Raw genomic sequence first — 112,742 nt, forward strand, 5'->3', positions numbered from 1 at the left:
TCAGCCGTTCGCGCTCGCTCAGGTCCAGCGCCACGCCTTCGTAATCGTGATAGCTGAGGTGATCGAGACAGAGCATCGCGGTCTGGCTCAGCGGCAGCAGACCATCGCGGTGTGCCGAGACCGCCGTGCCGTCGGCGGCATGCAGGTGCATGACCGCGCCGGCGTCCTCGCGCCCCATGTGAATAGCGCTGTGGATGGTGAAGCCCGCCGGGTTGACTCGATGCAGGCTGCCGCTCTGGACGATCTGCCCCTCGCTGTCCACTTTCACCAGCGACGAGGCAGTGATTTCCTGAAATAGCAGGCCATAGGGGTTGATCAGAAAATGATGTTCAGGCCCCGGCACGCGGGCAGACAGATGAGTGAAAACGAGATCGTCCCAGCCGAAGTGCGCCACCAGTCGATAGGCCGCGGCGAGGTCCTTACGCACCTGCCATTCCGCGTCCCGATTCGTCGAAGTTGAATCTTGCATAAGTCTTCTCCATTGGTTTCGAAGGGGCCTAGGTCGGGGCTGTGCCGTCAGGCCTCCTGCGCACTGGCGTGTTTGCGGTTCTCTTCTTCCTGCAAGGCACGCCACATCAGCTTGCCGGTAGACGAACGCGGCAATGACGCAACGAACTCAACGTACACCGGCGCCTTGTAGGCCGCCATCTCCGCCTTGCACCAGTCGATGACGTCCTGCTCGCTGACCTGTCCGGCCTGACCGTCACGCAGCACAACGCAGGCTTTTACCGTCTCGCCGCGTTTTGGATCGGGGCGCGAGATGACACAGCACTCCTGGATCGCAGGGTGGCGGTACATCAGGCTCTCGACCTCCGACGGCCAAACCTTGAAGCCCGACGCATTGATCATGCGTTTGACCCGGTCGACCATGAAAAAATAGCCCTCCTCATCGTAGTAGCCCATGTCTCCGGTGCGAAAGAAACGCTTGCCGTCCAGCTCGATGAAGGCGCGTTCGGTCTCTTCAGGCCGGTTCCAGTAGCCGACGAATACCTGCGGACCGTGACTAACGATCTCACCCACCTCGTTGGGGCCAAGCTCGCGTTGCGTGCTCAGGTCGATGACCCGACTGTCGACATCGAATACCGGAATGCCGAGGCATTGAGCCTTGGGGCGCGCGACCGGGTTGATATGAGTGGCAGCAATGGTTTCGGACAGGCCGTAGCCCTCGATGTAACGCAGACCAGTGAGCCGATGCAGCTTTTCTTCGACCGCCTTGGGCATGGCCGCCCCGCCGCCGCCGACGCTGACCAGGCTGGACAGGTCGTACTGTTCGAGATCCGGATCGGCGAGAAAGTCGATGGCCATGGTGGCGATATTGACCCAGCCGGTTACCGCGTGGCGCTCGATCAGTTTCGCCGCGACCTTGCGGTCCCAGCGGGTCATGATCACCGCGGTGCCGCCGTTGTAGATCGGCCCGCTCATGGCGCCCTGCATGCCGGTCACGTGAAAATACGGCAGCGTTGCGAGAATCACCGACTCGCTGGTGCTATTGGTCCAGACCACGCGGTGAATGATGGTCGCCATGGCCGAGCGATGGGTGTGCATGCAGCCCTTGGGCGCACCGGTGGTGCCGGAGCTGTAAGGGAACACGCACAGATCGTCCGGGCCGGCGGCGTGCGGGCCCGGCGCATGACCCGCGCTCAGGGCCTCGCTCCAGCTGACGCCACCGGCGAAATCCGGCGTGGTCGGCGCTGCCTGCACCTCTGCCGGCAACGCCAAATCGGTGGGCTGGCGAACGTACTGCGAATAGGCCGCGACGATCACCTGGCGCAACTGTGCGGTGCCGACCAGCGACGAAATAAAACCGGTCAGCTCCTGGCCGCAAATGCAGACCGTGGCGCCGGTATCGTGCAGGTAATGTTCCAATTCGGCGCTGTGGTTCATCGGATTGACCGGCACCACCACGGCGTCCGCACGCAGGATCGCGTAATAGGCGATGGTGAACTGCGGTGAGTTCTGCATGTACAACAGCACCCGATCGCCTTTCGCTACCCCAAGGTGCTGAAGATAGCCGGCCAGCGCTTCCACCTCGCGCAGCAGCTCGGTGTAGGTAATCAAGGTGTCGTAATAGATGATCGCCGTCTTGTCCGGAAAACGTCGGGCGGAGATTTCCAGATTGGTGAACAGGCTGGTTTCCGGCACCGTCAGGTGTTTGGGCAAATCCTCGGGCCAGACCGCATGATGACGAGTGAACATTACAAAGCTCCTGAATCGCTATAAAAGGCCAGGTCTGCCAAGGCCCGTTCTTCGCCCCACTCGAGCCAGCCTCGGGTGTCGCGCAAAGGTGTGATGGCGATGCGTTTCTCGCGCAGCGCTGTAACGTCCGCCTCGGGCGCAACGATGTGCGACGAGGAATGCTCGAAGCCGAGCCACCAGTACGGCAGGCCTCGACCGTCCCGGCCGGCCTGCAGGCGCGGCTTGGTAATTGAGCCGCGCGATTGCTGGGTCATCCGCAGATGGCTGACCGCGTCGGCCGAGCAGGCGGGAAAGTTGACGTTCCAACAACAGCCGCCTTCAGAGCGGCGCATCCAGAGCTCGCGGATCGCGGCTTCAGCGTAGATTTCGACACACGACCAATCGATATTCGTGCGATCGAGAAAGGCCTGGCTCAGGCCGATGGCCGGCAGCCCCAGCAAATCGGCGCTGAGCACTGCGCCGATGGTTCCCGAATAGGGAACCGAGTCGCCGATGTTCGCCCCACTGTTGACGCCGGAGAGCACCAGATCGGGTGGCGACTCCTGCAACCACTCGGCCATGGCGAACATCACGCAGTCGGACGGCGTACCGGAAACGGCGAAGCGCCGTTCGCCGTGGCGATATACCCGCAGCGGCGAATGCACCGAGATGCCCTGACCGGTGCCGCTCTGGTCGTGCTCGGGCGCAACTACCCAGACTTCCTCGGCCAGTTGCGCGGCGATCCGCTCGAGCAGCGCCAGCCCCGGCGCGGCGATGCCGTCGTCGTTGGTCAGCAGGACGCGGCGCAGCAACGGACCGCTCATGCCAATTCTCCCTGACCACGTTGGGCGATGCGCCAGCCCGCATCGGCCAGCAAGCCGGCGCGCTGACCGACTTGCAGCGCATCGGCATTGCTCGCGTTGCCCTGCAGTGCACGGGCATAAACACCCTGGACAATCGCCGCGAGACGAAACAGCGAAAACGCCACGAAGACATGCCAGTTCGCCACTTCAGTCCGTCCACTTTGCTTGCAGTAACGTTCCAGCACCTGCTGTTCGGTGGGAATGCCCTGCGCCTGCAGATCGCTGCCAACCAGCCCACGCAAGCCATCCACACCGGCGGGCAGGTGATACGGCAGGCAGAAATAAGCGAGGTCGGCGAGCGGATGGCCCAGGGTCGACAGCTCCCAGTCAAGAATTGCCGCCACCTTCGCCGCCCCGGGTTCAAAGATCAGATTGCCGAGGCGGTAGTCACCGTGGGCGATGGCGCACTCGTCGCGTTGCGGCACCTGTTCCGGCAGCCACTGCATCAGCCGCTCCATCGCCGGCATGTCGCCCGTGCGGGAGGCCTGATACTGGCCGGACCAACGCTTCACCTGACGGGCAAAATAGCCCTGAGCTTTGCCGAAATCACCAAGCCCCACCGCCTCGACATCGACTCGATGCAGCTCGGCCAGAGTATCGATAGCGGCCAGATGAACCGGCTGACGCTCCTGGACCGCCAGCTCCTCCAGCGCCGGATGACTGAAGATTCGCCCCTCGACGTGATCCATCAGATAGAAGGCCGTGCCGATGATGCCTTCGTCCTCGCACAGCAGATGCACATGCGGTACCGGCACACGGGTGTGCTCGGATAGCGCGCGGATTACCTTGTACTCACGTTCGACCATGTGCGCCGAGGGCAGCACCTTGCCCGGCGGCTTCTTGCGCAGCACATAACGGCGCCCGGCGCTTTCCAATAGATAGGTAGGGTTGGACTGGCCGCCCTGGAATTGCTTGATGATCAGACCGTCATCACCCAGCTGCGGCAAATGCAGGCGCAGATACCGAGCCAGCGCGGCCTCATCGAAACGATGCGCCGGCAGGACCTCGATCAGTTCGGGTTCGCTCATTACCAACCCCTCAGCACGCGGTTTCTCCGCCATCCGCGACGATTACCTGACCGGTGATATAGGCACTGGCGGGCGCCGCGAGAAAGACCGCGATTCCGGCAATATCCACCGGCTCGCCGATACGGCGCAGCGGGGTTTTCTCGGCCGCCCGACGAACCCGCTCCGGATCGTCGAGCAATGCCTTGGCGAAATCGGTACGCACCAGCCCCGGCGCGATGGCGTTCACGCGAATGCCCTTGGGGCCCCACTCGGCAGCCAAGTTGCGCGCCAGCGCCGCTTCGGCCGCCTTGGATACGCCATAGGTGCCGATCACGGTATTGCCACGCAGCCCGGCGATGCTGGAGAGCATGATTACCGCCCCTTCGCCACGTTCGGCCATCTGCGGCAGAACCATGTTCGACAGCCAGAAGGTGCCCTTGACGTTGGTGTCCATGATCTTGTCCCAAGCATCATCGGTCAGCTCACTGGTCGGGCCGTAGACGGGGTTGGTGGCCGCGTTGCAGACCAGCACATCGATGCGCCCCCAGGTTTGCAAGGTGGTTTCGACCAACCGCTGCAGGTCTTCCTTGCGGCCAACATGACAGGGCACAGCGATGGCCTCGAAGCCCGCAGCTTGGAGCTCGGCGGCCACGGTCTCGCAGGCATCGGCCTTGCGGCTGGAGATGACAACCTTGGCGCCGCACCTCGCCATTTCTTCGGCGATGGAACGGCCAATACCACGGGTGGAGCCGGTGATCAGCGCCACCTTTCCGGACAGATCGAATAACGGATTGGTCATGACTACATCCTTCTTGTAGGTTTCGTAGGAGGCTCAGCGCTTTTTGGAGTAGTTCTGCAGCTCCAGTTTGGCGATGGTGTCCAGATGCACCTCGTCCGGGCCATCCGCCAGGCGCAAGGTGCGTTGGTGGGCCCACGCCGCCGCCAGAAAGCTGTCCTGGCAGACGCCCTTGGCCCCGTGCACCTGAATCGCGCGATCCAGTACCCGCAGCGCCATGCTGGGTGCAGCCGCCTTGATCATGGCGATCTCCTGGCGCGCCACCTTGTTGCCGACGGTGTCCATCATGCGCGCCGCCTTGAGCGTCAACAGGCGGGTCTGTTCGATCTCGATGCGTGAACGGGCGATATCCTTGCGAATCGAGTCGAAGTCGGCCAGCCGCTTGCCGAATGCCACGCGGGAATGAACGCGCTCGCACATGGCCTGCAGGGCGCGCTCGGCTACTCCGATGGTGCGCATGCAATGGTGGATGCGACCCGGGCCGAGACGTCCCTGGGCGATTTCGAAACCACGGCCCTCGCCAAGCAGGATGTTGCTGGCCGGAACGCGAACGTTGTTGTAATGAATTTCGGCATGTCCGTGAGGCGCGTGGTCGTAGCCGAATACATGAAGCGCCCGGCTGATTTCCACGCCAGGCGTATCCAGCGGCACGAGAATCATCGACTGCTGGCGATGGCGCTCGGCAGTGGGATCGGTCTTACCCATGACGATAGCTATCTTGCAGGTGGTTGCCATCGCGCCGGACGACCACCACTTGTGCCCGTTGATCACGTACTCATCGCCTTCGCGGCGAATCTCGCAGGCAATATTGGTGGCATCGGACGATGCCACGTCAGGTTCGGTCATCGAAAAGCAGGAGCGTATCTCGCCGTTGAGCAAGGGTTTCAGCCACTGTTCCTGCTGCTCCGGCGTGCCGTAGCGCGTCAGCACCTCCATATTGCCGGTGTCCGGTGCGGAGCAGTTGAAGACCTCAGCGGCACCATGGGAACGACCCATGATCTCGCACAGGTGGGCGTACTCGAAATTGGTCAGCCCGGCGCCGAACTCGCTCTCCGGCAAGAACAGATTCCACAGCCCCTGCGCCCTGGCTTTGGCCTTGAGCTCTTCGAGAATCGGCGGCGGCGCCCAGCGATCCGCTGCGGTGGCGACCTGCTCATGAAAGAGGTGTTCGTTGGGATAGACATGCTCTTCCATGAAGGCTGTGAGCTGTTCATGGATCTGCAGCGCTTTACCAGTCAATTCATACATCGCCGTTTTCCTTCTTGTTGTTCTGCGGGGGCAACGAAAATGGCACCCCTTGCGGATGCTCGCTGCCGGAGCGCAGGCGGAAAGTCGCTTCGCCGATCGCCAGCAGACGATCATCCTGGTCGCGTACTTCGCCGGAACTGTTGAAGATTCGGGTGCCACCAGCACGCCGCTTACCGATGGCGCGGATGACTCCGCCGGAACACTGCCCGGTGAAGGTGGTGTTCAGCACCAGCGTGATGGCTTTGCGCACCCGGCCTGGATAAGGGCAATAGGTGCCGGCCTCGGCCAGCACCACGTCGAGCAGCGAAGTCAACACACCGCCGTGGATCACGCCAGCCATGTTCAGGTGACAGGCTTGCACGTCCAGCTCGATGACCGCCTCATTTTCCGTCCAGGTCACTTGACGGTAGCCCAACACCTGATGAAACCCTGGGAGATCCTTACCGCCGCTGATCGGCAGTTTGATCGCCGGGTCTTCGCTCACAGACGGATCCAGGTCTCGCGTCTTCATGACACGCAGCTTGAGCGAGTCGCAGTCGTTGAAGCGCAAGTACAGGACTGCCCCATCTCGATGTGTCGAATTACGAACCGCATAGCGAGCCCCCTCGATTGTTTTTGTAGAGACGCTGTTTTTTGAAGCTGGCATGCCTGCATCTTCGAGTCAATTCGAAATCCAGTTCCATCAGGCAGAATTATGACGACCCACAAACAGAACCGTCTAAGATCAATATCGAAGTGCCATGGCACCAGTCAGCCAAGCGGTGGGATAGTTGTAAAAACAAAAAAAGGAGTCGATAGCACATACCAGCGGTTGAAAAAGCTACGCGCTATGTTAGCTTTCGGATACATTTTCAAAAATCAGTTTTACTGTGCGAAACGTAGAATGATGTAGGTACACAAAAAAGGCCCGTCAGCCAGACAATTACAACAAGAGGACGCGTTATGAAATCCATGCTCAAGAAGCTACTCGTTCCAGCCAGCCTGGTCGCCTTGGCGGTCTCTGCGGTCCTGCCGCAAATGGCCGCGGCCCAAGAGGTCACCAAGTGGCGTGTCCAATCCCACTGGCCGAGCGCCAGTAGCTCTTACGAAGACAGCCTGGTGCGTCTGAAGAATGAGATAGAGAGGCGCACCGAAGGCCGCCTGGAATTGCAACTGTTCGAATCCGGTGCGCTGTTCAAACCGCAGGAAACCTTCAACGCGGTCAGCCGCGGCATCATTCAGATGGGCACCATCTCCCCTGGCTACGCCCAGGACAAAATCACGCTCGCCGGCATCGCCTCCGGGCTGCCGTTCGCCTTTCAGAATGTTTGGGAAACGGCCTACTTCCATAAGCACATGGGCTTCGAGGACATGCTCCGCGAAGAAGCCGCTCAGTACGGGGTGTACTGGTCGACTGACAAGGTCTACCCGACGGAGATGGTGGTGAAGCGCCCGATCAACAGCTGGGAGGATTTCACCAAACTGAAAATTCGCTCTTCGGGCGCGCTGCAAAAATTCCTCGACGAGGCAGGCGCCTCGACGACCTACCTACCCGGCGGCGAGCTTTACCCGGCGCTCGATACCGGTGTGGTCGATGGCGCGCATTGGGGTGCGGCCCAGGGTGCGGCGAGCATGAGCTTCTACGAAGTAGCGAAGTTTCACGTCAAACCCGCGCTCAACATTGCCGGTACCGACGTGATCATTGTCAGTCAGAAGGCATTGGACAAGCTCTCCGAGCGCGACCAGGAGATCGTCAAGCAGATCCTTGACGAGCAGTTCTGGTACCGCACTAACGAATACCTGTACCAAGAGCAGATCGCCTTGCAGAAAGCGATCAAGGAAGAAGGCGTACAGGTCAACGTGCTGCCCGAGGACGTACAGAAGCGGCTACAGGAAGTAGCGCGTAAGTCGTGGGAAGAAGAAGGCAAGCGCAGCGAAAAAGCCGCTCAAGCCCTGCAAAAACTCAAGACCTTCCTCGGCGACCTCGGCTACATGTAATTTCCTCGCCTGATCACCAGGCCGGCGCGCCTAACCGCGCCGGCCTGGAAAATTCGCTCAATTTTTCTCGTGGGACTCGTCATGCGCCTGATCCATGCCTACATCGACGGCATCACCCGGCTCAACGAATTCATTGGCCGCTGGGTGGCCTATCTGATCTTTATCATCTTTGGACTACTGCTGTTCGAAGTGCTCATGCGCTATCTGTTCTCGAATCCCACCTCCTGGACCAATGAATTCGGACAGATGCTGTTCGGTGCTTACGTAGTGCTGTCCGGCGGCTACGTGATGGCGCATCGCGACCACGTTAACGTGGATCTGTTGTATGCCTCGTTCGGTCCGCGCACCCGCGCATGGATCGATATCTTCACCTCGAGCATGTTTTTCCTCTTCATGGCCGCGCTGCTCTACTTCGGCAGCTCAATGGCTTGGGAATCGATTCAAGGCATGGAAACCTCCTATTCGGCCTGGAACCCGCCTATCTGGCCGATCAAGGCGATGATTCCGCTCGGTACCTTGCTGTTGCTGTTGCAGGGAATTGCCAAGCTGCTGCAAGACATCCTTATCGCGCTGGGGCACGAGCCAGCCAAGCACGCGGAGGATGCGCAATGAGCATCGAAATCACCACGCTGCTGTTCTTCCTGACCTTGGTGTTCTTCCTCGTACTGGGCCTACCACTGGCGTTTGTACTGGGCGGCGTCTCGGTGCTGTTTCTTTATTTCACCTGGGGCGTCGATGCCTTCTATATGGTCGCCTCGCAGATGTGGGGCACCATGGAAAGCTTCACCCTGGTGGCCATTCCGCTATTCGTGTTCATGGCCATGCTGCTCGAACGAACGGGCGTGGCGCGCGACCTCTATCGCATGATGCACCTGTGGTGCGGCGGCATGCGTGGCGGGCTAGCGATCGGCACACTAGGTATCTGCGCGGTGTTCGGCGCAATGGTTGGCATCAGCGGCGCTGCGGTGGTGGCGATGGGCACCATTGCCCTGCCAGCGATGCTCGAGCGCGGATACGACAAGCGCATGGTGCTCGGCTGCATCAACACCGGCGGGGGCTGGGGGATCCTGATCCCGCCGAGCATCATGATGATTCTCTACGCAATGATCAGCGGCCAATCGGTCGGCAAGATGTTCGCCGCAGGTGTGTTGCCGGGTCTTCTGCTGGTCTTCCTGACGGTTACCTACGTGCTAGTGCGCAGCTACTTGCAACCGCACCTGGCACCGGCACTGCCAAAGGAAGAACGCGGTACCTGGCCGGAGAAATTTCGGGCGGTGCGCGCCGTGCTGCTGCCGATCGGCATCGTGGTAATGGTCCTCGGCTCGATCATTGGTGGCATAACCACGCCGACCGAGGCGGCTGCGATGGGTGTGTTCGGCGCGCTGATTTCCGCCGCCGTGTACCGCAAGCTGAACTGGCCGATCCTGCAGGAAGCGGCTATCCGCACCTTCAAACTCACCGGCATGATCGCCTGGATCTTGTTCGCGGCCCACGCGTTCAGTTCGGCCTACCAAGGCATGGGCGCGCAGTCGTTGATCGAAGGGCTGATGATGGACCTGCCGGGCGGCCGCTGGGCGATCGTCATCTTCATGATGGCCATCGTATTCGTCATGGGCATGCTGCTCGATCCGGTCGGCATCATGCTGATCACCCTACCGGTATTCCTGCCGATCATCGCCTCGCTGGGCTTCGATCCGATCTGGTTCGGCGTGCTGTTCGTGATCAACATGGAAATCGGCTATATGACGCCGCCCTTCGGGTTCAACCTCTTCTATCTGAAGGGTATCGTCCCGCCAAGCATCACCATGAAAGACATCTACTGGTCGGTGATTCCTTTCGTGATCGTTAACATCATCGGAATGGGCATCATCATGGTCTTTCCGGAGATCGCGACCTACCTGCCGAATACACTGTTCTGATTGCCATCAACCGAAACGAAAAAAGCCGGAGCAGATGCTCCGGCTTTTTTCGTATGCGCCTTAGAGAATATTCGCGTAATCCGCCTCGATCCGATCGAGGCTCAGGTGATTAAGGAAATTGGAGAAGCACATCCAGGCTGACAGCGCGTTGAGGTCCTGGAACTGCTGCGGCAGATATTTGGGTGGGACGACCATACCCTCGTCGACCAGCTGGCGCAGGGTGCGCATGTCTTCCAGAGTGGTCTTGCCGCAGAACAACAGCGGAATCTGCTCCAGCCGGCCCTTGCGGACCGCAAGCTGGATGTAGTTGTAAATCATGATGAAGCCCTTCAGATAGGACAGGTCCTTGGTGAAGGGCAAACCATTCGGGAGCGAACCGCGGAAAACCCGGCTGGCGTTGCTGTAGCACTCGTCCTCGGCGTAGCCCTGGTCACGGAAGAAGGCGAACACCTCAAGGAAATCCGCGCCCTCCTCGGCCATGTGAATGGCGCGGGTGCGGTTGGTGAGCTTGCGCAGGCGGGTCGGGTATGAGGCGAAGGCGATGACTTCCATCAGAATTGCCAGGCCTTCCTGAGTCACGGTGGAAGACGGCGGGCCCTTCGCAAGGAAGGTGCAGATCGGCTGGTTCTGGCCATTAAGCGTCGTGCCCACATGCACCAGACCCTCGTGGACTTCCAGAGCGCGCACGTCGCGCTCGTTGAACATGGCATCGCTGCGGATCTTGATGTAGTCGGCACCCGCGGCTGCGTCGGCAAGGATGCCGTCGGATTCAAACACGCGGATCACGCCTTCGCCTTCACCGAATACCAAGTCGAGCCGTTTCTGCAGCATGTCCACCGCTTGCGGCGCGTTGAGGGTTTTGGCTTCGTCTTTGAGATCGCCTCGGTCGGCAATGTTGTTCAGGTAATCGGAGAGCATCAAGCCGAGGTCGGCGAGCGTAGGATCGCCGGCATGGAAAGCGTCCGACGCCGCGCCGTAGAGTTCCTGGGAGATCAGCCCGAAATCAGCGGTACCGCGTGCTTCGAGCATGCGGATCACCATGCGGTATTCCTTGCACATGCGCCGCATGATCTGCCCGACCGGGTTGAACTGCCCCAGCTGCCGCGTGATGTCCCGCTCGATGTTCTGGAATTCTTCCTTCTTGGCGCTCGAATCGAACGCCAGCGGGCGTCCTTCGTAATAGCTGCGATCGACCTTCGGTAGCTCGCGACCGCCAGCGGCGAAGAAGCCCTGACGGACGTTGTCGTCCCACTTCACCGCATCGAGCACCCGCACCGGGGTTTGTGCCTCCACGATGCGGTCGGATAGTGCACGAACCGTGCTTTGGTACTCATCGAGATTGTTACGGGTATTCATCCGTACCTCGTCAGTGATCCGTAGCCTTCAACTTATACATCAGCGGACCGTCGCAATCCGTGTCCGGTTCGCGAAGAGCTGCTTCAGCTATATACAGCTGTCGGCAGACGATTACCGATCTGAAGCCATCGAGACGGCGACGGTACGCGCCGTCGCCCTGCGGCTGCGGTGGTGATGCGGAGGTTCGATGCTCGGAGCGGTGCATCTTCAGTGCAGACGCGACCGCCAGACGCAAACGACGGGACGATCACCGCTCGGTAAAGCGTCACCGAGCGGGGACCAGATGAGGTCAGACCTCAGGGCGCATATGTGGGAACAGAATCACGTCGCGGATCGACGGTGAATTGGTCAACAGCATCACCAGACGGTCGATGCCGATACCCTCACCCGCGGTCGGTGGCATGCCGTACTCCAGCGCGCGGACGAAGTCAGCGTCGAAGTGCATGGCTTCATCATCACCGGCATCCTTGTCGGCAACCTGCTGCATGAAGCGCTCGGCCTGGTCCTCGGCGTCATTCAACTCGGAATAGGCATTGGCAATTTCGCGGCCGCCAATGAACAGCTCGAAGCGGTCGGTGACGCTCGGATCATCATCGCTGCGACGCGCCAGCGGCGAGACTTCGAACGGATAGCGAGTGATGAAGTGTGGCTGCTCCAGCTTGTGCTCGACCAGTTCCTCGAAAATCATCACCTGCAGCTTGCCCAGGCCTTCGAAGCCCAACACCTTGGCGCCGGCCTTTTTGGCGATAGTGCGCGCGGTGTCGACGTTCTGCAGATCGGCGGCGCTGATGTCCGGGTTGTACTTCAGGATCGAATCGAACACCGAAAGCCGCACAAACGGCTCGCCGAAGTGGAACACCTTATCGCCGTAAGGGACGTCGGTGCTGCCCAGAACCAGCTGCGCCAGCTCGCGGAACAACTCTTCGGTGAGATCCATGTTGTCTTCGTAGTCGGCGTAGGCCTGGTAGAACTCGAGCATGGTGAACTCGGGGTTGTGCCGGGTCGAAACGCCTTCGTTACGGAAGTTGCGGTTGATCTCGAAGACGCGCTCGAAACCACCGACCACTAGACGCTTGAGGTAAAGCTCCGGCGCGATGCGCAGGAACATCGGCAGGTCCAGCGCATTGTGATGGGTCTCGAACGGCTTGGCCGCGGCACCGCCAGGAATGGTCTGCAGCATCGGCGTTTCGACTTCGAGGAAGTCGCGCTCGTTGAGGAACTTGCGGATGTGGCCGATCACCTGCGAACGCACGCGGAAGGTGTGGCGGGTTTCCTCGTTGACGATCAGATCGACGTAGCGCTGGCGGTAGCGCTGCTCGGTGTCGGTCAGACCATGGTGCTTGTCCGGTAGCGGGCGCAGCGATTTGGTCAGCAGACGCACGTCGGTCATCTCGACATAAAGGTCGCCCTTACCGGAACGCGCCAGGGTGCCCTCGGCAGCGATGATGTCGCCCAGGTCCCAGTGCTTGATCGCTTCCAGGGTCTCGGCCGGCAGTGTCTTGCGGTTGACGTAGACCTGGATGCGTCCGCTCATGTCCTGCAACACCATGAAGGCGCCGCGGTTGAGCATGATGCGACCGGCGACCTTCACCGGAATCGCCGCTTCTGCCAGCTCTTCCTTGGTCTTGTCGACGTACTTCTGCTGCAGATCGTTGCAGTAGCTGTCGCGACGGAAGTCGTTGGGGAAGACATCGCCCTTGGCGCGCTCGGCAGCCAGTTTTTCCTTGCGCTGAAGGATCAGGCTGTTTTCTTCCTCTTGGATGGCGTGCTGGTTCAGCGGTTGTTCGCTCATGGTCAGTTATTCCGTCGCGTGGGTCGTCTAGACCCATGGATTGGCTAGCTAATGTCTGATTGTCGTGCAGGCTGAAGCTGATGTGCTGCGGGTTTCGGAACCACGGTGGGCCGGGCGGCGTTCCGCTTCAGCCCACCAGCAACCTCGCCCTGTTTTGGTGGGCTGAAGCCCACCCTACATAATCCCTGGCTGACGTCGGTACCGTAGGGTGGGCTTCAGCCCACCGACGCTGGCCAAGCGCAGTATCTTTACAGCCCCTGTTTCAGGCTCGCTTCGAGATACTCGTCAATATCCCCGTCCAGCACCTTGTCGCAGTCGCTGCGCTCGACGCTGGTACGCAAGTCCTTGATGCGCGACTGGTCGAGCACGTAGGAGCGAATCTGGTGGCCCCAGCCGATATCCGACTTGGTGTCTTCCAGCGCCTGGGACGCCGCGTTGCGCTTCTGGATTTCTTGCTCGTACAACCGGGCCCGCAGCATTTTCATGGCGGTGTCCTTGTTGGCGTGCTGAGAACGCTCGTTCTGGCAGCTGACCACGGTGTTGGTCGGCACGTGGGTGATACGCACCGCCGAGTCGGTGGTGTTGACGTGCTGACCACCGGCACCGGATGAACGGTAGGTGTCGATGCGCAGGTCGGCCGGGTTGATCTCGATCTCGATGTTGTCGTCGATTTCCGGCGAAACGAACACCGCTGTGAACGAAGTGTGGCGACGATTGCCGGAGTCGAACGGGCTCTTGCGCACCAGGCGGTGCACGCCGATCTCGGTTCGCAGCCAACCGAAGGCGTATTCGCCTTTGATGTGCAGCGTGGCGCCCTTGATGCCGGCGACTTCGCCTTCGGACAGTTCCATGATGGTGGCGTCGAAACCGTGCTTGTCGGCCCAGCGCAGGTACATGCGCAGCAGCATGTTGGCCCAGTCCTGGGCTTCGGTGCCGCCGGAACCGGCCTGGATGTCAAGGTAGGCGTTGTTGGGGTCCATTTCGCCGCTGAACATGCGGCGGAATTCCAGCCCTTCGAGAATGCCGCGCAGACGGTCCAGCTCAGCGGCTACGTCGTCCACGGCGCTCTGGTCGTCTTCTTCGACGGCCATGTCGAGTAGGTCGCGGGAGTCGGCCAGACTGCTTGTGAGGTCATCGATGGTTTCGACGATCAACGCCAGGGTGGCACGCTCGCGACCAAGATTCTGAGCGTACTCGGGGTTGTTCCAGACGTTGGGGTCTTCGAGTTCGCGGTTTACTTCGACGAGACGATCATGCTTTTGATCGTAGTCAAAGATACCCCCGAATTGACTGGGTGCGGTCGGACAGGTCCTTGATGCTGTTGAGGATCGGGTTGATTTCCATAGATAGGCAGCTCTCAATCGGACGGTGCGAAAAGCCGACGATTATAGCGCAGCAGGCCGTGGCTGACAGCCCATGCGAGGCCATCGACGCCGCTCTTGCAAGCCAAGCCGATCCCAGCAAAGGCGGCCATCGGACCGCCCCGGCGGCAATCAGGCGGAAACGCCGCGCACCTGGCTTTCCAGCTCGGCCTTGAGCTGCGCGTCGAGCTTGAGTTGCCGGGCCAGCTCGTCCAGGTAGGCGCGCTCCATGAAGTGCTCTTCATCCACCATCAGCACACTGGCCAGATACATTTCCGAGGCCATCTCCGGCGTAGTGGCGGCAGCGGCGACTTCAACCGGGTCCAACGGCTTGTTCAGCTCCGCTTCCAGCCAGCGTTTCAACTCTGGGTCATCGGTCAGCTGCGCCAATTCGGCCTCGATCATCTTGCGTTCCTGATCATCGACGTGGCCGTCAGCCTTGGCCGCAGCGACCAGCGCCTTGAGGATGCCACGGCTGTGCTCCTCGACCTGATCGGGCGGCAGTCGATCAACGGTTTTCGGCTCGGCCTGTGTAGCGCTCGCCTGCGCTGCGCCGGCCTGCTGTGCCTGCCAGTTGCCATAGGCTTTGTAGGCCAGCATGCCGAGCGCAGCTAGTCCGCCATAGGTCACCGCCTTGCCACCCAGGCGACGTCCACCCTTGCTGCCTAACAACATGCCGAGCGCGCCGGTCGCCAGTGCGCCACGCCCGACGCCACCGCCGCCACTTCCTCCAAGAATGCTGCCCAGAGGACCGCTGGCGCCAGCGAGCATGTCGCCGAGCGAACCGCTGCTCTTAGTGTTGCCCGGGCGCGTTACAGAGCCCTGCTGTTTCTGTAGGAGGTCCTGCCCGGATTTGAGCAGTTGATCGAGCAAACCGGAGGTCTTCATGAAATTACCTGCTTAACAAGGGATGGATTAGTCGAGCGAATCGGGAACTTGCCGAATCGGCGTGTTTCGATGAGCGGCGCGTAAGTACTGTGCAGGCCATGGCACCGAGCTTTCATGCAGATCCTCGGCGGCATGCAGCGGCCAATAGGGATCGCGCAACAACTCGCGGGCCAGCAGGATCAGATCGGCTTGCCCGGTGCGCAGAATGTGTTCGGCCTGAACCGCCTCGGTGATCATGCCGACGGTGCCGGTGGCGATGTCGGCCTCGCGTCGGACCTGTTCGGCAAACTGGGTCTGATAGCCGGGCCCGACCGGAATCTCGGCATTGACTGCGGTGCCGCCCGAGGACACGTCGATCAGATCCACTCCTAGCGTTTTAAGTCGCCGCGCCAGTTCTACGGTTTCTTCGGCGTTCCAGCCGTCCTGCACCCAGTCGGTCGCGGACAGGCGGACGAACAGGGGCAGCTCTTCCGGCCACACGGCTCTCACTGCCTCGGTCACTTCCAGTAGCAGACGGATACGGTTGTCGAAGGAGCCGCCATAGCCATCCTGACGTTGGTTGGACAGAGGCGAAAGGAACTGATGCAGCAAATAGCCGTGGGCGGCGTGCACTTCGGCGACCTTAAATCCTGCCGCCAGCGCTCGTTCGGCTGCACGCACGAAGGCCTGACTGACCTCGGCGATGCCGGTCTCGTCCAGCGCGGTGGGTACAGCGTGCTCCGGATCGAAGGCAATGGTCGACGGGCCGACCGGCGTCCAGCCGCCAGCTGCGATTGGCACGCTACCGTGCCGCCCAAGCCAAGGCTGCCAGGTGCTCGCCTTGCGCCCGGCATGCGCCAATTGAATACCGGCGACCGCGCCCTGGGCTTCGATGAAGCGCGTGATCCGGCGCAGCGGCTCGACATGCTCATCAGACCAGATGCCGAGATCTTCCGGTGAAATCCGCCCATCGGCGGTGACGGCGGTCGCCTCGATGATGACCAGCCCGGCGCCACCCACTGCGCGACTGCCGAGGTGCACCAGGTGCCAGTCGTTGGCCATGCCAGCCTTGGCCGAGTACTGGCACATGGGCGAAACGGCTATGCGATTGGGCAACGTCAACTGACGCAGGGTGAGCGGCTGAAAAAGCTGTGTCATGGAAACCTCGGCTGCGATGGATGCGGGTTGGACATCCCTCAGTACAGACTGTTTCGACGATCTTGCCTGGTCACAGCTGCGCTTGGTGGGCGAATCGGTGACTGCGTGTTGCGAAGGCCATGGAGTTTTGCGGGATGGCTGGTTGGCTTGCCCCGCTCTCCAAGCAGAAGTTGCTCCGTGCCGTGGCTGATTGGACTTGCATTGCGTATGGCAGAACCTAGCGTGAGGGTTTGCCTCGTTTCCCCTCACCCCAGCCCTCTCCCCGGAAGGGAGAGGGGGCTTGTTCCGTGTTGGTGTCAAGCGCGTGCTGGCTTCGCTCGTGCTTGCAGCACCTGACGCATCTGAGCTCAATTCGATGAGGTTCAGCGTGCTTTTTTTTGCCACCGTGCGCGCCGGGCGGATCGCTATCGCTCGTATCTGCGTCCAGTCCCCTCTCCCTGAGGGGAGAGGGTTAGGGTGAGGGGCAGCAGTTGGTAGCACCGCATAAGCATCCGCCCCACAAGATCGCCGGCTACGCCGCCTCCACCTGAACCGGCACACCATTAAGCGCAGCATTGCCGGACAGCGCATCAAGCTGTCGCTCATCAGTCAGGTCGTTGGCGCTGGCGCCCGGCTGGCTACTGGCGATGCCCATCCGCACGCCGGGGCGTCCGTGCCCCCAGCCATGAGGCAAGCTGACCACACCGGGCATCATCTCGTCGCTGGCGGCGACCTCCACTTCGATCATCCCGACCCGCGAGCGAACCCGCACGCGCTGGCCATCAAGTAACCCAAGTCGACTCAAATCCACGGGGTTCATCAACAGCTGATGGCGCGGCTTGCCTTTCACCAGGCGATGGTAGTTGTGCATCCAGGAATTATTACTGCGCACATGACGACGGCCGATCAATACCAGTTGATCCGCTTGCTGAGTGGGCGCCAAAGCAAAGCGTTTCAGGTCATTGAGAAACAGCTCCGGCGCCGCCTGGATACGCTGATTGGCGGTCTTCAGGCGAACGGCGAGGTTCGGTTTGAGCGCACCGAGATCGAGGCCGTGCGGGTAGTCGCGCAGCCTGGAGAGGCTCAATGCAAGCTCGCTGTGGTCGCCGTACGGCCCGGCGCGCAGGCCGAGGTCGATCATCTGTTCGGGCGCGATGGTCGGCTTGAGGTCACTACCGGTCCGCGCGGCAAAAGCCTGCGCCAGGCCGACAAAGATTTCCCAATCGTGCAGCGAACCGGCCGGCTTGCTCAGCACGGCCTCGTTGAAGCGAGTGACGTTGCGTACCGCGAACAGGTTAAACGTGGTGTCGTAGTGATCGTGTTCCAGCGGCGCCGTTGGCGGCAGGATCAGATCGGCGTAGCGAGTGGTTTCGTTGATATAGAAATCCACGCTGAGCATGAAATCCAGGCCGTCCAGCGTTTGCTCCAACTGCCGGCCGTTGGGCGTCGAAAGCACCGGATTACCCGCCACAGTTATCAACGCGCGAATCTGCCCTTCCCCTTCGGTGAGCATCTCTTCTGCCAGCGCCGATACAGGCAGCTCGCCGCCGTATTCCGGCAAGCCTGAAACCCGGCTCTGCCAGCGATAGAAATGCCCACCGGAGGTGTTGGCTACCAAGTCCACAGCAGGCTCGGTGCAGAGCGCGCCACCGACTCGATCCAGATTGCCGGTCACCAGATTGATCGATTGCACCAGCCATTGGCACAGCGTACCGAACGCCTGGGTCGATACGCCCATGCGGCCGTAGCAGACCGCCTTGTCCGCCGCAGCGAAATCGCGCGCCAGCTGGCGAATCTGCTCGGCCGGCACGCCGCAGCGCGGGCTCATCGCTTCAGCAGTGAACGGCGCCACGGTGGCGCGCAGCTCGTCGAGTCCATCCACCGGTAGATGACTGGTGCGGGTCAAATTCTCTTCGAACAGTGTGTTGAGCAGGCCGAAGAGCAGCGCGGCATCTTCGCCGGGGCGGACGAACAGGTGTTGATCGGCGATGGCAGCTGTTTCGCTACGGCGCGGGTCGACCACCACCAGCTTGCCGCCGCGCGCCTTCAACGCCTTGAGGCGCTTCTCCACATCCGGCACGGTCATGATGCTGCCGTTGGAGGCCAGCGGATTGCCGCCGAGAATCAGCATGAAATCGGTGTGATCGATATCAGGAATCGGGATCAGCAGGCCGTGGCCGTACATCATCAGGCTGGTCAGATGATGCGGCAGCTGATCGACAGAGGTCGCAGAAAAACGATTGCGGGTTTTCAGCTGACCGAGGAAATAGTTGCTATGGGTCATCAACCCATAGTTATGCACGCTGGGGTTGCCCTGATAGACCGCTACCGCGTTATTGCCATGAAGTTCGCGGATGCCGGCAAGACGCTCGGCCGCCAGCGCGAAGGCTTCGTCCCACTCAATGGCTTGCCATTCGTTGCCGACGCGGTGCATGGGATGGCGCAGGCGGTCCGGGTCGTTCTGGATATCCTGCAGGGCGACGGCTTTCGGGCAGATGTGACCACGACTGAAACTGTCCTGCGGATCGCCCTTGATCGAAACGATTTGCTCGCCGCGGGTTTCGATGGTCAGGCCACAGATGGCCTCGCACAGGTGGCACGCACGGTGGTGCCGGGTCGTTTCGCTCATCGCAGGCTCCAGAGATTGTTCTTGTAGTCCGAACACTCTAGGCGCGCTGCGATGGGTCAACAATCAATCAAGCCGTGACAAATGACGTTTGATTCAGCGGGCCGATCATCGGCCCGAACGAGCGGATCAGCGCGCTGCGATATGCGCCACCAGCAGCTGCACGCTTTCACGACCGCGAAATTCGTTGACGTCCAGCTTGTAGGCCAGATCCGCCCAGCGCACGGTGGGGTTGGGCCAGACGTCGCGATCAATATTGAAAGCGATACCGTCGAGGGTCAGCGAGCCGCATTCGCTCTTGAGCACCACCTTCAGATGTTTCTCGCCGACCAAACGCTGCTGAACCAGTTGGAACACGCCGTGGAACACCGGCTCGGGAAAATGCTGGCCCCAAGGGCCGGCGTTGCGCAGCGCTTTGGCCAGTTCCAGGTGAAATTCCTCGATGCTCAGCTGTCCGTCGGTAAGCAGGCGTCCAGTCAGATCGTCTTCGCATAGCTGGCGGCGCACCTCGGCATCGAACGCCGTGGCAAAGGCGCCGAAGTTTCCCTGCGGCAGTGAGAGGCCGGCCGCCATCGCATGGCCGCCGAATTTGCTGATCAGCCCGGGATGGCGCGCCGCAACCGCATCCAGCGCATCGCGGATATGAAAACCCGGCACCGAGCGCGCGGAGCCTTTGAGCAAACCATCGCCTGCGTCAGCGAACGCGATAGTAGGTCGGTGATAGCGCTCCTTCAGTCGCGAGGCGAGGATGCCAATAACGCCCTGATGCCAGTCCGGCTCGAACAGGCACAGGCCAAATGGCATATCTTCCAGCGGCAAATTCTTGAGCTGCGCCAGCGCTTCGCGCTGCATGCCCTGTTCGATGCCCTTACGGTCCTGATTGAGCTGATCGAGTTGCACGGCCATGTCGCGCGCCAGTGCTTCGTCTTCGCAGAGCAGGCACTCGATGCCCAGCGCCATGTCGTCCAGGCGCCCCGCCGCGTTCAATCGTGGTCCGAGGATGAAACCGAGATCGGTAGACGTGATGCGGTTGTGGTCGCGCCCAGCGACTTCAAGGATCGCGCGCAACCCAGGGCGCGCCCTCCCTGCGCGAATCCGCGCGAGCCCCTGATGCACGAGGATGCGGTTGTTGGCGTCCAGCGGCACCACGTCGGCGACGCTGCCCAGCGCGACCAGATCGAGCAGTTCGGCGAGATTTGGTTCGCTCCAACCGTTGCGGCTGAACCAGCCCGCCTCGCGCAAGCGTGCCCGCAGGGCCAGCAGCACGTAGAAAATAACCCCGACCCCGGCAATGCATTTGCTTGGAAAGGCGCACTCCGGCTGGTTGGGATTGACGATGGCATCGGCCGCCGGTAACTCGTGTCCCGGCAGATGGTGGTCGGTTACCAGCACCTTGAGACCTGCGGACTTGGCGGCGGCGACGCCGTCGACGCTGGATATCCCGTTATCCACGGTCACCAGCAAATCCGGTTGTCGTTCGAGCGCGACGGTAACGATTTCCGGCGTCAGCCCATAGCCATATTCGAAGCGATTCGGCACCAGATAATCGACATGCGCCGCGCCGAGCTGACGCAAGCCCAGCACGCCGACAGTACTGGCGGTGGCGCCATCGGCATCGAAATCACCGACGAAGAGGATGCGCTGACGCTTCTCAAGCGCCTCTACGAGCAACTCAACCGCATCATCAATGCCCTTGAGCTGTGCGTAAGGAATCAGCCGGGCGAGCCCCTTGTCCAGCTCTGCCACCGATTGCACACCGCGCGCGGCGTAGAGGCGCGTCAGCAGCGGCGGCAAGTCGCCCAGATCGGGCAGCAGTTCGGGTAACGGACGGGGTTCTATGCGCATCTGATGGCTATCCGGCTTGTAGCGAGGGGCAGTTCAAAGTGAAGTCGCGGCGCGCGCAGCCTGATCGTAAAGACCGGACATGGCACGCAGCATCCCGGCGAGACGGTGAATTTCTTCGGGGTCGATGTTGAGATTTTCGAACGACGCGATCAGACATTCGTGACGGATGTCGGCGTACTCCTGGCACAGCTCGCGCCCCTTGTCGGTGGTGCGATAGAACATTTCCTTGCCCTGCTTCTCGCCCTCGACCAGTCCGAGCTTGCCGAGCTTCTTCAGCGCGTAGGTCACGGTGTGAGTGTCTTCAATATTCAGCAACAGGCAGATATCCGCTTGTCGTTTGGCGCGCCCGCGGCTGGTGAGGTTATGCAGCACCATCACGTCCAGCGCATTCACTTCCACCGCGCCGGATGCCTTCATGCAGCGTTCCATCCAGCGCATCAACGCGGCGCTGGCAATGATGATGCCGTATTCAAGCTCGGATAATTCCTGCGACTGCTCGGCGAGATGCGCCGACGCCACGATGGACGATCGCAACGGGCGTGTGGATTTGGCGTCAACCATCTTGTGGACCATGAACTGAGAGGCGGCAGCGAGACCGGCGCCTTGGTGAATCGGGTCCGCAAGCATACAGCAATGTGCTCCAGAGAGACCGATCGACCCGTGTTCGATAAATATTTATTGATAAATCATAGATAATTTATCGTCGTAGTACTCATATCTCGTCCCGATGTACCGGGACCCGCCAGTTGCCAAAGAGGTCCTTATGAAATCCTTGCTTCTGAATTGCGATATCGGTGAAAGCTTCGGTGCCTGGACCATGGGCCTGGATGCCGAGGTCATGCCCTTTATCGATTGCGCCAACGTCGCGTGCGGCTTTCATGCCTCGGACCCGCAAATCATGCGCCGTACGGTGGCACTGGCGAAGCAGCACGACGTGCAGATCGGCGCGCACCCGGCGTATCCCGATCTGGTCGGCTTCGGCCGTCGCTCCATAGCCTGCAGACCGAAGGAAGTGGAGAACATGCTGCTTTACCAAATCGGCGCGCTGGACGGCATCTGCCGCGCCGAGGGCACCCAGGTTCGCTACGTCAAACCGCACGGCGCGCTGTACAACGACATGATGCGCCAGCCGGAACTGCTGCGCGCCGTGATGACCGCAATCGTCGCCTACGCTCCATCGCGGCCGTTGATGCTGATGTCCACGCGCTACAACAGTGGCGCGCAGACCTTGACCGACGAGCTGGGCGTAACGCTGTGGTTCGAGGTATTCGCCGACCGCGCCTATGACGCCGCCGGTATGCTGGTCTCGCGCGCCCTGCCCGGCGCCGTTCATCAGGATGCCGATACGGTCGCTGCGCAGGCCATGAGCCTGGCGAAGGGCGAAGCCCTGACCGCCAGCGACGGCAGCGCGTTGATCCTGCGCGCAGATACGCTCTGCGTGCATGGCGACAATGCTGGCTCGATAGCCGCGGTGCAACGCATTCGCCAAGCACTGCAGGGCCTGGCGGAATGAACCCGCGAATCGAAGTCGTCAGCATCGATAGCTTGATGCTGCGCCTGTTCGACGAAATCGACGAAGCGCATATGCCCTGGCTGCTAGCGGCGGCCAAACGTCTGCGCGAAGCCTTCGGCCCGGCCTTGATCGATCTGGTGCCCTCCTACACCACGCTGCTGGTGCACTACGACCTGGTGCAGTTGGATGGCTGCCAAGCCCGCGCCTGTATCGCCGAGGCATTGCATCAGTTGCAGCCGGACGCCAGCAGCGACGCACGCGAGCTCGGCGTGGTGTTGTCCTTCGACGCGCTGCTGCGATTCTGGCAATCCTAAACCTCCTTGGGGCAGCGACGCGCTCAGCCGCGCTCGCCGATCAGCCACTCCAGCGGCACTTCGTGCTGGCCGCGCTCGTCGGTGATGAACAACGCGCCTTCGCTGATCATGACGCTCCAGTTGATTGCGCGCGGCAGATCAAGCGCCACGGTTTCAAGCGCCTCCTGCCCGACCGCAACGACGTTGATCTTCTTCAGGCTGCGTACGCTGTCCAACACCTTGGTCTGCCATACCCGCAAATTGCCGTAGGCGACGAGGCTGAAACGCTCGGTACGACGTGAGCACCAAGTGATGCGCTCTGCATCCGGCTGGCCGACCTCGATCCAGTGCAGTACACGGTCATCCAGGCTCTTTTCCCAAAGGGCCGGCTCATCCACATCCGACAGCCCCCGGCCGAACGCCAACTGTTCGTCATACCAGAGCACGTAAGCGATAAGGCGTGCGGCTAGGCGCTCCTCGGTTTCCGACGGATGCCGGGCAACGGTGAAACGCAGATCCTGATAAACGTGGCGGTCCAGATCAGTGAGGTTGATCTCGACTTTATAGGGTGTGGCTTGCAGGGCCATGACGGCTCCAGGTGCGAAAAAGGAGACGCAGTTTAGCGCATAGCGATCCAAGTCTTGCATTGGCAGGCAACGCCGGAACCCTGCAAATCGTCCGCTAGGTGCCAAACTCTAGATACCGCCTCTTGAGCCGAAACTGGCAGCAGCACTCCCGACGAACGTTCTTTGACAATCATTCTCATTCTGTTTAGCATCTCAACCCAACAGCAGACCCAACGGGTAGTTCTTATGTACGTGTGTCTTTGCCAGGGTGTAACCGACGGTCAGATTCGTGAAGCGATTTACGAAGGCTGCTGCAGCTATCGTGAAGTACGCGAAGCCACCGGTGTCGCCACCCAATGCGGCAAGTGCGCGTGTGTAGCCAAGCAAGTCGTACGCGAAACGCTAAGCAATGCGCAGAGCGCCCAGGCATCCCTCGCCTATCCCGCAGCTTTCGTTCCGGCCTGAATAGGCGCATTTCCTAAGCCGGGCTTATGCCCGGCTTTTTTCTGCCTGAAAATCAAGATGTTGCTTTCTAGTCGCGGAACAGAAGTATTCTTATTCGGTTTTACCCTTTTGCATTCAATGACTTAGGTTTGACAGCCGGATTATTCGTGGCCAGACTGCTTTGAATTAACGTTCCCGATTCGAAGCAGGCACCGACATGAAAGGCGACAAGCTAGTCATTCAGCATCTCAACAAGATCCTCGGCAACGAACTGGTCGCCATCAACCAGTACTTTTTGCATGCCCGCATGTACGAAGACTGGGGTCTGGGCAAGCTCGGCAAGCATGAATACGACGAATCCATCGACGAGATGAAGCATGCCGACAAGCTAATCAAGCGCATCCTTTTTCTCGAAGGTCTGCCCAACCTGCAGGATCTCGGCAAGCTTTTGATCGGCGAAAACACCCGCGAAATGCTGGACTGCGATCTCAAGCTCGAACAAGGCGGCATTCAGGACCTGAAGGTTGCGATCGCCTACTGCGAGAGCGTGGGTGACTACGGCACCCGCGAACTGCTGGAAGACATTCTCGAGTCCGAGGAAGAACACATCGACTGGTTGGAAACTCAGCTGAGTCTCATCGACAAAGTCGGCATGGAAAACTACCTGCAATCACAGATGGACGAATAGCGATCTGCCTGCAGTGCAAACGGGAGCCATCGGGCTCCCGTTTTCTTTTATGCAAGCCCACCGTTCAACTTCTGATCGCAGAGGTGTGGGAGGCTTCAGCGACTCGGAATCGCAACCACAAAAAACCCGCCGTTCGGCGGGTTTGGCAGCGCGGCGCGATCAGGCGCCAGCTTTCTGAACGGCTTCCTTGATCAATGGCTGCAGCTCACCTTTCTCGAACATTTCCAGAATGATGTCGCTACCGCCGACCAGCTCACCATCGACCCACAGTTGCGGGAAGGTCGGCCAGTTGGCGTACTTCGGTAGATTGGCGCGGATTTCAGGATTTTGCAGGATGTCGACGTAGGCGAACTTCTCGCCGCAGCCCATCACCGCCTGGGTCGCGCGCGCGGAGAACCCGCACTGTGGCGCGTTGGGCGAGCCTTTCATGTAAAGCAGCACCGGGTTCTTTTCGATCTGCTCTTTGATGGTTTCGATGATATCCATGGGGCACCTCGGCTAGTCACGGTTGGCGCGCATTGTACAGAACAGCACCATAAAAGCCGAGTCGCGAGCTCGGTTTTTATCGGCCGAAGCGGGCGGAGAGCCGCTTGCGATCCACGTCATTGGTGCGCTGAGGCCGATTTGCGCCTGCGAAGGCTTTCTGGATAAGATCTCGCCTTTCCCGTTTCGTCGCTTCTCGTGCGACCCCCTGTCGTAGGCCCCTCCTTTTTCGTTGAAAAACTTCCGGCCTCGACTGCGGCAATAAAGGTAGTTGATATGAGCGCAAGGCATTTTCTCTCACTGATGGACTGCACGCCCCAGGAGCTCATCGGCCTGGTTCGTCGCGGCATCGAGCTGAAGGATCTGCGCGAGCGCGGCATTCTGTTCGAACCGCTGAAGAATCGCGTGCTGGGAATGATTTTTGAAAAAGCCTCGACACGCACTCGACTCTCTTTCGAAGCGGGGATGATTCAGCTCGGTGGCCAGGCCATATTCCTCTCGCCTCGCGACACTCAGCTGGGTCGCGGCGAGCCGATCAGCGATTCAGCCATCGTTATGTCGAGCATGCTCGATGCGGTCATGATCCGTACCTTTGCTCACGCCACGCTGACCGAATTCGCTGCACACTCATCGGTGCCAGTCATCAATGGCCTTTCTGACGATTTACACCCATGCCAGTTGTTGGCTGACATGCAGACCTTTCACGAACACCGCGGCAGCATCGCCGGCAAAAAGGTCGCCTGGGTCGGTGACGGCAACAACATGTGCAACTCCTATATGGAGGCCGCCATTCAGTTCGACTTCCAGTTGCGTATCGCCTGCCCTGAAGGCTACGAGCCCAAGGCCGGACTCCTGGCTCAGGCCGGTGACCGTGTGCAGATATTCCGTGACCCGCGCGAAGCGGTGAACGGAGCGCACCTCGTCAGCACCGACGTCTGGGCTTCGATGGGTCAGGAAGATGAAGTGGCGGCACGTATTGCCACCTTCCGCCCCTATCAGATAGACCGCGCTTTGCTTGATGTAGCGGCTGATGACGTGCTGTTCATGCACTGCCTGCCGGCTCACCGCGGCGAAGAAATCAGCAACGACCTGCTCGATGACCCGCGCTCGGTAGCCTGGAATCAAGCCGAGAACCGCCTGCACGTGCAGAAGGCATTGCTTGAGTTTTTGGTCGAGCCTGCCTACCACCACGCATGAGCCATCAATCACTCCTGCACCTGCGCAACCTGGATTGCGGCTACGGCGGGCAGAGCGTCGTACAGAGCCTCAATCTGCATTTGAATCGCGGTGACATCGGTTGCCTGCTCGGGCCGTCCGGCTGTGGCAAGACCACCACGCTGCGCGCCATCGCCGGCTTCGAGCACGTTAACGAAGGCGAGATTCAGCTGGGCGACGCCGTGCTTTCACGGCGCGGTTTTACCCTAGCGCCGGAAAAGCGTCGGATCGGCATGGTGTTTCAGGACTACGCCCTGTTTCCGCACCTGACGGTGGCAGACAACATTGCATTCGGTATCCGCAAGCATCCGCATTGCCAGCGTATCGTCCGGGAAATGCTGGACCTGGTGCACCTCACACCGCTGAGCAAGCGTTACCCGCACGAGCTGTCAGGTGGCCAGCAGCAACGCGTCGCCCTCGCCCGCGCGCTTGCACCGGAGCCGGAACTGCTCCTACTCGACGAGCCCTTCTCCAACCTTGACGGCGATTTGCGCCGCCGCTTGAGCCATGAGGTGCGAGAAATCCTTAAGGCACGCGGCACCAGCGCGATCCTGGTGACCCACGATCAGGAAGAGGCCTTCGCCGTCAGCGATCAGGTCGGGGTGTTCAAGGATGGTCGCCTCGAACAATGGGATACGCCGTACAATCTCTACCACGAGCCGTTCACGCCTTTCGTCGCAAGCTTTATCGGGCAGGGTTATTTCATCCGCGGCCAATTGATCGACCCGGAAACGGTCCAGACCGAGCTTGGAGTTATCCGCGGCAACCGCGCCTACACCATGCCTCCCGGTAGCTCGGTGGATGTTCTGCTGCGTCCGGACGACATCGTCTACTCGCCGCAGAGCTCGCTCAAGGCGCTTATCGTCGGTAAGACTTTCCTCGGTGCGTCGACGCTGTATCGTCTGCAACTGCCGACCGGCAATCTGCTCGAAGGCATTTTTCCCAGCCACGCCGACTACCCGACCGGACAGGAAGTCGGCATTGCCATCGCCGCCGATCATCTGGTGGTTTTCCCCGCGCAAGGCAGTGTCGCCGCCCATGAAAAGCTGCCGGAAGCCGGTGTGCGCCGCTATAGCAGCAACGTATAACCTGTACAGCGCTCAGCCGTCCGCTGGACTCTGTGTGGCATTTTCACTGCGGAGCTTGAGGCGGCGTATACGAAAGAATTCGCTCAGCGCTGCGCTGCACGCTTCGATCATCACCCCGCCCTCGATCAGTACTCGGTGGTTGAGAAAGTCCTGCGAGAAGAATTGACCGCGGCTGACCGCAACACCGGCCTTGGGCTCGGTAGCGCCATAAACCACACGTTGGATACGTGAGTGCACAATCAGGCCGGCGCACATGCTGCAAGGCTCCAGCGTCACATACAACGTGCTGCCAGGCAGCCGGTAGTTCTCCACCGCCAGCGCGGCATCACGGATAGCAACCATCTCGGCGTGGGCGCTGGGGTCATGGCGCGAAATCGGACAGTTGAAGCCACGACCGATGACTTCGCCGTTCTGCACCAACACCGCACCCACCGGCACCTCGCCAAGCCGCGCCCCTTCGGCGGCCAGCGCCAGCGCTTCACGCATGAAGTCCTCGTCACGAGAACGGTCGATGATCATAAGTCTTTTCATTCAAACTCAGCTTCAGTCGCCCTCACTTTACCTTTTCACTTTTCACGTTCGGCTTGCAGCGGCCTCAAACCACTTCGATCGCCGCCATCAGACCGGTTTCCATATGGTCGATGACGTGGCAATGGAACATCCATACGCCGGGATTATCCGCTACTAGAGCGATTCGCGCCGTCTCGTTCTTGCCCAGCAGGTAGGTATCGGTGAACCAGGGCTCGATCCGTTTGCGATTGGAAGAGATGACCTTGAAGGTCATGCCGTGCAAATGGATTGGATGCTGGTACTGGCTGAGATTGCGCAGCTCGAATATGTAGTGACCATTTTTTCTCAACGTCGCGATCGGCCGATCCGCACAGGTTTTGTCATTGATGTCCCAAGCCTGACCGTTGATCTGCCAGAAGGTGAAAGCGTCGCCTTGCCCCGCATCGCTGGACAAGGTGCCTGCCCATTCGAAGTTGAAACGCAGGGTTTCTGCCTGCTGCAGATCAGGCTCGATGATCGGATTAGGTGGCAGTGGTGCCGGCCATTCTCCCTCAACCTCGTTAGTGCTCGTGGATGCGAGCGTAGCCAGCCGCAGCGGCCCGTTGCGCAGGGATAGCTGTTGTCCTGGTGGCGGCACCTTCAACGCCAGGTCGATGCGCATGCCCGGGCCCAGCCAGTAGCTTTTGCCGAGCGGCCGCGGACTGATCGGATTGCCATCGAGCGCGTAAATGCGTGCCTCCCCATCCGAGAGATTGATTCGATAGGTCAGCGTGTTATCGAGATTGATGATACGCAAGCGTACTACCTGCCCGGCTGGCAACTCCAACGTTGGTGCATGCTCACCGTTGACTGTCGAGAGCACGCCCGGCGTGCCGCCACGCGCGGCCTCGCGCGGCACGCTGAAATCAGTGAATGCGCCTTGTTTGTCGACATGCCAGCTCTTCAGACTCAGCGTTTGCTCATGGCGGAAGCCGCTCGGCTCGCGCTCCTCGACGATCAGCGGACCAACCAGCCCACGCCCCAGCTGTTCGGCGCTGGTCGTGTGCGGGTGATACCAGAAGCTACCCGCATCAGGCACCTGAAACAGATAGTCGAAGGACTCGCCAGGCAACACCGGCAGCTGCGACACGTAGGGCACTCCGTCCATGTTCAATGGCAAGCGGATGCCATGCCAGTGGATGGTCGTGGGCTCCGGCAGATGGTTAATGAAGCGCACCCGCAACCAATCACCCTGCCGCGCGCGCAGCTCCACGCCAGGCGCTTGCCCACCGTAGCACCAGGCTGGCGTCTGTTGCCCCGCAATCAATTCGAGATCCTGTGGCGCGGCGATCAGCTCATAGTCATGAGTGACGGAATCAGAGGGCCGGCCCAACCAATAGCGTGCACCACCACCTGCAACACCCAAGACTGCCAACCCGGCGAGTCCCGTCAACAGCTTTCGTCGTGTAAACCTCATTCTTCCTTCCATAAAAAACGGTCGCGAGCCTCATCGACCTTCCGCAGCCGAAAAAGGAATCTCTCGCATTTGCATCATGCTACAGCTTCCGAACCGAACGAACACCTGCCCCAGACGAAACCCGCGAACCCTAGCCGCCAATTACCCCTCTATTGCAAGAGACCTTTACAGCACTCGCGACCGGAGGCCCCATGCACATCACAGCTACCCATGCCAAAGGCGAAGTCACTCGAGGCATCGTCTGGCTCGCCCGTAGCGGCTACGCCGCACGAGGCGTCGTCTATCTGATCGTCGGCTTATTCGCGTTCATGGCCGGCATCGGCAGCGGAGACACCGTTGGGACCAAGGGCGCGATACAGCAATTGTTGGGGCAACCGTTTGGCGAAACCTTGCTCTGGATCATGGTCGTTGGCCTTGTGGCCTACGTAGCGTGGCGCCTGACTCAGGCCATAACCGATCCGGAGGGGCACGGCAGCGATGCCAAGGGGCTGATGATACGAGCCGGACTGATTGGCAGCGCCATCGCCTATACCCTGCTTGCGCTATTCACCCTCGGCCTGCTCGGCAGCTCTATTGGAGAATCCGCCGGGAGCGGTGGCGGCGGCTCCGGCAGTGGCGACTTCCTCTCCAGTCTGCTCGGCTGGAAATACTCGAATTATCTGGTCTATCTCGTGGCGCTGGTTCCGCTTGTCGTCGGTATCGCTCACATCGTCAAAGGCTGGAAAGCCAAGTTCGAAAAGTATTTCTACGCTTCCGAACATGTCATGCGCTGGGTTCGGCCGATCTCACGTATTGGTCTGATCGCTCGCGGGGTTGCCTTCCTGATCGTTGCCGGCCTGCTGTTCAGCGGGGGCGCTCGCTACGAACCCACCAACCCACCTGGAATCGAAGACGCGTTAAACGCACTGCAGAGCCTGCCATTCGGCACCTTCTGGCTGTCGCTGGTAGGCCTCGGGCTGGTCGCCTTCGCCGTCTACAGCTTTTCCGAAGCGATCTGGCGCCGTATCGACATGCCAGCCGTCATGCACTGACCTCCCGAAAATAAAAACCCCGGCGTACCGGGGCTTCTATTTTCAGCGAATCGACCCGTCGATCACTCCCACTCGATGGTGGCAGGCGGTTTGCTCGACACGTCATAGGTGACGCGCGAGATGCCTTCGATTTCGTTGATGATGCGGTTGGAAACCTTCTCCAGCAGCTCGTAAGGCAGATGTGCCCAACGCGCGGTCATGAAGTCGATAGTTTCTACCGCACGCAGGGCGACGACCCAAGCGTAGCGGCGGCCATCACCGACCACACCCACCGACTTGACCGGCTGGAACACCACGAAGGCCTGGCTGGTCTTGTGGTACCAGTCGAAGTTGCGCAGTTCCTGAATGAAGATGTGGTCGGCACGACGCAGCAGGTCCGCGTACTCCTTCTTCACTTCGCCAAGGATGCGTACACCCAGACCCGGCCCTGGGAAAGGGTGGCGATACACCATGTCGTACGGCAGGCCCAGCTCCAGGCCGATCTTGCGCACCTCGTCCTTGAACAGCTCACGCAGCGGCTCGACCAGCTTGAGGTTCATTTCCTCCGGCAGGCCGCCAACGTTGTGGTGCGACTTGATCACGTGCGCCTTGCCGCTCTTGGCACCGGCGGACTCGATGACGTCCGGGTAGATAGTGCCTTGAGCAAGGAACTGGATGTTGTCGAGCTTGCTGGCCTGCGCATCGAAGACGTCGATGAAGGTGCGGCCAATGATCTTGCGCTTCTTTTCCGGGTCGGCTTCGCCGGCGAGGTTGTCGAGGAACTGCGCTTCGGCATCGGCGCGGATCACCTTGACGCCCATGTTCTCGGCGAACATCGCCATAACCTGATCGCCTTCGTGCAGACGCAGCAGGCCGTTATCGACGAACACGCAGGTCAGCTGATCACCGATGGCCTTGTGCAGCAGCGCTGCCACCACCGAAGAATCGACACCGCCGGACAAGCCCAGCAGCACATTGGCCGAGCCGACCTGGGTGCGAACCTGCTCGACCAGATCGTCGACGATGTTGGATGGCGTCCACAGCGCTTCGCAGCCGCAGATTTCCAGCAGGAAGCGCGACAGGATGCGCCCGCCCTGACGGGTGTGGGTCACTTCCGGATGGAACTGCACGCCGTAGTAGCCACGGACGTCGTCGCCCATCGCGGCGATCGGGCAGCTCGGGGTGCTGGCGAGGATATGGAAGCCTTCCGGCAGGTTGGTCACCTTATCGCCGTGGCTCATCCACACGTCGAGGCCGAACACGCCATCGTCATCCATGTGGTCTTCGATACCGTCGAACAGCTTGGACTTGCCGACCAGATCGACGCGCGCATAGCCGAACTCACGCTCGTCCGAACCCTGTACCTTGCCGCCAAGCTGCTCGGACATGGTCTGCATGCCATAACAGATACCAAACAGCGGCACTTTCAGATCGAACACTGCCTGCGGCGCGCGCGGGCTACCTTCGGCGTGTACCGACTCCGGACCGCCGGCGAGGATGATTCCGCGCGGATTGAATTCGCGGATGTCTTCATCGCTCATGTCGAACGGGTGCAACTCGCAGTAGACGCCAAGCTCACGCACGCGCCGGGCGATCAACTGGGTGTACTGGGAACCGAAATCGAGAATCAGGATGCGGTGGGCGTGGATGTCTTGATGAGACATGGGCTTTCCTTCGGAAAGAGCTTGAAGCTGAAAGCCGGAAGCTGGAAGTGCAAGCTGAAGTCATCGCTTCCAGCTTCCAGCTTCCAGCTTCCAGCGCCTGTTTACAGGTGTGGATCAACCGACCCGGTAGTTCGGGGCTTCTTTGGTGATCTGAACATCATGAACGTGCGACTCGGCCATGCCGGCACCGGTGATGCGCACGAATTGCGGATGGGTACGCATGTGATCGATGGTCGCGCTGCCGGTGTAGCCCATGGAGGCACGCAGGCCGCCCATCAACTGATGGATGATCGCTGCCAGCGAGCCTTTGTACGGCACCCGGCCTTCGATGCCCTCGGGCACCAGCTTCTCGGCGCCTGCGGACGAATCCTGGAAGTAACGATCCGAGGAACCCTGCGCCTGGGACATTGCACCCAGCGAGCCCATGCCGCGATAAGCCTTGTAGGAGCGGCCCTGAAACAATTCGATTTCGCCTGGAGCTTCTTCGGTACCGGCGAACATCGAGCCCATCATCACGGCGTTGGCGCCGGCGACGATGGCCTTGGACAGGTCGCCGGAAAAGCGTATACCGCCATCTGCGATCATCGGCACCCCGGTGCCTTCCAGCGCGGCAGAGACGTTGGCGATGGCGGAAATCTGCGGCACGCCGACACCGGCGACAATGCGGGTTGTGCAGATCGAGCCTGGGCCGATACCAACCTTGACCGCATCAGCGCCAGCCTTGACCAGGTCCAGCGCAGCTTCGGCGGTGGCGATGTTGCCACCGATTACCTGTACTTGCGGGAAGTTGTCCTTTACCCAGCGCACGCGATCGAGCACGCCGCGCGAATGCCCATGCGCGGTGTCGACCACGATCACGTCAACGCCAGCTGCGGCCAGCGCTTCGACACGTTCGGCCGTGTCGGCACCAGTGCCAACGGCAGCACCGACACGTAGACGACCCTGGTTATCCTTGGACGCCAGCGGATAAGTCTTGGCCTTCTCGATGTCGCGAAAGGTGACCAGCCCGCGCAGATGGAAATTGCCGTCGACCACCAGCATCTTCTCGATGCGATGTTCGTAGAGTTTGGTTTTGATTTCTTCCAGCCCGGTGCCTTCCTGAACGGTTATCAGCTCGTCCTTCGGCGTCATGATCGCGGCGACAGAATCACCGGTATTCGGCGTGAAGCGCAGGTCACGGCCAGTGACGATACCGACCAGCTCCTTACCGGAGACTACGGGAAAACCGGAGAAGCCCAGCTCGCGCGCCTTACGCAGCAGCTCACTGATTTTCGTCTCAGGAGTCACGGTAGCCGGATCGTGAACGATCGCCGTTTCGTGACGCTTGACCTTGCGCACTTCGGCAGCCTGCTGCTCGACGTTCATGTTCTTGTGGATGATGCCGATGCCGCCTTCCTGCGCCATGGCGATGGCCAGGCGGGCTTCGGTGACGGTGTCCATTGCGGCCGAAACAAGGGGAATATTCAGCTCGATTTCGCGGGTCAGGCGAGTCTTGAGGCTGACATCCTTCGGCAATACTTCGGAATATCCCGGAATCAGGAGAACGTCATCGAAAGTCAGGGCTTCTTGGCTGATACGCAGCATGGCGGGGGCTCCCAGGCGGGAAAAAGGAAGCGCGGCATTATACCCATGCACGCCATCCCGCTCAATGCGGTCGTGAGGTCCGTCGCGCGCACTCAGCTTCGCTGCATCGACAAAATGACCAATTGGTCACCACTACTCGATTACTAGGGCCACCCCGAACCCCAGACGAGCGGCGAACTCATCGAGAAATGTCTGACGGAATCCGGCCTCGCCCCAGCCATTGAAGATGAACCCCAGATTGGAGAACCCGCAGGCCGGGATGAATAGAAAGCCATTGATGTCGTCCTCGAATCCGCATTCCGGGCAGGTGAACGTGTCGGTCTGCGCGGGCATCCACTCGTCGAGACTTTCAAACAGTGCCTCACCAATCTCGCGGCGACACTCGGGGCAGCCCGCCTCCTCAGCAAAATCCTGAGTTGGCGTGTAGATGCAACGTTTGGTCACCACTTCCAGCCCATTGATCGCCTCGCCGAAAGGTAACCGCTCCGGGTGCAATACGACGCTGCGCGCACCCGCTGCTATCGCATAACCCATTCCGCCGGCACCGCGGCCGCAGGTGGTTGGCAGCGCCTCGACGATGCGTCGCTCGGCCAGCCAGCGCAGGATCATTCGCGCCTTAGCTTCATGGCCGGGAAACGTGGAAATACGCGGCACGACGATGGCTTGGCTGTGGCTCATGGCTGGCTCGAACAGGGATGAAGAAAGCCGCGCAGCTTAATGTGCTCTGCGCATAGGTCAATGATGCCCGGTCGCCTGTTGTCCGTTTAGCCTTCGGTCCTCAGCGCTCTTCTCGCGCTTTTGCCTTATCATCGCCGGCATGCTCAAAGATCCTTTCCAACGCCTGAATCTCGACCGCGAAGTGCTGACCGTCAGCCAACTCAACGGTCGCGCGCGGCTGCTGCTCGAAGACGTATTTGCCCAGGTCTGGGTCGAAGGCGAGATCTCCAACCTGTCCAAACCCGCCTCCGGACACGTCTATTTCACTCTTAAGGACAAGAACGCCCAAGTCCGCTGCGCACTGTTCCGGCAAAACGCCTTGCGCGTGCGCCAGGCGTTGCGCGACGGCCTGGCGGTGAAGGTGCGTGGACGGGTGTCACTGTTCGAAGGTCGTGGCGACTATCAGCTGATCCTCGACAACGTCGAGCCAGCGGGCGACGGCTCGTTGCGCCTGGCCTTCGAAGCGCTCAAGGAAAAACTCGGCGCCGAGGGCCTGTTCGACGCCGCCGGCAAGCGCGCCCTGCCCGCCCATCCGCAGCGCATCGGCATCGTCAGCTCGCCGACCGGCGCGGTGATCCGCGACATCATTTCGGTGTTTCGTCGACGCGCGCCCCACGTGGCGCTGACGCTGGTGCCGACGGCGGTCCAAGGCCGCGAAGCGACTGCACAAATCGTGCGCGCCATCGAGCTGGCTGATCGCGGCGGCTTCGATGCGCTGATCCTGGCGCGCGGCGGCGGCTCGCTGGAAGATCTCTGGTGCTTCAACGAAGAGGTAGTAGCGCGGGCCGTGGTCGCCTGCGAGACGCCGATCGTCAGCGCCGTCGGCCACGAGACCGATGTCTCCATCGCCGACTTCGTCGCCGACGTGCGTGCGCCGACGCCTTCCGCCGCCGCCGAGCTCCTGGCGCCCAGCAGTGCTGACGTGCGCCAGCGCCTGGATGGCTTGCGCCAGCGACTGCTGCTGCGTATGCGCGACCGCCTGCATCGCGAGGGTTCACGTCTGGAAGGTCTGACCCGCCGCCTGCGCCATCCCGGCGAACGCCTGCAACAGCAGGCCCAGCGCATCGACGACTTGGAACAGCGCCTGCTGCGCGGCATCGACCGTCGGCTCTGTGCCGGCCAGGAACGTTTTGCCCGTCTCGATACCCGCCTCGCCGGGCAGCATCCAGGGCGAACCCTGAACATGCTGCGTCAACGACTCGACCATCTGTCCAGTCGGCTACCGCGCGCCATGCAGGACACCCTGAAAGGCCATCGGCAACAGCTGCTGGGGCTGACGCAGACGCTGAATGTCGTGAGTCCGTTGGCGACACTGTCACGCGGCTACAGCATTCTGCTCGACGAGCGCGGCCAGGCGATTCGCAGCGCCAACCAGACCGAGCCCGGGCAGCGGTTAAAGGCGCGCCTGGGGGATGGCGAGCTGGATGTGCGAGTGGAGGACAACCACCTCGAACCAGTGACACTGCCTCTGCTTTGAAAGAGCAATCCCGACAGGAAACCCTGCCGGGATTGTGTTTGGCCTAGACCTTACCTCGCCGCGCCTTGCTCCTCGATCCGCTTGAGCAATAGCCCCGTGACACGCCTGTCCTTGACCTCGGTGACGTGCAATCGCCAGTCGGCGTGCTCCACCTGGTCGCCGATCACCGGCAGACGATCGAGCAGACTCATCACAAGCCCAGACAGGGTCTGGTAGTCGTCGGTCGCCACCGCGCGAAAGCCGAGGCGCTCGCGCAGCACGGCGAGATTGACCGCGCCGTTGATGCGATAGCCACCGTCCACCGGCTCGATATCCGGCCCCTCCACCTCACTGGCATCGGGCAACTCACCGGCGATCGCTTCGAGAATATCGGTCAGGGTCAGCAGGCCTTCGAAGCCGCCAAATTCGTTGACCACGAAAGCGATGTGGGTCGAGGCGTGGCGCATCTGCTCCAGAGCGCTAAGCACCGTACAGCTGTCGGGCAGGTTGATGGGCGCACGCACCAGCGGCTCGATCTCCGGCGCCTCGCCATTGAGCAGCGTCTTGAGCAGCTCCTTCTTGTGTACATAGCCCAACGGCTCGTCCGGCGAATCGCCACGGGCCACCACCAGACGCGAGTGCGGCGAGTTGAGCAGCGCCGCCTGGATAGCCGCGGGTTCCCCGTCGAGGTTGATGCGGTCCACGTCCATCCGATCGGTCATCACCGTGTGGATGGATTGCTCGGCAAGATTGAGCACGCTGCTGATCATCACCCGCTCGCGGCGGTTGAACAGCGAGCCCGTTTCCGGCTGACCGCTGCGGTCCACCATGTCGGCGATCTCGTCATCCACTTCGTCGGCTTCCAGCTTGCCGCCGAGCATACGCAGCACGGCATGGGCGGTGCGCTCGCGTAGCGGTCGGGCGCCCTGCAGGCTGCGCTTGCGCCGCGAACGGGCCAGCTGGTTGAAGAATTCGATGGCGATGGAGAAGCCGATGGCCGCGTACAGGTAGCCCTTCGGAATGTGATAGCCCAGGCCTTCGGCGGTGAGGCTGAAGCCGATCATCATCAGAAAGCCCAAGCACAGCATGATCACCGTCGGCCGCGCATTGACGAAGGCGGTCAGCGGCTTGCTCGCCAGCAGCATTAGTGTCATGGAAATGACCACGGCGATCATCATCACCTGCAGATGCTCGACCATGCCCACGGCGGTGATCACCGCATCGAGGGAGAACACCGCGTCGAGCACGATGATCTGCGCCACCACAGGCCAGAAGCGGGCGTAGGCCTTGCTGCCGGTGTGCTGGTGCATGCGGCCTTCCAGCCGCTCGTGCAGTTCCATGGTCGCCTTGAACAATAGGAACAGGCCACCGCCGAGCATGATCAGGTCGCGCCCGGAGAAACTTTTACCGAAGAGTTCGACCAACGGCTCGGTGAGCGTCACCAGCCAGGCGATGCTCGCCAACAGGCCCAGGCGCATCACCAGCGCCAGGCTCAAGCCGATGACCCGCGCACGGTCGCGTTGCTCGGGCGGCAGCTTGTCCGCGAGGATGGCGATGAATACCAGATTGTCGATGCCCAGGACGATTTCAAGGACGATAAGCGTGAGAAGGCCCAGCCAGGCCGTAGGATCAGCGATCCATTCCATGTTTGCGGTCTCGTGTGGTGGACAGGTGGCGGCGTGCATCGCAAAGAAAGCATCGGCGGCATAACGCGGCGCCGGAGGAGGGAATGATCTGGAGACAATAGCTGGACAATGCCGTGATCGTCACGGTTGACGAGCACGGCTGGGTACAGTGGATGTTCATGGAACCTTTGGAGTAGATATGGAGCCGAGAGGATAATCAGCAGCGAGGTGCGCGTCACAGTCGATTGGTTACGAGTCTTTTCAGCCAGCCGCGCCGTAGCGCACTGTGCCGCGCGCCCTTCCCCCTGCCAGCTGTTTACGCGAGGATGGGCCCGTCCTTACAAACGGAACCGCCTATGCCACGCGTCATCGTTCTCCTGTTTTCACTCGTTCTCGCCCTGCCCGCCCACGCCGAGGGCTTCATCACCCGCTTGTTGAACAAGCCCGTGCCAGGCGGTGTGGCAGTGGTCGCACTGGGCGACGGCGCCACACCGCCGCAGGTCCGCTACCAGAGCAAGCCGGCGTTGGTGATCCGGGAGGACGGCCAGCGCTGGATCGCCATTGTCGGCATTCCGCTCACGGTCAAGCCCGGCGCTCAACAGGTGGAGGTCGATGGCAGCCCACGCAGCTTCCAGGTCGAGCACCGCGAATACCGCGCGCAGCACATCACGCTGAAGAACAAACGCCAGGTCAATCCCAACCCCACCGACCTCAAGCGCATCGAGCGTGAATTGAACGAGCAGACCCGCGCCTACCGCCAATTTTCCCCGCAACAGCCAAGCAACCTGCTCTTCGATAAGCCAGTCGACGGCCCGCTCTCTTCGCCTTTCGGCCTACGCCGCTTCTTTAACGGCGAGGAGCGCAATCCGCATTCGGGGCTCGACTTCGCCGTTCCGGCCGGCACGCCAATCAAGTCCCCGGCTGCAGGCAAAGTGATTCTTACCGGAAACTATTTCTTCAATGGCAATACGGTGTTCGTCGACCACGGCCAGGGCCTCATCAGCATGTTCTGTCATCTCTCGCAGATCGGCGTGAAAGTCGGCGATGAGCTGGACCGCGGCGCCGTGCTCGGCAAGGTCGGTTCCACCGGCAGAGCCACCGGGCCGCACCTGCACTGGAACGTCAGCCTCAACGATGCGCGCGTCGATCCGACCATTTTCATCGGTGCGTTCAAACCCTGATTCGCTCTGCAAGGAAAACCACAATGCTCATCAATGCGCAGGAGTCCACACTCCTCATCATCGACATCCAAGAGCGGCTGTTCCCCGTGATTGAGGGCAACACCGCGCTGGCCGAACACAGCGCCTGGCTGATGCAGATTGCCCAGCGCGCCGGCGTGCCGGTGCTGCTCACCGAGCAGTACAGCAAGGGCCTGGGCGCGACCATCGCCACGCTACGCGACGGCATAGGCGCGGATTCGATCTTCGAGAAGCTGCATTTTTCTGCCGCCCGCGATGGCGAGCTGTTCAAGCGCCCCGGCGGCGAGCGCCGGCAGTTCGTGATCTGCGGCACCGAAACCCACATCTGCGTGCTTCAGACGGTTCTTGACCTGATAGGCCGCGGCAACCAGGTCTTCGTCGTAGATGAAGCCGTCGGCTCGCGCCGTGCCAGCGACAAGGCGCTAGGCCTGGCACGCATGCAGCAGGCCGGAGCCAGCATCGTGTCGCGGGAGATGGTCGCGTTCGAATGGATGGAACAGGCTGGGACCGACCTTTTCCGCTCGATCAGCCGCGAGTTCATCCGCTAGACCAACGCCACGGCCCTAGTGGCGCCTGAGATAGCCAACTTATGGAGGCACCCAAATGCAGGAAGAGCTAAACGTTTGGCTGGAATGGCTCAGAACTCATCCTGAGCTGCAGACTCTGGTCGCCAGCGCCGCGCTGATCTTCGCCGCCTGGCTGGCCAACTGGGTGGTCAAACGAATCCTCGTACGCGGCCTGTATAAGGCGCTGCGTCACGCGCGCGAGACCGAACTGCAGGACTACGGCATCATTCGCCGGCTGTCTAACATCGTGCCGGCGCTGGTACTGTCCGTTGGCGTCAACGCGGTACCGGGCTTGCCGGAAGCAGCCGTCACGGTGGTGCGCAACGTCTGCGGCGGCTTCATCGTGCTGACCATTGCGCTGGCCATAGGCGCGCTGCTGGACATCGTCAACCTGCTCTACCAGCGCCGCGCCGACGCTCATGTGCACCCGATCAAAGGCTACGTGCAAGTGGTCAAGATCGTCCTCTACGCGATAGCGACCATTCTGATCATTGCGACGCTGATCGACCGCTCGCCGCTGATCCTGCTGTCCGGCCTCGGCGCCATGGCCGCGGTGCTGATGCTGATCTTTCAGGACACCATCCTCTCGCTGGTGGCCAGCGTGCAGATATCGTCCAACGACATCATCCGCGTCGGCGACTGGATTGAAATGCCGCAACTCAACGCCGACGGCGATGTCATCGATATCGCCCTGCATACGGTGAAAGTGCAGAACTGGGACAAGACCATCTCGAATATCCCGACCAAGCGCTTCATCAGCGATTCGTTCAAGAACTGGCGGGGCATGCAGGAAAGCGGCGGGCGGCGGATCAAGCGCAGCCTGTATCTCGATCAGCAGAGCGTGCACTTTCTTGGCAGCGATGAATGTGAGCGTCTGCACCGCTTCAACCTGCTGGACGACTACCTTACCGACAAGCGCCGAGAGATCGACGAGTGGAACGCCAAGCTCGAGAAGCGAGGCAAGGAGCCGGTGAACACCCGGCGCATTACCAACATCGGCAGCTTTCGTGCGTATGTGGAGCGCTACCTACGCAGCCATAGCGGCATCCACCAGTCCATGACGCTGATGGTGCGTCAGCTCAGCCCGACGGCAGACGGATTACCGCTAGAGATCTACTGCTTCACCAACACCGTGGCCTGGACGCAGTACGAAGCGATCCAGTCGGACATCTTTGACCATCTGCTGGCGATCCTGCCCGAATTCGGCCTGCGCGTATTCCAGCACCCGAGCGGTGCCGACATGCGCGACGGATACGGGTCGGTCAGCCAATTGCTGAGCCGTTCGAAGCCCGAGTGGTCCGAACAGTCAAAGCACAGCGAGGATCGAAAGCTGGAAGGCTGAGCGAAGTCAGATGAGACGCGTCAATGTATGGCGAGTTCTTCCCCAGCGACTGGACGTTCGAGCCTCCAGCCGCTTCAGCAGGCTTTGAGCCAGCGTCCTGGACGCAATTTCTGTTCGGCTCACGGTGAACGCAGCTTCTGCACTTTCACTCGCATCGACACGTGACCGATACAAGCTGTAACAGCCGAGCAATCAAAACTCTATTTCAGCGCTTTTCCTGAGCATTGTTTTCTCAGAAAAAAACATTTTTAGAGAAAATCACCAATTTATCTTTGGTTGTTGCAACACACTGCAAGCAAGTTCTACATTGGTTTCATCAATCCCGTATCGATCTGCTCCGTCCTCCCTTGACGCGTCGCGCTTTTGGGAGCTGCTCAAAGGAAAATCGCCATGACCATGCTCAAAGATCCGTCGAAGAAATACCGCCCGTTTCCGGTGATCAATCTGCCTGACCGTACTTGGCCATCGCAGGCCATTACGCAGGCACCGATCTGGCTGAGCTCCGATTTGCGCGATGGCAACCAGTCGCTGATCGAGCCGATGGACGCCGAAAAGAAGATGCGTTTCTTCAAGACATTGGTGCAGGTTGGCGTGAAAGAAATCGAGGTAGGTTTCCCCTCCGCCTCGCAAACCGATTTCGATTTTGTTCGCGAGCTCATCGAGGGCGACCACATTCCGGATGACGTCACGATTCAAGTCCTGACCCAGGCGCGTGAGGACCTGATCACCCGTACCTTCGAGTCCCTCAAGGGCGCCAAGCAGGCCATCGTTCATTATTACAACGCCACCGCGCCCAGCTTCCGCCGCATCGTCTTCAATCAGGACAAAGCCGGCGTGGTGAATATCGCGGTTAGCGCTGCGCAGATCGTCAAGCGTCTGGCCGCTGCTGCACCTGAAACAAACTGGCGCTTCGAATATTCCCCCGAGGTGTTCAGCTCCACCGAAACCGATTTCGCCATCGAGGTATGCAACGCGGTTATCGAAGTGTTCCAACCGACGCCAGCGCAGAAGCTGATCCTCAATCTGCCGGCCACCATCGAAGCGGCTACCCCGAATATTTATGCCGACCAGATCGAGTACTTCGGTCGCCATATCGACAAGCGCGACAGCGTGCTGATCAGCCTGCACACCCATAACGACCGCGGCACTGGCGTGGCCGCCACTGAGCTGGGCCTGATGGCTGGCGCCGACCGCGTCGAAGGCTGCTTGTTCGGCAACGGCGAGCGCACCGGCAATGTCGACCTGGTCACCGTGGCGCTGAACATGTACAGCCAGGGTGTCGATCCGCAGCTGGACTTCTCCGACATCGACGCCGTGCGCAAGGTGGTCGAGGAGTGCAACCAGCTGCCGGTGCATCCACGCCATCCTTATGTCGGCGATCTGGTACATACCGCCTTCTCCGGCTCGCATCAGGATGCGATCCGCAAGGGCTTCGCCCAGCAGGATCCGAACGGCGTCTGGGAAGTTCCCTACCTGCCGATCGACCCGGCTGACATCGGGCGCAGTTACGAAGCGGTGATTCGTGTCAACAGCCAGTCCGGTAAAGGTGGTATCTCCTATCTGCTTGAGCAGGAATATGGCATCAGCCTGCCGCGGCGTATGCAGATCGAATTCAGCCAGGTGGTGCAGAAGGAAACGGATCGCCTCGGTCTGGAGATGAGCGCCAAGCAAATCTATGCGCTGCTCGAAGCCGAATATCTGCAGGCCACCACGCCGTATACGCTGAAGAGCCATCGCCTCCAGGAAGAGAACGGCACCAGCGCCGTGGAGGTGGAAGTCGCTAGCAATGGTGAAACCATGCATTGGCGCGGCATCGGCAAGGGCCCGTTGGAAGCCTTGGTCGCCGGGTTGCCAGTCAAGCTGGAGATCATGGATTACCACGAGCACTCGATCGGTGCCGGCAGCAATGCCAAGGCGGCGGCTTATATCGAAGTGCGTCTGGACGGCGAGCGTCCGCTGCACGGAATTGGCATCGACGAGAACATCACCACGGCCAGCATCCGCGCACTGTTCAGCGCGTTGAATCGGGCCCGGCGAGAGGCCGAGGTGAAAGCGGCCTGAAGCTGACCGGCGAGCTCCGCTAGCGGGCTCGCCGCGACTGGGCCAGTATTCAGGCGGTCTCGGCCGTCAAACGGCTCAACAGAACCATCAGTCGAACCAGCTGATCCGCATGTCAGCGTTCACATGCCGCGGCAACCTTCCACTGCACACTCGAACGTTTCACCCTGCTGACTGGCAGGGTGGATGGTGCCTCAAGTTCATGGGCACCAGTGTCGGCCATTCGGTCTCTTCGTGCCCGGCACCCGCGTCATCTCGTAGCGGCAACTAGCGAACTTTCGCCACCGCATGTCCGCTCCTGAGCTGATCCAGCAGAAACGCGTCAGTCATCGACAGAATCGTGCAACCGGTCCTGTTGATATCGGTACTAGGCTTGATCTCCTCAATCCAGACGTTCAACCCAAAGGAACCACCATGAGCAAAGCCATCGGTTACGCCGCCGTCGACCCGAGCACGCCGCTCGCACCCTATGCGTTTTCGCGCCGCGCCGTCGGGCCAGACGACGTGCAGATCGACATCCTCTATTGCGGCGTCTGCCATTCGGATCTGCATACAGCCCGTAACGAATGGAATAACACGCTGTATCCCTCCGTCCCGGGCCACGAGATCGTCGGCCGCGTGATCGCTGTTGGCACCTCGGTCAAAGGCTTCAAGATTGGCGATATCGCAGGCGTCGGCTGTATGGTTGATAGCTGCCGCAGTTGCTCGTCGTGCAGCGATGGGCTGGAGCAATACTGCGAGAACGGCTTCACCGGGACCTACAACGGCCCCGTGTTCGGTGGCGAGAACACCTACGGTGGTTACTCGGACAACATCGTGGTGGACGAGAAATTCGTCTTGCGCGTCTCCCATGCCGAAAACAACCTCGCAGCCGTGGCGCCGCTGCTGTGTGCCGGCATCACAACGTATTCGCCGCTACGCCAGTGGAAGGTCGGCCCCGGCCAGAAAGTCGGCGTGGTCGGTCTCGGCGGCCTCGGCCACATGGCGGTTAAGATCGCTAACGCCATGGGCGCCCATGTAGTGCTCTTCACCACTTCACCAGACAAGAAGGAGGACGCGTTGCGCCTCGGCGCTAGCGAAGTCGTGGTATCGAAAAACAAGGACGAGATGGCCGCTCATCTGAACAGCTTCGATTTCATCCTCAACACCGTCGCAGCGCCGCATGATCTCGATCCCTTCCTGGCGCTATTGAAGCGCGACGCAACCATGACGCTGGTGGGCGCGCCGGCATCGCCGCATCCGTCTCCCAGCGTCTTCGGCCTGATTTTCAAACGCCGCCGCCTGGCCGGCTCCCTGATCGGCGGGATCGCCGAAACTCAGGAGATGCTGGATTTCTGTGCCAAGCACAACATCGTATCGGACATCGAGATGATCAATATCCAGAACATCAACGATGCCTACGAACGCATGCTCAAGAGTGACGTGAAATACCGCTTCGTAATTGATATGGCTTCACTCAAGTCCGCCTGATCCAGGCGTAACGACAGCTGGCGAGGTCAGCTGTCGATCCGTTCTTTTTGGCGTGCTGCCTTGGCCTACTCGAGCGCGTAGCTTCGCCCGCAGGGTGGGCCGGACCGCGCTGGTAGCCTATCGGCCACCCTACAACTCCAACTAGCCCGGACTGTCCGACCAGCTCTCTCGCTCGCCCCCACGCAGGGCGAGCGAGCCAGGGTTTGCGTACGCCACCCCGTCTCGTACGCACTACTGCTCAACCGTCGACCGCCCGTCTGCTTTTCGGCAGAAGAATCAGCAACTAACTGTTTTCAAATGAAATTATCAAGCGGTGCAAGTAATCTCCGGCTCCCTCGCATGGACGCGCTTCTCAGTTTGCCGTCGAGTTGTCCATGTACCGCCTTGCACTGTTATTCGCGCTGCTTTTGCCATTCGTTGCCCTTGCCGAGGGACCCCGTAATTTTCGCGAAGCAAAGAAGATCGCCTGGAAGATCTACGCCGAGCGGCCGGTGGATTTTTATTGCGGCTGCGCCTTCAAGGGAAACCGGATTGATCTGGCCAGCTGCGGTTACACCCCCCGCAAACAACCCAAACGGGCGGCACGCGTCGAATGGGAGCATATCGTCCCGGCCTGGGTGATTGGCCATCAACGCCAATGCTGGCAACAAGGCGGTCGCAAGCGCTGTACTTCCGCCGATCCGGTTTTCAGCAAGGCCGAGGCCGATCTGCATAACCTGGTTCCGGTAGTTGGCGAGGTCAACGGGGACCGCAGCAATTACGGCTTCGGCATGCTCAGCGAGAAACCCAGCCAGTATGGTGCCTGCCCGTTCGTGGTTAATTTCAAACAGCGCACCGCGATGCCGCCGGACTATAGCCGGGGCGCCATTGCACGCACCTATCTGTACATGAGCGAACGCTATGGGCTGCGCCTGTCGAAGCAGGACCGACGCCTCTTCGATATCTGGAATCGCCAGTATCCCGTCAATGAATGGGAGCATTGGCGCAACCAGGCCATAGCCTGCGTGCAACGCAATGCCAACCGCTTCGTGGGCGCGGTGGATCCGAGCCGCTGCCCCAAATCGGTCGCTCGTTCGCCCATGGCTCGCGCCAGACAAAGCTGAGCGTGCCGTACGACAGCGCACCTCGGCCTTGCTCGGATATTGCGTGTCACTACGCGAGCACTGCATGCTGACGCCTCATCAGACGACCATGCGACTCCCGATGCAGGACAAGACGCTCTATGCAACTCTCGGTCTGACGGTTCTGCTGGCGCTGGTCGCCTCCGGCATCGCGCCGTATGACCGCTCGACCTGGCTGCTGGAAGTCGCGCCGGTGCTGATCGCAGCACCCGTCCTGCTGTACAGCTATCGGCCTTTCCCGCTCACACGGCTGCTTTATGTATTGATCGCCACCCATGCGCTGGTGCTCATTCTTGGCGGCGCCTATATCTACGCTCGTGTGCCAGCGGGCTTCTGGGTACAGGACTGGCTCGAACTTAGCCGCAACCCCTACGACAAGCTTGGTCATTTCATGCAGGGCGTCACGCCAGCCTTGTTGGCTCGCGAAATTCTGCTGCGTCTGGGCATTCTTCGGCACGGCAAAATGCTGGGCTTTCTATCGCTCTGCGTCGCCCTTGCGTTCAGCGCTTTCTACGAGCTAATTGAGTGGTGGGTGGCGCTAATTGCCGGGCAAGGAGCAGAAGATTTTCTTGGTACCCAGGGCGACCCTTGGGACACCCAGTCGGACATGTTCATGGCGCTGCTCGGTGCGCTGCTGTCGGTCACCTGTTTGACACGTCTACAAGACCGTCAGGCTGCACGCCTCAAACACTCGGACACGGCTGGATAACCGTCATGCTGTATCGACTCGGCGCAGATGCAGTGTTGCTTCTGCATCTTGGCTTCATCGTCTTCGTGCTGCTGGGTGGACTGCTGGTAGCCTGGAAGCGCCGCCTACTGTGGCTGCACCTACTGGCTGTGGCGTGGGGCATTTTCGTCGAACTGACGGGGCGTCTGTGCCCGCTCACTCATTGGGAAAATCAGCTGCGGCATCTGGCCGGCGGCGCCGGTTATGAAAACAGCTTCGTCGAGCAGTATCTGCTGCCGCTGATCTATCCGGCCTGGTTGAGCGTACCAGTGCAGTACCTGCTGGCGGCTATAGTGGTGCTCGCCAACCTGCTGATCTATGGCTGGGTATCGCGCTGGCGGCGCAAGGCAGTGCCGCCGAGCTGATGCGCAGCGGCTAGATCTTCAGGTCGAAGGCGTCACCGTCGTGATACGCCGGGAATTTGCTGCGGAACGCGGCCAGATCCCGAGCGCGTAGCGTGGTGCGGAATACGCCATCGGCATCGCCCGCCTCCAGCAGCGGATCACCCAGATAATCCAGCACCTGACTGTCGCCGCTATAGGGGTAGCCCTTGCCATCCTCGCCGACGCGGTTCACCGCCGCGACATAGCAGATATTTTCGATGGCGCGGGCCGGCAACAAGCGGTTCCAGGCGTTGCGTCGCGCTGCGGGCCAGTTGGCGGTATAGAGCAGCAGATCGGTATCGTGCGCATCGCGGCTCCACACCGGAAAGCGCAGGTCGTAGCAGATCAATGGCCGCACGTGCCAGCCCTTGAGCTCGAATAGCGCCTGTTGGTCGCCCGCGGTGTAATGCTTGTGCTCGCCAGCCATACGGAACAGGTGACGCTTGTCGTAATGCGAAATCTTTCCGTTCGGACGCGCCCAGAGCAAACGGTTGCGGTGAGTGCCGTCTGCGGCCTCGATGATTACGCTGCCGGTGATTACTGCGTCCATGCGTGCCGCCTGCTCTCGCAGCCAGACATAGGTCGGGCCTTCCTCGGGTTCCGCGAGATCCTCGGAGCTCATCGAAAACGCTGTGGTGAACATTTCCGGGAGCACGATCAGGTCGGCACCGCGGGCCCGCTCCAACAGGTCGACGAAGCGTTCGCGATTGGCGGTGGCGTCCTGCCAGACGAGGCTGGTCTGGATCAGCGCCAGTTCGAGATCAGGCAAATCGTTCAGATCGCGCATAGTCGTTCTGCTGCCTGGCGCAGCGTCTCCTCTCGTTTGGCGAAGCAGAAACGGACCAGCCGCAACTCTGCAGGAGGCGTTTGGTAGAACACCGATATCGGTATGCTCGCCACACCGTGCTCGCGAGTCAGCCATTCGGCCATAGCGACATCGTCGAGATCCGGGCGAATCGCCGAATAATCAGCCAGCTGAAAATAAGTCCCTGCCGCGCGGGTAAAGCGAAAACGCGAGTCGACCAGCAGATCGCAGAACAGATCGCGCTTGGTCTGATAGAACGCCGGCAACTCGCTGAGATGCTCGGGATGCGCCGCCATGAAGTCGGCCAGCGCCCACTGCAGCGGCGTGACGCCGGTGAAGCTGACGTACTGATGGACCTTGCGCAGTTCGCTGCTGAGCGCGGGCGGCGCTATCACATACCCGGTTTTCCAGCCGGTGACGTGGTAGGTCTTGCCGAACGAGCTGACGACGAAGGCGCGCTGATATAGCTCCTCGTGCCGCAACACGCTGGCATGCTCGCGACCGTCGAACACAAGATGTTCGTAGACTTCGTCGCTGAGAAGATAGATGTTTCGGTCGCGGATCAGGCTCGCCAGACGATCCAGGTCGTCCATGTCGATCAGCGCACCGCTGGGGTTGTGCGGTGTGTTCAGTACGATCATTCGGGTGCGAGGCGTGATCGCTTCAGCCAGCTTTTGCCAGTCGATGGAAAAATCGGGGAGGCTCAGCGGCTGATGTATGCAGACCCCACCGGCCAGTTCCACGGCGGGCTCGTAGCTGTCATAACAAGGATCGAAGACGATGACCTCGTCACCCGGGCGAATGACCGCGTGGACCGCACAGAAGATTGCCTGGGTCGCACCGGGGGTGATAGTGACTTCGGCGTCGGCACTGACCTGACGGCCGTAGAGCGCCGCAACCTTTATCGCCACCTGCTCGCGCAGCGCCGGCAAGCCGGTCATTGGTGCGTACTGGTTGTGCCCGGCCATGACATGCTGCGCCACGGCGTCGCGCAGCGCCTCAGGCCCGTCGAAGTCCGGAAAACCCTGGGACAAATTCAGCGCACCGGTCTGGGTCGCCAGCTGCGACATGGTGGTGAAAATAGTGGTGCCGACGTTCGGGAGTTTGCTGGTGATCATTTGGTCTCGCTCAAAGCAAGAAGCTTGAAGTTGAAGCTAGAAGCTCATGCAAGACGACTTCCAGCTTATGGCTTCAAACTTCGGGCTATCGTTTGTCCCTGCGCTTCTTCTCGGCCTTCTTGTGGTGCGACATGAGGCGACGTTTCTTGTTCACTTGGCGATCGGTGAGGGTGTTCTTCTTGCCCTCGTAGGGGTTTTCCCCGCCCTTGTACTCAATGCGAATTGGGGTACCGACTAGCTTCAGGACACGCCGGTAAGTGTTTTCCAGGTAACGTGTATAGGACTTGGGTATCGAGTCGACCTGGTTACCGTGGATCACGATCAGCGGTGGGTTGGCGCCCCCCAGGTGTGCATAACGCAGTTTGATACGGCGGCTGGCAACCATCGGTGGCGCGTGCTCGCGAACAGCGTCCTCAAGGATCTGGGTCAGGCGGCTGGTTGGCCAGCGAGTGACGGCCGAGGTGAACGATGCCTGTACCGACTTGTAGAGGTTGCCAACGCCGGTGCCGTGCTTGGCGGAGATGAAATGGATGTCAGCGAACTCGACGAAGAACAGCCGGCGCTCCAGCTCGGTCTTCACATAGTCGCGCTCGCTCGGCTCCATGCCGTCCCACTTGTTCAGCGCAATCACCAGCGCCCGGCCACTCTCAAGCACGAAGCCAAGCAGATTCAGGTCGTGCTCCACCACGCCTTCACGAGCATCCATGACGAAGATGACTACGTTGGAGTCCTGGATCGCCTGCAGTGTCTTGACCACCGAAAACTTTTCTACCGCTTCGAAGATCTTGCCGCGACGGCGAACACCTGCAGTGTCGATCAGGGTGTACTTCTCGTCATCGCGCTCGAAGGGGATATAGATGCTGTCACGCGTCGTGCCGGCCTGATCGTAAACGATGACCCGCTCCTCGCCGAGCATGCGGTTAACCAGGGTCGACTTGCCCACATTGGGGCGCCCGATGATGGCGATCTTGATGCCATCCTTCTCGCTCGGGCCGGGAATGCGCTTGAGCTCCTGGCCTTCGGCAACCGTCTCGCCCTCTTCGCCCTCGCCTTCAGTTTCTGGCTCTTCTGCGTTGTCTTTGGGGAAGGTCCCGAGCGCCTGCTCCAGCATATGGCTGATGCCGCGACCATGGGCAGCGGCGATCGGCAGCGCATCGCCAAGCCCCAGCGGGCTGAATTCGGCGCGGGCAATGTCTGGATCGATGCTGTCGACCTTGTTAGCCACCAAGAAGTGGCGCTTGTTCATTTTGCGCAGGTGCTCGGCGATCATCTGATCGCCTGGCGTCATGCCGGCGCGCGCATCGACCATGAACATCACAGCATCAGCTTCCTGCATGGCTTGCAGGGATTGTTCAGCCATTTTGGCGTCGATACCCTGCTCGTCACCTGTCAAACCGCCGGTGTCGATGACGATGTAGGTGCGGCCTTGCCATTTGGCCTCGCCATACTGGCGGTCGCGGGTCAGACCAGCGTATTCCGCAACGATGGCATCACGGCTCTTGGTCAGACGGTTGAACAGGGTCGATTTACCGACGTTCGGGCGGCCCACCAGGGCGATTACGGGAACCATACGGCTCTCCACTGCGATATTTCAGAAAACACGAAGGCCGCTGCAGGGCAGCGGCCAACTATATTAAGCGTTCCGCCGAAGCGGAACAGCAGACGGATAACCTGAAGTGTTCAGTCCGCCTGGCGAATGGTCAATGCGACCAGCTTGCCATCGTTACCGTAGGCGTACAGCCAGTCACCCTCGACCACAGGGCGGGCACGTACCCCAGCGCTGTCGATGCGGGTCCGGGCGACGAAACGGCCATCGACCTGGCTCAGCAGATGCAAATAGCCCTCTTTGTCTCCAACCGCTACGTAGCTGGAAAATACTGCCGGAGCGGAAAGTTCGCGGCGAGCCAGCGCGTCGTTGCTCCACAGAACAGTCGTCGACCGCTCATCAATTCCAGTAACCGTGCCATTAGCCTGGCTAACGTAAACGCTGCCATAACCCAGGGCTACGCCAGATGAAGTCGAAGCGTCGCGTTGCCAGAGAATCCGGCCGCTTTCCAGGTCCAGCGCGGCGGCACGCCCCTGGAAGGAGGCGACATACAAGGTCCCGCCCGACAGTAGCAGACCACCATCGATATCAACGACGCGCTCAAGCTCGGAACGCCCTTGTGGGATAGCTACACGTTGTTCCCACACCGGCAATCCACGGCTGGTATCCAGCGCGACCACCTTGCCGCTGGAGAGCCCGGCAACTGCCAGTTGATTGGTCAGTAACGGCGCCCCGGTACCACGCAGGGTGAGCACGGCAGGAGAGCTTTCGTAGCTCCAGCGCTGCTCGCCAGTATCGATCTCCAATGCGATAACCCGGTCATCCTGGGTCTGAACAACCACTACGTCGCCATTGACGGCAGGAGCGGCGAGAACCTCGCTGCTTACCTGGGTGCGCCACCGCTCTTCACCGGTCGAGACGTCCAGCGCCAGTACTTCGCCACCCAGGGTGCCGACGAGGACCAGACCGTAGCCAGCGCCAACGGCACCGGAAATTGCCACGTCCAGGTCTGTCTTCCAGTTAACGTCGCCGGTGAGACGATCCATGGCAACCACCAGCCCTTCGACGTCGGCAGCGAATATCTCGTTGCCGTAGACGACTGGCGCCAGGAGGTTGTAGGTCTCGCCCTGGCCTTCGCCGATAGAGCGACTCCACTCCTTGCTCAGTTCGATTTCCGCGTCGAACTTGACCAGTTCGGCCGGCTCGGGTTCTTTCTTATCGTTGCTGCTGCACCCTGCAGCCAGGACGGCCAGGGCCAACAGCGCGGCAATTTTCCAACGCATCAATTCACGCCTCTCCACGAGCCAGATCGTCCAGTTTCAGCTGCAGACCGCCGATGGCGGCATCCTGTGACAGCGACTCTTTTGCCTTGGAATAGGCTGTGTGGGCCTCGTCATTGCGCCCTAACTTGACCAACAGATCGCCACGCAGCTCTTCACGACTGGCGGCAAATGCCTCCGCGGCCTCGCCATCAAGCAGCGCAAGCGCAGCATCGGCCTTATCCTGTGCGGCCAGTACACGGGCAAGACGCTGACGGGCAAGCTCTTCGAGCGTCTTGTCGGCGGGCTTGTCCAGCACCGCCTGCAGTTCGGCAGCCGCGTCATCGAGGCGCCCAGATTCCACCGCCACCTTGGCTACGAAAAGGTTGCCGTACTGCGCGTAGTGCGACCCCGCGAATTCCGTTTGCAACAAATTGCCCAGGCGCGAAACCTCAGCGTTATCCACCCCGCCTTCAGCCAAGGCAGCATTCAGTAACTGCTGATAAACCGCCGAGGCGCTCTGAGCCTGATTGAGCTGATGCTTCTGCCAGAACTGCCAGCCAAACACCAATACCAGAGCGAGTGCGCCTCCCAGCAGCAGCGGCTTGCCGTTGCGCTGCCACCACTCTTTAACTTGCGCCAGCTGTTCTTCTTCGGTACCCGAGGTCACACTGTCACTCCTTTCATTCGCTGAATTCAGACCCGTCGATCAAGCCAGACAGGCAGCCAGACGCTCGGGCAGAGCATCCCAGGCAATGCTTTGTTGTTCGCTGTCGTCTCGCAGCGGCTTGCAACCTACCACGCGCCCGGCCAGTTCGTCGTCACCCAGAATCAGTGCGAAGCGCGCACCGCTCTTATCAGCCTTCTTGAATTGGCTTTTGAAGCTGCCACCGCCTGCATTGAGCAACAGGCGCAGGCCCGGCAATTCATCACGAAGTCGTTCGGCCAGTGCTAGCGCCGCCAGCTCAGCCTCTTCGCCGAAGGCACAAATGAACGCATGGGCAGGTTGATTAAGCGCCTCGGGGATAAGTTCGAGCGTTTCCAGCAGCAGTACCAGACGCTCGATGCCCATCGCGAAACCGACGCCCGGCGTCGGCTTGCCTCCGAACTGGCTGACCAACCCGTCGTAGCGCCCACCGGCGCATACCGTGCCTTGCGAGCCCAGCTTATCGGTCACCCACTCGAACACGGTGCGCCCGTAGTAATCCAGGCCACGAACGAGCTTCGGATTGATCTGATAGGCGATCCCGGCCGCTTCGAGACGGGCCTTGAGGCCTTCGAAATGCGCGCGCGATTCATCGTCCAGATAGTCATGCAATGTCGGCGCATCGACCAGCAGCGCCTGGGTCTGGGCATTCTTGCTATCGAGGATGCGCAGGGGGTTGCTGGTCAGTCGGCGCTGGCTGTCTTCGTCAAGTTGTTCGAAATGCTGTCGCAGATACGCCACCAGCGCGTCCCGATAGGTCGCGCGCGCCTCGCTGGAGCCCAGGCTGTTCAACTGCAGCGTGACCGCATCGGACATGCCGAGCTTCTTCCAAAGACGGGCCGTCAGAACGATCAGCTCGGCATCGACATCCGGCCCCGGCTGGTTGAAGGCTTCCACACCGATCTGGTGAAACTGACGATAGCGACCTTTTTGAGGCTTCTCGTAGCGGAACATTGGGCCGCTATACCAGAGCTTCTGCACCTGGCCGCCTCCGGTCATTCCATGCTCCAACACGGCACGGACACAACCGGCCGTACCTTCGGGGCGCAGCGTCAATGACTCCTCGTTACGGTCGAGAAAGGTGTACATCTCCTTGTCGACCACATCGGTGCCCTCGCCGATACCACGGGCGAACAGATCAGTGAACTCAAGGATTGGCAGGCGGATCTCGCTGTAGCCGTAGCTATCGAGCAACTGAGCGAAAGTGGTTTCTAGATAGCGCCAGACCGGCGTCTGTGCCGGCAGAATGTCGTTCATGCCACGAATGGCTTGCAGGGACTTGCTCAATTCGGCTCCTTAATCAGCTACGCACGATGAGCGCGGCATCGGTCTCGGCTTTCTCGGCGGCCTTGCGACGAATCAGCTGCTCCAATTCGTTTACCAGATTTTCATTGTTCAGCTTCTGCGCAGGCTTGCCGTCGATGTAGATCAGGTTGTTCGGGGTGCCGCCGGTCAAGCCAACATGTGCTTCCTTGGCCTCGCCCGGTCCGTTGACGACACAGCCGATCACGGCAACGTCCAATGGCACTAGCAGGTCTTCGAGTCGCCCCTCGAGCTCGTTCATGGTTTTCACCACATCGAAGTTTTGTCGCGAGCAGCTTGGGCAGGCGATGAAATTGATCCCGCGCGAACGCAGGCGAAGGGACTTGAGGATATCGAAACCGACCTTGATCTCTTCCACCGGGTCGGCGGCCAGAGAAATGCGAATGGTGTCGCCGATGCCCTCGGCAAGCAACATGCCCAGCCCCACCGCCGATTTCACTGTGCCCGAACGCAAACCACCGGCCTCGGTGATACCCAGATGCAACGGCTGCTCGATCTTGTCCGCCAGCAGCCGATACGCGGCCACAGCCATGAACACATCGGATGCCTTCACGCTGACCTTGAAATCCGGAAAATTCAGCCGATCGAGATGCTCGACATGACGCAAAGCGGATTCCACCAGCGCCTCGGGCGTCGGTTCGCCGTACTTTTTTTGTAGATCCTTTTCCAACGAGCCTGCATTCACGCCAATGCGGATCGGAATACCGCGGTCACGCGCAGCTTCGACCACCGCACGAACACGATCCTCACGGCCGATATTGCCTGGATTGATACGCAGGCAATCAACGCCAAGCTCGGCTACGCGTAGCGCAATCTGATAGTCGAAGTGGATGTCGGCCACCAGCGGCAGACCGACACGCTGCTTGATCTTGCCAAATGCCTCGGCTGCCTCCATCGAGGGCACCGACACCCGGACGATATCGGCACCGGCATCTTGCAGTCGCTGGATCTGCGCGACAGTCGCGTCGACATCACAGGTTTCGGTATTGGTCATGCTCTGTACGGCGATAGGCGCATCGCCGCCGACCGGCACATTGCCCACCCAGATCTTGCGAGAGTGGCGACGCTTGATAGGAGACTCACTATGCATGATTACTGTCCGAGCTTGAGGCGTGCGGTCTCGCCACGCGTTTTGCCAGAAAGACTGACGGCTTCGCCGTTGAAGCTGACTTGTACTCCGGCGGCGAAACCAAGATGCAGATCCAGTGGGGTCTTGCCGACCAGGGTACGGCTGGTGCCCGCTCTGGCCAGTGCGCTGTAAAGAACTTCGCCATCGGCATCAGTTACGCGCGTCCAACAGTCGGCGGTGTAGTCCAGCGTTAATCGGCCTTCATCAGGCGCAACCGAAGCCATTTCAGCGGCCGGAGATGCAGCCGTGGCCGGTGCCTCTGTGACCGCAATCGGCACTTCGGCTGGAGCCGCCGCGTCGCTCTGCTGTTCGGGGGCGCCCACCGTTTCCTCGGCTGCAGACGGCTCGGCCAGCGGTAACGATTCAGCCACTGCCGCGGGTGGCTCTTCCGCGCCCGCTGGCGACGTCGAATCGTTCGACTCATCGACGACAGGCTCAACGGGCTCCTCGGTGCGATCCAGCAGATGAATCTCGGTGGTGCCGTCTGCCGCCTCGACCTCGATTCGCTCCAACGCTGTGACCGAAGGGCCCGACTGGTTGCGTGCAGATTGGTCCTGCCACCAGAAAAACGCAGCGGCGCCAACCACCAGCGTCAATACGAAGGCAAAGAAGCGCACCATGCTGCGTGAAAGGCGCACAGGTTCGTCGATGTGTCCAAGGCTGTTTACGCTGCTACCGGTAGCATCCGTGCCGGTATGATGGTCGAACTGCTGCACCAGACGATTCTGATCCAGCCCCAGCAGCTTGGCATAGGCGCGAACGTAGCCCCGGGAAAATGTATGACCAGGCAACTGACTGAAGTCACCGGCCTCAATCTGCATCAGCGAACGCTCCGACAGATTGAGTTGCTGAGCCACTGAAGAAAGGGACCAATTCTTGCTCTCACGCGCCGCGCGAAGCGTTTCACCTGGATTGGCGAAGGCCGGGGCAGCGGCTTCAGAATGTGGCGCTATCATCGTTGCTCCGAAAGAAACTGTTGAAATTCAGACGTACCTGGATACAGACGCTTGAGCTGCAGGCCAAGGCTCGCGGCCTGATCTCGGTCCTGATGGATATTCGCCAGACGAATGCCCAGCAGCAGACTGCGGGCATTTTGTTCGGAAAGGCTGCTGAAATTCTCGTAATAACGTTTCGCTGGGACATATTGCTTGGCATCGTAGGCCAGCAGTGCCAGCTCGAGCAAAGCAAGGGGTTGGCGGCTATCGAGGCGCAGCGCGCGGGTAAAATAGGTTTCAGCCTGCTCACGCTGTCCAAGTTGTAAGGCAGTCATTCCCATGTTCTGGAATACTCGCGAGCGCTCGGGATACAGGTTGTCTTCGGATGCCTCGGCAAACCGATCCATGGCTTCCTGGTAGCGCTTCTGCTCGAATAGAAAACTGCCGTAGTTGTTCAGAATGCGGGCGTCTTTGCGGCTGGACAGGGCTTTTTGGAAATGCTCATCAGCCAACCGGTTTTCCATCTCATTCTGGAACACCAGGGCCAGCGCCGCGTGCGCGTTCGCGCTGTCAGGGTCTAGCTCGAGTGCCTTGCGCAAGGGCGTCTTGGCCCGAGAAGCCTCGCCTTGCTGCAGATAGCCGATACCAAGTTGGATATAAGCATCTCGCGCCTCGTCACGGCCTTCCGAGGTACGCATGGGATTCCCGGTCCCGGTAGAAACACAACCGGCCATAAGGCCGGCCAATAGAAGCAGCAGCGCAACGCGCAAGGTCATCAGTAGCATCCCCCTCAGGAACGGTTCGTAGCAATGGATGCCGTACCTGGCTCGGATTGCAATTCACGCACTGCGATGTAACGCTCGCTTCGGCGTGTGCGATCCATCACCTGCCCAACCAGTTGGCCGCAGGCTGCATCGATATCCTCGCCACGAGTGGTACGCACCGTCACATTGTGCCCGGCTTTGTGAAGGATGTCCTGAAAACGACGGATAGCATTGTTGCTTGGCCGCTCATATCCGGAATGCGGGAATGGATTGAAGGGAATCAGATTGATCTTGCAAGGAATTTTCGCCAGCAGCGCGATCATCTGCTCGGCATGCTCGGGTTGATCATTGATACCCTGCAAGAGCGTGTATTCGATGGTGAGAACCCGCTTTTCACCCAGATTGGAGATATAGCGCTGACATGCAGCGAGCAGCATCTCCAACGGATACTTCTTGTTAATCGGCACCAACTGGTCACGCAACGCATCGTTCGGTGCGTGTAGCGACAGCGCCAGCGATACATCGATAACCTTCGATAGCTCGTCGATCATCGGCACGACGCCAGAGGTCGACAGCGTCACCTTGCGTTTGGAGATACCGTACCCGAGGTCGTCCATCATGATCTGCATCGCAGCGACGACATTATCGAAATTCAGCAACGGCTCACCCATGCCCATCATGACCACGTTAGTGATGGCGCGATCAACTTTGGCCGGAATAGTGCCGAACGATTTATTGGCAATCCACACTTGGCCGATCACTTCAGCTGCGGTGAGATTGCTGTTGAAGCCCTGTTTGCCGGTGGAGCAGAAACTGCAATCCAACGCACAACCAGCCTGGGAAGAAACACAAAGCGTGCCGCGCCCCCCCTGAGGGATATATACGGTTTCCACGCAGCTGCCCGAAGCCACGCGCACCACCCATTTGCGGGTGCCGTCGGTGGAAATGTCCTCACTGACGATCTCGGGGCCACGGATCTCGGCGGAGGCCTTGAGCTTTTCGCGCAAGGCCTTACCGATATTGCTCATGGCATCGAAATCATCAACGCCAAAATGGTGAATCCACTTCATGACCTGGCCGGCACGAAAGCGCTTCTCCCCTATTGAATCGAAGAAGCTTTCCAACTGAGGCTGGGTCAGCCCCAGCAGATTCACTTTACCGGTCGTAGCAGTCATCGGATTCACCTTCGCCTGATCAGCGAATGCGGGCGCACACTTCGGTGGCAGAGAAGAAGTAAGCGATTTCGCGAGCAGCGGACGCTTCGGAGTCGGAACCGTGAACAGCGTTCTCGTCGATGGAGACGGCGAAATCGGCACGGATGGTGCCTGGAGCAGCTTCCTTCGGATTGGTAGCGCCCATCAGCTCACGGTTCTTAGCGATGGCGTCTTCGCCCTCCAGAACCTGAACGATGACCGGACCGGAAACCATGAAAGCGACCAGATCCTTGAAGAAGCCGCGCTCGCTGTGCTCAGCATAGAAACCGCCAGCCTCACGCTCGGACAGCTGGACCATCTTCGAAGCGACGATACGCAGTCCGGCTTTCTCGAAACGAGAAGTGATTTCGCCGATAACATTCTTGGCGACAGCGTCAGGCTTGATGATGGAGAAAGTGCGTTGCAGGGCCATTTGAAACTCCAGAAAATCGATAAGTTAAAGCAAACAAGTAAACCCGCGAATTATACGCGGGTCGGGAAGAAAAATATAAGAGCAGCCTGAGGGGCAGGCAGACGATAGAAGCGATGAAGGCTGGACGGCCAAACCTCAAGTACCGCAGGGTGGGCTTCAGCCCACCAGAGCCCTGCCGGTGGCGATGCAGGTGCGCTGAAGCCCACCCTACCCAAGGCTTACACTTGCCGCTGCTCTTCTAGACCTCTTCGATCCAGGCCGCCTGAATGGCCTCCAGAACCTTTTCACCACCGCGCGTCGGATCGTCGGAGAATTCTGGCAGCTCCACTACCCAGCGGTGTAATTCGACAAAGTTCACGTAGCGGGGATCAACGTCCGGCTTGCGCTCGGCAAGTTCGATCGCGATGTCCAGCACATCGGCCCATTTAAGCGTCATGCATAACCTCGCCTTCAATGGCCTTCAGAAACTTGATTGATCGTGTACTTGGGAATCTCGACCACTAGATCGACATCCGCAACCGCAGCCTGGCAGGAAAGTCGTGACGTAGGCTCGAGCCCCCACGCTTTATCCAGCATGTCATCTTCCAACTCATCGGACGCTTCCAGCGAAGCGAAACCCTCTCGAACCACGATGTGACAAGTAGTACAGGCACAAGATTTTTCACACGCATGCTCGATATCGATACCGTTACGCAGCGCGGCATCAAGCACCGTTTCACCGGGCTGCGCTTCGACGACCGCTCCCTCCGGGCAGTGGTCGACGTGAGGCAGGAAAACAATCTGCGGCATCTGGGTCATTCCTCAATATCATTAAGCCGCCGTCCGGCCAGTGCGGCCTTGACAGTGGAATCTAGCCGGCGCGCAGCAAAGGCGTCGGTAATCTGGCTCAGGCGCTTGACCTGACGCTCGACGGCAACACCATCCTGACCGCCGAGTAGCTCACGCAGCGCCTGCATCTGCGACTCGATAGCTATGCGCTCTTCTGTGCTGAGCAAACGCTCGCCATCCGCCTCCAGGGCAGCCTCCACCGCCTCGAGCAAGCGCTGCCCATCGACCAGCTGTTCGCGCAACGCACGGGCTGCCTTGTCTTCGCTAGCCTTATGGAACGAATCTTCGAGCATGCGAGCAATCTCGCCATCAGTCAGGCCGTAGGACGGCTTCACTTGAATGCTCGATTCGACGCCGGATGCGAGCTCACGGGCAGAGACGCTAAGAAGGCCGTCAGCATCGACCTGAAAGGTGACGCGAATCTTCGCCGCACCGGCGACCATAGACGGAATGCCACGCAACTCGAAGCGAGCCAGTGATCGACAGTCGGTGATGAGCTCGCGTTCGCCTTGCAGCACGTGGATCATCATGGCCGACTGACCATCCTTGTAGGTGGTGAAATCCTGCGCGCGCGCGACCGGGATGGTGGTGTTGCGCGGAATGATTTTCTCCATCAAACCGCCCATGGTTTCCAGCCCCAGCGACAGCGGAATCACATCGAGCAGCAGCAGCTCTTCGCCATCGCGATTGTTGCCAGCAAGGGTCTCGGCTTGAATGGCCGCACCAATGGCGACGACCTGATCGGGGTCGATATCCGTAAGCGGCTGTCTTCCGAACATCTCACCAACCAACTCTCGGACCCGCGGCACCCGCGTGGAGCCACCAACCATCACCACGGCATGAACTTCTTCCAGCTCAACAGCCGAATCACGCAATGCCCGTCGACAGGACTTGAGGCTGCGAGCGATCATCGGATCAATGAGCTCGTTGAATGCAGTGCGTGTCAGAACGCCCTGCCAACCGGCATAACGCACCTCGACGGACTCTGCATTACTAAGCTGTTCCTTGGCGTCGCAGGCGATCTTCAGCACCTCGCGCTGAGCACCCGGATCGAGGTCAGCGCAAGCCCCTGCCTGAGCCAGCACCCAGCCCGCAATCGCATGATCGAAATCATCGCCACCGAGAGCCGTGTCACCACCCGTGGCCAGCACCTCGAACACGCCCTTCGTCAAGCGCAGGATAGAGATATCAAAGGTTCCGCCACCCAGGTCGTAGATCGCTACAACACCTTCGGCCTGACGGTCCAGACCATAGGCGACGGCAGCGGCAGTGGGCTCATTGAGCAGACGCAGCACGTTGAGGTTCGCCAGTCGTGCAGCATCCTTGGTCGCCTGTCGCTGGGCATCGTCGAAGTATGCCGGTACCGTAATCACAGCGCCGACCAGCTCGCCGCCCAGCACCGCTTCGGCACGCTCGCGCAACGCACGAAGGATCTCGGCGGAAATCTCCACCGGACTCTTGGCGCCCTGTACCGTCTCGATGAATGGCATTTGCGACTGCCCTTCGCTGAACCGATAAGGCAGTTGTCCGCCCAGTTGCTTCACGTCACCGACACCACGCCCCATGAGGCGCTTTACCGAGATGACGGTATTCAGCGGATCGATAGCGGCAGCCCGCTTGGCGCCGCCGCCAACCTCGACACGGTCAGCGTGATAGCGCACCGCGGAAGGCAGAATAACTTCACCATCGCTGTCAGCCAGCGGCGCCGTGATACCGCTGCGCAACGCTGCAACAAGTGAATTGGTAGTGCCCAAATCGATACCAACCGCCAGGCGACGCTGGTGAGGTTGCGGGCTTTGTCCGGGCTCAGCTATCTGAAGTAAGGCCATGTCTGTCTGATGTCGGGCGCAGCGTGTGGCGCTACGCAGGGTTAATCGTCGAGGCGCTCTTCCAATTGGCGCACTTCCTGGGACAGCTTGTCGAGGAACTGCATCCGACGCACCAACCGCTCCGCCTGCTCTCGCTGCGTCTCGTCCTGCCATACGCGGGAGAACGAATCGTTGAGGTCCTGCTGAGCAACTTTGAGGCGAGCCTTGAAGACCGCGACGCCAGCGATATTCGCCTCGTCATGTAGCTCTTCCAGTTCTTCTCGCCAGTGCATCTGCTGCATAAGGAAGGCGGGGTCCTGAACGGTCGCCTCCAGCGGCATCTCTCGCCCTTGCAGCGTCAGCAAATACCGGGCTCGACGCGACGGGCTCTTCAAGGTCTGATAGGCCTCGTTCAGATTTGCCGAACGCTCGATTGCATGGCGCTGCTCAGTTTCGCCCGCGTCGGCAAACCGATCGGGATGGACTTTGCGCGCCAACTCGCGATAACGGCCCGACAACATGTCGAGATCGACGTCGAAGGCAGGCTGAAGCTCGAACAACGCGTAATGACAGGGAATTCCCACAGCGTCCTCAGATGTTGAAGCTTTCGCCGCAGCCGCACTCGCCACGAACGTTGGGGTTGTTGAACTTGAAGCCTTCGTTCAGCCCCTCACGCACGAAGTCGAGCTCGGTTCCGTCGAGGTAAACCAGGCTCTTCGGATCGATGATGACCTTGACGCCGTGATTGTCGAAGATTGAATCCTCAGCGGCCGCCTCATCAACGAATTCGAGCACGTACGCCAAACCGGAACAGCCTGTGGTGCGTACGCCCAACCGGACGCCAAGACCCTTGCCGCGCCCATCGAGGGAGCGGCGCACGTGATCGGCGGCAGCGGTCGTCATGCTGATAGCCATCGATACCTCCTTCAGACCTGTGGCAACCCTTTTTTCTCGCGATAATCGCGAACGGCCGCCTTGATGGCATCCTCTGCTAATACCGAGCAGTGGATCTTCACTGGTGGCAGTGCCAATTCTTCGGCCAGCTGAGTGTTCTTGATGGTTTCAGCCTCCTCCAGCGTCTTGCCCTTCATCCACTCAGTAGCGAGGGAGCTGGAGGCGATGGCCGAACCGCAACCGTAAGTCTTGAACTTGGCGTCTTCGATGATGCCCTGCTCGTTGACCTTGATCTGCAAACGCATCACATCGCCGCAGGCCGGGGCGCCGACCATGCCGGTGCCGATGGAAGGATCCTCAGCGTCGAACTTGCCGACGTTGCGGGGATTTTCGTAATGGTCAATGACCTTGTCACTGTATGCCATGGTGCAATCCTCATTGAATCAGGCTATGCGGAACTCGACGACTCATTGGGTCAGTGGGCTGCCCACTCGACCTGCGAGATATCGACGCCATCCTTGAACATGTCCCACAAGGGTGAAAGCTCACGCAATTTCGTTACCGCCTCGCTGACCTTCTGCGCGGCGTAGTCGACTTCTTCTTCGGTAGTGAAGCGGCCGAAAGTGAAACGGATCGAGCTGTGTGCCAGTTCGTCATTGCGACCCAGCGCTCGGAGTACGTAGGACGGCTCCAGCGAAGCGGAGGTGCAGGCCGAACCCGAAGAAACCGCCAAGTCCTTGAGCGCCATGATCAGCGACTCGCCTTCCACGTAGTTGAAGCTCAAGTTCAGGTTGTGCGGAACGCGGGACGTCATGCTGCCGTTCACGTAGAGCTCTTCGAGATGCTCGACCTGCTTGAAGAAGCGATCGCGCAGCGAGCGGATTCGCTCGTTCTCTGCCGCCATTTCTTCCTTGGCGATACGGAACGCTTCACCCATGCCTACCGACTGATGCGCTGCCAGCGTACCCGAACGCATACCGCGCTCATGGCCACCACCGTGCATCTGCGCTTCCAGACGCACCCGCGGCTTGCGGCGGACATAGAGCGCGCCGACGCCTTTGGGGCCGTAAGTCTTGTGTGCCGAGAACGACATCAGATCGACCTTCATCGCCTCCAGATCGATCTCGACTTTGCCGGTGGACTGAGCGGCGTCGACATGGAACAGCACGCCACGGGAGCGAGTGAGCTCACCGATAGCGGCGATATCGTTGATCGTTCCGATCTCGTTATTCACATGCATGATGGAGACCAGCACAGTGTCATCGCGCATGGCCGCTTCGACCATTGCCGGAGTGATTACGCCGTCTTCGCCCGGCTCAATGTACGTAACTTCGAACCCTTCACGCTCGAGCTGACGGGTCGTATCAAGAACGGCTTTATGCTCGATCTTGCTGGTGATGATGTGTTTACCCTTCGACGCATAGAAATGCGCGACCCCTTTGATCGCCAAGTTGTCCGACTCGGTCGCACCAGAGGTCCAGACGATTTCGCGAGGATCTGCATTGACCAGCTCTGCAACCTGGCGACGGGCATTCTCAACGGCTTCTTCCGCCTTCCAACCAAATGCGTGAGAGCGCGAAGCCGGATTACCGAAGTTACCTTCGGCGGTAAGGCACTCGACCATTTTCTCGGCAACGCGAGGATCGACCGGTGTGGTAGCAGAGTAGTCCAGGTAAATCGGCAACTTCATCAGGTATCTCCTATCAGGCAGTCGTCCCGCTCATTCAACGGCGGACGCTTCGATCTTATCCAGTCGCGGAGTCTGGCCATTGGCGCGGCGCATATCCTGGCGCAGTGCAACCTCCTGAACCTCGCGGCGCATCACCAGATCCGCCAGACTGATACCGCTTAGAAATTCGTGAATCTGCTGGCTCAAATCGCACCATAAATGATGGGTCAGACAGGTATCACCCGAATGACAGTCGCCCAATCCCTGACAGCGAGTGGCATCGACTGACTCGTTGACCGCATCAATGACTTGGGCCACTTGAATACCAGCCATCTCTCGAGAGAGCTGGTAGCCCCCGCCCGGCCCGCGAACGCTTGTCACCAGACTGCCACGGCGCAGTTTGGCGAATAGCTGTTCGAGATAGGAAAGCGAGATGCCTTGCCGCTCGGAAATATCCGCAAGGGATACCGGCCCGTGTTGCGCATGGAGCGCAAGGTCGAGCATCGCAGTGACGGCGTAACGGCCTTTAGTAGTCAATCGCATCGGTTTGCACCAAGCATCATGGTTTGATGCAAGTATGCAATACCCGAGTATTTAGATCAACTATAAGACCTATTAAAGCGCTCGGACATAGCAGCGTAAGAGGGAAAGACGCAGCAGCGATCAGCGGGCGGCACGCATAATAGCAGCCCGGTTGGCCGGCCGCACTCAGGGACGCGCCTCGTCACCGCCGTCCTTAATCTCGGCAAAATCCTCTTCGCGCAACTCAGGCATTTTCTTCGCACAGTAGTCGCTGCCTAGCGCCGTCAATGCCTTGCACATACCTTCCATACGCTCCTCGACAGCCTGGACGTGATCGAGCAGCTGGCCAATGGCCCGCGCCACCGGGTCGGGCATGTCTTCGGTCACGCCGTAGGCATCGAAGCCGATCTTTTCGGCGATAGCCTTGCGCTTGGCTTCCTGAACGTCGTCCGACTTGACGATAACGCGACCTGGAATCCCGACAGCAGTAGCGCCAGCCGGAATCGCCCGGGTAACGACCGCATTGGAGCCGACCTTAGCCCCTGCGCCGACCGTGAACGGGCCAAGAATCTTCGCCCCCGCACCAACGATCACACCATCTTCGAGCGTGGGGTGGCGCTTACCCTTGTTCCAGCTGGTGCCACCCAGGGTCACCCCATGATAAAGCGTCACATCGTCACCGATTTGGGCGGTCTCGCCGATGACGATGCCCATCCCGTGATCGATAAAGAAACGCCGACCGATCTGCGCCCCCGGATGGATCTCGATCCCGGTTAGCCAGCGCGCCAAATTCGACGTCATCCGCGCCAACCATTTGCAATCGCTTACCCACAACCAATGGGAAACCCGGTGAAACCAGACAGCGTGCAGACCTGGATAGCAGGTGACTACCTCGAACGCATTACGCGCTGCCGGATCGCGATGAAAGACGCTCTGGATATCTTCGCGCATGCGTTCGAACATCAATCTGATCTCCGCTTATGGGGTTCGCCGCGGACGGCTTTCTGGGTTTCGGTAAGAATTCCGCGCAGGATGTTCATCTCCAGCCTGCTTATACCGCTGCGACCGTAGAGCCTGCGCAGTCGCGGCATCAGGTGCCGGGGTTTCTCAGGGTCGAGAAAACCTATATCGATTAGCGTCTGCTCAAGATGTCCATAGTAATGCTCGAGCTCGTCCGCAGTTACCGGCTGCGCATTGAGCATTGAGGTGGTTTCAAGCCTCTCTATCTTGCTCGGCTGGCCGCTCGCCGCCAACCATGCCATACGCACCTCGTAGGCAAGCACCTGAACCGCCGCAGCCAGATTCAGCGAACTGAAATTCGGATCGGACGGAATGTGCACATGATACTGACAACGCTGAAGCTCCTCATTGGTCAGCCCGGCATACTCGCGCCCGAACACCAATGCGACCTCGCCGCCCCGCTCGACCTGCTCCAAGCAGACCGAACCGGTTTCACGCGGATCCAACAGCGGCCAGGGTATGCGCCGATCACGGGCACTGGTGCCCAATACTAGATTGCAACCCACCAAGGCCTCTTCAAGCGTCGCCACTACCTGCGCCGAATCGAGAATATCCGTCGCGCCAGATGCGCGCGCAATGGCATTCGGGCTAGGGAAATCCTCTGGGTCCACCAGAACCAACCGGGACAACCCCATATTTTTCATAGCCCTGGCCGCGCCACCGATGTTGCCGGCGTGACTGGTATTGACCAATACCACACGAATGTTCTGAAGCGACACTGTCTTTCTCGTAGGAAAACAAAACGAAAGCTTACAGGAAGCGCCCGCGCCTTCGCTATTGGCCGTCCCGACGACTCCAGCGCAACATCCGACAAGCTTTCTGATAGAATTGCCGGCTTTCTTTAAACGACCAGGTATTTGATCGATGCAGCCCATGCTGAATATCGCGCTGCGCGCCGCCCGTAGCGCCGGCGAAATGATTGTTCGTTCCACCGAGCGCCTGGACGTGATCTCGGTTAGCGAAAAGGACGCGCGTGATTACGTCTCCGAAATCGATCGCACCGCGGAGCAATTGATCATTGCGGCGCTGCGCAAGGCCTATCCGAACCACGGCATTCTTGGTGAGGAAGGCGGCCTATTGGAGGGCAGCGGAGACGGTGCAGACTATCTATGGGTAATCGACCCGCTGGATGGCACCACCAACTTTCTGCGTGGCGTCCCGCATTATGCAGTGAGCATCGCCTGCAAATATCGCGGCCGTCTCGAGCATGCCGTGGTCCTCGACCCGGTGCGCCAGGAAGAATTCACTGCGAGCCGCGGCCGCGGTGCCGCACTCAACGGTCGCCGCCTGCGTGTAGGCACGCGTAAAAGCCTTGAAGGCGCCCTGCTCGGCACCGGCTTTCCGTTCCGTGATGGACAGATGGACAACCTGGACAGCTACCTCAGCATGTTCCGCAGCCTGGTTGGCCAGACCGCAGGCTTGCGTCGCGCTGGCGCGGCAAGCCTGGATCTTGCCTATGTCGCCGCTGGTCGTTACGACGCCTTCTGGGAGTTCGGACTTTCCGAATGGGACATGGCCGCCGGTGCGCTACTGATTCAGGAGGCGGGCGGCCTGGTCAGCGACTTCAGCGGTAGCCACGACTTCCTCGAAAAAGGCCAGATCGTCGCTGGCAACACCAAATGCTTCAAGGCTGTACTGACTGCAATCCAGCCGCACTTGACACCTTCACTGAAGCGCTAGGAAGCAAAAAAAACGCCCAGATGGGCGTTTTTTATACCAGCTCACTGCTGCGTCAGCACCAGCTGTCCATCACGAAACGGAATCCTGTCACCCGGATCCCGATCCATCCGAACGCGACCGATTTCGCCATCCAGATCGTATTTGACGTCATAGCCGACGATATTGTCGTGGCTGTCTGTCACGGTATTGCAGCGAGTTTCGGTGGTGGTGTAGGTATCATTCGCCTGCATCCGGCCCTGCACCTGATTACCGGCATAACCGCCACCTACCGCACCGGCAACCGTGGCGATTTTCTTGCCATTACCGCCACCGATCTGGTTACCGAGCAAGCCACCTACGACCGCACCTACCGCCGTACCGGCAATTCGATTGGTATCCTGCACGGGCTTCTGCCGTGTAACTGTCACCTCTTTGCAGACCTCACGAGGTGTCTTGATGGTTTCCTTGATTGGCTCGACCGCCAGCACTTCGGCGAACTGCGGTCCTCGACCAACCATCGTATAGGTAGCGAATGCACCACCCGCGGTGACTATTACGGCCCCAAGAACGGCACCAACCAGCATTGACTTATTCACTGAGTCTTCCTTCTTCTGACGGACAAAAGCCCGCTGCGGCGCAATTCGACCAATCAGTCCATCAGAAGTTCAAAAACCACTCAGGGACGCTCGTCGACCTCTTCGACAACAGGCGGAATCAGATCATCGCGACTAAGCTTGAGCCAGATGAGGAAGATGCTGGCGACATAAACAGACGAATAAGTTCCCGCCCCAACTCCAATGATCAGCGCCAGCGAGAAGCCCCACAGGTTTTCGCCACCGAACACCATCAACGCCAAAACCGCCAACAAGGTGGAGACCGACGTCGCTAACGTTCGAAGCAAGGTCTGAGTGGTGGAGATGTTGATGTTTTCGATCAACTCGGCCTTGCGCAGCAGCCGGAAGTTTTCCCGTATGCGGTCAAATATCACGATGGTGTCGTTGAGCGAGTATCCGATGACCGCGAGCACTGCGGCGAGTACCGTCAGATCGAAAGAAATCTCGAAAAACGAAAAAACCCCCAGCACTACGATCACATCGTGAAACAGCGACAGCACGGCTCCGAAGCCAAACTTCCATTGAAAGCGAAAGGCGACGTAGACGAGAATACCGCCAAGGGCGAGCAACATGCCCAGCCCGCCCTGATCGCGTAACTCCTCGCCCACAGCCGGACCGACAAACTCGGCGCGCTTGACCGTAATTGCGCCGGCGGCCTCATCACCACGCAACGCCTCAGCGATACGTTCGCCCAACAATGGATCGTCGCCCGGCATCCGCACCAGTACGTCGGTCGTAGCACCGAAGCTCTGCACTACAGCGTCCTCGTAGCCGGAACGGGAAAGCTGCGTCCGCACCTCTTCCAAGGCCACCGGCTGCTCGTACGAGAGCTCGATCAACGTTCCACCGGTGAAATCCAGGCCAAAGTTCAGCCCCTTTACCGCTAGGCTACCGAGCGAAGCAAGCGTGAGCAGCACAGTCAGAGCAAACGCCACATGGCGAACGCCCATGAAGTTGATTACGCGTTTCATCGTGCTAAGCCCCTTAAATCCACAATTTCTTGAGATCGCGGCCACCGTAGATCAGATTGACCATGGCACGGGTCACGATGATTGCAGTGAACATGGAAGTCAGAATCCCGAGTGAAAGCGTGACAGCAAAACCTTTGATCGGACCGGTGCCCATGGCAAACAGAATGCCCCCAACCAGCAATGTGGTCAGGTTTCCGTCGACAATCGCCGAGAACGCCCGATCGAAACCTTCGTGAATAGCTCGCTGGATCGACATGCCGTTGGCTATCTCCTCCCTTATACGAGAGAAAATAAGCACGTTGGCGTCCACCGCCATACCCATGGTGAGCACGATACCGGCGATACCCGGCAATGTCAGAGTCGCACCCAGCAGTGACATCAACGCGGTCAGCACAACCATATTGAACATCAGCGCAACGGTCGCCAGAACACCGAAGAACTTGTAGATCAGCACCATGAAAACCGCGACGAAGAGAAAGCCCCACATTGCAGCTTCAACGCCGAGCTTGATGTTCTCCGCACCAAGGCTTGGTCCAATGGTGCGCTCTTCGGCAAAGTACATAGGCGCTGCAAGCCCACCAGCACGAAGCAGCAGCGCCAGCTCGGAGGACTCGCCTTGGCCATCGAGACCAGTGATACGGAACTGACTGCCCAGCGGTGATTGAATGGTCGCCAGGCTGATGATCTTCTTCTCTTCCTGGAAGGTCTCGACGCGCACTTCTTGCTCGACGCCGTCGACCATCTGCTTGACGTAACGCGTGGTCGGACGCTGCTCGATAAAGATTACCGCCATGCTGCGGCCGACGTTGTTGCGCGTGGCGCGATTCATCAGATCGCCGCCATGACCATCCAGGCGGATGTTAACCTGCGGGCGACCATTCTCGTCGTAGCTGGCCTGAGCGTCGGTGACTTGATCACCGGTGATGATCAGACTGCGCTCCAATTGAACAGGCGGACGGCCCTCCTGACGGAACTCGAAGGTTTCGGTCGTCGCGCGCGGCGCATCGGGCTCGGCAGCGAGGCGGAACTCCAGATTCGCGGTCTTGCCTAGAATACGCTTGGCTTCTGCAGTGTCCTGTACGCCCGGCAGTTCGACAACGATGCGGTTAGCACCTTGACGCTGAACCAGGGGCTCGGAGACACCCAATTCATTGACCCGATTACGGACGGTCGTCAGGTTCTGCTTGATCGAGTACTCACGAATCTCAGCCAGCTTGGCTTCGGTGATAGCCAGGCGTAGCACTTGCTGGCCATTGCGCTCGGTGGAGGTTAGGTCGAAATCGTTGAAATTCTTACGGATCAGCGACTGAGCCGCCGATAGGGTCGCCTCATCGGCGAAACCGAGCTGCACCGCGTTGGGTGCCTGGGGAAGACTGCGATAACGCACGCGTTCTTTGCGCAGCAGACTCTTGACCTCGCCTTCATAGACGTTGAGGCGCGTCTCGATGGCCTTGTCCATGTCGACTTCGAGCAAAAAGTGCACGCCGCCGGACAGGTCCAACCCCAGCTTCATCGGGCTCGCGCCCAAGTTGCGCAACCAATCGGGCGTAGTGGGCGCCAGATTGAGCGCAACCACGTAAGCATCGCCCAGCGCACGACGAACCACATCCTTGGCCGGCAGCTGGTCGTCCTGATCGGTCAGTCGCAACAGGCCGCCGCGGCCCTGCTCGTCCAGACTCGTCGCCTTGACGTCAATGCCGGCCTCGACGAGCGCCTTGCTGGCGCGATCGAGATCGGCTTCGGTGACCTCGAGCGAGGTCGTAGCGCCGGTGATCTGAACTGCCGGATCGTCCGGGTAAAGGTTAGGTGCCGAGTAGATGACCGCAATTCCTAGCGCGACCAATATCAGCAGGTACTTCCAAAGGGGGAATCTATTGAGCATGACGCAGCCCGTCTAATGACGCGGGGCGCCTTGCGCGCCCCGTCGTTAGTGTTGAGTAGAAGTCAGCTCAGATGGCTTTCAACGTGCCCTTGGGCAGCGTTGCGGCAATCGCCACCTTCTGGAACTTCAGCTCCACCGAATCGGAAACTTCGATCACGACGAAGTCGTCGGATACTTTGGTGACCTTGCCCGCGATGCCGCCAGAGGTAACCACTTCGTCGCCCTTCTGCAGGCCGCCGATGAGGTTCTTGTGCTCTTTGGCGCGTTTAGCCTGCGGACGCCAGATCATCAGATAGAAGATGACCAGAAAGCCGACCAGAAACAGCCACTCGAAACCACTACCAGCGGGACCAGCGGCAGCCTCTTGAGCGTAGGCGGCGGGAATCAGAAAGCTCATGTAGCACTCCTGTTGCAGAGATCAGTTAGTTATGGATTCGTCACGCAAGCGGCGGGGTTGGCAGGCCGCGCTTGGCATAGAAGGCGTCGACAAAGGCCGCCAATGTACCCTGTTGGATAGCGTCGCGTAAACCAGCCATAAGCCGCTGGTAATGTCGCAGGTTATGGATTGTATTTAACATGCTGCCCAGCATTTCGCCGCATTTGTCCAGATGATGAAGGTATGCGCGGGAGAAGTGTTTACAGGTGTAACAGTCGCAACCGGCATCCAGCGGCGAATCGTCATGCCGATGCATGGCGTTGCGAATCTTGACTACCCCACCGTCAGTGAATAAATGACCATTGCGTGCGTTGCGGGTTGGCATCACGCAATCGAACATATCCACACCGCGGCGCACACCTTCAACGAGGTCTTCCGGCTTGCCTACGCCCATCAGATAGCGCGGTTTGTCTGCCGGCATTTGTGGCGGAAGAAAGTCGAGCACACGAATCATTTCCTCCTTCGGCTCGCCGACTGAGAGTCCGCCGATCGCCAGACCATCGAAACCGATATCGCAGAGACCTTCAAGCGAGCGCATGCGCAGCGACTCATGCATACCACCCTGGACGATACCGAACAGCGCCGCCGGGCTGTCGCCGTGAGCATCTTTGGAACGACGCGCCCAGCGCAGCGACAGCTCCATCGAGCGCCGCGCGACGTCTTCGTCGGCCGGATAGGGCGTGCATTCATCGAAGATCATCACGATGTCGGAACCCAGATCGCGCTGCACCTGCATCGACTCTTCAGGCCCCATGAAAACCTTGGCGCCGTCTACCGGCGAGGCGAAATAGACGCCCTCCTCCTTGATCTTGCGCATCGCCCCCAGGCTGAACACCTGAAAACCACCGGAGTCGGTCAGAATCGGCCCTTGCCATTGCATGAAATCATGCAGATCACCGTGCGCCTTGATCACCTCGGTCCCGGGCCGCAGCCATAGGTGGAAGGTGTTGCCCAGGATGATCTGCGCCCCGATCGCTTCGATATCGCGAGGCAACATGCCTTTTACCGTGCCGTAGGTGCCCACCGGCATGAATGCCGGAGTTTCCACCGTGCCGCGCGGAAAGGTCAGGCGCCCACGGCGCGCCCGTCCCTCGGTCGCGAGCAGTTCGAAGGACATGTGGCAAGTACGACTCATTGGGAATCCTCGGGGCCGCTCGGGGCCGGATTGCGCGTAATAAACATGGCATCGCCATAGCTGAAGAACCGGTAACCCCTGGCGATAGCCTCGGCATAGGCAGCCATCGTTTGCGAATAACCCGCGAACGCGGAAACCAGCATTAACAGCGTCGATTCGGGCAGATGAAAATTGGTGACCAGAGCATCGACGACATGAAAGGGCTTGCCCGGGTAAAGAAAGATGTCGGTATCGCCGGTGAAGGCTTTGAGCACGCCGTCGCGAGCCGCGCTTTCCAGCGACCGCACACTAGTGGTACCTACCGCGACCACCCTGCCGCCTCTGGCCCGACAGGCCGCGACCGCATCGACGACATCCTGACTGACCTCGAGCCATTCACGATGCATGTGGTGCTCCTCGATGCGCTCGACACGTACCGGCTGGAAAGTGCCTGCACCCACGTGCAACGTGACGAATGCACGCTCCACACCTTTTTCCTGCAGCGCCGCCAGCAACGCCGTGTCGAAATGCAGCCCCGCAGTCGGCGCAGCAACGGCACCCGCCCGCTGCGCATAAACCGTCTGGTAACGCTCGCGATCCGCAGTTTCGTCCGGGCGATCAATATATGGGGGCAACGGCATATGGCCGACGCGATCCAGCAACGGCAACACGTCTTCGCCGAACTCAAGTTCGAACAACGCCTCATGCCGAGCCAGCATCAGCGCTTCGCCACCACCATCAATGTGAATTCTCGTTCCCGGCTTCGGCGACTTGCTCGAACGGACATGCGCCAGCACCCGTCGACCATCGAGCACCCGCTCGACAAGCACCTCGACCTTGCCACCGGTGTCCTTCTGTCCAAACAGGCGCGCCGGAATGACCCGCGTATCATTGAAAATCATCAAATCGCCGGGGCGCAGATAGTCGAGCAGCTCGGAGAAGCCATGATGGGCCAACTGGCCAGTCGGACCATCGAGCACCAGCAATCGGCTGGCGCGACGCTCTGCCAGCGGATGACGAGCGATCAGCGAATCGGGAAGCTGGAAGGAGAAATCGGAGACTTGCATTGAAAATTTGATCAGCACAGGGCTTTGGGGGCGCAAATCTTAGCGGAAACACCTCAATCTGACCACGCCAGACGATTGACCGCCTCGTATCGCATCCCTATACTGCGCCGCCACTGTGCCTCGATGGCGGAATCGGTAGACGCAGCGGATTCAAAATCCGCCGTTGGTAACAACGTGAGAGTTCGAGTCTCTCTCGAGGCACCATAATCAGCACCACAGGCAGCCGAAGCCTTTGGTATGGGGAGCCGCACAGCAGTAGCGGCACCACCCTTCGCAGCACGCTTCATCGGGTCGACGTAGCGGTGGGACACTCAAAGCCGTCGCTACAAACGGCATCGTCGCGATTCAACTGGCACCATCGAAGGTGGTCCGGGCGAATCGGTAAAGTACACCGCAACACTTCAATCCGCTGAAAAAGCGCCGCTTGCAGCGGGCAAATTCTATGACTCCAAGGGCTTGGCATCGGCCGGCGAGTTATCGTAGAGTGTGCCCACTGTGTTTGCATGGGTCGCCGTTGAATCGTGACCTGGTGCAGTAGATCTTCAGATCCGCTACATCCCGCTCGACTCTTTACTCCTTGCAACCAGTCTCCGCTTTCTGCCCTATGCAGAGGCGTTTCTACTATTGAGTTTCAAGGACACAAAGCTATGTCGAATCGTCAGAACGGTACCGTCAAGTGGTTTAACGACGAGAAAGGTTTTGGTTTCATCACTCCCGAAAGCGGTCCGGATCTGTTCGTGCACTTCCGCGCGATCGAAGGCAACGGCTTCAAGAGCCTGAAAGAAGGCCAGAAAGTTAGCTTCATCGCTGTGCAAGGTCAAAAAGGCATGCAGGCTGACCAGGTTCAAGTCCAGGAATAAGCCCCGCTCCGAAAAGCCCCTGATGGCAGCATCAGGGGCTTTTTTATGCGCGCGATTCCGTAGAATGCGCGACTGCCATTTTCAGCGAGACGCCCATGCGCAACCACCTCCTCAACCCACAAGGTCAGTTCCCAGCCGCCGGCCTGATCCGTCGACTCGCCGCATTCTTCTACGATTCGTTTCTTTCGATCGCGCTGATGATGGTGGTTACGCTGTTCTACCAGCAGGTCCTACTGCGCCTGTTCTATGGCAGCGAAGGGCTCAAGGCGCTGGCAGAAACCGGCGGACTGGATATTGACCCAATCCTGTCTACCCTGCTGCTGTTCAGCCTGTTTGGCTTCTTTGCCAAGTTCTGGACGCATAACGGTCAAACGCTCGGCATGCAGGTCTGGGGGGTGCGCATCCAGAATGCTGACGGCAGCGCCATCGACCTCTGGCAGGCACTGCTGCGTTTCCTGATCGCCATCATCTCCTGGCTTGCCTTCGGCCTGGGCTATTGGTGGATGCTTTGGGATAAGCAGCGCCGCACCTGGCACGACATTTACTCGGAGAGCCAGGTCGTTCAGTTACCGAAGAACATCCACAAGAAATAGGCTGGGGCTGGAAAGCGTTCGGTTTCACGCCAGATCGCCATGCTTTTCCTCGCAGCTGCTTTCGCCCCAGCTTCAGCCTCCAGCGCGCTTGTCGTCTGCCTCGCTTAACCTGCCCGCCGCAACAACCAGACACCCACCAGCGCACAGATACCGGCCGGGACCGCCACCGCCAGCAACGGCGAGAAGCCGAACACCTGGCTGGCGGGGCCTAGCAAATCCTGCAGAATGCGGAACACGAAGCCGACGATGACCCCGGTAAAGATGCGCTGCCCAAGGGTGACCGAGCGCAACGGACCGAAGATGAACGAGATTGCCAGCAACACCAAGGCCACCGTTACTGCCGGCTGCAACACCTTGCTCCAGAACGCCAGCCAATAGCGCCCGTTATTCAGGCCCTGGTCGCCCAGATAATGGATATAGCTCCACAGCCCAGTGATGGACAAGGCGTCAGGCTCCATCACTACCGTGCCAACCAGCTGCGGTGTCAGTTGCACATCCCAGCGCTCGTCAGCAGCCTTGGTCACCTCAGTGTGATCGCCGCGAAAATGTGTTGTGGCGACATCACTGAGCTGCCAGTGGTCCTCGTCGTAGCGCGCCCGGCGAGCGAAGCTGGCCGATAACAGCTGCCGTTGATCATCGAAGCGGTAGCGGGTAATGCCGAGTAGCAAACCGCTCGGCTGTACCGCGTTGATATGCACGAATTCGTCGCCTTGCCGATGCCAGAGGCCGCGCTTGCTGCTTTGCGCCTCACCTGCACCCTGCGCCGATGAACGACTGGCCTGAGCGATGTTTTCACTCCAAGGCGCCACATACTCACCGATCAGCACGCCGATAAGCATCAGCAACAGCATCGGCTTCATCACGGCCAGCACGATGCGCCCGAGGGACACGCCGGCGGCACGCATGATGGTCAGTTCGCTGCTGCTGGCAAGCGTGCCGAGGCCGATGAGACAACCAATCAAAGCCGCCATCGGCAACATTTCGTAGATTCGCGCAGGCGTCGTGAGCAGCACGTAGACAGCAGCATTCAACGTGCCGTAGCTGCCCTTCACATCGCCCAGCTCGTCGATAAATGCGAACAGTAGCGCAAGCCCGACGATAATGCCGAGCACGGTCAGAATCGCCAGCAGCACATGACTGCCGATATAGCGATCTAGCTTACGCATGGGCCACCCCCGACATCGCGCGGCGCTTGCTGATAGCGAGTCTCAGCGGTTCCCAATAGAGCATCAACATCCCGATCGCAAAGAAGAGTCCATGCACCCACCAAAGCCCCAATGTCGCAGGAATTCGCCCCTTGTCCAGCCAGCCACGAGCAGCGATCAGCAACGCCAGGTAAGTCATGTACAGGAGAATGGCGGGTAGCAGCTTGAGAAAGCGGCCCTGACGCGGGTTCACTTTCGACAGCGGTACCGCCAGCAACGTGACGATAAATACCAGCAGTGGCAACGACAGCCGCCATTGCAGCTCGGACTGCAGCCGAATGTCATCACTGCCAAGCAGTTCGCTAGTAGGCAGTGCTTCGCGCTCGCTCAGCTCGATACTGACTTCCGGCTTGGGCAGCAGCACACCGTAAGTGTCGTACTGGATCGCCCGATAATTGGCCTGACCAGGATTACCGTCATAGCGATAGCCATTTTCCAGAATCAGGTAGCGGCTTCCGTCAGGCTGGATTTCCTGGCGACCACTTTCTGCCACCAGCACGGATAGCCCGCGTTTTTCGCCTGTGGCGCTGGAGAGATTGGTCTCGGATATGAAAACACCGGCGAGTTCAGTGCGATCTGCGGTCAGCTCGCGGGTATAGGTCACGCGGGTGCCGTCGCGCAGGGTCTGGAAACGGCCCGGCACCAACGTATCGAACTCGGTCAGGGAATCCTGCTCATTGAGGATGCGATCGACCTCACCAACACCCTGCGGTGCCAACCCAAGACTCAGCCAGCCAACCAGCGCGGCAATCAGCGCGGCCGGGGCCAGGCTGTAAACCAGCAGGCGGCGCTGGCTCATACCCGTTGCGGAGAGAACAGTCATCTCGCTATCCAGGTAGAGCCGACCGTAAGCCAACAGAATGCCGAGAAACAGGCCCAGCGGGAGGATCAGCTGGAGAAAGCCCGGCAGGCGAAAACCCATGATCATCAGCAGCACGCCCGGATCGAGCAGCCCCTGCGCGGCCTGCGCCAGGTATTTGATAAAGCGCCCGCTCATGATGATCACCAGCAACACGGCACTAACGGCACTCAGGGTGACCAGAAGCTCACGGGATAGGTAACGAAAGACGATCAAACCGGACACTCCAGGGTTGTCAGGCTCCGGCGGCTACGCTCAAACTAGCTGCCAAGTAGCCGGTCCGCCCGCAACAGGACGTTGGAGAATAACGCAGCATTTCCCAACGCCCCGCTGGACGAACCACCGGAAAAATAAGCCCGGCATTATCCTGTAAACCCGACTCTTTGTCTTGGGGACTCGACGCTATGGAATTTGTTGTAAAAAATACAAAAGCAGCTGCGGCAAAGACAGCCACTCTGGTTCTGGCCGTCGGTGAGGATCGTGTACTCGACGTCACCACACAAAGCGTGGACCAGGCGAGTGGCGGTGCCATCTCCGCCGTACTCGAGCGCGGCGACCTGCAAGGCAAGCCGGGACAGACGCTGCTGCTGCATAACCTGCCGAACCTGAAGGCCGAGCGCGTTCTGCTGGTGGGCACCGGTAAGAGTGGTGAGCTGGATGCCCGCCAGTGGCGCAAGGCCGTCCGTGCCGCGCTCGGTGTTCTCAAAGACTTGGGCGGTACAGATGCGACCTTCGCCGTGCAAGGCGTCCAGGTCAAAGACCGCGACACCTACGCACGCACCCGCATGCTCGTCGAAGTGCTGGCCGATAGTCAGTACGTGTTCGATCAGTTCAAGAGCAAGAAGAGCGATGCTCCGGCGTTGCGCAAGATAACCCTGCTTGCCGATAAGGCCGAGCAAGCCCAGGTCGAACAGGCGTCACGTCACGCCGCCGCGATCACCGCAGGCATGAGCTTCGCCCGCGACCTTGGCAACCTGCCGCCGAACATCTGCCATCCGAGCTATATGGCCGAGCAGGCCAAACAGCTTGGCAAGGCTTTCAAGGGCCTTAAAGTCGAGGTGCTGGACGAGAAGAAGCTGCGCGAACTCGGCGCCGGCTCTTTTCTCGCGGTATCCCAGGGCAGCGAGCAGCCAGGCTGCATCGTGGTCATGCAGTACAACGGCGGCAAGAAAGGTGACCAACCTTACGCGCTCGTCGGCAAGGGCATCACCTTTGATACCGGTGGCATCAGCCTCAAGCCGGGCCTGGGCATGGACGAGATGAAGTACGACATGTGTGGCGCCGCCAGCGTGCTCGGCACCTTTCGCGCCGCACTGGAGCTGCAGCTGCCGATCAACCTTGTTGGCTTGCTCGCCTGCGCTGAGAACATGCCCAGCGGCAACGCCACGCGACCGGGCGATATCGTCACCACCATGAGCGGCCAGACTGTCGAGATTCTCAACACCGACGCCGAAGGCCGTTTGGTGCTCTGCGATACCCTGACCTACGCCGAACGCTTCAAGCCGCGCGCTGTAATCGATGTGGCCACCCTTACCGGCGCCTGCATCGTTGCGCTGGGCAGTAACACGTCGGGCCTGCTCGGCAATAATGACGAGCTGCTGCAACAAGTGCTGGGTGCAGGCCAGAAAGCAGACGACCGAGCTTGGCAGCTGCCGCTGTTCGACGAATATCAGGAGCAACTGGACAGCCCCTTCGCCGACATCGCCAATATCGGCGGCCCCAAGGCCGGCACCATTACCGCGGCCTGCTTCTTGTCGCGCTTCACCAAGGCCTATCCTTGGGCGCACCTGGACGTCGCCGGCACCGCCTGGATAAGCGGTGGCAAGGAGAAAGGCGCGACCGGTCGTCCCGTACCGCTGCTGACTCAGTACTTACTGGATCGAGCGGACCAGGCATGAGGCACGCGGACGGAACCTCGGCATGACACGTATCGAGTTCTACGTATTGCCTGATAGCGAACCGGCAGGCCGCGCCAGAGCGGCCTGCCAGCTGGCAAGCAAAGGCTGGCAGCACGGCATGGCGGTATTCATCCGCTGCCATGACACCAGCCAATGCGCCGAACTGGATGAGTTGCTCTGGAGCTTCCGTGCCGAACGCTTCGTCCCGCATGATTTACACGAAGACGATCCGCATGCCCCGGTGGTGATAGGTATGGAGCAGCCACCGACGACAGCGCAGGGCCTGTTGATCAATCTTTCGCCGACGCTGTCACCCCATACCGACCAGTTCAGCCGCGTGATCGAGATCGTCAATCAGCAGCCGGAGATGCTGACCGTTTGCCGCGACAATTTTCGCCTCTATCGCCAGCGCGGCTATGATCCGAAGAGAGTCGAACTGTAGCGTCAGCAACGGCGGACGCAGCGAACTCCTCGCCTCAGTGACGGGTCAACAAAGATAGTATCGGGCCACAAGCCCGTTCAGGAGCATCACTTACCGCCTGGATGCTCAACTCCCCGGAACCAACCGTACATGACGCCAACGCCACCTCGTAAGCCCACCCACCTGCTCGATGATCTGGAGTCAATTCGCGCCCTGCTCGGCGATCAGGACCCACCGATGCTGAGCGAGAAGCTGGATCCGGACAGCATTCCCGTGCTGTCCGAAGTTGTTGAAAGCGAGCCCTCCATAGCGACACCGAGTGACGTAGAGTCCCGAGAGCCAGCCGTACGCACGGCCTTTCGCACCCTTGCCGAACGCCATCTCGATCATGAATTGCGCACCGCTGCACAGCTGATCTTGCAGGAAGTAATCGATGATTTCGTGCCGCAGATGGAAGCCGAACTGCGCCGCCGGCTGGAGTCGCGCGCCGAAAAACTGATCAAGTCTCACCGCCCCTGATGCGTCGATACCGCAAAGCGCACCTTCACTGACAGCGCCCCTGCGCGTCGCCCCAGACCCAACCGAGTTATCCACGGCGGCAAGACAAAAGCGGCATTGCGGTTCTGCCGCTGGCACACTTTGCCTTTATACTTGCCCGCTTTTCCGATTAGCCGTTCTAAGGGTCCCGCCGCATGGACAAGACCTACCAGCCGCACGCCATCGAAACTTCCTGGTACCAGACCTGGGAGTCGAACAATTATTTCGCGCCCCAGGGTTCAGGCGAGTCCTACACCATCATGATCCCGCCGCCGAACGTCACCGGCAGCCTGCACATGGGCCATGGCTTCAATAACGCGATTATGGACGCGCTGATCCGTTTCCGTCGCATGCAAGGTCGCAACACGCTTTGGCAGCCAGGCACCGACCATGCGGGGATCGCCACCCAGATGGTAGTCGAACGTCAGCTGGGTGCGCAGGGCATCAGCCGTCACGATCTGGGCCGAGAGAAGTTTCTCGACAAAGTGTGGGAATGGAAGGAAGAGTCCGGCGGCAACATCACCCGGCAGATCCGCCGTCTGGGCTCCTCTGTCGACTGGTCGCGTGAACGCTTTACCATGGACGCGGGCCTGTCCAATGCTGTGAAGGAAGCCTTTGTCCGGCTGCATGAAGATGGCCTGATCTACCGTGGCAAGCGCTTGGTCAACTGGGATACCAAGCTGCACACGGCAATCTCCGATCTTGAAGTTGAAAACCACGATGAGAAGGGCCACCTCTGGCACATGCGCTACCCACTGGCCGATGGCTGCAAGACAGCAGGCGGCCAGGATTACCTCGTCGTAGCCACCACCCGCCCGGAAACCATGCTTGGCGATGCGGCCGTTGCAGTGCATCCTGAGGACGAGCGCTACAAGAACCTGATCGGCCGCCACATCATGTTGCCGCTGGTGAACCGTCTGATTCCGATCATCGCCGACGACTATGTCGACCTCGAATTCGGTACCGGTTGCGTGAAAATCACCCCGGCGCACGACTTCAACGACTACGAAGTCGGCAAGCGTCACCATCTGCCACTGATCAATATCTTCGACCGCAACGCCGCGATACTCGCCCAGGCGCAAGTGTTCAACATCGACGGCACGCCGAACAACAAGGTCGATGCCAGCCTGCCCGACGGCTACGCGCACATGGATCGCTTCGATGCGCGCAAGGCCATCGTCGCTGAGTTCGAGGCCATGAGCCTGCTGGAGAAAATCGACGACCACGCACTGAAGGTCCCGCGTGGCGATCGCTCCGGCACCATCATTGAGCCCTGGCTGACCGATCAGTGGTACGTTTCGACCAAGCCTTTGGCGGATAAGGCTATCCGCGCCGTCGAAAGCGGCGAAATCCAGTTCGTGCCCAAACAGTACGAGAACATGTATTTCAGCTGGATGCGCGACATTCAGGACTGGTGCATCAGCCGTCAACTCTGGTGGGGCCATCGTATTCCCGCTTGGTACGACGAAGCGGGCAATGTCTACGTCGGCCGCGACGAGATGGAAGCACGCACACGCTACAACCTCGGCAACGAGGTCGAGCTGCGTCAGGACGAAGATGTGCTGGACACCTGGTTCAGCTCCGGCCTCTGGACCTTCTCGACCCTCGGCTGGCCTGAGCAGACCGACTTCCTCAAGTCCTTCCATCCTACCGATGTGCTGGTCACCGGCTTCGACATCATTTTCTTCTGGGTCGCCCGGATGATCATGCTCTCGACCCACCTGACCGGGCAGATTCCGTTCAAGACGGTCTATGTGCACGGCCTGGTTCGCGATGGTCAGGGTCAGAAGATGTCCAAGTCCAAGGGTAACGTACTCGACCCGCTGGACATCGTCGATGGGATTACCCTCGATGAGCTGCTGCAAAAGCGCACCAGCGGCATGATGCAGCCCAAGCTCGCCGAGAAGATCGCCAAGCAGACCCGCGCCGAATTCCCCGACGGCATCGCCAGCTACGGTACCGACGCCCTGCGCTTCACCTTCTGCTCGTTGGCCTCCACCGGCCGCGACGTGAAGTTCGACATGGGTCGAGTCGAGGGTTATCGCAACTTCTGCAACAAGATCTGGAACGCCGCCAATTTCGTCTTCGAGAACACCGAAGGCAAGGACACCGGAGTGAACGGCGAGCCGGCGGCCGGCGCTCCGACGACCGACGCTTCGATTGAGCTTTCATCGGTCGATCGCTGGATCATTTCGGCGCTGCAACGCACCGAGGCCGAAGTCACGCGGCAGCTTGAGGCCTTCCGTTTCGATCTTGCTGCCCAGGCGCTGTACGAATTCATCTGGGACGAGTACTGCGCCTGGTATCTAGAGCTGGTCAAGCCCGTGCTCTGGGACGAAAACGCCAGCATCGAGCGCCAGCGCGGCACCCGCCGTACGCTGGTGCGCGTACTAGAGACGGCGCTGCGCCTGGCTCACCCGTTCATGCCCTTCATCACTGAAGAGATCTGGCAGCGCGTCGCACCGCTGGCCGGCAAATCCGGTCCTACCCTGATGCTGCAACCCTGGCCGGAATTCAATCCGGAGCGTCTCGACGAGGATGCCGAAGGTGATATCGAGTGGGTCAAGGCGTTCATGCTCGGTGTTCGGCAGATCCGCGGCGAAATGAATATCTCCATGGCCAAGCGTATCGATGTGGTGCTGAGCAACACGTCCGAATCGGACCAGCGTCGCCTCACCAACAACGAGCCGCTGTTGAAAAAGCTGGCAAAGCTCGAAAGCATCCGCGTGCTTGGGCCGGGTGAGGAGCCGCCACTGTCCGCCACGGCTCTGGTCGGCGATATGCAAGTACTGGTACCGATGGCCGGACTGATCGACAAGGACGCCGAACTCGCCCGTCTCGACAAGGAGATCGGCAAGCTGGATGGCGAGGTGAAGCGTGTTGGCGGCAAGCTCGGCAATGCCGGCTTCGTCGACAAGGCGCCAGCGGACGTAATTGACAAGGAGCGCGCTAAACTGGCCGAAGCCGAACAGGCCAAAGCCCGTCTGGAAGAGCAGCGCGAGCGCATCGCCAGCTTGTAATGAAACTGAAGGCCAGTACTTGATGTGCTGGCCTTTTTTGTTTGGGCGCCCTCTTGGTTGAGTAAGGGCTACCGGTACCGCTACTTCTTTGTGTAGCACCACGAAAATATCAAATAAAAACCGGCAGGCTCGAACCGACGCACAAAGCTCTACGACATGAAGTAAGCACTCCCCGGAAGTGGCCCTAACAGTCCCGCTGAGCGCGCAGCCGTTCGCATGCGGGCGTCACCCTTTCGTATTGCGGTTTTTCAGACTTCATATTCGAACAGCCAACTGCCCATCTTGAGCCTGTCATTACCGAGCTGACGACGCGTCCGTCGAGCCCAGTCTGGTTCTCAATATGGAGCCCCCCGATGTACATACTCATGGCTGTCGTGTTTTTCATTGGCTATCTATGCATAGCCTTCGAACACCCGTTGAGAATCGACAAGGCAGCGGCTGCACTTCTTACAGCCGTGCTGTGCTGGACCGTGCTGGTACTGGGCGCAGACTCGATCGTCCCGATGTTGCAATCGGGCAGCCACGATCCAGCCGACTCGTCGGCGGTGGTCGAGTCACTGCGGCATCATCTGGGTGAAATTTCGGAAATCCTGTTCTTCCTGCTTGGCGCGATGACAATCGTCGAGCTGATCGACTCTCACGAAGGTTTCAAGGTCATCACCGACCGCATCCAGACCCGCAAGCGCGTCCATTTGCTATGGATCATTGGTCTCCTGACCTTCTTCCTGTCTGCCGCGCTGGACAACCTGACCACCACAATCGTCATGGTCTCGTTGCTGCGCAAACTGATTCGCGGCCGCCCGGAACGCTGGCTCTACGTGGGCGTCGTGGTCATCGCCGCTAACGCAGGCGGTGCCTGGTCGCCGATTGGCGACGTGACCACCACCATGCTCTGGATCGGCGGTCAGATCACAGCGCCCGGCATCATCACCGGTCTGTTCCTGCCGAGCCTGGTATGCCTGTTGGTGCCATTATTCATTCTCAGTTTCCGTTTGCGTGGCGAGGCGCCTCGGCCCCGTGCCCGCACCCACCTGGGCGAGGAGGTTCCGCCTAGCACTACGCCGTTCGAACGCAACCTGGTGCTGGTGCTCGGCCTCGGCGCCCTACTATTCGTGCCGATTTTCAAGACCGTGACACACCTACCGCCGTACATGGGCATCCTCTTCGGCCTCGGCGTGCTTTGGATCACTACTGAGTTCATCCATCGCCACAAAAATGACGAAGACAAGCATCCGCTTTCCGTGGTCGGCGTTTTGCGCAAGGTCGACACCCCTAGCGTATTGTTCTTCCTCGGCATCCTGCTGGCGGTCGCCGCACTTGCCACCGCTGGCCACCTGACCCAAGTCGCCACCGCGCTACGTGAATCGCTGGGCCATATCTATCCGATCAGCTATTCCATCGGCCTGCTTTCGGCAGTGGTGGATAACGTGCCGCTGGTGGCCGGCTCGATGAAAATGTACCCGCTGGTTACCCCAGCCATGCTAGCCGCGGCCTCCCCTGAGGAGACCGGCTGGTTGTCGCAGTTCATAGTCGATGGCAACTTCTGGGAAATGCTCGCCTACTGCGCCGGCACAGGCGGCAGCACGCTGATCATCGGCTCGGCTGCAGGTGTTGCGGCAATGGGCATGGAGAGGATCAGCTTCACCTGGTACATCAAGCGCGTCAGCCTGCTGGCTTTCCTCGGCTACACTGCTGGTGCCGTCACCTATGTCGGTATTCTTGCTCTGCGTTAACGACACGCCGCTAGCCCTGGTCCGTTGATGTCGCGTAAAGCAGACTCAACGGGTGGGCTTTTTATAGTCATGGAATCGCGATGACCGTCAGCAAGACAAAAAGCAGTTTCTATCGTCGACTCTACGTCGCCTGGCTGATCGACAGCGGCGCAGCTACCAGCGTGCCAGCGCTGGTGGAGGCGACCGGAATGCCCAGACGCACGGCTCAAGACACCCTGGCTGCGCTGGCCGATCTCGATATCGATTGCCGTTTCGTCCAGGAAAACGGCGAGCGACACAATGCCGGCCATTACTCCATTCACAGCTGGGGGGCCATCGACCGGCAATGGATTGAGCACAACCTGTCCCAGCTCAAATCCGTTCTCGACTATCCGTAAATGATGCCGGGCTTGCGGACAGAAGCCGAACATTTGGACGCTGCTAAGCCCATCGTTTCAAAGAGTTCGGGTATTCGGTGCGCCTATTCACCGTAATGCTGATGCTAGCCACGGCACCGCTCTGCTGCGTGCAGTCGGCGCCGCCAGAACTATCCATCGGTAGGGTGGCTGGTTATCGCGGCGACCGCTAAGCTGTGGTCCTTTTCGCGAGCATGGTCCGCCTCGATGTCCGAACGCCCCGCTCTATTCCCGGTTCTGCTGGCCGGAGCTACGCTGCTGCTGGTAGTCCATGGGTTAGGCCGTTTCGTCTATACCCCGCTGCTGCCTTGGCTGGTGGAAGACGGCGTACTAACGGTGCAACAAGGGGCGAACATCGCCAGCTGGAACTATCTGGGCTATCTCATCGGCGCGTTGCTCGCCTTGCGCTGGCACCGGGTCACGCAGATTCGTCGGAGCCTACCCTGGGCACTGGCGCTGCATGTGCTTAGTACGCTGGCGCAGACTCAGGCCGAATCGGCGGAAGCTCTTTCTGCACTACGCCTGCTCAACGGCATCAGCAACGGGCTGGTTTTCGTCCAGGCGCCGTCGTTGATCCTCGAATGGCTGGCGCGCCATCGTCGCGTTTCTTCCAGTGGGCTTGTCTATCTGGGCGTCTGCGTGGGGCTGATTCTTTCCAGCCTATTGGTAAGCCTTAGCAATGGCTTACTGGAGGGGGCCGAACGCTGGTGGCCCGCGGCGCTGCTTTCGATTCCTCTGGCATGGTGGGGTTGGCGGCAACTGGCGCGACTGGATATGCCCGAGGAAGTACCTGCCGAAAAACCGGAACAACTTAGCGGCCGCCTGCTGGATCGCGCCAGCACACCGCTATTCTTGTCCTATGCCGGCGCTGGGATGGGTTACATCCTGCCGATGACCTTCCTACCCATGGTGGCGCGCCTCCAGGTCGAACCCGGCAGCTCGCTTATCGAAAGCAGCTGGCTGGTGGTCGCAGTCGCGACGCTCCCCTCACCCTGGCTGTGGAATCGTCTCGGCGCCCTGCTCGGCGATATCCGGGCCCTGCGTTTAAGTTATGTCACCCAATTGGCCGGCGTCCTGGCGGCGCTATTGCTACCGGGTGCGCCGGGCATCCTGCTGTGCGCCGTGTTGGTCGGCGGCACCTTTCTCGGCACGGTATTGCTAACCCAGCGTCTGGCCCGCGCGCTGCACCCGCACCAGGGGCCGCGACTTTCCGCAGCGCTGATTGCGCTCTACAGCCTGACCCAGCTGGCCGGCCCTTGGCTCACCGGGGTCTGGCTGAACATGGGTGGCACGCTGCACAGCGCCTTCTGGCTCGGTGCCGGCGCGCTGCTTTGGGGATTGATCTGGATGCTGCTGGTGCCACGCCGCGACTGAAAGCTGTGGGACAATTCCGTTCTTCATCGATACCAGCGCCCGATCATGCCCGCCCCGAAATCAACCAACGCCGCCTCACGCGCCGCTAAGCCCGCCAACGACAAGGCCATACTGCACCCTCGCAATCGCCATACGGGGCGCTACGACTTTCCCGCACTGCTTGCCGGCAGTCCGGAGCTGTCGGAATTCGTGATACTCAATCCCTATGGCAAACAGAGCATCGATTTCGCCAACCCAAATGCGGTGCGCGTGTTCAACCGTGCGCTGCTCAAGCGGTTCTACGGCATCGCTCACTGGGATATCCCGCCGGGTTATCTGTGCCCACCGATACCTGGCCGGGCCGACTATCTGCATGGGCTCGCTGACCTGCTCGCCGACGGTAATGCCGGCAAGATTCCACGCGGTTCAGCTATCCATGTCTTAGATGTCGGTACTGGCGCCAACTGCATCTATCCGCTGATCGGTTTGCACGAATATGGCTGGTGCTTTACCGGCTCGGACATCGACACCATAGCGCTGGCCTCAGCACGCACCATCGTCACCGCAAACAAACTCGACAAAAACATCGCGCTACGCCAACAGCCTGATCCACGGCATATATTTGAGGGTCTGTTACAGGCTGGCGATCGCTTCGACGTCACCCTGTGCAACCCGCCGTTCCATGCGTCGCAGGCCGAGGCCAACAGCGGCAGCCAGCGCAAATGGCGGAATCTCGGCAAGCTCGACCCAAAGCGCAAGCTGCCAGCACTCAACTTCGGCGGTCAGGCGGCAGAACTTTGGTGCGAAGGGGGTGAGGCGGCATTTGTTGCTCGGCTGGCGGATGAGAGCAGGGACGTGGCGCAGCAGGTCTATTGGTTCAGCACGCTCGTTTCGAAAGCGAGCAACGTCGCACCTTTGCAGGCAAAGCTGAAGAAGCTGGGGGCCTCAGCGATTCGCGTCATCGAGATGGCGCAAGGGCAGAAACGCAGCCGTTTCGTCGCCTGGACTTTTTTAAGCGAAGAACAGCAAAGCGAATGGCGCACAACGCACTGGAATCGCCAACCGGGCTGATCAGTTCAGCGAGCGACGAAAGTACTTTGGCGCATCCTCGTAACCCAGTCGCGCATAGAAACGATGGGCACCTTCGCGGCGTGTATCGCAATGGAGCTCCATACGATCACAGCCGCGGACTCGGGCACGATCTTCTGCCGCCCGCTCCAGCAGCGCACCGATACCCAGGCCACGTGCCGCCGAATCGACACAGAGGTAACTGATTCGGCAGAAGTCGCCGGCAAGTGCCAGTTGCAAGATGAAATGCAGAGAGATGAACCCGAGCACCTGGCCGCCATCGCCCTCGGCCACCAACAGGCAGGCATCGTCGTGACTCATTTGCTGCAGTAGGCGACGGTCAATGAAGGCATCGGCTGCGGGATAGCCGAGGTCGGCAAGCAAGCGGGTTATCGCTGCAGCATCACCATGGTTCGCGTCGCGCACGCTGGGCATAGCTCAGACAGCCACGTCCCAGAGTTGCTTGTTTTTCAGCGCCATGGTCTGAATATAACGCGGTTCGCCGTTGATCTCCTCCAGCTCGGTCATGCCGGCGAGCTCGCCGACCACGCGGTAGCGCTTGCCGACACGCTTGTCCTGCAACGGGTAGAGCTGGGCGATCTGTTGGGCGAGTTCGGTAAGAGTGGACATGGTTCGGTAGCTCCAGATAACTGCATGCCGCAGCTTTTTACAGGGCTTTGATTACGATTCTGCGACAGCTTTTATTCGTCTCGCTTGTTGGAGCCATCTGCGACGAATTGATTCCATAAAGCCCGCAAAAACTACCAGATCGGTCGATCAACAGATTCCCACGCCCAACTGGAGCAACGCCAGCCCACCCTGCTGCCAGCCCCACCAAGCTACCAACAGCAGCAGCGACGCCAACACGGCACCGCCTGTCCACAGCCATCCGGCACGCATCACGCCGGCGCTCCGGCCGCCAGACGCACGCGCTCGACGGGCTGCTCGCGAATCGGCCAGTTCAGCGCGGCGGCCATCAGACTGAGCGCAATCGAAATTTGCCAGACCAGATCGTAGCTGCCGGTCTGGTCATACACCCAGCCACCCAGCCAGCCGCCGAAGAACGAGCCGATCTGATGGAAAAGGAAAACGAGTCCGCCAAGCATCGACAGGTTGCGCACGCCGAACAGCGTCGCGACCGTACCGTTGGTCAGCGGCACCGTGGACAGCCACAGCAGGCCCATCGCGATGCCGAAGGCATAGGCGGTCCAGAGCGTCAGCGGGGCGAAGAAGAACGCGCTGATGACCACGGCCCGGAGCAGATAGAGCGCCGTCAACAACTTGGGCTTCGAGTAGCAGCCACCCAACCAGCCCGCCGTGTACGTGCCGACCACATTGAACAGCCCGACCAGCGCCAGCACCGTGGTGCCCGCCGCCGCCGGCAAACGCTGATCCACCAGATAGGCTGGCAGGTGTATGCCGATGAACACCACCTGAAAACCGCAGACGAAGAAACCCAGCGCCAGCAGGCGGAAACCGGGATGACTGACGGCCTCGCGCAACGCCTCACCCAGCGATTGCTGCGGACCAGTCACCGGTGCGGGCGGCCCGCTGCGCAGCATGAGCGCCAGCGGCATGATCAGCGCCACCAGCAGCCCCAGCGCCAGCAACGCCGACGACCAACCCAGCCAGCCGATCAGGCCGAGCGTGCCGGGAAGCATCGCAAACTGACCAAAGGATCCCGCAGCACTGGCGATACCCATCGCCATGCTGCGCTTCTCGGCAGGCACCGCGCGGCCGACCGCACCGAGAATCACCGAAAACGAGGTACCGGAAAGGCCAAGGCCAATCAATAGCCCGGCGCTCAGCGAGAGCGACGCTGGCGAGTCCGCACCAGCCATCAGCAGCAGACCCGCAGCGTAGAGCACTCCGCCAAGCAGTACCGCGCGGGCAACGCCGAAGCGATCGGCCAGCGCGCCGGTGACCGGCTGCGCCAGCCCCCAGATCAGGTTTTGCAAGGCAATGGCGAAGGCAAAGACCTCACGCCCCCAGCCGAACTCCGCGCTCATTGGCGGTAAAAACAGACCAAAACCATGCCGCGTGCCGAGCGAGACGGCCAAAATCAACGAACCACCCAGCAGGATCCACGTACTGTTGCGCCATATCGAGTTCATCGTCGACACACTTAGCAAAAACGGAAGGATCCATCTTACTCGCATAAGGCCACCCGACCGCATCCACTTTTTTTGCCCAGCGGCAGGCACGACTGCTCGGTTAAACTGCCGCCTATTTGCCTCACCCGACGCGAGTACCTCATGCCCATTCGCCACTGCATTGTTCATCTGATCGAGAAAAAGCCGGACGGTAGCCCTGCCGTACTTCATGCTCGAGACTCGGAGCTGAGCGAGTCCCAGGCCATCGAAAATCTTCTGGCCGATCTCAACGAGAGCTATAACGCCAAGCAAGGCAAGGCCTGGGGCTACTTCCACGACGAATCCGGCGCTTATCCGTTCAGCGGCTGGCTCAGCCAGTACATGGAAAGCAACCAGGACTTCACCGCATTCAGCCGGCAGGCGGTGGAACATCTGCAAAAGCTGATGGAAGAGTCGAACCTCTCAACTGGCGGCCACGTGCTCTTCGCCCATTACCAGCAGGGCATGACTGATTACCTGGCGATCGCCCTGCTGCACCACAGCAACGGCGTCACGGTCACCGATTCGCTGGATGTCGCACCAGCCAAGCACCTAGATCTCGGTCAGCTGCACCTGGCGACGCGGATAAACCTGTCCGAGTGGAAGAACAACCAGCAATCGAAACAATACATCTCGTTCATCAAGGGCAAGAACGGCAAGAAGGTCTCGGAATACTTCCGCGACTTCATCGGCTGCCAGGAAGGCGTCGATGGCCCCGGCGAGACCCGCACGCTGCTCAAGGCCTTCAGCGACTACGTCGAGAGCGAAGACCTGCCAGAAGAAAAAGCCCGCGAGAAAACCAGCGCACTAGTGGGTTATGCCAGCAGCCAGGCGAAGATCGGCGAGCCGATGTCGCTGGAGGAGCTGTCCGGCGTGATCGACGAAGAGCGACCGCGCGCCTTCTATGAGCACATCCGCAACAAGGACTACGGTCTCTCGCCGGAAATTCCGGCCGACAAGCGCACCCTCAACCAGTTTCAGCGTTTCACCGGACGCGCCGAGGGACTGTCGATCAGCTTCGAATCGCATCTGCTGGGCTCGAAAATCGAATACGACGAAGCCCGCAACATGCTGATCATCCGCCAACTGCCAACGCAGCTGACCGACCAGCTCAAGCGCCGCAAGGACTGATACTCCACCTGCGGTTCATCGCACTGTAGCGACAGGCCACAGCAAAGCGACCCGCGGACCGGCAATGACCGATCCGCGGATCCTGCGCATCAACGGGCGTCGATGCGATAGCCGATACGCGGGAAGTGCACGTGTACCACCCCGGCACGCTCATCTTCGCGGCGCAGGATCAAGTCTTCGACGCCGGCAAACACCAGCTCACCCTCGACAGGATCGGTGCCGTAATCCACGGCGGAAATCGTCACCTGCTGGCCGGCCTGGAAACCGTTGGGCTCGAAGAACGCCTCGTCCGGCAAGGCAGCTGGAGTGGAACTGCGGGCGATTGCCACGGCCTCTTCGGCAGACAGCTCGGAAAGCGAGCCATGGCCGACAGCCAATACTTTGCCAAGCCAGGTGGCAACGTCCGGATAGTCATCTACCAGCGGCGCGGTAACCGGTGTGCCCTTAAGGAACCAAAGGCAATGGGCGACGGCGAAATCGGCTACGCAAGGCACGCTGCCCAGCAAAAACTCCCCGTTCTCGCGCGCCAGCTGTTGTTGCAGGCGAGCCATCAATACTGGCCAGTGGCTCTTAGCCTGCTCCAGCGGAATGCGTGACACCGAACCACTGCCGAACAATGCGGCGCGGTCCTTACTGAAGACCTGAATAAACTCCTTGGGTACCTGAGCGAAGCGCAGGGCCATGGATTCGGGCTGGAAAACCAGACTCACAGCATGCAGGAACAACACCGAGTCAGCCCACAGTGCCAGCGTCGCAGCTACGAATTCGTGCCCTTCGGGGAACAAGGCCGGCGTGCTTTTCTCGGCTTCAAGGCGGCGGGCCATCAGCGCGGTATCGCAATACACATCGGCGCCAACCTGGAGCACCGGGGTACGCCGATAACCACCGGTCAGCGCGGTCAGGTCCGGCTTGGGCATCACCGGTGGTATCTGTACCGAACGCCAGGAAAGCTGCTTGAAACCCAGCATCAGACGCGCCTTTTCGGCGAAGGGAGAGGTGGGGTAGTGGTGCAGAATCAGTTCATACATTGCAGGCTCCGCCAGTCTTGTAGGTAGACCGGCAGCTTACTCGGCCCGGCCGAGGCAGCCTACCCGTTCAGCTGATTACCGGGATATTCACCGAGCCGCTGCTGTACGCGATGACCAATGCCTCCTTGGCAGATTTCTTTAACCGCTTGATGGCGCGCTCGCGACGCAGCGCGTCACCCTTATTGCTGCACGCCTCGACAAAGACCAGCTCCACCGCCGGGCTCGAATGAAAGAAGCGCGCGCCCCGCCCGCTCTGGTGGACGGCGAAGCGCCGATTGGCATCGTCGCTGATACCGCAGTACAGCGAACCATTGGCGGCCCGTACCAGATAGACGAACCAGGGTTTGGCAGCAGCGAGGCTCATCCAGTGTGGTCTCTCAAAGTGAAGGGGGGGCAGACACCGTTCGACCGGCACCGCGGCGAAGAATTTTCCCGGTCCGCGCCAGCCAGAGCAAGGACGCCCGCGCGCAGCAAGGATGAATACGAACAGCCGAACCCGTCTTGCGACAGGCATAGGGCTCAACGCAGCAGTAACTTTCGGACACATTTGCCGTCGCTGTCGCGGCATCAGCCAAGACCCGAGCGGCACTGGATCGGAGAGGATTTGCCGCTTCGCTTAGCAAAGTCCGTCGATCCTGTCCAGATATGGTGGCGGTTCGCCTTTGCGTATACTGCGCCGATGTTTGCCCAAACCGCGTTCCGCAAGCGCTGCACCTCCTGGTTGCTGGCGACCGGACTCTTCCTGATGCTCAGTAGCTGCGCCGAACCGCCCAGCGCGCTCGAGCGTATTAAGGAGGAAGGCGTACTGCGCGTGATCACCCGCAACAGCCCGTCGACATATTTTCAGGATCGCAACGGCGAAGCCGGCTTCGAATATGAGCTGGTCAAGCGCTTCGCCAGCCATCTCGGCGTCAAGCTGCAAATTGAAACAGCGGACAGCATCGAAGAAATCTTTACCCGCCTCAACCGTCCTGGCGGCCCTACCCTGGCGGCGGCCGGCCTGGTTGCCAGCGAAGGGCGCAAGGATATCGCACGCTTCACCAAGCCCTATCTGGATGTCACCACTCAGGTCGTTTATCGCAGGGGGCAGCGCCGTCCGACCCAGCCCGAAGATCTGGTCGGCAAGCGTATCCTGGTCCTCAAGGGCAGCAGCCAGGCGGAAAAGCTCAAGGCGTTGCAGGTCGAGCTGCCAGAGTTGCGCTATGAAGAATCCGACGCGGTGGAAGTGGTCGACCTGCTGCGCATGGTCGATGAAGGCCAGGTCGACCTGACGCTGGTCGAGTCGAACGAGCTCGCGCTCAACCAGGTGTACTTCACTAATGCGCGCGTGGCCTTCGACCTGGGCGAGCAAAACAGCCTGTCCTGGATTTTCGGCAAGGGCGAAGACAATAGCGTGCTTGAGGCCGCCAACCAGTTCCTCGATCAGGCTCTGGAAAACGGCACGCTGCAACGCCTGCGCGAACGCTACTATGGCCACGTCGATGTACTCGGCTATGTCGGCGCCTACGCCTTTGCCAAACATCTGCAACAACGCCTGCCGCGTTACGAGAAAACCTTTCGCGAAACCGCCAAAGCCCATGGCGTCGACTGGCGTCTACTCGCCGCGATCGGCTATCAGGAATCCCACTGGCGACCTGAAGCCACGTCAAAAACCGGCGTGCGCGGCCTGATGATGCTGACCCTCAATACCGCCAAGGCCATGGGCGTCACCAATCGAGTCGATCCGGTGCAGAGCATTCAGGGTGGAGGCAAGTACATCGCGCAGGTGCATGCCAATCTGCCGGACAGCATCAAGGAGCCCGATCGCACCTGGTTCGCACTAGCCGCCTACAACGTTGGTGGTGGGCATCTGGAAGATGCGCGCAAGCTGACCGAGGCCGAGGGACTGGACCCTAACAAGTGGCTGGACGTGAAGCAGATGCTGCCGCGTCTGGCGGAGAAGCAGTGGTACAGCAAAACCCGCTATGGCTACGCACGGGGCGGCGAGCCGGTGCATTTCGTGGCCAACATCCGTCGCTATTACGACATTCTGACCTGGGTGACCCAGCCGCAGATGGAAGGCCAGCAGCTGGTACACAGCGAGATTCACATCCCCGGCATCAACTCCACCGATCTCGGTGAAATCCTCCCGCCGCTATAGCGCGGCCGCTCAAGGCCTGCCGATAGGTGCAAAGATGCCTGCGGTGTGCTCGGCTAGCACTCCTGCCGCCAACTCCACTTCCAAGCCACGTCGCCCAGCACTGACATAGATACTCGGCTGTGCCTGCGCCGAGTTGTCGATAAAGGTGCGCAGGCGTTTCTTCTGGCCCAACGGGCTGATGCCGCCGACCAGATATCCCGTCGCCCTTTGCGCTGCCATCGGATCGGCCATGTCGACCTTCTTCACCTTAGCGGCCTGCGCCAGCGCCTTTAAATCAAGGCTGCCGCCGACGGGCACCACGGCGACCAGTAGCTCATGCTTTTCGCTGCAGGCCAACAGTGTCTTGAACACGCGTGCGGGCTCCAGGCCGAGCTTTTCCGCAGCTTCAAGCCCGTAGGAAGCGGATTTCGGGTCATGCTCGTAGCTGTGAATGCGGTGTTCGGCCTTGGCTTTTTTCAACAGATCGATGGCGGGGGTCATGGCGGCGATGGCGGTCGGTTAACAAATGATGGATACATTAGCCGAAAACACCATGAAACGAACGCGGCGATCTGACCGCTTCCCAGGCGGCGTAGGCGCAGCGGTGCCTGGCGGCTCAGCGCAGCGAAGCACATTCGCGAGCAAGCTCGCTCCTACAAAAAGCGGCCTGCGCATGCTTTTGTGAGGAGCGGGCCTTACAGGCGGTGCATATCTGGGGAGACGCATCAGCGTCAGGCCACCCTGTTCTCGTGCGTCGCGCGCAGCTGCCTTGCCGCCGCAACCATATTCACCAGCGCCGCTTCGGTTTCCGCCCAGCCGCGAGTCTTCAGGCCGCAGTCAGGGTTGACCCAGAGCCGCTCGGCAGGGATTCGCTCGCGGGCTTTTTCCAGTAACTGCACCATCTCATGGGTATCCGGCACCCGTGGCGAATGGATGTCATAAACACCAGGGCCGATATCGTTGGGATAGTCGAAAGCGCGGAATGCCTCAAGCAGCTCCATTTGCGAGCGCGAGGTCTCGATAGTGATGACATCGGCATCCATCGCAGCGATCGACTCGATCACATCGTTGAATTCGCTGTAGCACATATGCGTATGGATCTGCGTTTCATCCCGTACGCCGCTCGCGCACAGACGAAACGCCTCCACTGCCCAGTCGAGGTAACCACGCCATTGGGCACGGCGCAGCGGCAGACCTTCGCGGAACGCCGCTTCATCGATCTGCACGATCTTGATTCCCGCCGCTTCGAGGTCGCAGACCTCGTCACGGATCGCTAGCGCCAGTTGCCGTGCCTGCTGCTCGCGGCTGATATCGTCGCGAGTGAACGACCACATCAGCATGGTCACCGGCCCAGTCAGCATGCCTTTCATGGTTTTGCTGGTCTGCCGCTGTGCGTAGCGAATCCACTCCACTGTCATTGGCGCTTGGCGGCTCAGATCGCCATAGATCACTGCAGGTTTAACGCAGCGTGAGCCGTAGCTCTGCACCCATCCGAAACGGGTAAAGGCATAACCGTCCAGCTGTTCGGCGAAATACTCGACCATGTCGTTGCGCTCCGCCTCGCCATGTACCAGCACATCCAGCCCCAGCTGCTCTTGCACCGCCACTGCATGACGAATTTCAGCCTGCATCGCCTCGGTGTAATCAGTTTGCGTCAGCTTGCCCTGCTTGAATGCCTGCCGCGCCAGACGAATCGCCGGAGTTTGCGGAAACGATCCGATGGTCGTGGTCGGAAACGACGGCAGATTCAGGCGTACACGCTGCTTCTCGATACGCTCGGCGAAACTGGACTGCCGCTGACTGTGCCGCGGCTTGATTGCCGCCAGCCGCGCTTGTACTTCGGGCTTATGAATCCGCGGCGATTGCGCTCGACTGGCCTGGACCGCGCGGCTGTGCTGCAGCGCAGCCTGCACCTGAGCATCTTTCGGTTGGTCGACCGCACGCGCCAGAACCGCGACCTCGGCGCATTTCTGCACCGCGAAGGCCAGCCAGCTCTTGAGCTCGGCATCCAGTTGATCTTCTCGCGCCAGATCCACTGGCGTATGCAGCAACGAACAGGACGGCGCGACCCACAGCCGCTCGCCCAGACGTTCGGCGGCATGCTGTAGCACATTCAGCGCTTGGTCCAGATCACAGCGCCAGACGTTGCGCCCGTTGACGAGGCCGAGGGAAAGAATTTTGTAAGCCGGTAGGCGATCCAGGATTACCGGGTACTGGTCTGGCGCGCGCACCAGGTCGATATGCAGACCATCCACAGGCAGCGTGGCGGCTAGCCCCAGATTGTCTTCCAGACCGCCGAAGTAGGTCGCGACCAGCTTCTTCAGCGGTGCGCGTTGCAACAGGTTGTAGGCACGTTCGAACGCGTTTTTCCAATCCTGCGGCAGATCCAACACCAGAACCGGCTCATCGATCTGCACCCACTCGACACCTTGCGCTGCGAGCCGCTCAAGCACTTCGCCATAAACCGGTAGCAGCCTGTCGAGCAGCTCCAGCTTGTCGAACGCATCCCCTTTAGCCTTGCCCAGCCAAAGGTAGGTTAGCGGGCCGATCAGTACTGGCTTGACGGCGTGCCCCAGCGCCTGGGCTTCTTCGACCTCTTCGAACAACTGCGTCCAGGACAGCTGGAATTGCTGATCGATGGTGAATTCCGGGACCAGGTAGTGGTAGTTAGTATCGAACCACTTGGTCATTTCCTGCGCCTGCGCACCGCCACAGCAGCTCTTGGTCACGCCGCGCGCCGTGGTGAACAACGTATCCAGAGTCGGCTGGCCATCGAGCGGTCGAAAGCGCTCCGGTACTACGCCAAACATCAAAGAATGCGTCAGCACTTGGTCGTACCAGGCGAAATCGCCGACCGGCAGCAATTCGATACCGGCGTCGGCCTGCAATTGCCAGTGAGCGGCACGCAGATCGCGGCCGACCTGGCGTAACCCGCGCTCGTCCAGATCACCTTTCCAATACGCCTCGAGCGCTTTTTTCAATTCACGGTCGGCGCCGATGCGCGGGAAGCCCAAGGAATGAGCAACAGCCATAACAATCTCCATCATTTCGAATCGATGGCGAATTGTGGGCGGCGCACCCGTGATGAGACAAACTCAGGTTATTATCTTTCATCTTTAGATATGCTCATCTTGAGCAGCGTCGCGGCTAGATCTACAGATTCCCATCCAAGCCGCTTTTCCCGGCTCGACAATCATGAGCGCGCTAAGACACACTTCGCCATTCACAATGAGCTGCACTCAAGTCGCTAGCCTATTCTGATTGAACGCCCTCCTTTCTTCAGGGCCTTGATCGCACGTAACCGCAGGAAGCCGGGCATGCTGGAAATTCGTCACCTGAAAACCCTTCATGCACTACGCGAGACAGACAGTCTCGTCGAAGCGGCGGAACGCCTGCACCTGACCCAGTCAGCGCTCTCGCATCAGTTCAAGGAATTGGAAGAACGTCTGGGCCTGCAGTTGTTCGTGCGCAAAACTCGGCCCGTACGCTTCACCAGCGCCGGCTTGCGTCTGTTGCAGCTGGCCGACAGCCTGCTGCCGCAACTACGCAGCGCAGAGCGTGACTTGGCAAGACTGGCCGGCGGCACCGCCGGACGTCTGCATATGGCTATTGAGTGTCATAGCTGCTTCCAATGGCTGATGCCAACGATCGATCAATTCCGCGATGCCTGGCCGGAAGTCGAGCTTGATCTGGCTTCGGGCTTTTCCTTCGCCCCGCTACCTGCGCTGGCGCGTGGCGATCTGGATCTGGTGGTGACGTCCGACCCCATCGAGCTGCCAGGCATCACTTATGTCCCGCTGTTCACCTACGAAGCCCTACTCGCGGTCGCCAATCAACATCCGCTGGCGGCCCGGCCCTATGTGCGCGCCGAAGACCTGGCCAGCGAAACGCTGATCACCTACCCGGTGGAACGCGACCGACTGGATATTTTCACCCGCTTCCTGGAGCCGGCCGACGTCGAGCCAGCGCAGGTCCGCACCTCGGAACTCACGGTGATGATGATGCAGCTGGTCGCCTCGGGTCGCGGCGTCTGCTGCGTGCCGAACTGGGCGTTGCATGAATACAGCGCGCGTGGCTACGTCACCGCCAAGCGTCTGGGCGAGAAGGGCCTGTTTGCCACGCTATTCGCAGGCATTCGCGCCGACATGCTGGATTCGCCATTCATGCGTGATTTCCTGCTGACGGCCAAGGACACCTCTTTCGCCACCCTCGAAGGCGTCAGCGCGGCGCCAAAGGCAAGATAAGCGCTCAGTCCGGCTGGCGGTAAGGCAGCGCATCGCGCGCCGACTCGGCATAGCGCATTACGCCGAGGCGCTCTTGCTCCAGAAATTCGCTTACCGCCGCGCGCAGCCCCGGATGCGCCAGGTAATGCCATGATCGGGTGATTACCGGCTCGAATCCACGAATCAATTTGTGCTCACCCTGCGCCCCAGCATCGAAACGGGGCAGCTTGGCAGCAATGGCCTGGTCGATGCCCTGATAGAAACACGTCTCGAAATGCAGCCGGTCGAACTCGGCCAAACAGCCCCAATAACGACCGTAAAGCCCCTGCGTATCGATCAGGCTGAAGGCCATGGCTACCGGTTGGCCGCCCTGCTTCGCCAGCACCAAACGAATCGCCTCCGGCATGCGCTCGGCTAGCAGGCTGAAAAAGCTACGCGTCAGATAAGGCGCCTGACCGCGCAAGTAGTAAGTGTTAGCGTAGCAGGCATAGACGAAATCCCACTCAGCTTCGCTGACCTGATGGCCGTCGCGCCAATCGAACTCGATCCCCTGTCCCGCCACCTGCTCGCGCTCCTTGCGCAGCTGCTTGCGTTTGCGCGAAGTGAGGCCATCGAGGAAGTCTTGGAAGTCCCGGTAGCCACGGTTGTGCCAGTGGAATTGACAGCCGATGCGTTCCAACCAACCGTCACGCCCGTGAAATACGGCGTCAGCATCCGCCTCGGTGAAATTCACGTGCAGGCTCGATTGCCCGTGCTCGACAAGTCCGGAACAGAGTTGATCGAGCAATTGCCCAGCGGCGTTGCGATCGCCCAGCAGGCGCGCCCCGGTCACCGGCGAGAACGGCACCGCGCAGAGCAGCTTGGGGTAGTACTCGATCCCGGCTCGGTGACAGGCGTCAGCCCAGGCCCAGTCGAACACGTATTCGCCGTTGGAGTCGGTTTTGCGATACAGCGGCAGCGCGGCGATAACTTCACCCTGCGCGTCGCTGAGCAACTGATGCCGCGGTCGCCACCCGCTGCGACCACCGACACTACCGCTGTCTTCCAGCGAGGACAGAAAGGCGTGGCGAAGAAAGGGCTGTAGATCGTTACCGAGCAAGGCATCCCAACGAGCGGGCGCGATGTCGGCGAGGCAGGAAAGAGTCTGGATAGGCATGTGCGCCAGTCTGGCGGCTAAACCGAACGAAAAAAAGCCCCATGAGCATGGGGCTTGAAAGGAGCATCACGGATGGAGCGGTGTTGCGTTAGAACACGTACTGCGCGCGGAACACCATGCCGTCGCCGTCGTCATCGCCGTTAGCGTTCTCGGAGTTGTCGACCTTGGCTTTCACGTAGTAACCACTGAGCTTGACGTTCTCATTGGCGTACCAGTTCAGGCCAATGTTGTGCACCTTGCCTTCGACATCGGCGGTGGGATCGATGCCCACGGTGTCATCCTCAGCCTCGATGTTGTCGTAGCGATAGAACACTTCCCAGGCGCCAATCTGCTTGTTCTGCGGCTTGATGGAGTCGAAGCGGCCGAGTTTGTAGGTACGAGCTTCACCGGTCAGGGTGTAGGCGACCTGGGCGTAGTAGCCAGTGGCTTCGATGTCTTCGTAGGCGGCGTCATCGGCTTGCAGGTCGCGCTTGATGTATTCGCCCTGTACCGACAGCGGGCCCATCGCCCAGGCGGCTTCCACGCCGAAGGCCTTGTCTTCGCCGTAGGAACCGGCTGGTAGGCCGTCGTCGCCAGCCAGCTGCAGACGGTTGCCCTCGTCGCCAGCATCGTTGCCGCCCGCAGTGCTCACACCACGCATGCCCAGACGGCTGCGAATACGAGTGTCGACCGCGGTGTCGTCCAGGTCGCGCTGGGCGAAGTTCAGCCCCAGGTGGAGGACGTTGCCCGACTCGTGCATCGGCGCGAAGACGCCGCGCAGGTTGAACTGCTTGACGCTGTTGCCGTCTTCGTCGTTCTGGTCCTTGGCATGCAGGCCGGCCGACGCGTAGAAGGAGTCGCCAGCGGTGCCGTTGAGCTGAATGCCCATGCCGTTCTGGTGACCGTTGGCCCAGTCAACCAGATCATAGGCGGCGTTACGCTCTTGGGCGGTGACCCACTTGGAGCTGGTAGCTTTCTCCAGACCGAAGTCAGGGTCGAAACGGCCCATCTTGACGTTGATCGGATCGAAGCCGGTGTAGGTGATGGAGGCTTCGTCCCAATAACCGTCTTCGGAGCTGCCGGCATTGTGGGCGAAGTCGTAGCTGAACTTGTACTCCCAGTCGCTGTACGCAACGCCCGAAATCTCAAGGAAGGCGCGACGGAAATAGGCGGCATCGGCAGCGTCGCCACTGTCGGTGTAGAAACCGTCAAAGGTGCTGTAGTCGGCCTGCAGACGACCGCCAATCTTGAAGCTGAACTGCTTGTCCGTCGTGGCGACTTCCAGGCCACCCTTGGTCTTGACTACGATGTCAGCGCCGTCTGTTGTGACGGTGCCGGCGAAAGCCTGGGCGGAAACGGCCAGAGCGAGTGCGCTGGCGGCGAAACCGGCGAAGTGCTTACGGATCATCGAAAATTCCCCTTTGTTTAGCGTTGGAAAAACACACTGGTAGTGGCTCTTTGTGCTGCGGGAATCTTGGCGAGCCGGTATGTCAGCTAAATTGCCGTTCCGTAAAGGTTTTATGACAAGAGGAACTTAATACGATTCTGTTTATCGCTTTTGGGAACAAACAAGATACGGGTCGTTAACCCAAACGCGACGCAAAAAAAAGGCGGACCGAAGTCCACCCTTGATGAGATTTTTGGCAGCGTAGTAATCAGCGCCTGCGCAGAATCACGCTACCGATTGAATAGCCCGCGCCGAACGAACTGAGCACCCCGAGACTGCCGCTGGGCAGGTCGTCTTGATGCTTGTGGAAGGCGATTACCGAACCGGCTGAACTGGTGTTGGCGTAGGTATCGAGAATCACTGGTGCCTCTTCCGGGCTGGCGTCGCGACCCAGCAGTTTGCGCACGATCAAGTGGTTCATGTTCAGGTTCGCCTGATGCAGCCAGAAGCGTTTGACCGAACCCACCTCAATATCGTTTTCCTTCAGGTGCTCGCCGATCAGCTCGGCCACCATCGGGCAGACTTCCTTGAACACCTTGCGACCTTCCTGGACGAACAGTTTGTCCGGGTTGGTCATGTATTCCTCGGCCGTGCGGTTGAGGAAACCGAAGTTATTGCGGATGTTGTTGGAATATTCGGTCACTAGCTTGGTGCTGATCACGTCCCACTGATACGGCGAAGTGGCCTGATCGGCGCGCTCGACGATTACTGCCGTGCAGGCGTCACCGAAGATGAAATGGCTGTCCCGATCACGGAAATTCATGTGCCCGGTGCAGATCTCCGGGTTGACCATCAGGATGGCCCGCGCTTGTCCCAGCTGCACCGAGTTGGCCGCGTTCTGGATACCGAAGGTCGCCGAGGAACAGGCCACGTTCATGTCGAAGCCGAAACCCTTGATGCCCAGTGCCGCCTGTACTTCGATGGCAACCGCCGGATAAGCGCGCTGCAGGTTGGAACAGGCGACGATCACTCCATCAATGTCAGCTGCGGTCTTGCCTGCACGCTCCAGCGCCTGCTCGGCAGCCTTCACCGACATCTCGCAAAGGATCGACCATTCATCATTGCTGCGCTCGGGGATGCGCGGAACCATGCGATCCGGATCGAGAATACCGGCCTTGTCGGTGACGAAGCGGCTTTTGATGCCCGAGGCTTTTTCAATGAAGGCGGAGCTGGATTCGGGTGCTGGCTGCACCTCGCCAGCTTCAATGGCGGCAGCATGCTCGTTATTGAAGCGGTGGGCGTAAGTGTTGAAGGACTCAACCAGCTCGTCGTTGGAGATGCTCTGGGCAGGGGTATAAAGACCGGTACCGCTGATGACGACGTTATGCACAGTCGTTCCTCGAATATTGGCTGATCGTTATCTGACGTTCGGAACAGAACGAAGCCGGCCTGAAGCCGATTGCGGTCGTTCATCTAGCGCCTGTTGATATGGCGGCTATTGTGCACGAAAACGTAACAGAATCTGCAGCTCAGCGCGTAAAAGCAGACAAATGTTGGCGAGGCGCAGCGGCCTATCGCCACGCATGTAAGGGCTTGGCGAGGCACGGTACCGACAAGCTTTCGGTTATTCTTGCGCTCCCCCGCGCTGCAGGACTGCTGCCCCATGAAAGACCAACTCGCCGAATTGATTCGCCTGATCAGCTCGGGCTGCATGAGCGACGAGGCGATCAACCGCGTCGCCGACGAAGCCGCTCAGGCCTATGCAGATCCTCAGGCCTTTTTGCAGGCCAATCCGGATATCAACTACGACGATGACTTCCCCATACCGCTGGGCGAATGGGTAGTGGTTGGCAGCCTGCCTGACACAGTGCTGTTCCAAGCCGACGATTATCAGATGTTATTCGAGCAGATCATCGACTCGTTCGGCCCGGACGTTGCCTTCGTGCTCAAACCCAAGCAACTGGCCAAAACCGAGCCATTGAAAGCGCTCAACCGCATCCAGACGCAGCTCAGCAGCCTGTACCCGGAAAAAGGCGGCTACGTGCTGGTGGACTTCAGCGAGCCGCTGGACGATGAACTGCAAGCCGTACTGGTTTACACCAGCGATGTGGAGCGCGTGATGGCGCTGGCGGTCGATGTGGGCATCTATGCGGCTCCGGCACTGGCGGCTTTGCAGGCGGAACTGGGCGAATAAGCTCAGCGCTGGCGCAGCGGCTCCAACAAAGACGACAAACCGTTGTGGTCGATCTCCTGCATGAGCGCCAGCAACTGGCCGATATCCCCTGGCGGGAAGCCGACTCGGGCGAACCAGTTCAGATAATTGCCCGGCAGATCGGCAATCAGACGGCCCTTGTACTTTCCATAAGGCATCGTCTGGGTCACCAGACGTTGAAGATCTTCCGGTTTCATGAATCGCAGGGTCGTTGAGATAAGGCCGCAGATACTGCCACAGCACATCCACTTCGGCAGCCGTCACTAGCCAGAACATGTCTGGCCGTTCGTCATAAACAGCTTCACACCGATCATGCATCTTTGGCACATCAACGGATCGAGCCCGCACTGCATCTGCGTCCGCTCGCGTTCTTGCGTACGCTCTGAAACTTCTGGGCCCGCCTGGAGAGACGTGATACAGCTCGGCTATGCGTGGGATAGATAATGCGATGGCGCCAGCCGCCAAATCGCTTGTCACACTAAGAACATTTTCGTGATCGCCGCCGGGCGATCACGCCTTGATCAAGGAGTGCTAGATGACACAAGCCAAACCCACGCCCGAACTGGACGACGCCGCGCTGGCATTTGCCGAGCAGGTCTTCGACAGCGCCCGCGCCGGCGATGCCCAGCGCCTTGGCGAACTTCTCAGCCGCGGGCTGCCCGCCAACATCCGCAACCACAATGGCGACAGCCTGCTAATGCTCGCCAGCTACCACGGCCATCTAGACGCTTCACGTGTATTGATCGAAAACGGCGCCGACCCCCAGTTGCGAAATGACAAAGGCCAGACACCGCTGGCTGGCGCCGCCTTCAAGGGCAGCCTGGACATGGTCAAGCTGCTGATTGAACAGGGTGCAGATGTCGAGGGCGCCTCGCCCGATGGCAAGACCGCGTTGATGATTGCCGCCATGTTCAACCGCACCGAAATAGTCGAATACCTGATCGCCCACGGTGCCGATCCGCATGCGACTGATATAAACGGCGCCACGCCGCTGGCCGCTGCAGCAATGATGGGTGCTGCCGATACGCATGCGCTGTTGAACAGCATCGGCAGCTGACCCACACGGATTACCATATCTGCCGCGGGTCACGCAGAACAATAACCCGCGGCGCCGTTGAACCATCGCGCCATACTCCGATCTTTGTGACTGCCCCGACAGCAGGTAGCTCTCCCCTTCCGGCCGCCTGAACGGGATAATCCCGCGCTTTCTTCTGCAACCTCCGAGGTCGACCATGACGGCGTATGCCAACCCGCCAACGCAGCGCTTTTCGCCGCGCGCCATTCTGCTGATCGAACTGGCACTGGCCATGGGTGGATTCGCCATTGGTACCGGCGAGTTCGCCATCATGGGATTGATGCCCAATGTTGCCCTAGGCCTGGGGATCAGCGAGCCGCAGGTCGGCAACGTAATCAGCACCTACGCGCTGGGCGTGGTGGTTGGCGCACCATTGCTGGCGATCCTCGGGGCGCGCATGTTTCGGCGGCATCTGCTGTTGCTGCTGATGACTTTTTTCGCGCTGGGCAACTTCGCCAGCGCCTTGGCACCGGATTACCACTCGCTGATGCTGTTCCGCTTCATTGCCGGCCTGCCGCACGGCGCCTATTTCGGTGTGGCGATGCTGGTGGCCGCTTCGATGGTGGCGCCGGATCAGCGCGCCAAGGCAGTTAGCCGCGTACTGGCCGGCCTGACCATCGCCATGCTGATCGGCAACCCCACCGCGACCTGGCTTGGGCAATGGCTGAGCTGGCGCTGGGCGTTCGGCCTGGTGGGTCTGATCGCCCTGTTGACGGTGCTGCTGGTGGCGATCTTCCTGCCGCTCAACCGCGACGAACCACGCAACAACCCGATGCGCGAGTTGCGTGACTTCAACCGCAAGCAAGTCTGGCTGGCACTGGCGATCAGCTCTGTCGGATTTGCCGGCATGTTCTGCGTGTTCGCCTATCTGGCACCGACGCTGCTAGAGGTCACCGGCGTCAGCGAAAACTGGATCCCTGTAGGGCTGGCGGCTTTCGGCCTGGGCGGCATCATCGGCAACCTGTTTGGCGGCTGGCTGTTCGACCGGTTGCGCTTCAAGGCGATTCCCTTGTTGCTGCTCTGGAGCATCGCAGTGCTGCTGGTGTTCCCCTTCGCTGCCCACTCGCTGTGGACCATCCTGCCGGCCGCCTTTGCCGTCGGCACCATGGTCTCGCTGTCGCCTGCGCTGCAGACGCATCTGATGGACGTCGCCGCCGATGCGCAAACGCTGGCAGCAGCGTCCAACCACGCCGCCTTCAATATCGCCAACGCGCTGGGTCCGTGGCTTGGCGGCCTGGCGATCACCGCAGGCCTCGGCTGGACCTCCACCGGCTACATCGGTGCCGCCACTGGCGCAGTCGGCTTGCTGGTGTTCTGGTGGGCCTGGACAGCGCAAGACGACCGTGCGAGTGCCAGCACACCGGCTGGCGCCTGCGATTGACTCCGATGCCGAAGAAATGTGACGGATAGCTTACTGCCAAGACGGCCTATCCGTTCCCGCGAAATATTTTTAACGCAGCGCTTAATTTTTCCAGACCCCGGCCGCTGTACTGGACCTTGTTTTCCAGACCGGCCCTTTGCTGATGCATCTCTCCCTGAAACAGAAAATGATTCTTCTGGCGCTGCTGCCTGTGTTGCTGCTCGCGCTGGTGTTGTGTGGCGGGACGGCGAAGATCCTGGCCGACCGTGCCGAAACTGAAATCGCCCACACGCGTGAACGGCTGATGGCGCAGAGCAAAAAGGAGCTGAAAGGCTACGTCGAGGTAGCGCTCACCGCCATCGCCGACCTCTACGAGGATTCGCCCAGCGGCGACATGACCGCACGCGCAGAAGCCATCGAACGGTTGTCACGCATCAAGTTCGACAATGCCGGCTATTTCTACGGCCACGACTCGAACATCGTTCGACTATTCCGCGGCACCAACCCGGACGGTGTCGGTACCAGCATGAAGGATCGTCGCGATCAGCAAGGCATGCTGATCAATACCGAGCTGGTGCGAGCCGCGAAGGACGGCAGTCATTACCTGCGGTACTTTTCATCGATGCCAGGCAAGGACAGCGTGCTGCTGCCGAAGCTGTCTTACAACTACTATCTGCCGAAGTGGGATCTGGCCATCGGCACCTCGATCAACATCGACAGTATCGACGCCGAGCTAGAGCAGATTCAGACGCAGATCGATGAGCGAATCGAGGCCATCGTGACCAGCACGCTGGTGCTGGCTGCCATCATGCTGGCGGTGCTTGGCCTCGTGGGGTTGGCACTGAGCAACTCGATTGTGAGACCGATTCAGCGCATCAAGGACAACCTCGACGATATTGCCGCCGGCGAAGGCGACCTGACCCACCGGTTGCAGATCACCAGCCAGGACGAAGTAGGCGAACTGGCGTCTTCGTTCAACCGCTTCGTCGAAAAGATTCACGGCATGGTCAGTCAGATGGTCGAGGTGACCACTCAACTGACTCAGCTGGTTGGCGAGGTGGCGGAGCAGGCGCGGCGCTCCGAAGCAGCCATGGCGCAGCAGCGTCAGGAAACCGATCAGGTCGCGACCGCCATTCATGAAATGTCCGCCGCTGCGCAGGAAGTCGCGCAGAGCGCGCAGAATGCCGCCAGCGCGGCGCAGCAGACCGATCAGGAAGGCCAGGACGCCAAACGCGTCGTCAACATCAGCGTTCAGCGTATTCATGCCCTGGTGCAGGACATCCGCGAGAGCGGCGCATCCATCGACAATTTGCGCGAGGACGTGGACTCGATCGTCAATGTGCTGGGCGTGATCCGCTCGATTGCCGACCAGACCAATCTGCTGGCGCTCAATGCGGCCATCGAGGCGGCACGTGCCGGCGAAGCAGGCCGCGGCTTTGCCGTGGTGGCAGACGAGGTTCGTGCGCTGGCCAGCCGGACTCAGCAGAGCACCCAGGAAATCCAGGGCATGATCGACCGACTGGAGCAAGGCACGCAGAGCGCCGTCAACGCCATGACCCGCTCCAGCGAAGCGGGTGAGAGCAGCAGCGAACAGGCCAACCGTGCTGGCGTTTCGCTAGACGCCATCGCCCAACTCATCGGCACCATCAACGCAATGAACGCACAAATCGCCAGCGCCGCCGAAGAACAGACCTCGGTTGCCGAGGAGATCAACCGCAGCGTGCATCAGATCGCCATGTCCGTCGATCAGGTCGCCGACGAGACCCAGCAAGGCGCGCAGACCGCACGCAACCTGGAGCAGCTGGGTAATCGCCTGGGGTCGCTGGTTAAGCAGTTCCGGATCTGACGGCCAGCGATCTGATCGTGTCGCACCAGTGACGAGTAACGGTCAGGCTATCCAGCGAAACTGTCATAGCACTTAGCGGGCCGCCGAAAGGTCGGCGGCCTGCCGTCCAACATCAAGTAACCAATCAGCCGTCGGCGCCTCTTGCAGATGGGGCGGTCACGAGTCCCAATTAACGCTCCTGCTTAGCCAATAGTGAGCGCCATGCCGAACGCCGTTTTTCGCCAATCCAGACTCAGGCTGCTGTGTCTGCTGCTTGGCAGCATCCTGCTCGCCAGCCTACCTGTCGGCTGCTCGATGCTCGAACAGAAGGAACGCGAACTGGTGTTCCGCATCGAACCCGGCACCGCCAGTTGGTATCGCGGATTGCCGAGTGGTGTCGAGGAGCTGGAATTGACCGCGCCGGCGTTCGGTGACGATCAGAATATCCATGCTTGGTGGTGGCCTGCCGAACAGGCTGACGCGCCCGCCATGCTCTATCTGCATGGCTCGCGCTGGAATCTCACCGGCCACCTGTTCCGCCTCGAGCAGGTTCGCTCGCTGGGCTTTTCAGTGCTGGCCATCGACTATCGCGGGTTCGGCAAGAGCGTTGGCGAGCTGCCTTCCGAAGCCAGCGTTTACCAGGACGCGCGCATCGCCTGGGATCACTTGAAAAAGCTCCAGCCCGACGCTGACAAGCGCCTGATTTACGGTCATTCGTTGGGCGGAGCGGTAGCGGTGGATCTGGCCGCCGAGCTTGGTCGCGAGGCCGAACGTCGCCGCGAGACACCGGAGGCGCGCGCACTGATCATCGAGTCCACCTTCACCAACCTTGCTGATATCGCTACCGAAGTGGCCGACACGCCCTGGCCAATCCGCTGGCTCGTCTCACAGAAGTTCGATTCCATCGACAAGATCGATCAAGTCGGCATGCCGTTGCTGGTGGTGCACGGCACTGCGGATAGATACGTGCCGGCACGCTTCAGCGAAGAACTCTATGACGCCGCTCAGCAGCCCAAACGCCTGCTGCTGATTGAAGGCGGCTCCCACAACAACAGCATGCGGGTTGGCCGGCAGGCCTATCGCAACGCTTTGGACGATCTGCTCGATGAAGACGGCAAGCAGCTAGGCGACGCGACGATGCGCGCCCAAGGCGCGGCGGGGTAAAACAGCATCGTCAACTGGGATCAGCAGCGAGCTCGACGGTGACAGGCGCTTCAGGCGCAAGGGCTTCGTACAGCGGCCAGGGATTGTGGCCCGTGCCGATCCATTCCAGCGTGGATTGCCAGAAGCCCTCGCGGTGGCGCTCACGGAACAGGTCGAAGTGCCCAACTTCCTGCATCCCCAACGCCCCGGGGCTGAGCTGGACGTGCTGCCTGTGGCTGTTGCGGTAGTAATCCAGGCCACGGCGAATCGCCGGTGGGGTTCCGTACTCGTCGTCACTCATGCTGATCGCCAGAATCGGCGCACGAATCGCCGCAAAGCGCTGCAGCACCTCATCGCGCTCGTGTAATGGGTAGCTGGCCTCCAGCCGCGACCGGCGAAATGCCCATTCCAACGCTACACCCGAAGGCAGATCTTCCAGCCAGCCCAGCCGTCGTCCTGGAAAGTAACCGCACAGCACGGTCACCGCGGGCATGAATAGATGCCATTTGGCGAACATCTGCCAGCGCTGCGCAGCGTCGTAGTCCCGCCAGTAGGCATACTGCGCACCGACGCTGAGAAAGCGATCCACCTGTGTCGCCGCAGCGGCGAATCCCGGTAGAAAGCCGCCAATGCTGTGCCCCACCGCCACGAGCAGACCATCAGCGTCGCGCTGACGCATCCAGCTCACGGCCGCATCGAAGTCGTAAGCGCCCCAGTCGCGCCAGCGGATGCCTGTGCCGCGCAAGCTCGTCGGTCGCGAGCCACCGATACCACGGTAGTCGTAAGTCAGCACCGCGTAGCCCTGCTCGCAGAGAAAGCTCGCGTACCGCGCGTAGTAGCGCGCCAGCACGCCGGTCGCGCTACTGACGACCACCGAGCCGCGCAGTGTACCGTCGCGGGGTAACCAGAGTTGCGCGGCGAGCTGATAACCATCGCGGCACGGTAGAAAGATGTGCTTGGGCATAGCTGATCGTCGCTCCGTGGACCTCATGCAACCTTGCCCGCTCGGGCGACATTTGGCCAGCGCAGCTGCACGAGATCATGGCGCTGCCGACCACCGACTGGCGGATTAGAAATACCTGAAGCTGACCCTCCCCTTCTTCATCTGCCGAAGAAGCGTGCCTGCGATGAAGCACGCCAACCAAGTCCACAACGTAACGCAACAGCTTTCAGTGCAGGACGCCGACAGCGAACGGAGCGGGACCCCAGCGGTCAATCTTCGAACGACGTGCGCGTCACAGCGGCATTGGCCGAGACGACCGGTTCCATTCCTCCCATCTGCTCGTAGCTGCCTCCGCCAAGGCGGCGATAGCCATACCGGCAATCCGGAGTGATTCATGCAGAGCGATCAGCTGACCGTATTCGCCGTGCTGGCTGTGACCCTGGGGTTGTTCGCGTGGAATCGCTTGCGTTACGACATCGTCGCGCTCGGCGCCCTGTTGGTTGTCACGCTGGCAGGCATCGTGCCGCCGGAGAAGGCATTCATGGGCCTTGGGCATCCAGCGGTCATCACTGTCGCCGCCGTGCTGGTACTCAGTCGCGGGCTGCTCAACGGTGGTGTGGTGGACTCGATGGCGCGTCATCTGACCAAAGTCGGTGACCGGCCCTGGGCTCAGGTGCTGACGCTCACCGGCATCGTCGCACTGTGCTCGGGCTTCATGAACAACGTCGGCGCCCTGGCGTTGTTCATGCCGGTGGCGATTTGGATGTCTCGCCAGAATGGCCGCTCGCCGTCTTATCTTTTGATGCCGCTGGCGTTCGGTTCACTGCTTGGCGGCACCCTGACACTCATCGGCACGCCGCCTAACATCATCATTGCCGGTTACAGGCGCGAAGTCGGTGAAGCGCCGTTCGGCATGTTCGATTTTCTCCCAGTGGGTCTGGCGATCACGATCGCCGGCGTTCTGCTCATTGCCCTGCTTTGGCGTCTGACGCCGCGCCGCGAGAACCCTAACGGTGATCAGCAGTTGTTCGAGATCAGCGCATACCTGACCGAGCTGAAGCTACCGGAAGGGAGCAAATACGCCGGCCGCACCCTGCACGAACTGATGGTCGCTGGCGGTGAAGATGACCTGCTGATCACCGCGCTGATACGTGGTGATCAGCAACTGCGAATGCCCTCGATGTATGAAGTCTTGCGCGACGATGACGTTCTGTTAGTCGAATGTGATTCGGACAGCCTCAAGGCCTTTCTCGACGCGACGAAAATGGACTTGGCCGCCCACGCTGACGGCGAAGCGGAAGCGCGCGAAAAAGCCGAACAAGAGAAGCAGGCAGAGAAGACAGGAGACAAGGACAAGCAGACAGAGGCCGAGGCAGCCAGAAAGGACCATCACAGCGAACAAGCCCTGGCCGAAGCCATCGTCACGCCGCAATCATCGCTAGTCGGCACCACCGCGACCGGCCTCGCCCTGCGCGAGCGCCACGGTGTCAATATCCTCGCTGTGGCCCGTCAGGGTCAGCGCTTGCAGCAGAGACTGAGCAAGATCCGTTTTGCTGCGGGCGACATTCTGCTGTTGCAGACGCGCGAGGACCAATTGCAGTCGACATTGAACGGTCTTGGCTGTCTGCCCCTGGCCTCGCGGGGCCTGCGCATTACCACACCACGCCAGGTATGGTTGGCCGGTGGCATTTTTGCTGCCGCGCTGGTGCTGATTGCGGCGGGGCTGATGCCGGCCTCGATAGCGCTTGTGGGCGCGGCGCTGTTGATGATCCTAACGGGACTGGTGCCCACCGGAGACATTTACAAAAGCATCGATATGTCGATCATCGTCCTGATCGCCGCGATGATGCCGATCGGCGAGGCGCTGGAAAGCACGGGCGGTTCGCAGCTGATCGCCGATGCCCTGCTTGAGGTCGGTCAGGCCGCACCGCCGGCAGCGACCATCGCGATACTCATGGCCGGCGTAATGCTACTGACCAATGTCGTCAACAACGCGGCCGCCGCCGTGCTCGCTGCGCCGGTCGCGATCAGCCTGGCGCAAGGTATGAATGCCTCAGCCGATCCGCTGCTGATGGCGGTTGCGATCGGCTCGTCGTGCGCTTTCCTCACGCCTATCGGACATCAATCGAACACATTGGTGATGGCGCCGGGCGGTTACCGCTTCGGTGACTATTGGCGCCTGGGTCTGCCGTTGTCGATTCTCGTGGTGCTGGTGGCTGTGCCAACCATTCTCTGGGTCTGGCCGCTCTAGTCAGATGATTTGCAGCCGGCACCGGCGGCATCGCTACCGCCGGCGCAACCACTGCTCAGCGCGACCTGAGCCCATTCAGCAACGCCTTGTGAAACACCTGCGGCGCCTCGACCTGCGGCGAATGGCCAAGCTCGGGGAATGGCACCAGCGTGGCCTCGGGGATCAGTGCGGCGGCCTGCCGACCTAGCTCCGGATAATTGCCAAGGCGTTGCGCCACCTCGTCGGGCGCGCGGTTGGCGCCGGGCGCGGTGCGGTCCTTGCCGCCGATCAGCAACAATGTCGGCATGCTGATCTTCTCGAATTCATGAATTACCGGCTGGGTGAAGAGCATTTCCGTCGTTTGCGCCTGGTTCCAGGCGACAATCTCCTTGCCCTCCCCGGCGTACATGCCGGCCAGCATGTTCACCCAACGGTCGTACTCGGGCTTCCAGTTGCCGTTGTAGTAGAACTTCTGTTGATAGGCTTTGATCTTGTCGAAGTCGGTTTTCAGCTCGCCCTGGTACAACTGGTCGATCGGTGCATACGGCACGCCCTCCGCCTGCCAGTCTTCCAGGCCGATGGGGTTGACCAGCACCAGTTGCTCAACCATTCGGGGGTAATTCAACGCAAAGCGCGCCGCCAGCATGCCGCCCATGGAGTGGCCAATGACGGTGACCCGATCCACGTCCAGCGATTGCAGCAGCGCCTGGGTGTTATGCGCCAGCTGAGCGAAGCTGAACTGATAACCCTGCGGTTTGCTGGAGCTGCAAAAACCGATCTGGTCCGGCGCAATCACCCGGTAGCCATTTTGCGAAAGCACCGCGATGGTCTCTTGCCAGGTCGCGGCGCAGAAATTCTTGCCATGTAGCAGCACAACGGTGCGGCCATTGGCCTTTCCCTCGGGTTCAACATCCATATAGGCCATGGACAGCGCCTTCTCCTGCGATGAGAACTCGTAGCGCTCGATGGGATGCGGATAGCTGAAGCCTTCCAGCTGCGGTCCATAGACCGGCCGTTGCTCGGCATGCAGCGAGGGGACCAGCGCGAGGCCGGCGGCAAACATCAACGAGGACATGGCTTTCTTCACCATCGACTCCTTGTAGCGGCAGCGCGGCCGCATGTCATTGGGATCGCCGCTGCATGTCGTGGCGACAGCCAGACACGACCCTCCGGCTGGGCGCCAGCGGCTCAAGCACAACGGTTCTGACCAATGGGAGCACAAAAACCGCACAAGCGTTCGGCGAGGAATGTTTCGCGGTTATTCAATGAACCGCGGCAACCTTGCGGTCACCGCGCGGCCGTGTACACGTCGATTACGGGGCCTCGACCTGCTGGATATCGAAAGCGATGCGGTTGTCGACGCTGATGCGAAAGTACAGCGTCTCGCCAGTTTCCACCCGCGCGGCCTTCTCACGTAGCAGGTTACCCATGCCGCACAGGGTGTCGTCTTCGGGGTCGGATTCGATGCTGACGATGCGCATACCCGCCGGCACCTGCAGCCGAACCTGTTCGCCGACGTGAATGCGCGCGGCAATCTTGCGATCGACCATCACCGCCACGTAACAACCACCGCCGCGCAGGCCGAAGTCGCGCGTCACCACCACCTCGCCACCGTTTGTTATGGGCGTCTGGTAACCGCGCAAGCGCTCGTCCGGCACTGGCTTGATGTCCTCGGGGTCAGCCTGCCAGGACGAGCAGCCAGCTAGCGCCAGCAGAGGGATAAGTACAAGGATCAAGCGCATGCGGGGCTCTCCGGTCGATCAGCGAAGCGGTAATGGTATGACAGGTTTGTTCGCTCGCCGTGCGGAAAAGATGCGCTGCCATGAATCTAGCGGGTCGACACCGGATGATAGCTTCCTGGATATGGCCGCTCTTCCTCGAGCCCACCGTCGCGCCGATAGATCTCGACCGAGGCGGTTTTGTCGGCCATGAGCCTGTCCAGTTCGGTGAACATTTCATCCTTGGTCAGGGTACGCAGCAGCGTTTCCTGTGATTGCGGGTCGGTCAGCTCCCAACCCATCGGGGTGGGGTTCACGTGGTATTTGTCCATGCTGCGCTCCTGTTTCCGTGACTAAACGTATGGACTCGACGTGCAGACATCGCGGCAATCGAGCATTAGCGGACTAGCCCCGGCTGTCGTCGTCGCCTTCAATTTCAGTGTCGTCGAAATCCGGATCCTCACCGGCTTCCTTATCGCCGGCGTCGGTCATGGTGACGTCCGGCAGGTCGTCGGCCTGCTTGTCTTGCTCACGCTGAGTCTGATCGCTCTGGCTCATAGCTACCTCGTTGCAGTGGTTCGATAGGGTCTACCGATTGGAGCAACAGCCGGCTAATCGCGTTCGCCTGCCCGCTTGCCGGCGGTCCGATCGTCCCGCGGCGATGAAAAGATGCGCCGCCTCGCCCAACTTGAGATTGCAGCGACCCCAGGACTCCACCACACTGCCGACAATCCCATCTTTGTCCGGAGCTGCCTGCCATGCCTGCCACCCAAACACCTTCGCGCGACAGCATTCTGGCCGACCCGAATGCCCTGAGCTGCACCATCTACCGCGCCCATGAAAGCGATCCTGACGGCGAAGAACAGGACATGGGCGACGCCCGCGTCATCATCACCGGGCAATTCCAACCGCCACAGGAATGGGATGCCAAGGCTCGCGCCGACTACTTCGACGGCATGCCGGAAGACGCTTTTTTCACCGCCGTGTTCGCCAGCGAATCCGGTTCCGACTCCAAGGGTTTCTTCACGGTCGAGGCCGATGACTACGCCGCTGTGACCGAGCAGGACGGCACCATCAGCATGTTCTACGTCTGCGAGCGCCTGGAAGACGACAGCTACGTCCTGCTGCGCGAGGAAGACGACGAGGAGTAAGCCGCACGCCTGCAAATGTCGAACCCTCACCTCGCTATCCGGGTCTGTTCTGTATAGGCGGACCCGTCGGCCCCTTCCCGATACGCCTGAGCGCCGCCCTCCATTCGCCGCACAAGAGGCATCGCATGAGCCCTCTGCAACAACGC

The 112,742-nt window shown here is 60.2% G+C and carries 109 protein-coding genes, 1 tRNA gene and 1 pseudogene (2 of these 111 running past the window's edge); 42 read left to right on the forward strand and 69 right to left on the reverse strand.

Annotated elements, in window-relative coordinates; translation table 11 throughout:
• The 7 genes in view from NAV33_RS13460 to NAV33_RS13490 are tightly spaced (at most 47 nt apart) and all read right to left on the reverse strand, a layout consistent with a single transcriptional unit that may run on beyond the window.
• Window positions 1–469, reverse strand: partial view of a class II aldolase/adducin family protein gene (locus NAV33_RS13460; protein WP_255980816.1) — the 5' portion only. Its footprint begins 278 nt before the window's first position; only the first 469 of its 747 coding nucleotides appear in the window; the start codon lies at window positions 467–469; the stop codon falls past the left edge of the window.
• Window positions 470–516: 47 nt separating this feature from the next.
• Complete coding sequence (locus NAV33_RS13465; protein WP_255980818.1) at window positions 517–2,196, reverse strand: long-chain fatty acid--CoA ligase; 1,680 nt, start codon at window positions 2,194–2,196, stop codon at window positions 517–519.
• The gene (gene surE / locus NAV33_RS13470; RefSeq protein ID WP_255980820.1) at window positions 2,196–2,999 is read right to left on the reverse strand and encodes a 5'/3'-nucleotidase SurE; all 804 of its coding nucleotides are present in this window, start codon (window positions 2,997–2,999) and stop codon (window positions 2,196–2,198) included. Before surE ends, NAV33_RS13465 begins: the two co-directional genes overlap by 1 nt.
• Complete coding sequence (locus NAV33_RS13475; protein WP_255980822.1) at window positions 2,996–4,066, reverse strand: phosphotransferase; 1,071 nt, start codon at window positions 4,064–4,066, stop codon at window positions 2,996–2,998. The genes surE and NAV33_RS13475 overlap by 4 nt, the downstream gene beginning before the upstream one ends.
• A 10-nt stretch (window positions 4,067–4,076) precedes the next feature.
• A complete protein-coding gene (locus NAV33_RS13480; RefSeq protein ID WP_255980824.1) occupies window positions 4,077–4,844 on the reverse strand; it encodes an SDR family NAD(P)-dependent oxidoreductase in 768 nt (255 codons plus the stop codon).
• A gap of 33 nt (window positions 4,845–4,877) precedes the next feature.
• On the reverse strand, window positions 4,878–6,089 hold the full coding sequence (locus tag NAV33_RS13485) for an acyl-CoA dehydrogenase family protein (RefSeq protein WP_255980826.1): 1,212 nt from the start codon (window positions 6,087–6,089) through the stop codon (window positions 4,878–4,880).
• Window positions 6,082–6,600, reverse strand: coding sequence for a PaaI family thioesterase (locus NAV33_RS13490; protein WP_255980828.1), 519 nt, complete (start codon window positions 6,598–6,600; stop codon window positions 6,082–6,084). The genes NAV33_RS13485 and NAV33_RS13490 overlap by 8 nt, the downstream gene beginning before the upstream one ends.
• Window positions 6,601–7,031: 431 nt before the next feature.
• Between NAV33_RS13490 and dctP the strand changes: the two genes are divergently transcribed.
• The 3 genes from dctP to NAV33_RS13505 all read left to right on the forward strand — a co-directional run bounded on the left by dctP (window position 7,032) and on the right by NAV33_RS13505 (window position 9,985).
• Window positions 7,032–8,066: a TRAP transporter substrate-binding protein DctP gene (dctP, locus tag NAV33_RS13495; RefSeq protein ID WP_255980830.1), complete on the forward strand. Its 1,035-nt coding sequence runs from the start codon at window positions 7,032–7,034 to the stop codon at window positions 8,064–8,066.
• Between the two features lie 81 nt (window positions 8,067–8,147).
• Window positions 8,148–8,678 carry a TRAP transporter small permease subunit gene (locus NAV33_RS13500; RefSeq protein ID WP_255980832.1) on the forward strand — a complete coding sequence of 177 codons (531 nt, stop codon included), beginning with the start codon at window positions 8,148–8,150 and terminating at the stop codon, window positions 8,676–8,678.
• The gene (locus NAV33_RS13505) at window positions 8,675–9,985 is read left to right on the forward strand and encodes a TRAP transporter large permease (protein ID WP_255980834.1); all 1,311 of its coding nucleotides are present in this window, start codon (window positions 8,675–8,677) and stop codon (window positions 9,983–9,985) included. The genes NAV33_RS13500 and NAV33_RS13505 overlap by 4 nt, the downstream gene beginning before the upstream one ends.
• A 60-nt stretch (window positions 9,986–10,045) precedes the next feature.
• Here NAV33_RS13505 and NAV33_RS13510 read toward each other — a convergent pair whose 3' ends face one another.
• From NAV33_RS13510 to NAV33_RS13545, 8 genes are all read right to left on the reverse strand, one after another.
• Window positions 10,046–11,341 carry a flavohemoglobin expression-modulating QEGLA motif protein gene (locus tag NAV33_RS13510; RefSeq protein WP_255980836.1) on the reverse strand — a complete coding sequence of 432 codons (1,296 nt, stop codon included), beginning with the start codon at window positions 11,339–11,341 and terminating at the stop codon, window positions 10,046–10,048.
• Window positions 11,342–11,630: 289 nt separating this feature from the next.
• On the reverse strand, window positions 11,631–13,133 hold the full coding sequence (gene lysS / locus NAV33_RS13515; protein ID WP_255980838.1) for a lysine--tRNA ligase: 1,503 nt from the start codon (window positions 13,131–13,133) through the stop codon (window positions 11,631–11,633).
• Window positions 13,134–13,381: 248 nt separating this feature from the next.
• A protein-coding gene (prfB, locus tag NAV33_RS13520) for a peptide chain release factor 2 (RefSeq protein ID WP_255980840.1) occupies window positions 13,382–14,477 on the reverse strand; the annotation gives its coding sequence in 2 pieces (ribosomal slippage) (window positions 13,382–14,404 and window positions 14,406–14,477; 1,095 coding nt in all).
• Window positions 14,478–14,626: 149 nt separating this feature from the next.
• The gene (locus tag NAV33_RS13525; RefSeq protein ID WP_255980842.1) at window positions 14,627–15,382 is read right to left on the reverse strand and encodes a tellurite resistance TerB family protein; all 756 of its coding nucleotides are present in this window, start codon (window positions 15,380–15,382) and stop codon (window positions 14,627–14,629) included.
• 27 nt (window positions 15,383–15,409) lie between these two features.
• Window positions 15,410–16,519: an NADH:flavin oxidoreductase/NADH oxidase gene (locus NAV33_RS13530; RefSeq protein ID WP_255980844.1), complete on the reverse strand. Its 1,110-nt coding sequence runs from the start codon at window positions 16,517–16,519 to the stop codon at window positions 15,410–15,412.
• 511 nt (window positions 16,520–17,030) lie between these two features.
• On the reverse strand, window positions 17,031–19,127 hold the full coding sequence (locus NAV33_RS13535) for a molybdopterin oxidoreductase family protein (protein ID WP_255980846.1): 2,097 nt from the start codon (window positions 19,125–19,127) through the stop codon (window positions 17,031–17,033).
• Between the two features lie 126 nt (window positions 19,128–19,253).
• A complete protein-coding gene (gene recJ, locus NAV33_RS13540) occupies window positions 19,254–20,969 on the reverse strand; it encodes a single-stranded-DNA-specific exonuclease RecJ (RefSeq protein ID WP_255980848.1) in 1,716 nt (571 codons plus the stop codon).
• A 33-nt stretch (window positions 20,970–21,002) separates the two neighbouring features.
• Window positions 21,003–21,530, reverse strand: coding sequence for a winged helix DNA-binding protein (locus tag NAV33_RS13545; RefSeq protein WP_336605395.1), 528 nt, complete (start codon window positions 21,528–21,530; stop codon window positions 21,003–21,005).
• A 202-nt stretch (window positions 21,531–21,732) separates the two neighbouring features.
• Here NAV33_RS13545 and NAV33_RS13550 point away from each other — a divergent pair, with 202 nt between their 5' ends.
• Complete coding sequence (locus tag NAV33_RS13550; RefSeq protein ID WP_255980852.1) at window positions 21,733–22,482, forward strand: 5-oxoprolinase subunit PxpA; 750 nt, start codon at window positions 21,733–21,735, stop codon at window positions 22,480–22,482.
• Window positions 22,479–22,754: pseudogene (locus NAV33_RS13555) on the forward strand (carboxyltransferase domain-containing protein); the annotation flags it as partial. The gene NAV33_RS13550 and the pseudogene NAV33_RS13555, both read left to right, overlap by 4 nt.
• Window positions 22,755–22,819: 65 nt before the next feature.
• Here NAV33_RS13555 and NAV33_RS13560 read toward each other — a convergent pair.
• A complete protein-coding gene (locus NAV33_RS13560) occupies window positions 22,820–23,362 on the reverse strand; it encodes a YaeQ family protein (RefSeq protein WP_255980854.1) in 543 nt (180 codons plus the stop codon).
• A gap of 225 nt (window positions 23,363–23,587) precedes the next feature.
• Here NAV33_RS13560 and NAV33_RS13565 point away from each other — a divergent pair, with 225 nt between their 5' ends.
• Both NAV33_RS13565 and bfr read left to right on the forward strand, forming a co-directional pair.
• A complete protein-coding gene (locus NAV33_RS13565) occupies window positions 23,588–23,806 on the forward strand; it encodes a bacterioferritin-associated ferredoxin (RefSeq protein ID WP_255980856.1) in 219 nt (72 codons plus the stop codon).
• Between the two features lie 196 nt (window positions 23,807–24,002).
• The gene (gene bfr, locus NAV33_RS13570) at window positions 24,003–24,473 is read left to right on the forward strand and encodes a bacterioferritin (protein WP_255980858.1); all 471 of its coding nucleotides are present in this window, start codon (window positions 24,003–24,005) and stop codon (window positions 24,471–24,473) included.
• A 159-nt stretch (window positions 24,474–24,632) separates the two neighbouring features.
• Here the strand turns inward: bfr and grxD are convergent, their stop codons facing one another.
• Complete coding sequence (gene grxD / locus NAV33_RS13575; protein WP_025242580.1) at window positions 24,633–24,959, reverse strand: Grx4 family monothiol glutaredoxin; 327 nt, start codon at window positions 24,957–24,959, stop codon at window positions 24,633–24,635.
• Between the two features lie 273 nt (window positions 24,960–25,232).
• On the opposite strand from grxD, the gene argF reads away from it, so the two are divergent.
• The gene (argF, locus tag NAV33_RS13580; RefSeq protein ID WP_255980860.1) at window positions 25,233–26,153 is read left to right on the forward strand and encodes an ornithine carbamoyltransferase; all 921 of its coding nucleotides are present in this window, start codon (window positions 25,233–25,235) and stop codon (window positions 26,151–26,153) included.
• Entirely contained in the window at window positions 26,150–27,259 is a 1,110-nt protein-coding gene (locus NAV33_RS13585) for an ABC transporter ATP-binding protein (RefSeq protein ID WP_255980862.1), read from the forward strand. The genes argF and NAV33_RS13585 overlap by 4 nt, the downstream gene beginning before the upstream one ends.
• A gap of 12 nt (window positions 27,260–27,271) precedes the next feature.
• Here NAV33_RS13585 and tadA read toward each other — a convergent pair whose 3' ends face one another.
• Window positions 27,272–27,790, reverse strand: coding sequence for a tRNA adenosine(34) deaminase TadA (gene tadA / locus NAV33_RS13590; RefSeq protein ID WP_255980864.1), 519 nt, complete (start codon window positions 27,788–27,790; stop codon window positions 27,272–27,274).
• A 64-nt stretch (window positions 27,791–27,854) separates the two neighbouring features.
• Window positions 27,855–29,225 (reverse strand): multicopper oxidase family protein, encoded by a 1,371-nt coding sequence (locus NAV33_RS13595; RefSeq protein WP_255980866.1) that lies wholly within the window; start codon window positions 29,223–29,225, stop codon window positions 27,855–27,857.
• Between the two features lie 191 nt (window positions 29,226–29,416).
• Here NAV33_RS13595 and NAV33_RS13600 point away from each other — a divergent pair, with 191 nt between their 5' ends.
• Window positions 29,417–30,256, forward strand: a complete 840-nt coding sequence (locus tag NAV33_RS13600; protein WP_255980868.1) for a DUF1206 domain-containing protein — start codon at window positions 29,417–29,419, stop codon at window positions 30,254–30,256.
• A gap of 62 nt (window positions 30,257–30,318) precedes the next feature.
• On the opposite strand, the gene guaA is transcribed toward NAV33_RS13600, so the two are convergent.
• From guaA to NAV33_RS13615, 3 genes are all read right to left on the reverse strand, one after another.
• Window positions 30,319–31,899, reverse strand: a complete 1,581-nt coding sequence (gene guaA / locus NAV33_RS13605; protein WP_255980870.1) for a glutamine-hydrolyzing GMP synthase — start codon at window positions 31,897–31,899, stop codon at window positions 30,319–30,321.
• Between the two features lie 114 nt (window positions 31,900–32,013).
• Complete coding sequence (gene guaB / locus NAV33_RS13610; protein ID WP_255980872.1) at window positions 32,014–33,483, reverse strand: IMP dehydrogenase; 1,470 nt, start codon at window positions 33,481–33,483, stop codon at window positions 32,014–32,016.
• A 132-nt stretch (window positions 33,484–33,615) separates the two neighbouring features.
• On the reverse strand, window positions 33,616–34,161 hold the full coding sequence (locus tag NAV33_RS13615) for a sugar ABC transporter ATPase (protein WP_255980874.1): 546 nt from the start codon (window positions 34,159–34,161) through the stop codon (window positions 33,616–33,618).
• Window positions 34,162–34,300: 139 nt separating this feature from the next.
• Here NAV33_RS13615 and xseA point away from each other — a divergent pair, with 139 nt between their 5' ends.
• Window positions 34,301–35,677: an exodeoxyribonuclease VII large subunit gene (xseA, locus tag NAV33_RS13620; protein ID WP_255980876.1), complete on the forward strand. Its 1,377-nt coding sequence runs from the start codon at window positions 34,301–34,303 to the stop codon at window positions 35,675–35,677.
• Between the two features lie 50 nt (window positions 35,678–35,727).
• On the opposite strand, the gene NAV33_RS13625 is transcribed toward xseA, so the two are convergent.
• Complete coding sequence (locus NAV33_RS13625) at window positions 35,728–37,302, reverse strand: TerC family protein (protein WP_255980878.1); 1,575 nt, start codon at window positions 37,300–37,302, stop codon at window positions 35,728–35,730.
• Window positions 37,303–37,637: 335 nt separating this feature from the next.
• On the opposite strand from NAV33_RS13625, the gene NAV33_RS13630 reads away from it, so the two are divergent.
• The 8 genes from NAV33_RS13630 (at window position 37,638) to NAV33_RS13665 (ending at window position 46,129) form a co-directional block, all read left to right on the forward strand.
• Window positions 37,638–38,462 (forward strand): M23 family metallopeptidase, encoded by an 825-nt coding sequence (locus tag NAV33_RS13630; protein ID WP_255980880.1) that lies wholly within the window; start codon window positions 37,638–37,640, stop codon window positions 38,460–38,462.
• Window positions 38,463–38,485: 23 nt separating this feature from the next.
• On the forward strand, window positions 38,486–39,028 hold the full coding sequence (locus tag NAV33_RS13635; protein WP_255980882.1) for a hydrolase: 543 nt from the start codon (window positions 38,486–38,488) through the stop codon (window positions 39,026–39,028).
• Between the two features lie 55 nt (window positions 39,029–39,083).
• Window positions 39,084–40,388, forward strand: a complete 1,305-nt coding sequence (locus tag NAV33_RS13640) for a mechanosensitive ion channel family protein (RefSeq protein ID WP_255980884.1) — start codon at window positions 39,084–39,086, stop codon at window positions 40,386–40,388.
• 390 nt (window positions 40,389–40,778) lie between these two features.
• A complete protein-coding gene (gene leuA / locus NAV33_RS13645) occupies window positions 40,779–42,449 on the forward strand; it encodes a 2-isopropylmalate synthase (RefSeq protein WP_255980886.1) in 1,671 nt (556 codons plus the stop codon).
• Between the two features lie 411 nt (window positions 42,450–42,860).
• Window positions 42,861–43,916 carry an NAD(P)-dependent alcohol dehydrogenase gene (locus NAV33_RS13650; protein ID WP_255980888.1) on the forward strand — a complete coding sequence of 352 codons (1,056 nt, stop codon included), beginning with the start codon at window positions 42,861–42,863 and terminating at the stop codon, window positions 43,914–43,916.
• A gap of 374 nt (window positions 43,917–44,290) precedes the next feature.
• Complete coding sequence (locus NAV33_RS13655) at window positions 44,291–45,019, forward strand: endonuclease (RefSeq protein ID WP_255980890.1); 729 nt, start codon at window positions 44,291–44,293, stop codon at window positions 45,017–45,019.
• Window positions 45,020–45,119: 100 nt separating this feature from the next.
• A complete protein-coding gene (locus NAV33_RS13660; protein WP_255981063.1) occupies window positions 45,120–45,746 on the forward strand; it encodes a DUF2238 domain-containing protein in 627 nt (208 codons plus the stop codon).
• Window positions 45,747–45,751: 5 nt separating this feature from the next.
• Window positions 45,752–46,129 carry a DUF2784 domain-containing protein gene (locus NAV33_RS13665; RefSeq protein ID WP_255980892.1) on the forward strand — a complete coding sequence of 126 codons (378 nt, stop codon included), beginning with the start codon at window positions 45,752–45,754 and terminating at the stop codon, window positions 46,127–46,129.
• 10 nt (window positions 46,130–46,139) lie between these two features.
• Here NAV33_RS13665 and NAV33_RS13670 read toward each other — a convergent pair whose 3' ends face one another.
• The 21 genes from NAV33_RS13670 to trmJ form a co-directional block, all read right to left on the reverse strand.
• A complete protein-coding gene (locus NAV33_RS13670) occupies window positions 46,140–46,934 on the reverse strand; it encodes an amidohydrolase (protein ID WP_255980894.1) in 795 nt (264 codons plus the stop codon).
• Window positions 46,922–48,070, reverse strand: coding sequence for a pyridoxal phosphate-dependent aminotransferase (locus tag NAV33_RS13675; protein WP_255980896.1), 1,149 nt, complete (start codon window positions 48,068–48,070; stop codon window positions 46,922–46,924). Before NAV33_RS13675 ends, NAV33_RS13670 begins: the two co-directional genes overlap by 13 nt.
• 85 nt (window positions 48,071–48,155) lie before the next feature.
• Window positions 48,156–49,640: a ribosome biogenesis GTPase Der gene (der, locus tag NAV33_RS13680; RefSeq protein WP_255980898.1), complete on the reverse strand. Its 1,485-nt coding sequence runs from the start codon at window positions 49,638–49,640 to the stop codon at window positions 48,156–48,158.
• A 110-nt stretch (window positions 49,641–49,750) separates the two neighbouring features.
• The gene (bamB, locus tag NAV33_RS13685) at window positions 49,751–50,899 is read right to left on the reverse strand and encodes an outer membrane protein assembly factor BamB (protein WP_255980900.1); all 1,149 of its coding nucleotides are present in this window, start codon (window positions 50,897–50,899) and stop codon (window positions 49,751–49,753) included.
• Window positions 50,900–50,903: 4 nt separating this feature from the next.
• Window positions 50,904–51,545, reverse strand: a complete 642-nt coding sequence (locus NAV33_RS13690) for a YfgM family protein (protein ID WP_255980902.1) — start codon at window positions 51,543–51,545, stop codon at window positions 50,904–50,906.
• A 39-nt stretch (window positions 51,546–51,584) separates the two neighbouring features.
• Window positions 51,585–52,868, reverse strand: a complete 1,284-nt coding sequence (gene hisS / locus NAV33_RS13695) for a histidine--tRNA ligase (RefSeq protein WP_255980904.1) — start codon at window positions 52,866–52,868, stop codon at window positions 51,585–51,587.
• A gap of 13 nt (window positions 52,869–52,881) precedes the next feature.
• Window positions 52,882–53,994, reverse strand: a complete 1,113-nt coding sequence (ispG, locus tag NAV33_RS13700; protein WP_255980906.1) for a flavodoxin-dependent (E)-4-hydroxy-3-methylbut-2-enyl-diphosphate synthase — start codon at window positions 53,992–53,994, stop codon at window positions 52,882–52,884.
• 2 nt (window positions 53,995–53,996) lie between these two features.
• Complete coding sequence (locus NAV33_RS13705) at window positions 53,997–54,989, reverse strand: RodZ domain-containing protein (protein WP_255980908.1); 993 nt, start codon at window positions 54,987–54,989, stop codon at window positions 53,997–53,999.
• Window positions 54,986–55,744: a type IV pilus biogenesis/stability protein PilW gene (gene pilW / locus NAV33_RS13710; protein ID WP_255980910.1), complete on the reverse strand. Its 759-nt coding sequence runs from the start codon at window positions 55,742–55,744 to the stop codon at window positions 54,986–54,988. The genes NAV33_RS13705 and pilW overlap by 4 nt, the downstream gene beginning before the upstream one ends.
• A 14-nt stretch (window positions 55,745–55,758) precedes the next feature.
• On the reverse strand, window positions 55,759–56,907 hold the full coding sequence (rlmN, locus tag NAV33_RS13715; protein ID WP_255980912.1) for a 23S rRNA (adenine(2503)-C(2))-methyltransferase RlmN: 1,149 nt from the start codon (window positions 56,905–56,907) through the stop codon (window positions 55,759–55,761).
• A 19-nt stretch (window positions 56,908–56,926) separates the two neighbouring features.
• On the reverse strand, window positions 56,927–57,358 hold the full coding sequence (gene ndk, locus NAV33_RS13720) for a nucleoside-diphosphate kinase (protein ID WP_255980914.1): 432 nt from the start codon (window positions 57,356–57,358) through the stop codon (window positions 56,927–56,929).
• 238 nt (window positions 57,359–57,596) lie between these two features.
• The gene (iscX, locus tag NAV33_RS13725; RefSeq protein ID WP_255980916.1) at window positions 57,597–57,794 is read right to left on the reverse strand and encodes a Fe-S cluster assembly protein IscX; all 198 of its coding nucleotides are present in this window, start codon (window positions 57,792–57,794) and stop codon (window positions 57,597–57,599) included.
• Window positions 57,795–57,808: 14 nt separating this feature from the next.
• On the reverse strand, window positions 57,809–58,147 hold the full coding sequence (fdx, locus tag NAV33_RS13730) for an ISC system 2Fe-2S type ferredoxin (protein WP_255980918.1): 339 nt from the start codon (window positions 58,145–58,147) through the stop codon (window positions 57,809–57,811).
• A gap of 5 nt (window positions 58,148–58,152) precedes the next feature.
• Entirely contained in the window at window positions 58,153–60,015 is a 1,863-nt protein-coding gene (hscA, locus tag NAV33_RS13735) for a Fe-S protein assembly chaperone HscA (RefSeq protein WP_255980920.1), read from the reverse strand.
• Window positions 60,016–60,056: 41 nt separating this feature from the next.
• Window positions 60,057–60,578, reverse strand: a complete 522-nt coding sequence (gene hscB / locus NAV33_RS13740; protein WP_255980922.1) for a co-chaperone HscB — start codon at window positions 60,576–60,578, stop codon at window positions 60,057–60,059.
• 7 nt (window positions 60,579–60,585) lie between these two features.
• Window positions 60,586–60,909 (reverse strand): iron-sulfur cluster assembly protein IscA, encoded by a 324-nt coding sequence (gene iscA / locus NAV33_RS13745; protein WP_255980924.1) that lies wholly within the window; start codon window positions 60,907–60,909, stop codon window positions 60,586–60,588.
• 11 nt (window positions 60,910–60,920) lie between these two features.
• Window positions 60,921–61,313 carry a Fe-S cluster assembly scaffold IscU gene (gene iscU, locus NAV33_RS13750; protein WP_255980926.1) on the reverse strand — a complete coding sequence of 131 codons (393 nt, stop codon included), beginning with the start codon at window positions 61,311–61,313 and terminating at the stop codon, window positions 60,921–60,923.
• A 50-nt stretch (window positions 61,314–61,363) separates the two neighbouring features.
• On the reverse strand, window positions 61,364–62,578 hold the full coding sequence (locus NAV33_RS13755) for an IscS subfamily cysteine desulfurase (protein ID WP_255980928.1): 1,215 nt from the start codon (window positions 62,576–62,578) through the stop codon (window positions 61,364–61,366).
• 30 nt (window positions 62,579–62,608) lie between these two features.
• The gene (iscR, locus tag NAV33_RS13760; protein ID WP_255980930.1) at window positions 62,609–63,100 is read right to left on the reverse strand and encodes a Fe-S cluster assembly transcriptional regulator IscR; all 492 of its coding nucleotides are present in this window, start codon (window positions 63,098–63,100) and stop codon (window positions 62,609–62,611) included.
• 165 nt (window positions 63,101–63,265) lie between these two features.
• Window positions 63,266–64,042, reverse strand: a complete 777-nt coding sequence (gene cysE, locus NAV33_RS13765; protein WP_255980932.1) for a serine O-acetyltransferase — start codon at window positions 64,040–64,042, stop codon at window positions 63,266–63,268.
• Window positions 64,042–64,818 (reverse strand): tRNA (cytosine(32)/uridine(32)-2'-O)-methyltransferase TrmJ, encoded by a 777-nt coding sequence (trmJ, locus tag NAV33_RS13770; RefSeq protein WP_255981065.1) that lies wholly within the window; start codon window positions 64,816–64,818, stop codon window positions 64,042–64,044. The genes cysE and trmJ overlap by 1 nt, the downstream gene beginning before the upstream one ends.
• Window positions 64,819–64,963: 145 nt before the next feature.
• Here trmJ and suhB point away from each other — a divergent pair, with 145 nt between their 5' ends.
• Window positions 64,964–65,779 (forward strand): inositol-phosphate phosphatase, encoded by an 816-nt coding sequence (gene suhB, locus NAV33_RS13775; RefSeq protein WP_255980934.1) that lies wholly within the window; start codon window positions 64,964–64,966, stop codon window positions 65,777–65,779.
• Between the two features lie 41 nt (window positions 65,780–65,820).
• Here suhB and NAV33_RS13780 read toward each other — a convergent pair whose 3' ends face one another.
• The 6 genes from NAV33_RS13780 to queA form a co-directional block, all read right to left on the reverse strand.
• Window positions 65,821–66,354, reverse strand: coding sequence for a glycine zipper 2TM domain-containing protein (locus NAV33_RS13780; protein ID WP_255980936.1), 534 nt, complete (start codon window positions 66,352–66,354; stop codon window positions 65,821–65,823).
• A gap of 80 nt (window positions 66,355–66,434) precedes the next feature.
• On the reverse strand, window positions 66,435–67,343 hold the full coding sequence (secF, locus tag NAV33_RS13785; RefSeq protein ID WP_255981067.1) for a protein translocase subunit SecF: 909 nt from the start codon (window positions 67,341–67,343) through the stop codon (window positions 66,435–66,437).
• A 13-nt stretch (window positions 67,344–67,356) separates the two neighbouring features.
• A complete protein-coding gene (gene secD / locus NAV33_RS13790; RefSeq protein WP_255980938.1) occupies window positions 67,357–69,225 on the reverse strand; it encodes a protein translocase subunit SecD in 1,869 nt (622 codons plus the stop codon).
• Between the two features lie 67 nt (window positions 69,226–69,292).
• Window positions 69,293–69,622, reverse strand: a complete 330-nt coding sequence (gene yajC / locus NAV33_RS13795; protein ID WP_021209500.1) for a preprotein translocase subunit YajC — start codon at window positions 69,620–69,622, stop codon at window positions 69,293–69,295.
• A 40-nt stretch (window positions 69,623–69,662) separates the two neighbouring features.
• The gene (tgt, locus tag NAV33_RS13800; protein ID WP_255981069.1) at window positions 69,663–70,778 is read right to left on the reverse strand and encodes a tRNA guanosine(34) transglycosylase Tgt; all 1,116 of its coding nucleotides are present in this window, start codon (window positions 70,776–70,778) and stop codon (window positions 69,663–69,665) included.
• A 14-nt stretch (window positions 70,779–70,792) separates the two neighbouring features.
• Window positions 70,793–71,842 carry a tRNA preQ1(34) S-adenosylmethionine ribosyltransferase-isomerase QueA gene (gene queA / locus NAV33_RS13805; RefSeq protein WP_255980941.1) on the reverse strand — a complete coding sequence of 350 codons (1,050 nt, stop codon included), beginning with the start codon at window positions 71,840–71,842 and terminating at the stop codon, window positions 70,793–70,795.
• 117 nt (window positions 71,843–71,959) lie between these two features.
• Between queA and NAV33_RS13810 the strand changes: the two genes are divergently transcribed.
• The 3 genes from NAV33_RS13810 to NAV33_RS13820 all read left to right on the forward strand — a co-directional run bounded on the left by NAV33_RS13810 (window position 71,960) and on the right by NAV33_RS13820 (window position 73,295).
• Window positions 71,960–72,046, forward strand: a tRNA-Leu gene (locus NAV33_RS13810).
• A 443-nt stretch (window positions 72,047–72,489) separates the two neighbouring features.
• Entirely contained in the window at window positions 72,490–72,702 is a 213-nt protein-coding gene (locus NAV33_RS13815) for a cold-shock protein (protein WP_255980942.1), read from the forward strand.
• A 95-nt stretch (window positions 72,703–72,797) separates the two neighbouring features.
• On the forward strand, window positions 72,798–73,295 hold the full coding sequence (locus NAV33_RS13820) for an RDD family protein (RefSeq protein WP_255980944.1): 498 nt from the start codon (window positions 72,798–72,800) through the stop codon (window positions 73,293–73,295).
• A gap of 104 nt (window positions 73,296–73,399) precedes the next feature.
• Here the strand turns inward: NAV33_RS13820 and lptG are convergent, their stop codons facing one another.
• Both lptG and lptF read right to left on the reverse strand, forming a co-directional pair.
• Window positions 73,400–74,461, reverse strand: a complete 1,062-nt coding sequence (gene lptG, locus NAV33_RS13825) for an LPS export ABC transporter permease LptG (RefSeq protein ID WP_255980946.1) — start codon at window positions 74,459–74,461, stop codon at window positions 73,400–73,402.
• Window positions 74,454–75,575 (reverse strand): LPS export ABC transporter permease LptF, encoded by a 1,122-nt coding sequence (gene lptF / locus NAV33_RS13830; RefSeq protein WP_255980948.1) that lies wholly within the window; start codon window positions 75,573–75,575, stop codon window positions 74,454–74,456. Before lptF ends, lptG begins: the two co-directional genes overlap by 8 nt.
• 188 nt (window positions 75,576–75,763) lie before the next feature.
• Here lptF and NAV33_RS13835 point away from each other — a divergent pair, with 188 nt between their 5' ends.
• The 8 genes from NAV33_RS13835 (at window position 75,764) to rlmF (ending at window position 85,787) form a co-directional block, all read left to right on the forward strand.
• A complete protein-coding gene (locus NAV33_RS13835; protein WP_255980950.1) occupies window positions 75,764–77,257 on the forward strand; it encodes a leucyl aminopeptidase in 1,494 nt (497 codons plus the stop codon).
• Window positions 77,258–77,279: 22 nt separating this feature from the next.
• Window positions 77,280–77,699, forward strand: a complete 420-nt coding sequence (locus tag NAV33_RS13840; RefSeq protein WP_255980952.1) for a DNA polymerase III subunit chi — start codon at window positions 77,280–77,282, stop codon at window positions 77,697–77,699.
• A gap of 129 nt (window positions 77,700–77,828) precedes the next feature.
• A complete protein-coding gene (locus NAV33_RS13845) occupies window positions 77,829–78,197 on the forward strand; it encodes a DNA polymerase III subunit chi (protein ID WP_255980954.1) in 369 nt (122 codons plus the stop codon).
• A gap of 173 nt (window positions 78,198–78,370) precedes the next feature.
• Window positions 78,371–81,235: a valine--tRNA ligase gene (locus NAV33_RS13850; RefSeq protein ID WP_255980956.1), complete on the forward strand. Its 2,865-nt coding sequence runs from the start codon at window positions 78,371–78,373 to the stop codon at window positions 81,233–81,235.
• 353 nt (window positions 81,236–81,588) lie between these two features.
• Window positions 81,589–82,968, forward strand: coding sequence for a sodium:proton antiporter NhaD (gene nhaD / locus NAV33_RS13855; protein WP_255980958.1), 1,380 nt, complete (start codon window positions 81,589–81,591; stop codon window positions 82,966–82,968).
• A gap of 80 nt (window positions 82,969–83,048) precedes the next feature.
• Window positions 83,049–83,345: a winged helix-turn-helix domain-containing protein gene (locus NAV33_RS13860; RefSeq protein WP_255980960.1), complete on the forward strand. Its 297-nt coding sequence runs from the start codon at window positions 83,049–83,051 to the stop codon at window positions 83,343–83,345.
• Window positions 83,346–83,570: 225 nt separating this feature from the next.
• On the forward strand, window positions 83,571–84,737 hold the full coding sequence (locus tag NAV33_RS13865) for a YbfB/YjiJ family MFS transporter (protein ID WP_255980962.1): 1,167 nt from the start codon (window positions 83,571–83,573) through the stop codon (window positions 84,735–84,737).
• 45 nt (window positions 84,738–84,782) lie between these two features.
• Complete coding sequence (rlmF, locus tag NAV33_RS13870; protein ID WP_255980964.1) at window positions 84,783–85,787, forward strand: 23S rRNA (adenine(1618)-N(6))-methyltransferase RlmF; 1,005 nt, start codon at window positions 84,783–84,785, stop codon at window positions 85,785–85,787.
• Here rlmF and NAV33_RS13875 read toward each other — a convergent pair whose 3' ends face one another.
• From NAV33_RS13875 to NAV33_RS13890, 4 genes are all read right to left on the reverse strand, one after another.
• Window positions 85,788–86,210 carry a GNAT family N-acetyltransferase gene (locus tag NAV33_RS13875; protein WP_255980966.1) on the reverse strand — a complete coding sequence of 141 codons (423 nt, stop codon included), beginning with the start codon at window positions 86,208–86,210 and terminating at the stop codon, window positions 85,788–85,790. It lies immediately after the preceding gene.
• Between the two features lie 12 nt (window positions 86,211–86,222).
• Window positions 86,223–86,414: a hypothetical protein gene (locus NAV33_RS13880; protein WP_045163170.1), complete on the reverse strand. Its 192-nt coding sequence runs from the start codon at window positions 86,412–86,414 to the stop codon at window positions 86,223–86,225.
• A gap of 147 nt (window positions 86,415–86,561) precedes the next feature.
• The gene (locus NAV33_RS13885) at window positions 86,562–86,684 is read right to left on the reverse strand and encodes a hypothetical protein (RefSeq protein WP_255980968.1); all 123 of its coding nucleotides are present in this window, start codon (window positions 86,682–86,684) and stop codon (window positions 86,562–86,564) included.
• Entirely contained in the window at window positions 86,684–87,898 is a 1,215-nt protein-coding gene (locus NAV33_RS13890; protein WP_272887349.1) for an MFS transporter, read from the reverse strand. The genes NAV33_RS13885 and NAV33_RS13890 overlap by 1 nt, the downstream gene beginning before the upstream one ends.
• 141 nt (window positions 87,899–88,039) lie before the next feature.
• Between NAV33_RS13890 and yejK the strand changes: the two genes are divergently transcribed.
• The gene (yejK, locus tag NAV33_RS13895; RefSeq protein ID WP_255980970.1) at window positions 88,040–89,047 is read left to right on the forward strand and encodes a nucleoid-associated protein YejK; all 1,008 of its coding nucleotides are present in this window, start codon (window positions 88,040–88,042) and stop codon (window positions 89,045–89,047) included.
• An 89-nt stretch (window positions 89,048–89,136) separates the two neighbouring features.
• On the opposite strand, the gene NAV33_RS13900 is transcribed toward yejK, so the two are convergent.
• Together NAV33_RS13900 and NAV33_RS13905 are read right to left on the reverse strand one after the other, a co-directional pair.
• Window positions 89,137–90,075 carry a glutathione S-transferase family protein gene (locus NAV33_RS13900; RefSeq protein WP_255980972.1) on the reverse strand — a complete coding sequence of 313 codons (939 nt, stop codon included), beginning with the start codon at window positions 90,073–90,075 and terminating at the stop codon, window positions 89,137–89,139.
• 67 nt (window positions 90,076–90,142) lie between these two features.
• Window positions 90,143–90,439 (reverse strand): GIY-YIG nuclease family protein, encoded by a 297-nt coding sequence (locus tag NAV33_RS13905; protein ID WP_255980974.1) that lies wholly within the window; start codon window positions 90,437–90,439, stop codon window positions 90,143–90,145.
• Window positions 90,440–90,754: 315 nt separating this feature from the next.
• Between NAV33_RS13905 and mltF the strand changes: the two genes are divergently transcribed.
• On the forward strand, window positions 90,755–92,215 hold the full coding sequence (gene mltF, locus NAV33_RS13910; protein ID WP_255980976.1) for a membrane-bound lytic murein transglycosylase MltF: 1,461 nt from the start codon (window positions 90,755–90,757) through the stop codon (window positions 92,213–92,215).
• Window positions 92,216–92,224: 9 nt separating this feature from the next.
• Here the strand turns inward: mltF and ybaK are convergent, their stop codons facing one another.
• Both ybaK and metE read right to left on the reverse strand, forming a co-directional pair.
• The gene (ybaK, locus tag NAV33_RS13915) at window positions 92,225–92,695 is read right to left on the reverse strand and encodes a Cys-tRNA(Pro) deacylase (protein WP_255980978.1); all 471 of its coding nucleotides are present in this window, start codon (window positions 92,693–92,695) and stop codon (window positions 92,225–92,227) included.
• Between the two features lie 230 nt (window positions 92,696–92,925).
• Window positions 92,926–95,226 carry a 5-methyltetrahydropteroyltriglutamate--homocysteine S-methyltransferase gene (gene metE, locus NAV33_RS13920; RefSeq protein WP_255980980.1) on the reverse strand — a complete coding sequence of 767 codons (2,301 nt, stop codon included), beginning with the start codon at window positions 95,224–95,226 and terminating at the stop codon, window positions 92,926–92,928.
• Window positions 95,227–95,511: 285 nt separating this feature from the next.
• Between metE and metR the strand changes: the two genes are divergently transcribed.
• Window positions 95,512–96,438: a transcriptional regulator MetR gene (gene metR / locus NAV33_RS13925; protein WP_255980982.1), complete on the forward strand. Its 927-nt coding sequence runs from the start codon at window positions 95,512–95,514 to the stop codon at window positions 96,436–96,438.
• Between the two features lie 4 nt (window positions 96,439–96,442).
• On the opposite strand, the gene NAV33_RS13930 is transcribed toward metR, so the two are convergent.
• The 3 genes from NAV33_RS13930 to NAV33_RS13940 all read right to left on the reverse strand — a co-directional run bounded on the left by NAV33_RS13930 (window position 96,443) and on the right by NAV33_RS13940 (window position 100,329).
• The gene (locus tag NAV33_RS13930) at window positions 96,443–97,573 is read right to left on the reverse strand and encodes a GNAT family N-acetyltransferase (protein ID WP_255980984.1); all 1,131 of its coding nucleotides are present in this window, start codon (window positions 97,571–97,573) and stop codon (window positions 96,443–96,445) included.
• A gap of 88 nt (window positions 97,574–97,661) precedes the next feature.
• Window positions 97,662–98,960, reverse strand: a complete 1,299-nt coding sequence (locus tag NAV33_RS13935; RefSeq protein WP_255980986.1) for an OprO/OprP family phosphate-selective porin — start codon at window positions 98,958–98,960, stop codon at window positions 97,662–97,664.
• 247 nt (window positions 98,961–99,207) lie between these two features.
• Window positions 99,208–100,329 carry a beta-ketoacyl-ACP synthase III gene (locus tag NAV33_RS13940; RefSeq protein WP_255980988.1) on the reverse strand — a complete coding sequence of 374 codons (1,122 nt, stop codon included), beginning with the start codon at window positions 100,327–100,329 and terminating at the stop codon, window positions 99,208–99,210.
• A 273-nt stretch (window positions 100,330–100,602) separates the two neighbouring features.
• Here NAV33_RS13940 and NAV33_RS13945 point away from each other — a divergent pair, with 273 nt between their 5' ends.
• On the forward strand, window positions 100,603–101,133 hold the full coding sequence (locus tag NAV33_RS13945) for a hypothetical protein (protein ID WP_255980990.1): 531 nt from the start codon (window positions 100,603–100,605) through the stop codon (window positions 101,131–101,133).
• A gap of 2 nt (window positions 101,134–101,135) precedes the next feature.
• On the opposite strand, the gene NAV33_RS13950 is transcribed toward NAV33_RS13945, so the two are convergent.
• Window positions 101,136–101,348 (reverse strand): DUF3820 family protein, encoded by a 213-nt coding sequence (locus tag NAV33_RS13950; protein ID WP_255980992.1) that lies wholly within the window; start codon window positions 101,346–101,348, stop codon window positions 101,136–101,138.
• 338 nt (window positions 101,349–101,686) lie between these two features.
• On the opposite strand from NAV33_RS13950, the gene NAV33_RS13955 reads away from it, so the two are divergent.
• The 4 genes from NAV33_RS13955 (at window position 101,687) to NAV33_RS13970 (ending at window position 106,575) form a co-directional block, all read left to right on the forward strand.
• A complete protein-coding gene (locus NAV33_RS13955; protein WP_255980994.1) occupies window positions 101,687–102,208 on the forward strand; it encodes an ankyrin repeat domain-containing protein in 522 nt (173 codons plus the stop codon).
• A 175-nt stretch (window positions 102,209–102,383) separates the two neighbouring features.
• The gene (locus NAV33_RS13960; protein ID WP_255980996.1) at window positions 102,384–103,607 is read left to right on the forward strand and encodes an MFS transporter; all 1,224 of its coding nucleotides are present in this window, start codon (window positions 102,384–102,386) and stop codon (window positions 103,605–103,607) included.
• Between the two features lie 142 nt (window positions 103,608–103,749).
• Complete coding sequence (locus NAV33_RS13965; RefSeq protein ID WP_255980998.1) at window positions 103,750–105,432, forward strand: methyl-accepting chemotaxis protein; 1,683 nt, start codon at window positions 103,750–103,752, stop codon at window positions 105,430–105,432.
• Window positions 105,433–105,633: 201 nt separating this feature from the next.
• Complete coding sequence (locus NAV33_RS13970) at window positions 105,634–106,575, forward strand: alpha/beta hydrolase (protein ID WP_255981000.1); 942 nt, start codon at window positions 105,634–105,636, stop codon at window positions 106,573–106,575.
• Window positions 106,576–106,585: 10 nt separating this feature from the next.
• Here the strand turns inward: NAV33_RS13970 and NAV33_RS13975 are convergent, their stop codons facing one another.
• The gene (locus NAV33_RS13975; protein ID WP_255981002.1) at window positions 106,586–107,518 is read right to left on the reverse strand and encodes an alpha/beta fold hydrolase; all 933 of its coding nucleotides are present in this window, start codon (window positions 107,516–107,518) and stop codon (window positions 106,586–106,588) included.
• A gap of 373 nt (window positions 107,519–107,891) precedes the next feature.
• On the opposite strand from NAV33_RS13975, the gene NAV33_RS13980 reads away from it, so the two are divergent.
• Window positions 107,892–109,748: an SLC13 family permease gene (locus NAV33_RS13980; protein WP_255981004.1), complete on the forward strand. Its 1,857-nt coding sequence runs from the start codon at window positions 107,892–107,894 to the stop codon at window positions 109,746–109,748.
• Window positions 109,749–109,803: 55 nt separating this feature from the next.
• On the opposite strand, the gene NAV33_RS13985 is transcribed toward NAV33_RS13980, so the two are convergent.
• From NAV33_RS13985 to NAV33_RS14000, 4 genes are all read right to left on the reverse strand, one after another.
• Window positions 109,804–110,814: an alpha/beta fold hydrolase gene (locus tag NAV33_RS13985; protein WP_255981006.1), complete on the reverse strand. Its 1,011-nt coding sequence runs from the start codon at window positions 110,812–110,814 to the stop codon at window positions 109,804–109,806.
• A 226-nt stretch (window positions 110,815–111,040) separates the two neighbouring features.
• Window positions 111,041–111,469: a 3-isopropylmalate dehydratase gene (locus tag NAV33_RS13990; protein ID WP_255981008.1), complete on the reverse strand. Its 429-nt coding sequence runs from the start codon at window positions 111,467–111,469 to the stop codon at window positions 111,041–111,043.
• A gap of 86 nt (window positions 111,470–111,555) precedes the next feature.
• Window positions 111,556–111,777, reverse strand: a complete 222-nt coding sequence (locus NAV33_RS13995; protein WP_255981010.1) for a hypothetical protein — start codon at window positions 111,775–111,777, stop codon at window positions 111,556–111,558.
• Window positions 111,778–111,850: 73 nt separating this feature from the next.
• On the reverse strand, window positions 111,851–112,003 hold the full coding sequence (locus tag NAV33_RS14000; protein ID WP_255981011.1) for a hypothetical protein: 153 nt from the start codon (window positions 112,001–112,003) through the stop codon (window positions 111,851–111,853).
• A 200-nt stretch (window positions 112,004–112,203) separates the two neighbouring features.
• On the opposite strand from NAV33_RS14000, the gene NAV33_RS14005 reads away from it, so the two are divergent.
• Complete coding sequence (locus NAV33_RS14005) at window positions 112,204–112,596, forward strand: hypothetical protein (RefSeq protein ID WP_255981013.1); 393 nt, start codon at window positions 112,204–112,206, stop codon at window positions 112,594–112,596.
• A gap of 125 nt (window positions 112,597–112,721) precedes the next feature.
• Window positions 112,722–112,742 carry the 5' portion of a DUF445 domain-containing protein gene (locus tag NAV33_RS14010; protein WP_255981014.1) on the forward strand. 1,245 nt of this gene lie beyond the right edge of the window, so 21 of the gene's 1,266 nt are visible here — the first part of the coding sequence; it begins with the start codon at window positions 112,722–112,724; the stop codon falls past the right edge of the window.

The organism is Stutzerimonas stutzeri (assembly GCF_024448715.1).
Taxonomy (GTDB): Bacteria; Pseudomonadota; Gammaproteobacteria; order Pseudomonadales; family Pseudomonadaceae; genus Stutzerimonas; species Stutzerimonas stutzeri_AR.

Excerpts from the sequence above, each read along its gene's own strand:
- NAV33_RS13465 (WP_255980818.1), bottom strand. The coding sequence starts at position 2,196 with ATGTTCACTCGTCATCATGCGGTCTGGCCCGAGGATTTGCCCAAACAC.
- surE (WP_255980820.1), bottom strand. The coding sequence starts at position 2,999 with ATGAGCGGTCCGTTGCTGCGCCGCGTCCTGCTGACCAACGACGACGGC.
- NAV33_RS13475 (WP_255980822.1), bottom strand. The coding sequence starts at position 4,066 with ATGAGCGAACCCGAACTGATCGAGGTCCTGCCGGCGCATCGTTTCGAT.
- NAV33_RS13480 (WP_255980824.1), bottom strand. The coding sequence starts at position 4,844 with ATGACCAATCCGTTATTCGATCTGTCCGGAAAGGTGGCGCTGATCACC.
- NAV33_RS13485 (WP_255980826.1), bottom strand. The coding sequence starts at position 6,089 with ATGTATGAATTGACTGGTAAAGCGCTGCAGATCCATGAACAGCTCACA.
- NAV33_RS13490 (WP_255980828.1), bottom strand. The coding sequence starts at position 6,600 with ATGAAGACGCGAGACCTGGATCCGTCTGTGAGCGAAGACCCGGCGATC.
- dctP (WP_255980830.1), top strand. The coding sequence starts at position 7,032 with ATGAAATCCATGCTCAAGAAGCTACTCGTTCCAGCCAGCCTGGTCGCC.
- NAV33_RS13500 (WP_255980832.1), top strand. The coding sequence starts at position 8,148 with ATGCGCCTGATCCATGCCTACATCGACGGCATCACCCGGCTCAACGAA.
- NAV33_RS13505 (WP_255980834.1), top strand. The coding sequence starts at position 8,675 with ATGAGCATCGAAATCACCACGCTGCTGTTCTTCCTGACCTTGGTGTTC.
- NAV33_RS13510 (WP_255980836.1), bottom strand. The coding sequence starts at position 11,341 with ATGAATACCCGTAACAATCTCGATGAGTACCAAAGCACGGTTCGTGCA.
- lysS (WP_255980838.1), bottom strand. The coding sequence starts at position 13,133 with ATGAGCGAACAACCGCTGAACCAGCACGCCATCCAAGAGGAAGAAAAC.
- NAV33_RS13525 (WP_255980842.1), bottom strand. The coding sequence starts at position 15,382 with ATGAAGACCTCCGGTTTGCTCGATCAACTGCTCAAATCCGGGCAGGAC.
- NAV33_RS13530 (WP_255980844.1), bottom strand. The coding sequence starts at position 16,519 with ATGACACAGCTTTTTCAGCCGCTCACCCTGCGTCAGTTGACGTTGCCC.
- NAV33_RS13535 (WP_255980846.1), bottom strand. The coding sequence starts at position 19,127 with ATGAGCGAAACGACCCGGCACCACCGTGCGTGCCACCTGTGCGAGGCC.
- recJ (WP_255980848.1), bottom strand. The coding sequence starts at position 20,969 with ATGCGCATAGAACCCCGTCCGTTACCCGAACTGCTGCCCGATCTGGGC.
- NAV33_RS13545 (WP_336605395.1), bottom strand. The coding sequence starts at position 21,530 with ATGGTTGACGCCAAATCCACACGCCCGTTGCGATCGTCCATCGTGGCG.
- NAV33_RS13550 (WP_255980852.1), top strand. The coding sequence starts at position 21,733 with ATGAAATCCTTGCTTCTGAATTGCGATATCGGTGAAAGCTTCGGTGCC.
- NAV33_RS13560 (WP_255980854.1), bottom strand. The coding sequence starts at position 23,362 with ATGGCCCTGCAAGCCACACCCTATAAAGTCGAGATCAACCTCACTGAT.
- NAV33_RS13565 (WP_255980856.1), top strand. The coding sequence starts at position 23,588 with ATGTACGTGTGTCTTTGCCAGGGTGTAACCGACGGTCAGATTCGTGAA.
- bfr (WP_255980858.1), top strand. The coding sequence starts at position 24,003 with ATGAAAGGCGACAAGCTAGTCATTCAGCATCTCAACAAGATCCTCGGC.
- grxD (WP_025242580.1), bottom strand. The coding sequence starts at position 24,959 with ATGGATATCATCGAAACCATCAAAGAGCAGATCGAAAAGAACCCGGTG.
- argF (WP_255980860.1), top strand. The coding sequence starts at position 25,233 with ATGAGCGCAAGGCATTTTCTCTCACTGATGGACTGCACGCCCCAGGAG.
- NAV33_RS13585 (WP_255980862.1), top strand. The coding sequence starts at position 26,150 with ATGAGCCATCAATCACTCCTGCACCTGCGCAACCTGGATTGCGGCTAC.
- tadA (WP_255980864.1), bottom strand. The coding sequence starts at position 27,790 with ATGAAAAGACTTATGATCATCGACCGTTCTCGTGACGAGGACTTCATG.
- NAV33_RS13595 (WP_255980866.1), bottom strand. The coding sequence starts at position 29,225 with ATGAGGTTTACACGACGAAAGCTGTTGACGGGACTCGCCGGGTTGGCA.
- NAV33_RS13600 (WP_255980868.1), top strand. The coding sequence starts at position 29,417 with ATGCACATCACAGCTACCCATGCCAAAGGCGAAGTCACTCGAGGCATC.
- guaA (WP_255980870.1), bottom strand. The coding sequence starts at position 31,899 with ATGTCTCATCAAGACATCCACGCCCACCGCATCCTGATTCTCGATTTC.
- guaB (WP_255980872.1), bottom strand. The coding sequence starts at position 33,483 with ATGCTGCGTATCAGCCAAGAAGCCCTGACTTTCGATGACGTTCTCCTG.
- NAV33_RS13615 (WP_255980874.1), bottom strand. The coding sequence starts at position 34,161 with ATGAGCCACAGCCAAGCCATCGTCGTGCCGCGTATTTCCACGTTTCCC.
- xseA (WP_255980876.1), top strand. The coding sequence starts at position 34,301 with ATGCTCAAAGATCCTTTCCAACGCCTGAATCTCGACCGCGAAGTGCTG.
- NAV33_RS13625 (WP_255980878.1), bottom strand. The coding sequence starts at position 37,302 with ATGGAATGGATCGCTGATCCTACGGCCTGGCTGGGCCTTCTCACGCTT.
- NAV33_RS13630 (WP_255980880.1), top strand. The coding sequence starts at position 37,638 with ATGCCACGCGTCATCGTTCTCCTGTTTTCACTCGTTCTCGCCCTGCCC.
- NAV33_RS13635 (WP_255980882.1), top strand. The coding sequence starts at position 38,486 with ATGCTCATCAATGCGCAGGAGTCCACACTCCTCATCATCGACATCCAA.
- NAV33_RS13640 (WP_255980884.1), top strand. The coding sequence starts at position 39,084 with ATGCAGGAAGAGCTAAACGTTTGGCTGGAATGGCTCAGAACTCATCCT.
- leuA (WP_255980886.1), top strand. The coding sequence starts at position 40,779 with ATGACCATGCTCAAAGATCCGTCGAAGAAATACCGCCCGTTTCCGGTG.
- NAV33_RS13650 (WP_255980888.1), top strand. The coding sequence starts at position 42,861 with ATGAGCAAAGCCATCGGTTACGCCGCCGTCGACCCGAGCACGCCGCTC.
- NAV33_RS13655 (WP_255980890.1), top strand. The coding sequence starts at position 44,291 with ATGTACCGCCTTGCACTGTTATTCGCGCTGCTTTTGCCATTCGTTGCC.
- NAV33_RS13660 (WP_255981063.1), top strand. The coding sequence starts at position 45,120 with ATGCAGGACAAGACGCTCTATGCAACTCTCGGTCTGACGGTTCTGCTG.
- NAV33_RS13665 (WP_255980892.1), top strand. The coding sequence starts at position 45,752 with ATGCTGTATCGACTCGGCGCAGATGCAGTGTTGCTTCTGCATCTTGGC.
- NAV33_RS13670 (WP_255980894.1), bottom strand. The coding sequence starts at position 46,934 with ATGCGCGATCTGAACGATTTGCCTGATCTCGAACTGGCGCTGATCCAG.
- NAV33_RS13675 (WP_255980896.1), bottom strand. The coding sequence starts at position 48,070 with ATGATCACCAGCAAACTCCCGAACGTCGGCACCACTATTTTCACCACC.
- der (WP_255980898.1), bottom strand. The coding sequence starts at position 49,640 with ATGGTTCCCGTAATCGCCCTGGTGGGCCGCCCGAACGTCGGTAAATCG.
- bamB (WP_255980900.1), bottom strand. The coding sequence starts at position 50,899 with ATGCGTTGGAAAATTGCCGCGCTGTTGGCCCTGGCCGTCCTGGCTGCA.
- ispG (WP_255980906.1), bottom strand. The coding sequence starts at position 53,994 with ATGCATAGTGAGTCTCCTATCAAGCGTCGCCACTCTCGCAAGATCTGG.
- NAV33_RS13705 (WP_255980908.1), bottom strand. The coding sequence starts at position 54,989 with ATGATAGCGCCACATTCTGAAGCCGCTGCCCCGGCCTTCGCCAATCCA.
- pilW (WP_255980910.1), bottom strand. The coding sequence starts at position 55,744 with ATGACCTTGCGCGTTGCGCTGCTGCTTCTATTGGCCGGCCTTATGGCC.
- rlmN (WP_255980912.1), bottom strand. The coding sequence starts at position 56,907 with ATGACTGCTACGACCGGTAAAGTGAATCTGCTGGGGCTGACCCAGCCT.
- ndk (WP_255980914.1), bottom strand. The coding sequence starts at position 57,358 with ATGGCCCTGCAACGCACTTTCTCCATCATCAAGCCTGACGCTGTCGCC.
- iscX (WP_255980916.1), bottom strand. The coding sequence starts at position 57,794 with ATGACGCTTAAATGGGCCGATGTGCTGGACATCGCGATCGAACTTGCC.
- fdx (WP_255980918.1), bottom strand. The coding sequence starts at position 58,147 with ATGCCGCAGATTGTTTTCCTGCCTCACGTCGACCACTGCCCGGAGGGA.
- hscA (WP_255980920.1), bottom strand. The coding sequence starts at position 60,015 with ATGGCCTTACTTCAGATAGCTGAGCCCGGACAAAGCCCGCAACCTCAC.
- iscA (WP_255980924.1), bottom strand. The coding sequence starts at position 60,909 with ATGGCTATCAGCATGACGACCGCTGCCGCCGATCACGTGCGCCGCTCC.
- iscU (WP_255980926.1), bottom strand. The coding sequence starts at position 61,313 with ATGGCATACAGTGACAAGGTCATTGACCATTACGAAAATCCCCGCAAC.
- NAV33_RS13755 (WP_255980928.1), bottom strand. The coding sequence starts at position 62,578 with ATGAAGTTGCCGATTTACCTGGACTACTCTGCTACCACACCGGTCGAT.
- iscR (WP_255980930.1), bottom strand. The coding sequence starts at position 63,100 with ATGCGATTGACTACTAAAGGCCGTTACGCCGTCACTGCGATGCTCGAC.
- cysE (WP_255980932.1), bottom strand. The coding sequence starts at position 64,042 with ATGTTCGAACGCATGCGCGAAGATATCCAGAGCGTCTTTCATCGCGAT.
- suhB (WP_255980934.1), top strand. The coding sequence starts at position 64,964 with ATGCAGCCCATGCTGAATATCGCGCTGCGCGCCGCCCGTAGCGCCGGC.
- secF (WP_255981067.1), bottom strand. The coding sequence starts at position 67,343 with ATGAAACGCGTAATCAACTTCATGGGCGTTCGCCATGTGGCGTTTGCT.
- secD (WP_255980938.1), bottom strand. The coding sequence starts at position 69,225 with ATGCTCAATAGATTCCCCCTTTGGAAGTACCTGCTGATATTGGTCGCG.
- yajC (WP_021209500.1), bottom strand. The coding sequence starts at position 69,622 with ATGAGCTTTCTGATTCCCGCCGCCTACGCTCAAGAGGCTGCCGCTGGT.
- tgt (WP_255981069.1), bottom strand. The coding sequence starts at position 70,778 with ATGTCCTTCGAACTGCTCGCGACCGAGGGACGGGCGCGCCGTGGGCGC.
- queA (WP_255980941.1), bottom strand. The coding sequence starts at position 71,842 with ATGCAAGTCTCCGATTTCTCCTTCCAGCTTCCCGATTCGCTGATCGCT.
- NAV33_RS13815 (WP_255980942.1), top strand. The coding sequence starts at position 72,490 with ATGTCGAATCGTCAGAACGGTACCGTCAAGTGGTTTAACGACGAGAAA.
- NAV33_RS13820 (WP_255980944.1), top strand. The coding sequence starts at position 72,798 with ATGCGCAACCACCTCCTCAACCCACAAGGTCAGTTCCCAGCCGCCGGC.
- lptG (WP_255980946.1), bottom strand. The coding sequence starts at position 74,461 with ATGCGTAAGCTAGATCGCTATATCGGCAGTCATGTGCTGCTGGCGATT.
- NAV33_RS13835 (WP_255980950.1), top strand. The coding sequence starts at position 75,764 with ATGGAATTTGTTGTAAAAAATACAAAAGCAGCTGCGGCAAAGACAGCC.
- NAV33_RS13840 (WP_255980952.1), top strand. The coding sequence starts at position 77,280 with ATGACACGTATCGAGTTCTACGTATTGCCTGATAGCGAACCGGCAGGC.
- NAV33_RS13845 (WP_255980954.1), top strand. The coding sequence starts at position 77,829 with ATGACGCCAACGCCACCTCGTAAGCCCACCCACCTGCTCGATGATCTG.
- NAV33_RS13850 (WP_255980956.1), top strand. The coding sequence starts at position 78,371 with ATGGACAAGACCTACCAGCCGCACGCCATCGAAACTTCCTGGTACCAG.
- nhaD (WP_255980958.1), top strand. The coding sequence starts at position 81,589 with ATGTACATACTCATGGCTGTCGTGTTTTTCATTGGCTATCTATGCATA.
- NAV33_RS13860 (WP_255980960.1), top strand. The coding sequence starts at position 83,049 with ATGACCGTCAGCAAGACAAAAAGCAGTTTCTATCGTCGACTCTACGTC.
- NAV33_RS13865 (WP_255980962.1), top strand. The coding sequence starts at position 83,571 with ATGTCCGAACGCCCCGCTCTATTCCCGGTTCTGCTGGCCGGAGCTACG.
- rlmF (WP_255980964.1), top strand. The coding sequence starts at position 84,783 with ATGCCCGCCCCGAAATCAACCAACGCCGCCTCACGCGCCGCTAAGCCC.
- NAV33_RS13880 (WP_045163170.1), bottom strand. The coding sequence starts at position 86,414 with ATGTCCACTCTTACCGAACTCGCCCAACAGATCGCCCAGCTCTACCCG.
- NAV33_RS13885 (WP_255980968.1), bottom strand. The coding sequence starts at position 86,684 with ATGCGTGCCGGATGGCTGTGGACAGGCGGTGCCGTGTTGGCGTCGCTG.
- NAV33_RS13890 (WP_272887349.1), bottom strand. The coding sequence starts at position 87,898 with ATGAACTCGATATGGCGCAACAGTACGTGGATCCTGCTGGGTGGTTCG.
- yejK (WP_255980970.1), top strand. The coding sequence starts at position 88,040 with ATGCCCATTCGCCACTGCATTGTTCATCTGATCGAGAAAAAGCCGGAC.
- NAV33_RS13900 (WP_255980972.1), bottom strand. The coding sequence starts at position 90,075 with ATGTATGAACTGATTCTGCACCACTACCCCACCTCTCCCTTCGCCGAA.
- NAV33_RS13905 (WP_255980974.1), bottom strand. The coding sequence starts at position 90,439 with ATGAGCCTCGCTGCTGCCAAACCCTGGTTCGTCTATCTGGTACGGGCC.
- mltF (WP_255980976.1), top strand. The coding sequence starts at position 90,755 with ATGTTTGCCCAAACCGCGTTCCGCAAGCGCTGCACCTCCTGGTTGCTG.
- ybaK (WP_255980978.1), bottom strand. The coding sequence starts at position 92,695 with ATGACCCCCGCCATCGATCTGTTGAAAAAAGCCAAGGCCGAACACCGC.
- metE (WP_255980980.1), bottom strand. The coding sequence starts at position 95,226 with ATGGCTGTTGCTCATTCCTTGGGCTTCCCGCGCATCGGCGCCGACCGT.
- metR (WP_255980982.1), top strand. The coding sequence starts at position 95,512 with ATGCTGGAAATTCGTCACCTGAAAACCCTTCATGCACTACGCGAGACA.
- NAV33_RS13930 (WP_255980984.1), bottom strand. The coding sequence starts at position 97,573 with ATGCCTATCCAGACTCTTTCCTGCCTCGCCGACATCGCGCCCGCTCGT.
- NAV33_RS13935 (WP_255980986.1), bottom strand. The coding sequence starts at position 98,960 with ATGATCCGTAAGCACTTCGCCGGTTTCGCCGCCAGCGCACTCGCTCTG.
- NAV33_RS13945 (WP_255980990.1), top strand. The coding sequence starts at position 100,603 with ATGAAAGACCAACTCGCCGAATTGATTCGCCTGATCAGCTCGGGCTGC.
- NAV33_RS13950 (WP_255980992.1), bottom strand. The coding sequence starts at position 101,348 with ATGAAACCGGAAGATCTTCAACGTCTGGTGACCCAGACGATGCCTTAT.
- NAV33_RS13955 (WP_255980994.1), top strand. The coding sequence starts at position 101,687 with ATGACACAAGCCAAACCCACGCCCGAACTGGACGACGCCGCGCTGGCA.
- NAV33_RS13960 (WP_255980996.1), top strand. The coding sequence starts at position 102,384 with ATGACGGCGTATGCCAACCCGCCAACGCAGCGCTTTTCGCCGCGCGCC.
- NAV33_RS13965 (WP_255980998.1), top strand. The coding sequence starts at position 103,750 with ATGCATCTCTCCCTGAAACAGAAAATGATTCTTCTGGCGCTGCTGCCT.
- NAV33_RS13970 (WP_255981000.1), top strand. The coding sequence starts at position 105,634 with ATGCCGAACGCCGTTTTTCGCCAATCCAGACTCAGGCTGCTGTGTCTG.
- NAV33_RS13975 (WP_255981002.1), bottom strand. The coding sequence starts at position 107,518 with ATGCCCAAGCACATCTTTCTACCGTGCCGCGATGGTTATCAGCTCGCC.
- NAV33_RS13980 (WP_255981004.1), top strand. The coding sequence starts at position 107,892 with ATGCAGAGCGATCAGCTGACCGTATTCGCCGTGCTGGCTGTGACCCTG.
- NAV33_RS13990 (WP_255981008.1), bottom strand. The coding sequence starts at position 111,469 with ATGCGCTTGATCCTTGTACTTATCCCTCTGCTGGCGCTAGCTGGCTGC.
- NAV33_RS13995 (WP_255981010.1), bottom strand. The coding sequence starts at position 111,777 with ATGGACAAATACCACGTGAACCCCACCCCGATGGGTTGGGAGCTGACC.
- NAV33_RS14000 (WP_255981011.1), bottom strand. The coding sequence starts at position 112,003 with ATGAGCCAGAGCGATCAGACTCAGCGTGAGCAAGACAAGCAGGCCGAC.
- NAV33_RS14005 (WP_255981013.1), top strand. The coding sequence starts at position 112,204 with ATGCCTGCCACCCAAACACCTTCGCGCGACAGCATTCTGGCCGACCCG.